We start from the raw sequence: 112978 nt of genomic DNA on the forward strand, positions 1-112978 counted from the left end.
ACGCCGAAAGGCGACGATGACCGCCTCTTCCTTAGTCGATAGCACTGTCGACTTCGGATCTCTGGGGCCAGTCGGAAGATCGGCGGCCGACGTCCGGTTCCTCCACTTCCTAACCGTCTTCTGATTGATGCCGTAGCGCTTCGCCAGCGCCCTCAGACTCTCTTGACTATGCTGTATCGCTCGACGGATCGCCTCTGTCGTCGTGGCGCTCCCATGAAGAACCTGGCCCATAGCGCATCCTTTGATTCGGACGAAAAGTATGCGCCATCAAAGCCTGGGATCAAACATCTAGACGCCAAGCCGAAACAAAAACGGGGCTCAGCGAGCCCCGTTTCATCAGAAGTATGGCCCGATCACCCCTTCGGCGCTGGCGGGGTGGCCGGCTTGACTTTCGGGGTTTCCTGCGCCGTGTTGGATTCGATCGGCGGCAGGCCCTTCATCAGCTTCTGCTGCAAAATGGCAAGCACATCGGGATCCGGCTTCAGGTCGCGCGCCTGGTTCCACTGGAATGTGGCTTCGAGCTTGCGGCCGACGCGCCAATAGGCATCGCCGAGATGGTCGTTGAGCACCGGATCTTCCGGCTTGAGCGACACGGCGCGCTCCATTTCGCGCACGGCGTCGTCGAACCGGCCCATGCGGAAATAGGCCCAGCCCAGCGAATCGACGATGTAGCCGTCGCTCGGCCTGAGGTCGACGGCCTTTTGGATCATCGCCAGGCCTTCCTTGAGGTTCATGTTCATGTCGACCCAGGAATAGCCGAGATAGTTCAGCACCTGCGGCTGGTCGGGGAACAGTTCCAGCGCCTTGAGGAAGTTCGGTTCGGCCTTGGGCCATTCCTTCAGCCGCTCATAGGCGATGCCGCGCTGATAGTAGATGTTCCAGTTGGCATTGGTCGGCGTCTTCAGCACCGCGACCGCCTTGTCGTAGAGAGTGGCGGCGGAGCGGAAATCCTCCTTCGAGGCATAGACCCCGCCCAGCGCCAGATAGGCGCGCATGTCATCGGGGTGAGCTTCGACGAATGCCTTGAGATGGGCGATCGCCTCGTCGTGACGGTTGAGATCGGCAAGGTTGAGGCCGAGCTGCAGGTCGGAAAGCTCCTTCAGCGGCGAGGAGGCTGGAATGCGGCTATAGAGCGCAATGGCGCCTTCGCCGTCCTTCAGCTGCTCCGCAACGGCCGCAAGCTGCACCAAAGCGGCGTCGCTGTCGGGCTTGAGCGCGAGCGCATATTGCAGATAGAGGCGCACGAACGGCTCGCCGCCGCCGCGATTGAGCGCGATGGCGAGGTCGAGCAGGATTTCAGCGGCGCCTTCGGAGGGACTGGCGACGAAGGGCTCGATCTTGTCGCCCTTGCTGATCCTGTCGCGAAGCGCCTGGATGTCGAGCTTGCCGGGCGCGAACGCCTCGGCCTTGTCGAGCACGTAGAGCGCCTTGTTCTTGTTGCCCTTGCGCGCCAGGAAAGACGCGTAGGCCTGGGCGTTGCGCATCCATGTCTCGGGCGCGGCACCGCCGGCCGTGACGTCGGTCAGGGTCGCGTCATAAAGCGCGTCGGCCTTGTCCGATAGGCCTGCGGCATCGGCGATCAGCGCGCGGTGGAAGGACTTGAACAGGCCGAACCAGTCAGGCCCCTGCAGTTTGTCGATCGAGGCCATCGCCCCGGTGGGGTCGCCGGCGCCCTCTTGTGCCCAGCCGGACATGACGCCGGAAATCAGTCGGTCGAGATCGGATTCGAGCGACAGCTTGAGCCAGTACTGCGCCTTGGTGAAATCCTTCTTGTGGAAGGAATCGACCGCCAGAGCCAGACGCGAGAAGCGCTCGACGTCGGGAACTCCCTTGAGCTTGTCGGCATAGACCAGCGATTCCTCGAAGCGGCCTTGCGCGATCAGCGACAGCATCAGGCTTTGCTGCAGTGAGGTGTCGCCGGGATTGAAGGCGAGCGCCTGCTTGTAATAAGCGATGGCATTGTCGAGGTCGTTGTCGCCTTCGGCGATGCGGGCGGCGAGATAGGCGCCCGAGAAGGAGGTGATCTTGACCGGGTCGGTCGATTCCTTGGCGTAGGCAGGCAGCGGAGAAATCGCCATCCCTGCCACAATTGCCAGCCCCGCGAGCCAGCGCGCACGTCCTTGCCGCATCGTATCCCTTTCAGCCAAGCGCCATCCCGCGTCGGCGCGGAGAAGCCATAGACTCGATGTTTCCTGACAAAGCATGGCCTTTTTGGGGTCAGGCTTCAATCCGGGCCGAATTCACAATCGGGTCACCCGATTAACAAACCATGGCGACGCAGACACTATCGGTTCCGACAATAGCAGATCGGGGTTGGGAGCTACAGCCTGACATCGCGATATCCGCCTGCCGCGACAGTGCTGCACAGGCCGGCCCACTCGCAACCCTGGCAGGCCTCACGCGTCACGCCGGCTGCAAAGGCGGCGCGCAAGCCGGCAAGCGTTGCCGCGTCGAGGCTGAAGCGGACGCCGGCCCGGATCGGCCGGGTCAGCAGCTTGCCGACATCGCGTGCTGCCAGCTCGTCCCGGCCGGCGGCGCTTTCGCGCAAGCAGTGGGGCTGCGCCCCGCCGAGCAGCGGCTGGCAGATGTCGTCGGGGCCGGAGACGATCAGAATATCCTCGCCCCGGCCCAGACGTTTCGCGATCACGTCATAGTTGGCGACGAAGGCTGCGCTGTACCCTTCGCCGATATAGGTCAGCAGGCAAAGAAGATGGTGGGAGCGCAGCCGGACGGTCATCGGTCAGGACGCACCAGCGGAGCCTGTTCCATCCCGATGGTATCGGGATGGGGCTCCATCTCTTTGTTTGAGCATGATCTCTTCCGAAAACCGGACTCCACTTTTCGGGATCATGCTCCTGCCGGGTCCGCCTTGTTGCTCCAAAACAGCTTGAGCGTCGCGGCGCCGAGCGCCGATTTCAGCAGGCCGCCGACGAGGAACGGCAGGAAACCGAAGGCGATGGCCTGTTCGAGGCCGATCATGACGGCGAGCCAGGCCGTTCCGAGAACCAGGCAGGCGAGGTTGCCGAGGACCATGCCGGCGAAGGCGAGCAGCACGCGGTTGCCGTTCCAGCCGCGCTCGGCCAGCCAGCCGACAAGCGCGCCGACGAGCGGGAAGGCGAAGAGATAACCGCCCGTTGCCCCGACGAAATACGACGCGCCCGCTGCCCCTCCGGACAGGACAGGAAAGCCCACGGCGCCCTCGGCGAGCCAGGCGATGATGGTCATGGCGCCAAGCCGCCAGCCATAAAGTGCGCCGACCAGCGTCACGGCGAAGGTCTGCATGGTGACCGGCACCGGCACCATCGGCACCTCGATCTGGGACAACAGCGCCAGAAACAGCGTACCGAGGACGACGGCCGCAACTTGCCAGGCATACGAGCGGGTTTGCAGGCGCAACGGGCTGAAGGAGGGCTTGGAGGGCGAAAAGGCGATGTCGGTCATGGCGGCTTCCCTGGCTGGTTTGAATTATAGATAATTTTGTTGTTCGATCTATTATCGAATCCATATTTGCGCGGGAATGGCAACCCTCGCCCCTAAAAAGGCTTGGGCTTGCGTGTCGAATAAAGGACATTTGGAAAGGCTGGCGGGACAGCACCCCCCTCTGGCCTGCCGGCCATCTCCCCCGCAAGTGGGGAGATCGGATGTCGCCTTTGCTTTCGCCAATGGCCGACGTTGCAGGACTAACGCAACGGCAAAGCTGTTGATCTCCCCCCTTGCGGGGGAGATGTCCGGCAGGACAGAGGGGGGTGTGAAGGATCGCTACGCGCGGAATCCGACGACTTGTCCCTTCGTCCCTACCCGACGATGGCAAACGATTCGCGCATCTTGCCCGACGCGGTCTTGACCGGTTTCTGGCCGATCCACTGAACGTGCCGGCCAAGCGTGGCCGCGGCCGATTCGGTGTTGCCTTGCCGCAGCGCGCTCAGGATCGCGCGATGATCCTGGTCGGTGCGGATTTCCCATTCCGAGCGCCAGGCGGCGAACAGGAAGCGGGCGCTTGCGGCGTGCAAATCGTCGATGGTGGCGATGAGCCGCGGCATGCCGCAGGGCGCCAGGATCAGCCGGTGGAAGGTGCGGTTGGCCTCCTCCCAAGAGCGGACATCGCGGGATTTGTCGCCGGCCTTTGTGGCTTCTTCGGCAAGGTTGAGAATGGAAGCCGTCAGATGCGGCGCGGCATGGCGCAGCGCCAGCACTTCGAGGGCTGCCCGCATTTCGGCGACTTCCCTTACCTCGCCGAGATCGAAAGCGGCGACGCGCACGCCCCGCCTGGGCTCACTGACCGCCAGCCCTTGCGCCTCCAGGCGCCGGAAGGCTTCGCGCACCGGGACATGGCTGGTCTGGAATTCCTCGGCGATGTGATCCTGCCGCAGCCGGGCGCCGGGTTCGATCGCGCCCGATATGATGCGATCCGCCAGCACCTTGCTGATGCGCACGGCGATGGTGTCGTCTGCGGTCTTTGCCATGTTTTATAGATAATTTGCACTGCTGCCGATTGTCGAGCGGTGATTGCCCGATTTTGCGTGCAAACTTGCTTTGGCGCCAGGCGCGGGTCAGTTCACCCGGCTGATGCAGAAGTCGATGACGTCGATGAGCGCCGATTTCTGCGGCGTCGCCTCCAGCGGTGCCAGCGCATCGCGGGCGATCTCGCCGAAATGGCGGGCCCGTCCGATGGTGTCGGCAATGGCGCCATGGCGGGTCATCAGGCCGATCGCCTTTTCCAGGCCGGCATCGTCGGTGACATTGTCCTCGATGGCGCGCTTCCAGAAGGTGCGCTCGGCCTTGGTGCCGCGCCGGTAGGCGAGGATGACCGGCAGTGTAACCTTGCCTTCGCGGAAATCGTCGCCGACATTCTTGCCCAGCTCCTGGCTGGAGCCGCCATAATCCAGCGCATCGTCGATGAGCTGGAAGGCAAGGCCGAGATTCATGCCGTAGGAGCGCAAGGCGGCGCGATCGTTGCGCGTCGCCGATGCGATGACCGGGCCGACCTCGGCGGCAGCCGAGAACAGCGCCGCGGTCTTGGCCTTGATGACGGCGAAATGCTCGTCCTCGGTGGTATCCAGGTTCTTGGCTGCCGCCAGCTGCATCACCTCGCCCTCGGCGATGATCGAGGCGGCGCTGGACAGGATGTCGAGCGCTTCCAGCGAACCGACATCGACCATCATGCGAAAAGCCTGGCCGAGCAGGAAATCGCCGACCAGCACGCTCGCCTGGTTGCCCCAGATCATGCGGGCAGTCTTTTTGCCGCGCCGCATGCCGCTCTCGTCGACGACGTCGTCATGGAGCAGCGTGGCGGTGTGCATGAACTCGACCGCGGTGGCGAGCTTGACGTGGCCCTCGCCAGAATAGCCGAACATCTGGGCCGCCGCGAGCGTCAGCATGGGACGCAGCCTTTTGCCGCCCGACGAGATCAGATGATTGGCGACCTCCGGGATCATCTCGACGTCGGAGCCGGCCTTGGACAGGATCAGTTTGTTGACGCGCCCCATATCGGCTGCTGTCAGGTCGATGAGATCCTTGATGGACGCGGGTTCCCGCTTCCCGTTTTCGATGTTGAGAACGACACCCACCAACAAACACTCCCGTCTTTGATCACGCGTGCGACGGCACCCTGGTCCCACCTGGGACTCTAGGGCGGCACATACGGGCACGGCAAGAGGCGAATTGGCGCGGCTGCGGTGACGGCGTGTCAACCTTAGCGACCGCATGCCGTTGCCCGGAAACCGCTCCACACTTTTCGGCGCCATGCTCCGGCGTTTACATCAACGCTGCAACCTGCGAACTTCGTCCGATGATAGAACTCGTGCGCACCAACGATGCCGTGATCATCTCCTTCGTCGAATCGCTGATGCGCGATGCCGGGATCGCCTGCTTCGTCGCCGACCAGAACATGAGCATTCTCGAAGGGTCGATCGGTCTTTTGCAGAAGCGCGTGATGGTCGATGCCGTCCAGGCCGATCAGGCGCGGCGCATCTTGAAAGACGCCGGCATCGAGAACGAAATCCGCCAGACATAATGGCTGAAGCGAGCGCGCTTACCAGCGATACGCCGGCCCATACGGTCGATGCCTTCCATCGCGGCCGCTTCTGGCTGGTCCAGCCCAGGACAGGGCATCGCGCCGGGATGGATGCCATGATGCTGGCGGCAGCAGTTCCATCCGGCTTTGCTGGACGCCTCGCCGATTTCGGCGCCGGCGCCGGTGCGGCGGGTCTTGCCGTGCTGTCGCGCTGCCCAGAGGCGCAGGTCGTGCTCGTCGAACGGTCGACCGAGATGGCAGGCTTCGCCACAACCACGCTCGCCCATCCCGGCAATGCGCATCTCGGCAATCGCGCCTCGGTGCTGACCGCCGACGTCACGCTGTCGGGCCGGGCGCGGACGCAAGCCGGCCTTGCCGACAATTCCTTCGATTTCGTCATCATGAACCCGCCCTTCAACGCGGCGCAAGACCGCGCCACGCCCGATCCGCTGCGGCGGCAGGCGCATGTCATGGACGACGGGCTGTTCGAAAGCTGGATCCGGAGTGCGGCTGCCGTCGCCAAGCCGCGCGGGGGCCTGGCCGTCATTGCGCGGCCGGAACAGCTTGGCGACCTCCTCCATGCGCTGTCGGGCCGCTTCGGCGACGCCGAGATGCTGGCCGTGCATCCGCGCCCGGAAGCAGCCGCAATCCGCATTGTCGTCAGGGCAGCGCTCGGCGCGCGCGGCAAGCTGTCGATCCGCCAGCCTTTGATGCTGCATGGGCAAACGGGCGACGGCCCGTCGGAACGAACCGAGATGATCAACAACGGACTGGCGTCGCTGTTTGGCGATTGATTTAGGCCCGTCAGTGTCGTTGCCGCAAAACCGGCACACACTTGGCTGAGATGGATTGCAGCATTGCCGTTGACCGGCAAATCCCTACATGCGTTGAAGCCATTTGGAGACAGCCACCTCGTGAAACGCCTTTTCAACCGCCTGCTGCCGAAATCCTGGCGATCCAGCGTCGTCACCATTCCCGTCATCAGGCTGCATGGCACCATCATGGCCGGCGGCGGCCCGTTCCGGCCGAGCCTGTCCTTGGCGTCCACCGCCGCCCTCATCGAAAAGGCGTTCCTGTTCGATGCGCCCGCCGTCGCCATTTCGATCAATTCGCCTGGCGGCTCGCCGGTGCAGTCGCGGCTGATCTTCAAGCGCATCCGTGACCTCGCGGTCGAGAAGAACAAGAAGGTGCTGGTCTTCGTCGAGGATGTGGCGGCCTCGGGCGGCTACATGATCGCGGTCGCCGGCGACGAGATCTTTGCCGATCCGTCCTCCATCGTCGGTTCGATTGGTGTCGTCTCGGCCTCGTTCGGCTTTCCCGAGTTGATGAAGAAGATCGGTGTCGAGCGCCGTGTCCACACCGCCGGCCAGAACAAGGCGGTGCTCGACCCGTTCAAGCCGGAGAAGAGGGAAGACGTCGAGCGCCTGAAGGCGCTGCAGCTGGAAGTGCACGAGACCTTCATCGACCTGGTCAGGGAACGCCGTGGCACCAAGCTGAAGGACGATCCGGACCTGTTCACCGGCCTGTTCTGGACCGGCAAGAAAGGGCTGGAGCTTGGCCTCGTCGATGCGTTGAGCGACATGCGCACGGTACTGAAAACCCGCTTCGGCGCGAAAACCCAGCTCAGGCTGGTCACCGCGCCGCGTGGCCTGTTTGGCCGCATCGGCCTGTTCGGCTCGAACTTTTCAGCGCCCGATATTGCCGCCGCCGCCGCAAGCGGCGTGATCGATGCGGCGGAAGAGCGCGCATTGTGGGCTCGCTTCGGGCTTTGAAAAAGCAGGGAAAGCGTCTAGCATGAGGGCTTGACAGTCTGCCTTGCCGCCTTGCGAGGGAGGAGCTTTGAAATGCCACAGATCATTTTCTTCGCAGTTGTCGGCGCAGCCGCTTATTTCGGCTACCGCACCTTCGTCCGCGAGGCCGAACGTGTGACCGCCAAGGTGCGGCGCACCGAAAAGCAGGCAGCCAACGGCACCAACGGCACGCTGGTCCAGGATCCCAAGACCGGCGAATACCGCCTGGCCAAGGACTGAGCATCATCCCGTCAGCAGCCGACAGTTTGGATGCCGCAGCCCGGACGTGGCTTGCGCCCGCCAAGATAAATCTGGCGCTGCACGTCAGCGGCAGGCGCGCCGACGGGTATCATCTGCTCGAGAGCCTGGTCGTTTTCACCCGCTTCGGCGACAGGGTCGAGATCGAGCCTGCCGACGCCGACCGGTTCTCCGTATCGGGCCGTTACGCGACTTCCGTGCCGATCGACGACAGCAATCTGGTGGTGAAGGCGCGCGAGGCGCTGCGCAGGCAGGCCGGCCAGCAGAGCACGCCGCCGGTTGCCATCCGGCTGGAAAAGAACCTGCCGGTCGCATCCGGGGTCGGCGGCGGCTCGAGCGACGCGGCGGCGGTATTGCAGGGTCTTGTCCGGACCTGGGGGCTCGACATCGGCGAGGCCGAACTGAGCCGGATCGGTCTCACGCTCGGCGCCGACGTGCCGATGTGTCTTGCGGCAAAACCGCTGGTTGCGCGTGGCGTCGGCGACGAGCTGTCGCTGGTGCCGGATTTTCCGGCGCTCGCTTTGGTGCTGGTCAATCCCGGCGTCGCCGTCTCGACGCCCGATGTGTTCAATGCACTTGAAAAACGCGACAATGAAGGACTGCCGCCGCTGCCGCGCGGTTTCGATTTCCACGGCGTCCGCAATTGGCTGGAGATCACCCGCAACGATCTTGAGGAACCGGCGCAAGCAATACAGCCGCCCATCGGCAGAGCGCTTTCCCTGCTGAACAGGGCCGGATCTGGATTCTCGCGCATGTCGGGCTCCGGCGCGACATGCTTCGGGCTGTTCGAGACCGGCAATGTCGCCAAGCGCGCCGCCGCCGAGATCCGCAGCCGCGAACCGGAGTGGTTTGTCGCCGCGACACGAAGCATCGCTTCAGAGGGGGCCGATGACCAAAATTGACGAAAGCCGCCTGTTCATCCCGGTGCGCATCGCGGTGCTGACGGTGTCCGATACGCGCAGCCTTGCCGACGACAAATCCGGCCAGACGCTGGCTGATCGCATCGCCGAGGCCGGCCATGTCCTGGCCGCGCGCGACATCGTCACCGACGACCGGGAGAAAATCCGCGACAAGGTGCTGGGCTGGTCGCGCGACGAAGACATCGATGTCGTCATCACCACCGGCGGCACCGGTTTTACCGGCCGCGACGTGACGCCGGAGGCGCTGGAGCCGATCTTCGAGAAGCGCATGGATGGCTTTTCCGAAGTGTTCCATCGCATTTCCTACGACAAGATCGGCACCTCGACAGTGCAGAGTCGGGCGACGGGCGGCGTCGTCAACGCCACCTTCGTCTTCGTGCTGCCGGGCTCGCCCGGCGCCTGCAAGGACGCCTGGGACGGCATCCTGAAACCGCAGCTCGACTACCGCCACATGCCCTGCAACTTCGTCGAGATCATGCCGCGCCTGGACGAGCATTTGCGGCGCGGCAAGGCCGCCTCGTAAACCAAGGCAAAGTGCCGGCCAAGTGCTGCCTTTGTCAGGCAGAATGGCGGCTGCGCCTTCGAGAGGTCATTTCCTCCGGGTCGTCGGGCGGATAGTCTGTCGCCAAGTCAAGACGGAAGAGATCCAATGAGCGCGCACCGCGGCGGCTGCCATTGCGGCAACATCCACCTGACCTTCGAAACCGGAATTGAGCCGTCCGAGATGGAGATCCGCGCCTGCCAGTGCGCGTTCTGTGTCCGGCATGGTTCGCGCGCCGCCGCCGATCCGCAGGGCCGATTGATCGTCTCGGTCGAGGACGAGGCGCGGCTGCACCGATACCGGTTCGGATTACGCACCGCCGATTATCTCATCTGCCGGGACTGCGGCGTCTATGTCGCTGCTGTGACCACCGACTGCGACCCAAGAGCGATCGTCATCGTCAATGCGCTGGATGACCGGCCGCGGTTCAACCGCGAGCCGGTCCCGATGGACTATGATGCCGAGAACAAAGAGGGTCGCATTGCCCGGCGGCAAGCGCGCTGGATGCCGGTCGAGATCCGCTCCGGCGTCAGCGGATGACCGGTTCGCCGTGGAAGCGGCGGCGCGAGGGCGGCGAGACGCCGAAGCCGACCTCCATCATCAGCCGTGGCGTGGTGGACGGCACGGTGCCCATGTGGAAGCCGAACGGGTCCTCGACGAAGCCGAGCCCGGCCTCGCCGGTCAGCGTGACCGGGCTGTCCTCGCCATAGACCTTGAGCACGTCTTGCGCCGGATGGCCGACCAGCAGCGTCAACTGGTGCTTGAGGCTGCGCCTGTTGTGGCTGCCTTTGACATAGACATGCGGGCCGGTGCCGGCATCGCAGGGCTTGAGATAGAAGAAGAATTTCAGCATCCGCCAGTCGTCGAGATCGAAATGATATTTGCCGAGCGAGGCAAGGTTCTTGTCGGCGTCGGAAGCCTCGCCGGTCGGAAAGCTCCACCAGACACGCGTGGTGATCAGCTTTGCCTGCCCGCCCAGATAGTGCTGGGCGATGTCGAGCAGCAGCGGGTCGTTCTGGATGGCGAGTGCCGCCTTGCAGCCGAGGATGCGCTCGAAATAGTGTCCGCTGAGCAAAGAGCGGCCGAACCGCTTCTCGGCTTCTGCGTGTTCTCCGGGCATGAATTCGAGCCGGCGGTCGAAATTGCCGAAGCACGGCGTGCTCTGAGCAAAGCTGGCGATCTCTTCGTGGATTGCCTGCGGAAGGACCAGTCCGGAGAACAGGCCATCGGCGCGCAGCGCCGCGACGATCGACTTGAGGTCGACGCCCCTGAACATCGTCGCTCCGGCACTCTGCGCGGGGCGCGCGGCTTTGGCGCCAAGCCAGTGCAGTTTGCGCGCCGGCATGGTGCGGGCAAGCACGAACATCGGCAGCCATGCGGGATTTTCGCGCAGGTCGGACAGATAGGTCGGGATACGCACCGCAATGCGGCGGAGCTGGCTGCCGTTGCGGGCAATGGCTTCCAGACTGGGGGCGCCGGATTTGTCAGGGGACGAAAGGTTCATCGGGGTCCTCAGATATGAACGGCAGCAACGACGACGCGGCGCTTGCTTACCGCTCCGGCACTACCCAAACCCCGATATCCCGCATCAACGGAATGCTAATCCCGCGTCAGCTTTTGTGCAATGCACAATAGCTTTTTGCGGCGAAAAAGAGGGATGGTGCTGCGACCGTGCCAATGCGGATGAGACGCCGACGCTGCCCCTCATCCGCCCTTCGGGCACCCTTCTCCCTGGGAACGGGAAAAGGGAGAAAGATCACTTCTTCGGCGCCAGCCAGATTTCGGCGTCGAGCCGCCTGGTGGCGAGACCGCGCGCAAGGGCTTCGGCGCTGTGCGCGTTCTTCGACAGGGCAGCGGCCTGGCGCTTGCTGATGACCAGCCCTTCGGCCAGCGCCCGGTTGCCCGAAAACACCCGTGACAGGAACGGCGTGCGGCTGCCGCGCGCACGGGAAAAGCGCGCCGGCATGGTTTGCCGCGCCGTGTGAGCGACAACGTCGTCGATCCAGCCCTCCGCCAGCCTTGCGCCGGGTTCCAGAAACAGCAGCCAGTCACCCTTCGCCTGCCTGATTCCCGCGGCAATGCCGCCGGCCACGAAGTGGCAGCCGGCATGATCGGCAACCCGATGCGTCTGGTCGGTCGAGCCGGTGTCGCAGACGATGACATCGCGCACCACGCCCTCGACCGCGCCGCCGATCAACGAGGCGAGCGTGCGGGCAAGGCCTTCTTCGTCATCCCGGGTTTCGATGAGAACGCTGAGCATTTTTAGCCGAATAGCGGAAAGCCCGGCGCAGCGCCAGTTTTGCATGGCCCAACGAAAAAGTTCTTGCTTTGTTCTCATCAGCGAAATAGGATTATTTTCATGAACAGAGCGATTCGACAGCCAGCCGACAGTCCTTGGGAAAGGGCCAAAATGGAACATATCGTGCGTGCGGACATTGCTGCTTTCGGAGCAGGGCGAGCCGAGATGGCCAATGCGATGATCGAACAGAGCGGCATGCGCGTCCGTCCGGATCGCAACCGCGGCCGTTCCGCGGGCATCAACCCGTCCGGCCGGTTCGAGCCGGTCAGCCGGGATGTGTTCGACGACGGCTGGAATTCGCTGGAGGAATTGCCGCCGTTCAAGACCGAAGTGCAGGTCGAGAAGCCGCGCACCATCATCACCCGCAACGAATCGCCCGACATTTCCTTCGACCGCTCGATCAACCCCTATCGCGGCTGCGAGCATGGCTGCGTCTATTGTTTCGCCCGGCCGACGCATTCCTTCATGGGCCTGTCGCCGGGGCTGGATTTCGAAGCGAAGCTGTTTGCCAAGCCGGATGCGGCGCGGCTGCTCGACAAGGAACTGTCGAAGGATGGCTATCAGCCGCGCACCATCGCGATCGGCACCAACACCGATCCCTACCAGCCGATCGAGAAACAATACCGGATTATGCGCGAGATCCTCGAAGTGCTGGAGGCGCGCGGCCATCCGGTCGGCATCGTCACCAAATCCCATCTGGTGACGCGCGACATCGACATCTTGTCGCGCATGGCCGAACGGGGCTTGGCCAAGGTGGCGCTGTCGGTGACAACGATGGACCGCATGCTGGCGCGCACCATGGAGCCACGCGCGTCGACGCCGACCAAGCGGCTTGAGGCGATCCGGCAGCTTTCCGATGCCGGCATTCCGGCCTCTGTCATGGTGGCGCCGATCATTCCCGGCCTGACCGACCAGGAGATGGAGCGCATCCTCGATTCGGCACGCGCCGCAGGCGCCCGCGAGGCCGGCTATGTGATCCTGCGCCTGCCGCTCGAGGTGGCGCCGATCTTCAAGGACTGGCTGCTGCGCCACTATCCCGACCGCTACCGGCACGTGATGTCGCTGATCCGTTCGATGCGCGACGGCAAGGACTATGATTCGGAATGGGGCAAGCGGATGAAAGGCGCCGGCCCCTATGCCTGGCAGATCGGCCGGCGCTTCGAGATCACGGCCAAGCGGCTCGGTCTCAACGCCGAGCGGCGCACGCTCCGAACCGACCAGTTTGTCGCCGCCGCCAAGGCGACCGAGCAGCTGATGCTGCTCTGAGAGTAGCGCCTGCCCTGCCCTCGTGGCTGTCAGGCGACCCAAGAATCCCGTCCGGCCTGTCCCCCGGCCTGCAGACGGTGCCCTCCCGGTCTTGCCCCACTCGACCCTGGAGGGACTTGCGGAGAATCGGAGCCGATGCGAACCTCGCCGCAACATGGCTCGCGCACGTTCCGATTCTCCGCTTCTTTTCGAAATCGTCGAAAAGCCCGACTTCTCCTTCGAGACGAAGGCGATGGCGGAAGGCCTGTGGCCGGTGGCAGGCATGGACGAGGCCGGCCGCGGTCCGTTGGCCGGGCCGGTGGTGGCGGCGGCCGTGATCCTCGATCCCGCCAACATTCCCGACGGGCTCGACGATTCCAAACGGCTCAACCATTTGCAGCGCGAGGCGCTGTTCCTGAAAATCCTGGGGTCAGCGCTCGGCGTGTCGATGGCCTCGGTCAGCGCCGAAGGCATTGACGGCAGCAACATCCTCAAGGCCAGCCTGGAAGCCATGCGCCGCGCCCTTGCCGGCCTGCCGATCCAGGCGAAGCTGGCGCTGGCCGATGGCCGCGATGTGCCGCCGGGCCTCCTCTGCGAAGGCCGCGCGCTGATCAAGGGCGACCAGCGCTCGCAATCGATCGCCGCCGCCTCGATCGTCGCCAAGGTGATGCGCGACCGCATGATGTGCGGCTGCGGCAGCCATCACGAGCGCTACGGGTTCGAGGTCCATATGGGCTACGCCACCGTGCGGCACCGCACCGCGATCGAAGCGCATGGGCCGGTGGCAAGGCTGCACCGGGCATCATTCGCGCCGTTCAGGCTGGGTGGGGTTGAGGTGGTGGAAGAAGAAGGGTTTGTCGGGTTGGACAGCTAATCTCCCCCCTTGAGGGGGAGATGGCCGGCAGGCCAGAGGGGGTCGCGCGCGCGTGAAGCGCTAGCCCTTCTTGGTCGCAGAAAGAGCGTCGCGCCTGGTCGAACGGACCCCCTCTGTCGCCTTTGGCGACATCTCCCCTCGAGGGGGGAGATCAGGCGCACCACCGCCTTCGCCAATCTCCGTCGCCGCTCAACAAAAAAGCCGCCAGGTTGCCCGGGCGGCTTGATGTCAGCGAGTTATCCCCGCTCAGTTCAGCCTGGCCTTCACGTCCTGCAGCGCGGACTTGAAAAGATCCGCGCCGGCCTTGGCGTCGATCTTGCCGGCGAGCAGCGTGCGGGCCGCCTCGACGGCGATGTCGACGGCGCTGGCGCGCACTTCGGCGACGGCTTCGCGCTCTGCCTGGCCGATCTTCTGCTCGGCAAGCGCAGTGCGACGGGTGACATAGTCTTCGGTCTTCTTGTGCGCCTCGGCGGCAAGCATGTCGGCCTCGCGCTTGGCGGCAGCGACGATGGCTGCGGCCTCCTGCTCGGCTTCCTTGCGCTTCTTCTGGTATTGGCCGAGCAGTTGCTGGGCCTCTTCGCGCAGCCGGCGGGCTTCATCGAGCTCCTTGCGGATCCGGCTGGCACGGCCATCCAAGGAGGCGCCGAGCTTTTTCGGGACGCCGGCCCAGATCAGCACACCGAGAAACACCAGCAGTGCAATGAAAACCCACAGTGTAGCTAGACTGGTAGCATTCATTGTCGACTCACTTTGCAAGTGCGGCCTTCACGGCCTGCTCGATCTCGGATTTTGTAGCAGCACCGGTGGCGAAGTATTTCAGGATCGCATCGGTCGTATCGATGGCAATCGCGCTCACTCCGGACATCGCCTTCGTCTTCGCCGCAACGATGGCCGTTTCCGCTTCCGCCAGTTTGGCGGCAACGGAAGCCTCGGCCTCGGCGCGCTTGGCATCTGCTTCGGCCTTCGCAGCGTTGCTTGCCTTCTGGGCAATCGCCGATGCGTTGTTGCGTGCCTCAGCCAAAGCCTGTTCATAAGCGGCCGCCATCGCATCGCTCTCGTTCTTGAGGCGATTGGCTTCGTCTATGTCCGACGTCAGCCGGTCGCTGCGCGCGTCGAGAACAGACGCCACGCGGGGCAATGCGATGCGCGACATCAGCAGGTAAAGCAGCCCGAAAGCGATCGCGAGCCACAGGATCTGCGATGGAAAGGTCGAACTGTCGAACGGCGGAAATGCGCCATGGCCTTCGCCATGCGCAACTTCAGTGGTCGCAGTCGCCTCGCCAGCGGCGGGTTGAGTTGCTTCAGTCGTGCTCGCCATTGCGTTCTTTCCCCCTGATAGAGATCATCAAGGGCCAGTCGCCGCCTAACAAGGAGCGGCGAACAGGCTTGGTTGTGACGCCGTCAGACGACGAACAGCAGGAGCAGGGCGACGACGAGCGAGAAGATGCCCAGACCTTCGGCAAGTGCGGCGCCGATCAGGGCGTTTGTGAACTGGCCCTGTGCGGCGGACGGGTTGCGCAGCGCGCCGGCGAGGAAGTTTCCGAAAATCGCGCCAACGCCGATACCAGCGCCACCCATGCCAATGCAGGCAATGCCCGCGCCAATCATCTTTGCAGCTTCAGCGTCCATCTTGTTTCTCCTTGCGATGGGTAATGTTGTCCAAGTCCACTGGGGCGTCCTGCCGCCAGCTTAAGTCTCTAGTGGTGTGGGTGCAGTGCGTCCTTGAGATAGACACAGGCCAGAACCGCGAACACGAAGGCCTGCAGGGCAGCAACAAGGAATTCGAGAGCGGTGATCGCCACCGTCATGAAAAGCGGGCCGATGGCGCCGATCCAGCCACCCACTCCAAGGCTCGCCAGGCTGACGATGAAACCGGCGAAAACCTTGAGCACAATGTGACCGGCAAGCATGTTGCCGAACAGTCGAAGCGACAGGCTGACCGGACGGGCCAGGAACGAGATGATTTCGATGAGCGAAATGAACGGCAGCAGCAGCAGCGGCACGCCATGGGGCACAAAGAGGCCGAAGAATTTCAACCCATGTTTGTACAGGCCGACCGCCAGCACCATCAGGATGATGAACAGAGCCAGCGTGGCGGTGATGACCAGTTGGCTGGTGACGGTGAAGAAATAAGGGATCAGGCCGAGGAAGTTGGTGAACAGCACAAAGGCGAACAGGCAGAAGATGAACGGGAAGAAGGCTTTTCCTTCCTCGCCCAGAACCTGGCGCACGAGATTGTGCACGAACGAGTAGAATTCCTCGGCTACTGACTGCAGCCGGCCGGGAACAAGGGCGCGAGGCGCCGAACCGGCATAGATCAACAGGAAGGTCAGCGCCACGGCGATGAACATGAACAGCGCCGAATTGGTGAAGGCAAATTTCATCTCGCCGATATGGCCGATCTGAAACAGATCCACGATATGAAACTGGTGGATTGGATCAACCCGATCTGCGGTGCCAGCCACGTTTCTCTACCCCAAAATTGGCTCCGCCTGGACGGAGCGGGATTGAACCCTGCTCGAGGACGATTCAATTGTCCTCATCATCGCTATGGCCGGCAGGCAAGTCTTTGCCCATCGGCACATTGGCTTGTGCTGCCTTGGCGACACGAACCATGTTTGTCAAGGCCGCGGCGAAACCACCGAGCAGGAAGATGATCAAAAAGATCGGCAACGATCCAAATAACCAATCTAAACCCCAGCCGATCAGCCCACCCACCAGAACACCAGCGACAAACTCGCTGGCAAACCGGAAGGCCAGGGCAACATTGCCCGCACTGGCCGACTCTTCCCTCTGCTCGTCCGGCTTCTTCCTTGTCGCAAGCGATGCTTCAAGGTTGCGCCGGCGGCGCTCAAGCTCTTCGTCGCGGATGTCGGCTTCATGCTTGCTGCCGCGGCCGGTTTCTCCGGTTCCGTGTGGCCCATTCTTTTCGGCCATCGAACCCCCCTGCCTGGTCAGACCGTATCCGTCCGTCCACTTGTAAAGTCGCCGGCAACATAGTTAGAGGGTCCGCGCCCGTCAAGCCACGGGCAGGTCTTCAAATGGCTGTATTTTCTGCATTGAAATCAAAGACTTGCAAAGGTGCGACATCGTGCCCGGCACAGCAGTGAGGATGCGTGGCTCGAATCCTTCCGGCAAGCGCCGCCAGATGCCCGGCCAGCGCAACGCAAGCCGCCGCCAGCCGAAGGGCTCAGCTCCAGCCGCCGCCATAGGTGCGGTAGAAGATATGCAGGCCGATCTTGGTCATCTTCTGCATCGTGCGCGCCCAGCCCGGATGGACGTAGTTGGCGTAGTAGTGGGTGGATGAGCCGACTTCGGGAATGAATATCTTGCCGGCGGTGACCGCCATCGCGACGTCCTGGGCGGTCTTATAGTGGGCGGGGCTCTCGATGCGCTTCTTGCGGCCGTCGCAGGCGAAGGAGAACTGGCAGCGGTTCAGCCAGTTGTCGTTCTGGTAGACGACGCCGCAAATCGAGTTCGGATAGGCCGGATTGCGGACTCGGTTGAGAATGACCTGCGCGACGGCGGCCTGGCCGCGCACGGATTCGCCGCGCGCCTCGAAATAGATGCCGTTGGCGAGGCAGGCCTGCTCCTTCGTGGAGAAGACGCTGGCCGGCAGCGGGTTCTGAATCCACGAGTGGTCACCCTTGGCCATCGGCGGAATGAAGCGCCCGCTGCTCGGCTCCTCGTCCTGCAGCAGCGCCTCGAAGGGTGAGGCCTTGGCGTAATCGGGTTCGGCCTGGGCATAGGCGGTGGCCAGCACGTCCGGTCTGTCATTGTTGACCAACGCGGCAAGCATGGCCGGCACGCCGGGATCGGGCTTCTTGTCCAGGTTGGTATGGAAGGCCTGGGCGATCTGGATTTCCTTGCCCTTGATGCCGGGCTTGGCGAAGGCGAGCTTCAGGCCGCTGTCCATGCTCGGCCGCAGCAGCGAGGACGTGCGCTGAAAGATTGAGCCGGCATTGAAGTTCTTCGGCGGCGCCACCGGCGAGACCTGGATGATGCGGCCCTTCTTGTCGGCGCGCATCACGCGGTCTTCGTCGGGCGTGACGCCGGCGACATTGCCCTTGCCGCGAAACGAGACCTTGCCGACGCCGGGCAGGCGTACGCCCGAGCCCGAGAGCGAACCGGTGGTGACGGAATCGATGAAAGGCATTTCGGCGGCATGAACCGAGCCGGCGACGGATCGCTCGACATAAGAGTTCCAGCGGGTGCCCGAAGCTTCGAGGCCGGAAATCAGGCTGCCCATGTCCTGGTAGGCGACGACGGTCGGAAAGCCGATCCAGATGCCGAGCCCGATGACCAATGGCGATACGAAGGAACGTTTTTTCTCACCGGCGGCGGCGGCCAGCCGCTTCAGGACACGTCGATGCACGGGGAACTCTCCAGAAACGCAACTGAGCCACTGGAGAGCCAAAGTGAAGCATTAACCTTGATGCGGGGTTAACGCGGTCGATCGTGTTGTTCCGAAGCGGCCCGAAATGGGACGCCGTTTGCCGGCCGGCAGCCCGTCAGTTCGGCCGCAGGAAAATTGGCCATGCAATCATGGCGCAGAGCGCGCCCACCAGCCAGACGCCAGGCCACGACCAGATGAGCAGCAAAGCCGGAATGGCGGTCGGCACCACGAAGAAGGCGATGAAGACGAAGCTGTTGGCAAGACCGAGCGCGGTTCCGGCGCGGCTGGCACCGGCAAGCGTGGCGAGTTCGGTGTAGGCCACGCCATGCCAGGCGGAGACCGAAATGCCGGCGACGACCAGCAGCACGGCAATCGCCGGGATCAACGCGGCATGGGCGTCTGGCGTGGCTCCTGCCGCCAGGACCAGCAGGCCGACGGCCGCGAAGCCAAACGCGCTCGTCACGCTGCAGAGCCGCAGGAATGAGCGGCGGTTGCCGTGGCGGTCGGTGTAGCGGCCGCTCCAGACGCGCATCACCATCGCGCCGGTCTGCACCGCGGCAAGGCTGGCGCTGATCGTGAGCGTGGCCATGCCGGCGAAATCGTGCAGGAAGACGGAGGCGAAGGTGAGCACCGCCACTTGCGGAAAGCAGAGCAGGCCGATGGCGGTGGCGATGCGCCAGACCTCGACATTGCGCAGCGGCGCCGGACCGCCCGACTTTGCCATGGCCATGCTGCCGGCATTGTCCAGTTCCGGCGGCTGGTGCAGCCACCGCCAGGCAAACAGCGCAGAGACGGCGTTCATGGCGGCCAGCAGCCCGAAGACCGCCGCGAAACCGTGCACCGATGCAAGCGACGGCAGGACCAGCGCGCCGAGCCCGCCGCCGAGCGGCACCGCGGTCTGCCTGATGCTCATGGCAAAGCCACGTTCGCCTTCGTGGAACCAGGCCATGATGGCGCGGCCGCTGGAACCGTTGACGCTGCCGCCGAGCAGGCCGGCGACCAGAAGGCACGCGGCCAGCATTGCGACGCCAGGCACATAGGTCACTGAGGGCACGATGAACAACGCCATCAGGGCGAGCCACGCCGCGGTCGCACCAAGGCCGGTCAACAGCACGCCGCGATCTCCGCAGCGGTCGGTGAGCAGACCCCAGGGCAGTTCGCTCAAGGCGACGCCCAGTCCGAGAAGGCCGAGGACCAGACCGAGATTGCCATTGCTCAAGTGATAGCCCAACCGCAGAAACACCGCCGCCGCCGGTATGCCGGCGAAGGTTGCGGAGAAACTGGCATTGGCGGCAACGCCGATGCCAAGCACCTTCCAGCGATGATTGGCGCGAAATCGTTCAGCCTTCGACGTGACGGCGGCGGCTCGGCCAACCCGGCCTGGCTCACAATTTGCGTCGGCAATCGACATGGCGGGACTCCTGTTGATGCCCTTTCGGGACCTTGACGCCTCGTCTTTACCGCCATAACTTCATCCCGAATATCGGGAACTTTTTGACAATTGTTCCCGAAAAACAGGATCGTTGTGATGCGCCGCGTAACCTTCGACCTCGATGTCCTCCGAAGCTTCGTCACCGGCATGGAACTCGGCAGCTTCGCCAAGGCCGCCGACCGGCTTGGACGCTCGACCTCGGCGGTGAGCGCGCAACTGAAGAAGTTGGAGGACCAGGCGGCGACGCCGATCTTCCGCAAGTCGGGCCGCGGACTGGCGTTGACCGAAGCCGGCGAAACCATGCTCGGCTATGCCAGGCGGCTGCTCGAGTTGAACGACGAGGCGGCCTCGGCCATCCACGACGTGGAACTGGAAGGCTGGGTCAGGCTCGGCTTGCAGGAGGATTTCGGCGAGGCGGTGCTGCCGGAGGTGCTCGGACGCTTCGCCCGCGCGCACCCCAAGGTCAAGATCGAGGCGCGGATCGGGCGCAGCTATGAACTCGCCGAGCGGATCACATCAGGCAATCTCGACATTGCGCTGGCCTGGGACAGCGGCCAGGCGCTGCCTTACAGCCGGCATGTCGGCGACGCGCAATTGCGCTGGATCGGGCCGGCAAAGCTGATCGAGACCAGGCTACGCGAGGGCGAGGCACTGCCGCTGGTGGCGCTGGAAGCGCCATGCCTGCTGCGCACAGTGACGACGGAAACGCTCGACCGCGCCGGCCTGCCATGGCGGATGGCCTTCTCCAGCCCCAGCCTTGGCGGCATCTGGGCGGCGGTCGCCGCCGGCCTCGGCCTGACCATCCGCACGGATATCGGCCTGCCGGCCAATGTCAGGACGATGGCACCGCAAACGTTGGGCTTACCCGCGCTGCCAACCATGGCGCTGGTGATGCACCAGAAAGACGCCGAACTGGACCCGGTGGCGACGCGGCTGGCGGATATTTTGTGGCAGGCGGCGGTGGCGGCGCTGCCGCAGGACGAGCGGTTGAGAGAGGTCGCTTAGACGCGGTGATCACCCGGTGTCGCGTTCCGTCACACCCCCCTCTGTCCTGCCGGACATCTCCCCCTCAAGGGCCCTCAAGGGGGGAGATTGCTGTCATCAACGCTTTCGCCAATTTTTGATCTTGCAAGGTGAGAACGGCCGCAGCGGCTGCTGATCTCCCCCCTTGAGGGGGATGCCCGGCAGGGCAGAGGGGGGTGCTGCCCCGCCAATCTTGCGGAGAATTTCGCAACCGTCACCGCTCACTTGCGCTTGTTCGCTCTCCCCGCGAACGGGTTGTCCGAAGTCCGCAGCGCTATCCTGATCGGCACGCCGGGCATGTCGAAGGCTTCGCGCAGGCTGTTGGAGAGGTAGCGGACATAGGATTGCGGCATCGCGTCGGGCCGCGAGCACTGGACGACGAAACCCGGCGGCCGGGTCTTGGCCTGGGTGACGTATTTGACCTTGAGCCGGCGTCCGGCGACGGCGGGCGGCGGATGATGCGCAAGAATGCTTTCCAGCCAGCGGTTGAGCTTGCCGGTGGAAACGCGGCTGTTCCACACCTTGTGCGTCTTGATGACGGCATCCATCAGCTTGTCGAGGCTGCGCCCGGTCTCGGCCGAAACCGTCACCGCCTGGATGCCGCGCACTTGCGGCAAAAGCCGTGTGGTCTTTTCGCGCAATTCGGCCAGCAGTTCCTGCGGATTGTCGATCAGGTCCCATTTGTTGAAGGCGATGACCGGCGCCCTGCCCTCGCGGATGATCAGGTCGGCGATCTGGAGGTCCTGCTTCTCGAATGGGATGGTGGCGTCGAGCACGATGATGACGATCTCGGCAAAGCGGATGGCGCGCAGACCGTCCTGCACCGACATCACTTCCAGCTTTTCGTGGATCCTGGCCTTGCGGCGCATGCCGGCAGTGTCGAACAGTTTTAGGCGACGGCCATGCCAGTCCCAGTCGACCGAGATGGAATCGCGGGTGATGCCGGCTTCCGGGCCGGTCAAAAGCCGCTCCTCGCCGATCAGCGCGTTGATCAGCGTCGACTTGCCGGCATTGGGACGGCCGACGACGGCGATGCGCATCGGCTTGGTGTCGTCATAGGCAGGTTCGGCGTCGGGATCGGTGATGTCCTCGCCGATCAGCACCTCGCTGGCGGCGACGTCCTCGGCCTCGTCTTCTTCCTCGCCGAAGGCGCGGTCTTTGCCCAGCGCCTCGATCACCGCGTCGCGCAGATCGGGCATGCCCTGGCCGTGCTCGGCCGAGACCGGGATCGGCTCGCCGAGGCCGAGTTCCCAGGCCTCCAGCATGCCGCCCTGGGCGCCCTTGGCCTCGGCCTTGTTGGCGACCAGCACGACCGGCTTGCCGGATTTGCGCACGATCTCGGCAAAGGTGCGGTCGTCGGGCAAAAGGCCTGATTTGGCGTCGATGGTGAAGAAGATCAGGTCGGCTTCGCGGATCGCGATCTCGGTCTGCGCGCGCATGCGGCCGGGCAACGTCGAGGCGGCGGCGTCTTCGAAACCGGCGGTGTCGATGACATCGAAATGCAGATCGTAGAGTTTGGCCGCGTGGACGCGACGGTCGCGGGTGACGCCCGGCGTGTCGTCGACAAGCGCCAGCTTCCGTCCCACCAATCGGTTGAAAAGCGTCGATTTGCCGACATTGGGCCGGCCGATAATGGCGACTTTGAAGCTCATCCGGCTATCCATATCATCGCCCAAACCGCAGCGCGCCCTTGGGTCAGGCCCGAGGGCAGGCTTTGGGCGATGCGTATCATGACGCGCCCGAGCCGCGGATCAATTCCGACATCAGCGTCGCCCGCTGGCGCGCGTTGCGCGGGGCGCCGTCATCGGCGGCGATCTGGTCGAACAGTTTCAGCGCATCCTGGGTCTTGCCTTCCTTCCAGGCGGCAAGGCCGAGCGCTTCGCGCGCTGTGTGGCGCAGCGTGTTGTTGTCGGCGGTCAGCGCCTCGACGCGGCTGGAGACGTCGGCGAAGGAGCCGTGATCGACGAGCAGCAGGGCGGCCCGCAGGCGCGCCATGTCGCGAATGCCCTGGGGAATGGCGTTGTCGGCGGCGACGCCATCGAAATCGGCGACGGCGGCGGCAAAGTCGCCCTTGTCGGCCTTGACGGTCGCCGCGCGCATGCGGGCGAGCAGCGGATAGGCGCCGTAGCCGTCCTTTTCCAGCTGTTCGAGGGCGGTCAGCGCCTCGTCGCTCTTGCCGTCATTGGCAAGCTTCAGCGCCTGCGAGAAGGCATCGCCGGAGCGGTTGGCGCGCGTCTCGTCCCAATAGCGGTAGCCGACGAAGGCGGCGGTGCCAAGCACCACCAGGATGGCGAGGCCAAGGATCGCCGGACCAAAGCGGTCCCATAGCGCCTGCGCCTGCTCGCGACGGATCTCGTCGTTGACTTCGCGGATAAAACTGTCGTCGGACATCAATCAAAACCATTGCTGCCCTAACAGGGGCGCTTCTTGAGCCCGCGTTTTAGCGAAATTTCGCGGGCATGGAAGGGGCTCGGCAGGAAAATCGGCTAATCGCCGGGCGCATAGCTGCCGACGTTGATCGCACCCACGCCACATTTTGCCGATAGCCGGCTTGGACTGCCTCCAGATCAAGCCCAGATTGCCGATGCCACGTTTGTCCCGCGTTGTTGCGTTTTCCTCAGCCGTGCTTGCCATGGCTGGTGCGGCTTTCGCCGACCCGCCGGCGCCGCCTGCCCCGGCAAAGCCGAAGCAAATCGTCATCATCTCGTTCGATAGCGCCCGGGAGATCTCGCAATGGCAGCGCAGCCGGGCGCTGGCCAAGCGCACCGGCGCGCATTTCACCTACTTTTTGTCCTGCGTCTTCCTGCTGTCGCCGCAGACGCGGGCCGACTACACAGCTCCGGCCAAGTCCGCGGGCAAATCCAACATCGGCTTTGCCGCTTCGAAGCAGGACGTCGCCGATCGGCTCGATCAGATCGGGCTCGCCGCTTCGGAAGGCCACGACATCGCCAGCCATGGCTGCGGCCATTTCGACGGCAAGGACTGGAGCAAGGCCGACTGGCTGAAGGAATTCGCCTCGTTCGAGCGCATTCTGGAAAACGCCTATGCGATCAACGGTATTGAACCCGAGCCCAAGGGATGGCGCGATATTGCCCATGCCGTTGTCGGCTTTCGCGCGCCGTACCTCTCGACCAGCAAAGGGCTCTATGAGGCCCTGCCTGAAGCCGGCTACCACTATGATGCCAGCGGCGTTTCGAAAGGCCCGGTCGAGCCGCCGACCGGCGGCGGCTTGACCCGCTTTTCGCTGCCGCAGATCCCGGAAGGCCCTGATGGTAGGCTGGTGATCGCCATGGACTACAATCTCTATGTCAGGCATTCCGGCGGCTTCGAGCGGCCAAGCCAGGCGGCAGACTTCACCGAGCGGACGTACCAGGCGTTCCGCGCCGCCTTCGACAGGCAATATCAGGGCAAGCGCATCCCGCTGGTGCTCAGCTTCCACTTCACGCCGATGAACAACGGCGCCTACTGGGACGCGCTGGAGCGCTTTGCCGGCGAAAACTGCGTCAAATCAGATGTCGAGTGCATCAGTTTTCGCGATTATGTGCAGCGGCAACGTGGTAGCGAGAGGCAGGCGGCGGTGGGCGGCTGAGCCGCCAACCGTCTATGCAGATAGGATCAAGCCGGGTCGGGTTCCTTTGCCTGGCGCGCGAGGAAACGACGATCGATATCGGGAAGCGGCTCGCCGTGGATAATTGCCTCGAAGGCACGCAGGCGCTTGTAAATGGACAGAAGCTCGACAATCGTTGTCCACGCATTGACGAGATATTGGAACGAGGAGCGCACTTGCCCGAAGGCATCGAGAATTCGGTTCAATAGACCCAAACTGATTTTGGCGGCCACCATCGTTGGGACCAATACTATATAAGGGAATATATTATCTATCTGAAGATAGAATATGCGAGCCACATTGAAATACATGTAGTGGAAGTAAAGCCTAAAGTAATTTCGCCGCACGTTGTTAAATAGTTCGGCGACAGTGGGCGGCCGAGCACGATTCGGATCATCTTCACCATAAACAAGTTCTTTTCGATAGGCAGCCTCGACGCGCTGGTTACGGAATTCGAGGCCTGGCAACTTGATGCCGACGAGCGCCAAGAAAGTAGTCCCAAAAATCGACCAAACAATCGCTACCACCACTAGGGAGTAAGGGACCTCTCCGACGATTGGCAATTCAGTTACATTTTTCGACAGAACGAGGAGAACGGGCAAGAATGCGATCAGCGTCATTACCGAGCGGACCAAATTCACACCGAGTGCTTCCATCGTCGTGGAAAAGCGCATGGTGTCGTCCTGGACACGCTGCGACGCTCCTTCGATAGTGCGAAGCCTGTCCCAATAGAACATGTAGTATTCATTCATCGCCGTGCGCCAGCGGAAGATCCAATGGCTCACAAAAAATAGGTTAAGGACACCCACGGCAACGGCCAATCCAGCGACCCAGGAGATGGTCAGCAGTTGGCTGTAGAAATCCCACGGCGTTGTCGAATACGCCTTGCCGAGCGCCCGCTGTATGAGATCGTAGAACGGTCCGTACCAAGCGTTAAAGGCTACATCCACTTGAACCTGGAAATAGATCACGAAGAGAATGAGCGCGGACCCAAGGATCGACCAGTTCTGCCAAGGATGGGGTGAATACCACCTCCAAAAGCCAGCGAAAAGCGCTACGCCCGTGCCGTAGTATAGGTAGAACCAGACGAACGGGTCAGACCAAAAGACTTCAACGCCAACGGGCGTGTCGGCTGCCACCGGAGCAAGCCCAATCAGGGTACCCAGCTCTTGGCCGCCGAAAAACCAAATTATGATGAGCAAAAGGCTCCAGACGGCGGCCGAGGTGAAAAACAGCTTCGGCTGCGGGAAGAAGGATACGAACACTGTGGTGAAATCCTCGGTCGGTGCGCAAATCAGCGGGGTTCAGCGGGCATAAAGTCACACATTAGGTGGAAAGCAAATGCCCGTACCCGATGCCCGGCATCGAGCAAGACCACAATCATGGCGATTTTGGCGCGGCCGACCAGGTGATCCCAGCAGATACCAGCAATACGCCAGCAGCGACGATCGAGGCCAGGAAGAAGTTGCCCGAGGCTTGCGCCAGCAGTCCGGCGACGATCGGGCCGACGATCTGGCCGATGCCGAAGGAAGCGGTCATCAGCGCAAAAATCCGGCGCGGCGCCTCCGGCACGAGCTGCCTTGCCGTCTGCAGGCCGAGCGCGGTGATGGCGATGAAGGTGCCGCCGAGCAGGACGCCCGCCAGCAGCGGCCCGGCGGTGCCGCCGATGGCGACGCTGGCGGTGACGCCGACCACCTCGACCAGGCAGCCCACGGCATAGGCGGTATAAAGCCCGATCCGTGCCGCTACCTTCTGCCACAGCCAGACCGAGGGAAAGCCGGCAAGGCCGGTGACCATCCAGACGCTTGCCTCGAAGACGCGGCCGCCGCCGCCCTGGCGCACGATGGCGACCAGGAAGGTCGCCGTCACCACATAGCCGAAGCCGAACAGGCCGTAGGCAACGATGACTTTTGCCAACGACCGGTCCCTCGGCAGTGCCGGTTCGCGGTCGGCCACGCCGCGGCCAGGTGCGGTGCTGCCGGCGAGCAAGGCGACCATCGCAAGGCCGCCGGCGGAAATCGCTGCCGACCACAGCCAGCCCGAAGCCCAGCCGGCATGTTCGGTGACCAGAACCGCCATCAGCGCTGAGGATGCCGCGATGCCGAGGCCGACGCCGCCGAAATGCAGCGCCTGCAGGTCGCTTCTGTTGGCGGCTGCCAGGTGACCGAAGACGATCGAGGCCATGAACACCATGACGAAGGCGCTGGCGAGACCGGCAAGGAAGCGGAGGACGACAAAGGCGGTCATCGTCTCGCTCAGCCCCATCAGGGCGGCGAGCGCAGCACTGGCGGCAAGGCCGCCAAACATCAGCAGGCGCTCGCGCCCATGCGCCCAGCCGCCTGCCGCCGCAAGCGCGCCGACGAGGTAGCCGAGATAATTGGCCGACGCGATCCAGCCGGCATCGGCCGGCGACAGATGCAGTTCTTCCATCATTCCGGGCAGGATCGGCGTGTAGACGAAACGGCCAATGCCCATGGCAACGGCCATGGCGATCATGCCAGCGAGAGCTTGGCGCAAGGGTGATGGAGCGGCGTTCATTGCAGCGCACCATAGAATTGGCGACCGATGAAACAATCCGCTTTGTGTTGGGCCAGCGGGCGCGACTAACGCCCCCGCATCTCAGCCGCAGCCGACCGCCCCGGTCTCGTAGGCGGTGCGGCGCGCCGTCAGCCGGAACGGGATATCTCCGAGTTCGCGTTCCGACATGGTGTCCAGCACCGGATGCGACAATGGGTCGGTAACCCAGTCGATGACATCGCCGCCGTGCATCCCATCATAGCGGTCCGGCCGGAGGCCGGCAGCGGCTAAGATCTTGAACAATGATACGATCGTCATCCTCGCCTCCTCGGTCTGACTGTCCCACTAAAATCTGCCTTGTCGGGCTGTCTTTCAATTGAGATTTCAGCCGCGCCGGTTTAGAAAAACTGAAATGGCTATGCTGAACCGCGTCCATCTCAACGGCCTGCGCGCCGTCGAAACCGTCGCCCGCCTCGGCTCGCTCGCGGCGGCGGCCGGCGAACTCAACGTCTCGGTCAGCGCCGTCAGCCAGCAGATCAACCGCACTGAAAAGCAGCTCGGACAGGCGCTGTTCGAACGCACCGCAAGCGGGCTGGTGCTGACCGAATTCGGAACGGTTTTTTCCGCCCGGCTGGGCGCCGGTTTTCGCGAGCTGGCGCAGGCGGTGGCGCTGGCCGATGAGGCAAGCCAATGCACGCTGGTGGTTTCGGTGGCGCCGGCCTTCGCCTCGAAATGGCTGCTGCCGCGATTGTCGCGGCATTTCGACCGCCATCCCAACGTGCTGCTGCGCATCGACGCCTCGGTGCGCCTCGCCGATCTCGAACGTTCCGACATCGACATCGCCATCCGGCTTGGCGACGGCAAATGGCCGGGCGGCCGGGCGGAACTTTTGTTGGCGCAGGAAGTCTTTCCGGTCTGCGCGCCGGTGATCGCCAAGAAACTGAAGTCGATCGAAGACCTGGCGCAGACCTGCGCCATCACCGACGAGCGGGCGATGATCAACTGGGAGAGCTGGTTCAAGGCTGCCGGGGCCGAGCCGGTCAGCTTCCGCAAGGGCGCGCGCTTCACCGACCCGATGCTGTGCCTGGAATCGGCAATCGCCGGCCACGGCGTCATGCTCGGCTGGCAATTGCTGGCCGCCGATGCGCTGGCCGACGGCCGCCTCGTCGCGCCTTTCGGCGTGCGGGCGCAGAGCGGCCTCGGCTACTGGCTGGTGACCTCGGCCACCAAGACCGAAAGCCGCAAGGTGCGCGATTTCAAGATCTGGATCCGCGAAGAGATCGCGGCGACCGTGGCGCAGTTCAGCGCGCTGGAAAGCGCTGCCTAGGGCTGTCCGTCGCGACGGTGCTGGAAAGGACAGCCGCGCCGGCCTATGTTGGAACTCTCACTCCCGGACCAAGGCAGGCAGGATCATGACCACACATTCGCGCGGCGTTTCCGCAACCATCGACCCGGTGAAGCTCGACAGGCTGGCGGAAGTCGCCATCAAGGTCGGGCTGCAATTGCAGCCGGGGCAGGATCTGGTGCTGACCTCGTCGATCGCCGCACTGCCGCTGACCAGGCGCATCGTTGAGTACGCTTATAAAGCGGGCGCCGGCCTGGTGACGCCGATCTTCAACGATGACGAGATCACGCTGGCGCGCTTCCGCTACGGCGCGGATGCCGGCTTCGACCGCGCCGCCGGCTGGATGTATGAAGGCATGGCGAAGGCCTTTTCCAACAATGCGGCGCGGCTTGCCGTGCGCGGCGAGGACCCGTCGCTGTTGTCGGCGCAGGACCCGGCGAAAGTGGCGCGCGCCAACAAGGCGAACTCGATGGCCTACCAGCCGGCGCTGGAAAAGATCACCGGCTTCGACATCAACTGGAACATCGTCGCCTACCCGGATCTCGCCTGGGCAAAACAGGTCTTCCCCGGCGATGCCGACGATGTCGCCGTGGTGAAGCTCGCCGATGCGATCTTTTCGGCATCACGGGTCGATGTGGAAGACCCGATCGCAAACTGGACGGCGCACAATGCAGCGCTGCGCGGCCGCACAAAGTGGCTGAACGAGCACAATTTCCATGATCTGCATTTCAGCGGCCCGGGCACCGACCTCACCGTCGGGCTGGCCGATGGCCATGAATGGATGGGCGGCGCCTCGACTGCCAAGAACGGCGTCACCTGCAATCCGAACATCCCGACCGAGGAGGTCTTCACCACGCCGCATGCACGGCGCGTCTCCGGCCGTGTATCCTCGACCAAGCCGCTGTCCTACCAGGGCACGCTGATCGACGATATCTCGGTGCGTTTCGAAGAGGGCAGGATCGTCGAGGCCAAGGCTTCGAAGGGCGAGGACGTGCTGAAGAAAGTGCTCGACACCGACGAGGGTTCGCGCCGGCTCGGCGAGGTGGCGCTGGTGCCGCATTCCTCGCCGATCTCGGCCAGCGGCCTGCTGTTCTTCAACACGCTGTTCGACGAGAACGCCGCCTGCCACATCGCGCTCGGGCAGTGCTATTCAAAATGCTTCGTCGACGGCGCCTCGCTCACCCAGGACGAAATCGCCCAGCGCGGCGGCAACAAGAGTTTTATCCACATCGACTGGATGATCGGCTCCGACAAGATCGACATAGACGGCGTGCACAAGGATGGCCGCAAGGTGCCGGTGATGCGCAAGGGTGAGTGGGCGTAAGCTCGCGGAGGGCGGATGGGTTTCGACCTGACGGTCAAGCGAATTTACGAAGCACCCGCGCCCGATGATGGGCAGCGGGTGCTGGTTGATCGCATCTGGCCGCGCGGCATCAGCAAGGAGGATGCCGCGCTGACGCTGTGGCTGAAGGAGATCGCGCCGAGCGATGAATTGCGGAGGTGGTTCGGACATGAGCCGGCGCGATGGGCGGAGTTTCAGGTGCGGTATTCGGTCGAGCTGGATGGGAATAGAGAAGCGGTGGCGAAACTGCGTGGCTTGCTCGGCAAGGCCAAGGTGACGCTGCTTTATGGCGCACATGACGAGGCGCATAACAATGCGGTGGCGTTGGCGGGGTATTTGCGCTGGACGGGTTGAGAGACAGCGAACCGCTGCATACGCCGCAAGCGAAAGCCTTCACAATTAGCGATCGCCCTCCACGCGTTCGTCATCCTCGGGCTGACCCGAGGATCCTGTGTGTTGTTCCCATGCTATGTTTGGGGTGGGAAGGAGACCGACAGGATCCCATGGTCTGCGCTGCGTCGCTTCGAACCTAGCTTCGCCACAGGATGACGAAGCGAGGCGACGCTACTTCACCACCCCTTCATAAGCCTCCGGCTTGAAGCCAACCAAAATCTCATCCCCGACCTCGAGCACCGGGCGCTTGATCATCGTCGGGTTGGCCAGCATCAGCTTCCTGGCCTTCTTCTCGTCGAGCCCTTGCTTGTCCTTGTCCGGCAGTTCGCGAAATGTGGTGCTGCCCTTGTTGAGCAGCTTTTCCCAGCCAACCTTGCCGACCCACCCGTCCAGTCTGCCCGCCTCTATCCCCTCGGCCCGGTAGTCGTGAAAGCGGTAGGGCACAGCATGGCCCTCCAGCCAGGTGCGCGCCTTGCGGATCGTGTCGCAGGTGGTGATGCCGTACATGGTGATCGTCAAAACGCGCTTCCCTCGACTGACAGTCGAATCCTCAGACAGCCTAAAACCGCCCTCCCCGCTTTGCCAGCGTCCCAATCGCTAGCGGCGCTTTTTTAGAGGTTGCCAATACTAAGGAAATTTCCTAAGTATCTGCTGCACCGCGTCGACAGACCTCAGGATCGCCCATGCCAAGCCTCCACGCCCCAACTACAAGTCTCCCGCCGATCGACGGCATCTTCCGCGCGCTGGCTGACCCGACGCGGCGGCGCGTGGTCGAGCGGTTGAACCGCAGTCCGGCCTCGGTCAGCGAGTTGGCGCAGCCTTTCGAGATGGCGCTGCCTTCCTTCATCGAGCATCTGAAAGTGCTGGAAGGCTGCGGTCTGGTGCGATCGGGAAAAATCGGCCGCACCAGGACCTATCAGCTGGCGCCCGAACCGCTGCAGCTCGCCGAAAACTGGCTGGCCGAACAGCGCACGCTGTGGGAGCGCCGACTCGATCAATTCGACGCCTATGTGATGAGCCTCAAGGAGCCAGGAAAGTGAGCTATCCCTTCAAGCCTGACCCCAGACTGGACCTTGTGCTGGAGCGCAAGCTCGACGCGCCGCGCGAACTCTTGTGGAGCGCGATGACGGTGCCGGAGCATGTCAAGCAATGGTTCACGCCCAAGCCCTGGCTGATCACCGATTGCGAGATCGACCTTCGTCCGGGCGGACTGTTCCGGACGCGCATGCAATCGCCCGACGGCAAGGAGGTCAACGACCGCCATTGCTGCTATCTCGAGATCGTGCCGAACGAGCGGCTGGTGTGGACCGATGCGCTGCTGCCGGGCTATCGGCCCTCCGGCGAGCCCTTCATCACCGCAGTCATTTCGCTTCAGTCGGATGACAAGGGCACGCGCTACACGGCAACGGCCATCCATCGCGACGAGGCTACCCGCAACAATCATGAAGAGATGGGGGTTCTTCGACGGCTGGGGCACGGTGGCCGATCAGTTGGCGCACTATGTGAAGACCATTTGAGCTTTTCCCACTGCGGCCAGGACTTTGTCCCGGCCGCCTGGTTTTTGGGTCGTGCAGCGAAGTGCGCCGGAACCCTACGGCACCCGGGCTCAGTAGTAGAAGCGCTCTTCGGTGATCTTGCCGTTCTTGACCGTGTACAGGCCAACCTCGTCCATGGTGACCCGTTCGCCGGTCGCCTTGGGCGTTATGTCGAACTTGAAGCGCACCGCGAACTGGTCGCCGTTGACATAGGGGCCTTCGACAGAGCCGCCATGGACTTCGTGGTTCTCTTGCCACCATTCGCCCTTTTGCCTGAGAGCCTCCTTGCCACGGGCGATGGCCATCGGCCCCTCCATGGCTTCGAGGCTGACGATATCATCGGCATTGTACTTTTCACCAGCACCCAGGTGATCCCCCTGCTGGAGCATTTCAGTGAAATCCTTGGCAACATCCGCGATGGTCATGTGTGTTCCTCCTGTTCAGACTGGTTTGAAGTAGGTAAGCGCTTGCCGGCCCGCCACCTTTACCCGCACGACAGCTGACAAGGTGTGTCAGGACGATGATATAGCGCGGCTGTGTGACGACGATTGCGGCGGCGTCGGACAGCGACTTCGGTTGCAGACAAAAGCCAAGTCCGCAATGCTGGGTGCATGTGCAACCTCTACAACATCACGACGACGCAAGAGGCGGTCCGCCAATGGACCCGCACATTGCGCGATATCAGCGGCAACCTCGAACCTTCGCTTGATGTCTACCCCAATCAACCTGGGCTTGTCGTTCGCAACAGGACGGATGGGGAGCGTGAACTGGCGAAACTGCTTTGGGGTTTGCCAACGCCGCCCGAGCGCATGAAAGGTAAGGCCGACTACGGCACCACCAACGTTCGCAATCCGCAATATTCGCACTGGCAGCAATATGTGGGCGTCGAACACAGATGTGTCGTGCCGGTGACCAGCCAGCGAAATTACTGGTTTGCCCGTGGCGAGAGCCGGCCGCTGTTCTTCTTCGCTGGTTTCTGGACGTCTTGGCAGGGCGTGCGAAAGGTGAAGGACGGTCCCGGCGACTTCGAGCTATACGCCTTCATGACCACCAAGCCTAATGCTCTCATTGCGCCGATACATGAGAAGGCTATGCCCGTGATCCTCACCACGCCGGAGGAAACCGAGGCTTGGCTGACGGCGCCATGGTCGGAAGCACGGCATTTGCAGCGGACGGCGCCCAACGACGCGTTGGTGATCGTTGAGAAGCCAGCCACACAGATCAAGTTCCCACCACGGGCCCCGGCCCAAGGGTCTCTGTTTTAGCCCGAAATCGGCTCTCCTCAATCGTCGTCTCGCCAGATTACCCGGCGAACCATGCGGATTTCGACAAGACGTCTGACGCGAATTTTAAGGCGTTCAGCAGCGCTTGGCAGAATGATGCCTGCATCGAGCTCACGACCTTTGCAGCGCTCGCACCGCATGTGCCGCTCCACATCCCAAAAGGGGATATCACCAACCAGCTTTGCGAGATCGCCAGGCAGATAGTGTCGAGTGATGTTGCAGTTCCGACATCGAACACGAATTAGCTGCCCGACTTCATGCGCCAAGCAGAGGGTTTGCACATTTCGGCGCGGTCGGGTGCTTAGTTCGGGCATCCCGCAAAGTAGGAATATGTTCCTTTGCGAGTCAATTCACACTTAATTCCACCTTGGCGATCTTCACAGCAGGTTAAATCCAACCGTCGATGAAGGGATTGGGTTGGATCAGCTCGGCAGCATAGGGCAGTTGGCACCACGGCGCAGGCTGATATGCGCCACGTCGCCGACGCTGAATTGAAAGCCCTCGGCCTGGCGCGGCGCATCGATCACCACCGGCAGCCCCTGCCCGAGTTCGGCATGCAGGCGCAGCGTGCGGCCGTGGAAGACGATGGAGTTGACGCGCGCCGGCGTGGTGCCGGCGGCGGCGTCGGTGGTGGCCAGCAGATCCTCCGGACGGACGCCGATGGTGTGCGTCGCACCTTCGCCGGGCGTGTCGCCGGTTTCGGATGTCGCCTCCAGCGAGAGCCCGCCGGCGGCGAAGCGCAGGCGGTCGCCATCGCGGCCGATGAAGCGCGATTGCAGCAGGTTCATCGTGCCGATGAAGCTCGCGACGAATTTCGTCGCCGGCCGGTCGTAGAGCGTGGCCGGCGGCGCGATCTGCTCGATGCGGCCCTTGTTCATGACGACGATGCGGTCGGAGATCGACAGCGCTTCGGTCTGGTCGTGGGTGACCATGACGAAGGTGGTGCCGAGCCGCGACTGCAGCCGCTTCAGTTCGACCTGCATCTGTTCGCGCAGATGCGCATCGAGCGCCGACAGCGGTTCATCGAGCAACAGAACGCGCGGCTCGCAGACTATGGCTCGGGCGAGCGCGACGCGCTGGCGCTGGCCACCCGACAGTTCGGAAACGCGGGCGCCGAGCTTGTCGGCGAGGCCGACCATGTCGAGGGCTTCGCGGACGCGCTTTGCCTGCTCGGCGCCGGACAGTTTGCGCAGCGACAGGCCGAAGCCGACATTCTCGGCGACGTTCATATGCGGGAACAGCGCATAATCCTGGAACACGGTGTTGACGGGACGGTCGAACGGCCTGAGCGCGGTGATGTCGCGGCCGTCAAGCAGCACCTTGCCGCTCGACGGGCTCTCGAAACCGGCAATGACGCGCAGGCTGGTGGTCTTGCCGCAGCCCGAGGGCCCGAGCAGGGTGATGAACTCGCCGCTGATAATGTCGAGATCGACGGCGTCGAGCCCGACAATGCCGCCGGGGAAAACCTTCGAGACCGTGTCCAGGCGTACCAGCGCATCAGGCGCCATCGCGAACCTCGGACGGCTTGGTGGTGTTGACCCAGAGGATCTGGCAAGGCTCGGTGCCGGGATTGCGGAAGGCGTGCAGAAGCGTGCTCTTGAAGGCAAAGGAGTCGCCGCTTTTCAGCACGTATTTTGTCGAGTCCACCACCAGTTCGACCTCGCCCGACAGGACATAGCCGAACTCGTGACCGATATGCGCATAGGCTTCCGCCGTGCCGCCATCGGCTTCCACCGTCACCAAGAGGCCGGTCAGCGCCGCGCCCGGCGGCGACAGCAGCGCCTTGGCGATGCCTTCCGACTTGACCGGGAGCTGCCGCCTTTTGTCGGCGCGCACGCAATAGAGATCGTTGGCGGCTTCGTTGCCGTCGGTGATCAGCGCCGAAGGCTCGATGTCGAGCGCGGCCGCAAGCGGCCAGATCACCTTGACGCGCAGCGAAGACAGGCCGCGCTCGATCTGGCTCAGCGCACCGATGGAGACGCCGGCTTTTGCTGCCAGCTCGGCCAACGACAAATTGCGCTCCAGCCGCAGCGCCCGCACGCGCCGGCCGACGCGGATGTCGGCGTCGGCCTTGGGCTTCTCGGTTGCGTCGTCAAGCATGTCCATGCGTGGGTCCTCGTCTCTTTATTGGCGCGGCGCGGGGTTGATAGGCTCCCCCTTCTCCCCTTGTGGGAGAAGGTGTCGCCGAAGGCGACGGATGAGGGGGGTTCCAGCGGAGTGAGACGTTGGCGTTCCTTGGAACACCCCTCATCCGTCTCGGCGCTGTGCGCCGATCCACCTTCTCCCACAAGGGGAGAAGGGGACACCCCAGCCTCAGCTCACCCCCCAGCCTTCACTTTCTCGAACATCTTCGCCACATCGTCGTTCTGCTTCATCGGGCCGGTGAAGATGGTGGTCTTCAGCATCACCTCCGGGTCCGCCGGCAATTGCAGCTTGTCCAGTTCGTCCTTCGCCACGCCGGCGAAGGCGGTGCTCAGCGAGCTGCCATAGCCGTAGGCCTGGATCAGGTACTTACCCGAGTCGGCGTCGAGCCGGCTGTTGATGAAGTCATAGGCGAGGTCGACGTTTTTGGCGTCCTTGAGCATGACGAAGCCGCAGGCCCAGGTCAGCATGCCCTCCTTCGGCTTCATGAACTCGACCGGCACGCCCTGCTTCTTCAGCGAGGTTGCCGACGCGTTCCAGGTCATGGCGGCGACCAGCTGGCCGCTGGCCAGCGCCTGTTCGACCGAGGTCATGTCGGTGGTGTAGTTGGAGAGCAGCGGACGCTGCTCGCGCAATTTTTCCGCCACCTTGTCCATCTGCTCCGGCGTCATATCGAAGGGGTTTACGCCGGCCAGAAGTGCTGCAACGATCGGCGTGTCATGCACGGCATCGATGGTCGCCATGCGGCCGGCATATTGCTTGTCCCACAGAAGGTTCCAGCTCGCTTCCGGGTTCTTCACCAGATCGGTGCGGTAGAGGATCGAGGTGTTGCCCCAATCCCACGGCACCATCCAGACCTTGCCGTCGCCGGCCTGGATGTCGGGCAGGTTCTTGAACACCGGGAAGATCGAATCCCAGTTCTTGATGCGCTTGGTATCGATCGGCTGCAGCAGGCCTTCCTTGTTCCAGCGCGCCACCTTGTCGTAGCAGGGATGGGCGATATCGGGGCGGAAGCCGGCCTTGACCTTGGTGAAGGCATCGTCGTCGTCGCCGAAGATCGAGGCCTCGACGCCATCGGGATGGGCCGTCAGGAAGCTCTTGTTGAAGTCTGGCAGTTCATAGCCGGACCAGGTGAAATATTGCAGCTTGTCGGCGGCGAAGGCGACAGTCGACGACAGGACGATTGCAAGCGCGGCAAGCCCGGTGCGGGCTGTCTTTGCAGTGATCGATTTCGGGCCAGTGATCGATTTCAGCCCAGTAATTGATTTCGGGTCGAATGCCATTTCGGTTCTCCTCTTTTGTTATGGGTCAGGCTGGACTGGTGGGCGCCGTCCGACGGGCTGTGCTCAGCCCGCGATGGCGCAGGATTTCGGCGATGCCGGCGATGATGACGGACACAGCAAGGATAGCTGTCCCCAGCGCCATCACGGTCGGCAGCGAGCGAGGAAAACGCAGTTGGCTCCAGATGTAGAGCGGCAGCGTCGGCTCGGTGCCGGCGAGGAAGAAGACGACGATGAACTCGTCGAAGGAAATCAGAAAGGCCAGCATGAAGGCCGAGACGATGGCCGGCAGCGAGAGCGGCAACATCACCCGCCGGAAGGTCGTCCAGTCGGAAGCGCCGAGATCGAGTGCGGCCTCGCGAATGGTTTTCGGAATTGCGGCAAACCGGCTGCGCATGACCACCACGGTGGTCGGCAGCGCCACCAGTATGTGGCCGAGAACGATGGCGATGCGCGACGGGCCGAGGCCGATGAGATTGACGAGGATCAGCAACGATATGCCGACGATGACGCCGGGGATCAGGATCGGCAGCCTGGAGATGGCGCTGATGGTGGCGGCGAGCGGCGAACGACCGTAGAGGTCCATATAGGAGACGGTGATGCCGCAGAGCGTGGCGCCGGCGGCGGCCACGACGCCAATGACGAGACTGTTCAAAAGCGCGCCGGACAGCGCCGGATTGCCATAGAGCGTGGCATACCATTCGAGCGTGAAGCCCTGCAGCGGAAACGCGGCCTGGATGGAGTTGTTGAAGGAAAACAGCGGGATCAACAGCAGCGGCAGATAGAGGAAGACGAGATAGGCAAGCACATAGACGCCGAGCCAGCCGCGGCCATCATCTCTCCGCGCCGCGCTCATGTGCGGCTGCCGAATTTGCGGTCGGCGCCGCGTGCGACCAGCACCACGCAGAGGATGACCAGCATCACGCAGACTGAAAGTGCCGCCCCGAACGGCCAGTCATTGGCCTTGCCGAACTGCGACTGGATCAATGTGCCGATCATGGTGCTGGCGGGACCGCCGACCATGGCCGGGGTGACATAGTCGCCGACCGTCGGCACAAAGACGACGAGGGCGGCCGCCAGAACGCCCGGCATCGAATTGGGCAAGACGACGCGGCGAAACGCCGTGAACGGTCTGGCGCCGAGATCGGAGGCGGCTTCGAGCAGTGATTTCGGGATGGTGTCCAGCGCCACATAGATCGGCAGGATGGCGAAGGGCGCATAGGCATGCGCCAGCGTGACGACCACCGCCGCCGGCGTGTTGAGGAAGGCCAGCGTCGGCTCCGACCAGATGCCGCTTTCGATCAGCGCCGAGTTCAAGACGCCGTTGTAGGCGAGCACGATCTTCCAGGCGAAGACGCGCAGGAGATAGCTGGTCCAGAACGGCAGGGTCACCAGAAACAAAAGCAGGCTGCGGCGGCGGCCGGCATAGAAAGCGAGATAGTAGGCGACGGGATAGGCGGTGACGACGGTCGCCAGCGTCACCAGGCCGGCGATCACCAGCGAGCGCAGCGTCACCGTCCAGTAGAGCGGATCGGAGACCACGGTGATGAAGTTGCCTGCCGTGAAGCCGGCGCCGAGCAGCGAACCGTCATTGCCGCGAAGTGAGAGGAAGAGCACAAGGCCAAGGGCAAACAGGATCAGGAACAAGGTGACCAGCCCGCCCGGCAGCAACATGGCGAAGCGGAAGCCTCGGGACGACCCTGCCGGCGCTTCTGTTGCAACGATGCTCGACATCGGACTGCTCAACGGAAATATGAAATCGGCTTAGCTTTTTTCATATTTGTGAAACTGTCAAGCTGAATCCACGAGGCCTAGGCGACCGGCACCCAATCAGCGCTTGAAGGCGTCGAGCATCCGGTACCAGGCGATGGTCGCGGCGACGCCGACCTGGCGGAAGGCGTGGAACGGGATCGGCCGGACCGGCGACAGCGGGAACGGCAATTGATTGACATCGCCGCCCGCGAGGTAGCCCGCCATGCGTTTTCCCAGCGCGGTCATCAGGCCGACGCCCCTGCCCTGGCAACCAACCACGGCGAGCAGGCCCTTTTCCGGCTCATGGATGTGCGGCAGGTGATCCGGTGTCATCGCCACACGACCGAACCAGCGTTTCTCGATCGAGATATGGGCCAAGGCCGGATAGAGCCGCACCAGCGCGCGCTGCAGATGCGCCCAGTCGGCCTCGCTCCTCGGCCGCGCCATGCGGCCGCGGCCGCCAAGCACCAGATGGCCGTCGGTTGTTTTGCGGTAGTAGACGAGAATGCGCCTGGAGTCGGACACCGCCTGCCCTTCCGGCAGGATCGTCGCCGCAAGGTTGGATGACAGCGGCGCGGTGGCGACCTGGAAGGAATGCAGCGGCACGATCGTTTCGGCGAGGCCCGGAAGCAGTCCATCGGTATAGGCGTTCGTCGCCAGGACAACCGCTTTCGCCCGCACCTCGGCGCCGTTTTCGGTTGAAACACGCCAAAGGCCGGCCTCCTTGCGGAGTTTCACCACCTTCTGCCGCTCGGCAATGCTGGCGCCGGCGGCGGCAGCGATGCGCGCCAGTTCCACTGTATAGGCGAGCGGATCGATGATGCCGGCGCGGCGGTCGAGCCAGCCGCCGAGATAGCCTTGCGCGCCGGTCATATCGGCGATCTCGCTTTCATTCAGAAGCCGGACATCGGCGCCGCGCGCCCGCCATTGACGATCCCTGTTCGCCGCCGCTTTCAATGCGGTTTCGGTATGCGCGGCCTGGATCCAGCCCTTGCGCGTGAACGGCACCGCCAGCTTTTGGTCTTGGATGAGATCGAACACTGTATCCGCCGTCGAGGCGGCGAAATCGACCAAAGCCTGGCCACGCTCGGGGCCGAAATGCTCGAGCAGCCATTCGGGATCATATTTCAGGCCGGGAATGACCTGGCCGCCATTGAGGCCCGAGGCGCCCTGGCCGATCTCGCCGGCCTCCAGCACCTGTACACCGAGACCGAGCCGGGCCGCGTGCAAGGCGGTCGACAGGCCCATGAAGCCGCCGCCGACGATTGCAACGTCGACCGGCGCAGTGACGAGCGACTGGAAGGCGGATGCGGTCTGCGGCTTCTGCCAGGTCGGAACGGAAAACGGTGTGGGCAAGGCGTCACCTGGAGTATGCGTAAAATGAAAATGCTAGTGCCAGTTTCATTTTTTTGAAAGAGCGGCGTCATGTCAGAACCGACAATTGCCTGCGCCACGGGATAGACCTTTGGCGTGAAACCGGTGAAAGTGCTGCGCCCTTGGGCCAGCTCGCATCTTGATCATTCAAAGGACCGTAAGCCATGACGAACCCAACGCAGCTTCCCGCCGACGGGCTCTTCATCGGCCGTGCCAGGGCAGGCGAAGCCTCGCATCCTCTGGTGGTCACCGTGCGCGACGGCATCGTTTTCGACATCACCTCGACCACCGCACCCACCGTGCGCGACATTTGCGAGATGGCCGATCCGGCCGGACACGTGCGCTCTGCCAAGGGCAAACCGATCGGCTCGCTCGATGCGATCGCCGCCAACAGTTTTCAGGCTACCCGCGACCCGGCAAAGCCCTATCTGGTCTCGCCCATCGACCTGCAGGCGGTGAAGGCTTCGGGCGTCACCTTCGTCGTCAGCCTGCTCGAACGCGTCATCGAGGAGCAGGCGCGCGGCTCGGCGGAAAAGGCCGACGCCATCCGCGCCGACATTGCCCGGCTGATCGGCCACGATCTGTCGAAGCTGAAGCCCGGCTCACCCGAAGCGGTGGAGATCAAGGCCAAGCTCATCCAGCGCGGCGCCTGGTCGCAATATCTGGAAGTCGGCATCGGCCCCGATGCCGAGATCTTCACCAAATGCCAGCCGATGGCGTCCGTCGGCTTCGGCGCCGATGTCGGGCTGCATCCTGTCTCCACCTGGAACAACCCCGAGCCGGAGATCGCCATGATCGCCGCCAGCACCGGCAGGATCGTCGGCGCCACCATCGGCAACGACGTCAATCTTCGCGACGTCGAGGGACGCTCGGCGCTGCTGCTCGGCAAGGCCAAGGACAACAATGCCTCGGCCTCGCTTGGGCCCTTCATCCGGTTGTTCGACGCAAGCTTTTCCATCGACGATGTCAAGCGCGCCACGGTGCGGCTGAAGGTCGAGGGCGAGGACGGGTTTTCGCTGGAGGGCGCGAGCTCGATGGCCGAGATCAGCCGTTCGCCCGAAGAGCTGGTCGCGGCCGCCATGGGGCCGCACCACCAGTATCCCGACGGCTTGGCGCTTTATCTCGGCACCATGTTCGTGCCGTCGAAGGATCGCGGCGAGAAGGGCAAGGGATTCACCCACAAGATCGGCGACATCGTCACCATCTCGTCGGAGAAATTCGGCGCGCTGGTCAACCGCGTGCTTCTGTCGCCCGATTGCCCGCACTGGACCTACGGCGCCAGCCATCTCATGCGGGACCTCGCCAAGGCCGAGCTGATCTGATTTCGGAGCAGCCGGGACGAACGGATAGCCGATAAACGTTCGTATCCGGTCCCTGTAAGCCGTTTGTTAGCGGAATCCGGGTGACTGTATCGGAAATTCGCTCCAAGATCGGGGCGCGGTCTGTGGGGGCCGAATCGCATGCTCGGTTTGCCGATGATATCGGTGCGCAATCTCGCCATGCGTTATGGCGGCGTTGTCGCGCTCAGGGATATGAACCTGTCTGTCGGACAGGGGACGATCCATGCTGTCGTCGGTGAAAGCGGCGCCGGCAAGTCGACGCTGGTGAAGGTGCTTGCCGGCGTGCTCCGGCCCGACAGCGGCACCATCCGCGTCGGCGACCAGATGGTCACCGTCGACAGCCCGATCGCTGCACGCAAGCACAGCTTCGGCGTCGTCCACCAGGGGCTCGGCCTGTTTGCCGACCGCTCGGTGCTGGCCAATCTTTTCGTCAATCGCGAGCCGTTGCGCAATGGCTTCGTCTCCAGGCGCGAGATGGAGGCACGCAGCCGCACCTTGCTTCGGCAACTCAAGCTCGACGTCGATGTCCACGCTCCTGTGGGACAACTCGGCATGGGCGAACGGCAATATGTCGAACTCGGCCGCGCAATTCTGGAAGGCCCGAGGCTGCTGATCCTCGATGAACCGAATTCTGCGCTCGACCGGCGCCAGACCGAGCACCTGTTCACCGTACTAAGTGACCTCAAGGCCAAGGGCACGAGCGTGCTCTATGTCTCGCGCCGGCTGGAGGACGTGTTTGCGATTGCAGACCAGGTCACCGTGATGCGCAACGGCCGTGACGTGCTGACAAGTGAGCGCTCGGCGTTGAGCGAAGCCGATGTGATCGACGCCATGATCGGCCAGCAGCGCGACAGCCTGTTCCCGCCTGCACTGCCGGCCAATGCCAGCACGATAAGGCCGCGGATCACGGTGGAGGGTCTGAGCGGCGGCCGGATTTCCGGCGTCAGCTTCACCGCCCGCTCCGGCGAGATCCTCGGCTTGGCCGGGCTTGAGGGGTCGGGCGTTGAAGACCTGTTCGAGATGCTGTTTGGCCTGCGCGAGGCGCAAAGCGGCAGGGTGCGGCTCCCCGACGGCTACGGCTTGCCTGGAAATCCGACCGAAGCGGCGCGGCGCGGCATCGGCCTGGTGCCGGCCAACCGCCTGTGCAACGGCCTGATGCCCGACCGGTCGCTGGCCTTCAACATAGGCAACATCGCTACCGGCGCCCGCAACTGGGGGTCGCGCCGCTACTCGCCCAAGGCCGCGATCGCCGCCGCCGCAAGGCAGATCGATGCGCTGCGCATCAAGGGCCTGCCGGACGCGCCGGTGAATTCGCTGCTGGCCGGCGATCAGCAGAAGATCGTAATCGCCAAATGGCTGGAGACGGCGCCGCAAGTGCTGCTCCTAGACAATCCGGCTGGCGGTATCGAGGCGGCTGCCAAGCGCAAGATCTATGCGCTGATCAGGCAGATGGCGGCCAATGGCTGTATCGTTTTGCTGCGTTCGGTCGAGCCGTCCGAACTGACCAACCTCAGCAACCGCGTCCTTGTCTTCCACCGCGGCCGGGTCGCCGGCGAGCTGTCCGGCGCCGAGATGAAGCGAAGGACAGTGCTGCAACTGACCACCACCGGCGAGATGCCGGAGGCGGAGCGGCCGAAAAAGAAACTCGTGGGAGCCATGGCATGACACGATTGGATCCCATGCTACAGCTTGCCGGTTCGGCTGCCCACCCGAAGCGCAGCCTTCGCCTGCCCGTCGAACTCAGGCCGCTCATCGGGCTCGTTGTCCTGGTGGCGATTACAGGCTTTGCCCGGCCGGATTTCCTCGATGAGGCCAATGTGCTGTCGTTGCTGGAAACCGCTGCGTATCCCGGCATGCTGGCGATCGGCATGGTGTTCGTGCTCGCACTCCGCGAGATCGACCTTTCCGTCGGCTGGATATTCCATCTCGCGGCCCTTCTCACCGCATTCCTTCTGGCCACCGGCATCGACCCGTGGCTTGCCGCCCTTGCCGGCGTGCTGCTCGGCGCCGGGCTCGGCCTCGTCAACGGCCTGCTGGTGGTGGCGCTGCGACTGCCGGCCATCGTCGTTACGCTGGGCACCTTTGCAATGTTCCGGGGCCTGGCGGCGGTGGCCGTCAAGATGCAAGCGACAGCTCCGGCCAGCCCAGGCGGCGACTTCTTTGAGATCGTTCACGGCAAGCTGTTCGGCCTTGTGCCGACGGCTGTCTTTGTCTTCGTCGCAATGGCGGTGGTGATGCACCTCGTGCTTCACCGCAGCCGCTTCGGCTACCGGATCCAGGCCGTCGGCAGCAATCCGCAGGCGGCGCTCTATGCCGGCATCCCGACAGGTGCTGTGCGGCTGCAGACGCTGGTGTTGATGGGCATCGTCTCGGGGCTGGCGGGCGCGCTGTGGCTTGGCTCTCCCGTTACCGACGTCGACCAAGGCGGCGGTTTCGTGCTGATGGCGATTGCCGCGGCGATCATCGGCGGCACCTCGCTTTCCGGCGGGCGCGGCACCGTCTTCGGTGCGGTGATCGGCATGCTGATCGTCCAGGTCATCTTGAGCGGCGTGACCCTGTTCGGCATCGACGCCGCATGGAGCCCCTTCGTGATCGGCGCGGTGATGGTGCTGGCGCTCGCGCTCGACCGGCTGGACAAGGTGCTGCGCATCCGCCAGGCCGAGCGCTTCCAGGAAAATCCGCGCGCCTGAGTTTAAGCCCCGCCTGCTTGCCGGGAAATATCTCTATCTCTTGGTTGACGCAATTCCGGACGGAAAACCGTTTCACACTTTTCCTGGAATTGCCCTCTAACTGATGCGATCTGATGGGATCGATGATGGCGCGTTGCATCGCGCCACCATCCATTGGGCGGATAGAGGCTTGCCATCGGCCGCAAAAGAAGATGCTCTGCGCATCCGGGTCGGCGCTGGCAGGAGGAGAGGATCAAGGGCATGGCCCGGATCATCGCCGGACGTGGAGGTCGTTTTTCAACATGGGAGGAAAGCAAATGCTGACGAGGCTACGATTACTCGTGCTTGGCTTGATTGTGGCGCTGGCCGTTCCGGCGGCGGCACAGGCCAAGACGTTCTACTGGATTTCGCATGGCGGCCCGGCCGACCCGGTCTGGACCTACTTCCTGGCCGGCGCCAAGCAATGGGCGAAGGACACCGGCAACACCGTCAACACCTCGTTCCACAATGGCGACGTTGCCTCGCAGCAGGAGGCCGTGCGCGCCGCGATCTCGGCCAAGGCCGACGGCATCGTCACCACCAGCCCCGATCCGGGCAGCCTGATCGAAATCGCCAAGGAAGCCAACACGGCCAAGATCCCGATCATCAACTTCAACACGCCCGATCCCAAGGCAAGCTTCGACGCCTATGTCGGCGGCGACAACGTCACCTTCGGCAAGCACTGGGCGCAATATCTGGTCGACAAGGGCCTGGTGAAGAAGGGCGACTTCGTCTGGATGCCGGTCGAAATCCCCGGCGCCACCTACGGCGTCCAGGAAGAGGAAGGCATCAAGAGCGTCTTCGAACCGCTGGGGATCACCTATGAGATCACCGAAGCGACCCTCGACCAGGCCGAAGCCATCAACCGCATGGTCGACTATCTCACCGCCAACAAGGCCAAGGTCAAGGCAATCATCGGCCTCGGCGATCTGGTCACCGGCTCGATCAAGCGGGTGTTCGACCAGGCCGGCATCAAGCCGGGCGAAATCCCGGTCGTCGGCTGGGGCAACTCGCTCGACACCACCCAGGAAGTGCTGACCGGCTACGTCAATGCCGGCCAGTGGCAGGACCCGCAGGCGACCAGCTACGTCGCGCTGTCGCTGGCCAACATGGCGGCGTCAGGCATTCCTCCGGGCTTCAACGTCATCACCGGCGCGCTCTATGAAAAGGACACCGCGCAGGTCTACGACGACATCCTGTCCGGCAAATAACCCAGACCTTCAACAGTCGCGGCCGCAGTCTCGGTCGCGACTGTCTTTTCGCCGAGCCCTTCGCGTTGCGCGCTGGGCTCAGCCTTCCCCTTCCTGTCGCAGGTTATCAGTGGAAAACCGTTCGCTCATCCAACGCCTGATCGCGAGGCCGGAATTCGGGCCCTTCGTTCTGCTCATCGTCGAAATCGCGGTGTTCTGGAGCATCAACCACGATTTCCTGTCGCCGCAGAACATCTCCAACACGCTGGCCTTCACCGTCGAGCTCGGGCTGATCGCGCTGGCGATGACGCTGTTGATGACGTCGGGTGAATTCGATCTGTCGGTCGGCTCGCTGTTCGGCTTTTCGCCGGTGCTGATGTGGACGCTGTTCAACAGCGGCCTGACCTCGCTGGAGGTCGGCTTCCTCGCCGCGCTGCTGATCGCGGCCTTCATCGGCCTGGTCAATGGCTGGTTCGTCACGCAGCTGAAAATCCCATCCTTCCTGGTGACGCTCGGCATGCTGCTGGTGGTGCGCGGCACCGCGCTGTTCGTCACCGACGGCTTTCCGCAGCGGACGTGGAGCGCCGAGGGCAGCTGGCTGGCCGAAGCGCTGGTCGGTGATTTCTTCATCGGCCCGTTCCGCATCTACATGTCGCTCTTCTGGTTCATCGCGGCGGCCATCGCGCTGGGCTACGTGCTGACGCAAAGCCGGACCGGCAACTGGATCCAGGCAGCCGGCGGCAATCCAGGCGCCGCAAGGGCGCGCGGCGTCAACGTCAGCGGCGTCAAGATCGGCCTGTTCGTGCTGTCGTCGGTGATGGCTTCGCTTGCCGGCGTCATCTCGTCGCTGCGCACGTCGGCCGCCAACCCCAACAGCGGCACCGGCTACGAGCTCGAAGTCATCGCCATGGTGGTGATCGGCGGCACGGCGCTGACCGGTGGGCGCGGCACCATCATCGGCACCGTGCTCGGCATCCTCATCCTGCGCGTCATGCGCAACGGCATCGTGCTGATCGGCGTGCCCGGGCTGGCCTACAACATCTTCATCGGCGCCATCATCCTCGGCATGATGGCGCTGCACTCATGGCTGGAACGCCGGCATCAGGCAGGGACCTAGAACCATGGCTGAACCGCTCATCCGCATGTCCAACATCAAAAAGTCCTACGGGCGCGTGCAGGCGCTCGAAGACGCCAATTTTCATGTCAACGAAAGGGAGATCGTCGGCCTGCTCGGCGACAATGGCGCCGGCAAATCGACGCTGATCAAGGTGTTGTCGGGGGCGGTGCCGCTGACCAGCGGCGACATTTTCATCCGTGGCAAGAAGGTCAATCTGCGCAGCACCAGCGACGCCATCGCGCACGGCATCGAGACGATCTACCAGGATTCGGCACTGGTGACGCAGCTGTCGATCGCACGCAACCTGTTCCTCGGCCGCGAGCCGATCAAACCGCCGCGTTTTTTGAACCGCATGGACCAGGAGGCGATGAACAATGTCGCCCGCGACCTGTTGAAACAGGTCGGCATCTCCAAGAACATCCCGCCGACGACGCCGATCGGCTCCCTGTCCGGCGGCGAGCGGCAGGCCGTCGCCATCGCGCGCGCCATGCACTTCGACAGCGACCTGATCATCCTCGACGAGCCGACCAACAATCTCGGCGTCGCCGAGACGCAAGGCGTGCTGAGCTTCGTGCGCAACGCGCGCGATTCCGGGCATTCCTGCATCTTCATCGCCCACAACATCCACCATGTCTTCCAGGTGGTTGACCGCATCGTCGTCATGCGCCGGGGCAAGGTGGTGGCCGACGACATCGACCCGAAGAAGACCAGCGTGGCCGAGGTCGAACGCATCATCACCGGGATGTCGGACAAGGAGATCCGCGACGCCATCATCGAAGGCGGGCCATCGCACGGCTGAACCGTCTTCGCGCCGTCTGGCACGGAAACGCATCCGCTCTAACTCGTTGTAGAGCATGACCTTTTGACGAAACGGTTCCCGTTTGTCCGAGAAAACCGGTTCCCACTTTTCGGGATCATGCTCTATGACTACAGCCATGAAAGCCACCGTTGCCGACATAGCCAGGAGCTGCGGCCTGTCGACCGCGACCGTCGACCGGGTTCTGAACAACCGGGCCGGCGCGAGCGCCGCCAACCGCCAACGGGTGATGGAGGCGGCCAAGCAGCTCGGCTATTTGCCGGTGGTCGATCAGGTGACGCTGCCGTCGCGCCCGGCGCATCTTGAATTCTTCCTGCCGATCGGCGCCAACGGTTTCATGATCGACCTCGCCGGGCACATCGAGGACTATGCGGGGCGCCTGCCGCTGGTCGCCTCGTGCCGGATCCACAATCTCGGCGGCATCTCGCCGGCAGCGCTGCAGGCGGCGGTTGAAAATCTGTCGCTGAAGGCCAATGGCGTCGGCGTCATTGCCGTCGATCATCCGCGAACGCGCAACATATTGCGCGATGTGGTCGAGGCAGGCATCCGCCTTGTCACGCTGGTCTCCGACGTTCCAGCCGCCCCGCGTTCGGCCTATGTCGGCATCGACAACCGGGTTGCCGGACGCACGGCGGCGCTGTTGATGGGGCGCTTCCTCAATGGCCGCCAGGGTCATCTGGCGATGGTCGTCGGCTCGCGTTCCTATCGCGGGCACGAGGAGCGCGAGATGGGCTTTCGGTCGGTGCTGACAGAGGAATTCCCCAATCTCACGGTCTCGAGTGCGGTCGAGATCAATGACGAACCGGAGGGCAGCTACACCGCAACGATGCAGGCGCTGCACAACGAGCCGGAACTGCTCGGCATCTATTGCGTCGGCGCCGGGCGCTCAGGTGTGGCGAGAGCGCTGCTCGAGGCCAAGCCAAAGAAGAAGCCGGTCTTCATCTGCCACGACCTGACCAAGGAAACGCGCGGCTATCTCGTCGACGACCTCGCCGATGTCGTCATCGACCAGAATGCGCGGCTGATCGCGGAGCAATCTGTGATCCGCCTGCTTGGCTCGATCGCATCCGCCGCGCCATACCTGACGAAGAAGTTCATCGAGCCACGGCTGATCTTCAAGGAAAACGTGCCGGTGCAGTGAAGTCGCGCCGTGGCGGTTTGTCCGATTTGTACGACAAGTCGGGGTAGATGCCGCAAATCTGCACAGCAGCCATGCAACTTTCATTGTTGCCGAATCATTGGGCAACTCGTACTCATCTGGGTGTCGGCCATCTACTCCTCCCAGATGCGATGCCGACGCTGAGCGCGGTGCACCTCCTCCCGCATCTCGTTCGAAATCGGCCCGCTGCCACCTCCTCCCGGCAGCGGGCTTTTTTCATTCTCAAATGAATCTAAATTAGAGTTGACGGGCAAGTTCGGAGAATAGCCAAAAGCCCCGCCGGATGATGGGGACTCCTCAACTCCGAAAGCTGGAATTCAGCGCGCCCTGAAAGAGCTGATCAGGCCTTCAGCCATGCGCACGAACTGCGTGCTGGGGCCTTGGCAGCCCATGGTCTGCACGCTGACGCGCGCCCCTTCGAACAGCAGCGACAGCGTATCGGCCAGAAGCTCGGCCTGACCGATGCCCGCATCCCGGCACAGCGCAACGAGGCGATCGCGCTGAGCGCTCTTGAGCTCCTTGATCACGCTCCTGGCGGGATGGTCCGGCTCGGTCAATTCGGCGGCGGCATTGGCCATGTCGCAGCCGCGACCGTCAGCCGCCAGGCAAGCAGCGGCCATGCGAATCCAGGCATGCAACTGGGCGAGCTTGTCGCCGGGATGCTCAGCCTCGAATTGGTCCCACATCGCGGCGCCTTTAGCCGCCGACGCGCGCAGGCACTGGACGATCAGTTCGTCCTTGGACTCAAAATGACGGTAGAGCGTCATCTTGTTGGTGCCGGCGGCTTCCGTGATGGCGTCGACACCGACGCCCTTGATGCCATGCTTGTGAAACATGTCCTGCGCCGTCTCCAGGATTCGATCCCGGGGGCGCACACGATCGGTAATGCCGTCTGCCATCGCAGTCTCCTTGTCTCCCTAAAAATTCGGTTCACCTCTTGACTAGGGTGTTACCGGTCTGTAACTATCCGAATGTTACTTACTGGTAACACCTATGTGGCCTTCCGTCAATAACAAGGCCGTGAACTGGTCCTGCCAGATCACAAAGGGTGAAAATTGCAGGTCATGCGGCTCCGGCCGGTGAAGAGATGAAAACCGGTTCGCGATCATCCGATGCGGGCCGCTGGAATGGAGACGCTCCAATGTCGCAGCGCAAGGATTTGACCATCGATGAAGCCATCCGGGATCCGATGATCCGGCTGGTGATGAAAGCGGACCGCGTCAACCCGCGCGCCTTCGAAGCGATGCTGAGGACCGTTGCCGATGAGCAGGGCCTCAGCGGCGCGGCGCCGTCTTCGTATTTTTTGCAGGACCCGGGTTCGGTGCGCGGCAGGCGGCTGTCCCGGTCTGCCCATTCTTTTAAAGAGGCCGGTTCTTCTAAAGAGGTTTGCGTGTCGTGGTAAATTATTTCATCCATCGTCCGATCTTCGCCTCGGCCATCGCCATCATCATGGTGCTCGCCGGGACGATTTGTTATTTCCTTTTGCCGGTTTCGCAGTTTCCCGACATCACGCCGCCGCAGGTCGTGGTCAGCGCGCATTATCCGGGCGCCAGCGCGCAAGTGGTCGCCGATACGGTGACGACGCCGCTGGAACAGCAGATCAACGGCGTCGAAGGCATGACTTACATGTCGTCGTCGAGCTCCAATGACGGCTCCTCGACCATCACCATCACCTTCGATGTCGGCTATTCCTTGAGCACCGCGGCCGTCGACGTCCAGAACCGCGTTTCGCAAGCCGCCTCGTCGCTGCCGGCGATCGTCAACCAGGGTGGCGTGACGATCAAGAAGCAGAACCCGAATTTCGTCCTCATCGTCAACCTGACCTCGCCCGACAGTTCGGTCGATCCGGTGGCGCTGAGCAACCTCGCCTATCTGCAGGTCGTCGATCCGCTGAAGCGACTGCCCGGCGTCGGCGATGTGCAGATTTTCGGCGAGCGTCGCTATTCGATGCGCGTCTGGCTCGACCCGGACAAGCTCGCCAATCTTGGCATCACCGCTGTCGACGTCCAGAATGCCATCTCGGAACAGAACGTCCAGGTGGCGGCCGGCAAGATCGGCCAGTCGCCGGCGCCCGCCGGCACCGCCTTCGAGATGCAGGTCAACGCCGTCGGCCGCCTGAGCGACCCCAAGGAGTTCGGCGACATCGTCGTGCGCGCCAACACCGGCACCGGCTCGCTGGTGCGACTGCGCGACGTCGCCCGCATCGAGCTCGGCGCGCTGCAATATTCGTCGTCGGCCTTCTTCGGCAAGGACCCGACGGTGGTGCTCGCCGTTTACCAGATGCCCGGTTCCAACGCGCTCGATCTGCAGCAGCACGTCAAGGACAAGATGCAGGAACTGTCGGCCCGTTTCCCCAAGGGCGTCAGCTACGCCATGCACTACGACACGACGCGCTTCGTGTCGGCATCGATGCACGACGTGCTGATCACGCTTGGCGAAGCGCTGGTGCTGGTCGTGGCCGTGGTGTTCATCTTCCTGCAGAGTTGGCGCACGACGATCATCCCGACCATCGCCATTCCGGTGTCGCTGGTGGCGACGATGGTGGTCATGGAAATGATGGGCTTCTCGCTCAACATGCTCTCCCTGCTCGGCATGGTGCTGGCCATCGGCCTCGTCGTCGACGACGCCATCGTGGTGGTCGAAAATGTCGAGCGACAATTGGAGGCGGGCCTCAAACCGCTGGCGGCGACCAAGGCCGCGATGGCCGAGGTCACCGGACCGATCATCGCCACCACCGCAGTGCTGATGGCCGTCTTCGTGCCCGTCGCCTTCATTCCCGGCGTCTCCGGCAAGCTCTACAATCAGTTCGCGCTGACGGTGGCGATTTCGGTCGGCATATCCGCCTTCAACTCGCTGACGCTCAGCCCGGCGCTGAGTGCCGCCTTCCTGCGCCATCGCGGCGAGACGCAGTTCGCCCCATTCCGCTGGTTCAACACGGGCTTCGACAGACTGTCGCATGCCTATGCGCACGGCGTGCGTATCCTCATCCGGCTGCGCTGGATCATGCTCGGTCTGTTCGCGGCCGGCCTGGTGGCCACCTACTTCGTCTGGCAGAAGCTGCCCTCGACCTTCCTTCCGGTCGAGGACCAGGGTTACTTCTTCGTCGTCATCCAGCTGCCTGACGGCGCCTCGCTGGAGCGCACCGACGCGGTGGCCCAGAAGGCGCGCGACATCCTCCAAGCTACGCCCGGAGTCGAGATTGTCGGTTCGATCAGCGGCCTGAACTTCCTGACCAGTGCGGCGCAGTCGAACTCGGCTGTCGAGTTCGCCATCCTGAAGCCGTGGGAAGAGCGCGGCCCCGACCAGAGCGCGTCGAAGCTCGTCGCCGACGTGCGCGGCAAGCTGATGCAGATTCCGGAAGCCTTCGCGCTGTCCTTCGATCCGCCTTCGATCCCGGGTATCGGCACCACGGGCGGCTTCGAATTCGTCGTCGAGGATCTCACCGGGCGCGGCAGTTCAGCCCTCAACGACGCGACGCAAGCCGTGATCGCCGAGGCGCGCAAGCAGCCGGAAATCAACCCGCAGCAGCTGTTCTCGCCGTTCTCGACCTCGACGCCGCAGTTCAACTACGACCTCGACCGCAGCAAGGCCAAACTGCTCGGCCTCAACCTGCCCGACGTCTTCAACACGCTGCAGATCTATCTCGGCTCGCTCTACGTCAACGACTTCAACCTGTTCGGCCGCACCTTCCGGGTGACCATCCAGGCCGACAAGGATGCACGTGCCGACGCAGGCGACCTTTCGCGGCTCTATGTGCGCAACGCCTCCGGCGGCATGGTGCCGCTGAGCACACTGGGCAAACTGGTGCCGTTCGTCGGCCCGGAAACCGTGCCGCACTACAACAACAACGCCTCGGCCACGATCAATGGCGGCGCAGCCCCCGGCTTCTCGTCGGGCCAGGCGGTTGCCGCGATGGAACGGGCCGCCGCCACCGCTTTGCCCAGGGATTTCGGTTTCGAATGGACCGGCATCACCTTCCAGGAGCTCAAGGCAGGATCGATCGCGTCGGTCGTCTTCGGCCTCGCCATCGTCTTCGTCTTCCTGATCCTGGCGATGCAGTATGAGAGCTGGGCGATGCCGTTCATGGTGCTGCTGGCGGTGCCACTGGCCCTGTTCGGCGCCTTCGCAGCCCTGTTCCTGCGCGGCATGCAGATCGACGTCTACTCGCAGATCGGCTTCGTCATGCTGATCGGCCTCGCCGCCAAGAACGCGATCCTGATCGTCGAGTTTGCAAGGCGGCGGCGCGAGGAGGGACTGAGCATTGTCGACGCGGCGATGGAAGCTGCGCGGCTGAGGCTGCGGCCGATCCTGATGACGGCCTTCGCCTTCATCCTCGGCGTGCTGCCGCTGATGTTTGCGACGGGTGCGGGTGCGGCAAGCCGGCAGTCGATCGGCACCACCGTGTTTGGCGGCATGGTCGCGGCGACCATCCTGTCGCTGGTGTTCGTGCCAGTCTTCTACGCGGTCATCGAGCAGCTGCGCGAAGGCCGCGTGCGCAGCGAACCGAACGCTGCTCATGACCAGGACAATAATGAACCGACTGCCGAACCAGCGCCGATGCGCCTGGCCGAAGCAGCCGAATAGAATTGGAGACCAAAATGCGTAAATGGAAAATAGCTTTGGGAACGGCCGTCGCCCTGGGAGCGATCTCGGTGGCAAGCGTCCACTTCCTCGACATGGGCAATCTCAGCCTCAATGCCGGCACGGCGGCAGCGACGGCAGCACCTGCGGCATTCGTCATGCCGGTGCCGGTGACGAGCGTGGTCAAGAAGACGATCCCGATCTACCTTGACTACGCCGCCCGCATCGAGGCGATCCGCAGCGTCACCTTGCAGGCCCGCGTGCCCGGCTATCTGCAGGAGCAGACGGCTAAGGACGGCGCGGATGTGCGCCAGGGTGATCTGCTCTACAAGATCTCGCCTGACGACTTCAAGGCGGCTCTCGACCAGGCCAAGGCCGAAGTGCAGCGCGACCAGGCGAGCCTCGACTATGCGCGCTCCAATCTCGGCCGCGGCTCCGAACTCGCCAAGAGCGGCTATCTGGCCAAGGATGGGTTCGACCAGCGTACGAGCACCTTGCGCCAGGCCGAAGCGTCGCTTGCCGTCAACCAGGCGGCGGTGCGCACGGCCGAGCTCAATTTGAGCTACGCCGAAATCCACGCTCCGTTTGCCGGCCGCGTCGGCCGCAACCAGGCTTCGGTCGGCACGCTGGTCAGCGTCGCCGGCACGGTGCTGAACACGCTGGTGCAGCTCGACCCGATCTACGTCACCTTCAATCCGAGCGAGACGGACCTGGCCGAAATCGAACAGGCCCGCGCCGCCGGCCCGATCGAGGTCGAGGTGCTGCTGCCCGGCGAGACCGAAGCCAGCCAGAAGGGCGAACTCACCTTCATCGACAACACGGTCGACCACTCGACCGGCACGATTACGGCGCGCGCCACCATTGGCAATGCGAAGTTCTCGCTGCTGCCGGGCCAGTATGTCCGCGTGCGGCTGCACATCAAGCAGCTGCCCGACGCGCTGATGGTGCCGCAGGTGGCGCTGGGTTCGAGCCAGCTCGGCAAATATGTCTATGTCGTCGGCAAGGGCAACACGGTCGACCAGCGCATCGTCTCGCTTGGCGCGACCAGCGGCGACCTTGTGGCGGTCCTCAGCGGCGTTGCCGAAGGCGACCAGGTGATAACGGGCAATCTGCAGAAGATCGGACCAGGAATGCCGATCTCGCCGTTGCCCCAGGAGAAACCGGCCAGCTGATAACCCCCATCAGCCCCGGTCCTGCGGCGCCTTCGGCTTCCACGCCGAGGGCGCCGTTTTTTATGGAGCGCCGCACGCCGTTTTTGGAGTAACCGCAAGGCACAAGAATCCGGAACAGACATATTGTAGGATTGTCGACAATCTGCTTGTCTGTTTCCGGCTCTCACTGGAGTGACGGAATGGCCAAGCTGGACTTCAATCCGATCGCGGATACGACACGCCGAGCCGAGATCGTTGCGCTGTTGCGGCGGGCGATCCTGACCGGCCAGCTGGAACCCGGCCAAAAGCTGAGCGAGCTGAGGATCGCTGAGCAGATGCGGGTCAGCCGCGCGCCTTTGCGCGAAGCTATGCGCGAGCTGGTGCAGGAAGGCATCCTGACCAGCATTCCCTATGCCGGCACCTTCGTCATCGATGTCACCGCCAAGGACATTGACGACGCCTACTCGCTGAACAAGGTGCTCGATGAATTCGCCATCGAGCGGACATGGAAGCTGCGCGACCAGCGCTTCTTCGATGAACTCGACCGCCGCCACGAAGCGGTGAAGCAGGCAACGCGCGCGCGCGACACCACCCGCCAGATCGAGACCGCACTGCAATTGCACGGGCTGATCTATGAATGGGCCGACAATTCGGTGCTGCTGGAAACCTGGCAGCGGCTGACCAGCCGGCTGCAGATGTACTTTGCCCTGCACCAGCGGGCCCGCAACGAGCCGGTGCCGGCCGAAGATCTCCACGAAACCTATGTGCGGCTCTTGAAGGGCGCCGACATGCGCGCTGCCCAGCGCCATGCGCGCGAGCATATCGACCTCGATTTCGAAGAGCTGCTTGCCTATGCGCGTGGCCTCGATCAGCGGAACATCGAAGGGCTGACCCTCCTCAACGCCTAGAGACAACGGACAGACAAGTGCAGATCAAAACCATCAAGGCCTATCGCGTCGTGCAGCCCTTCGTGGACGGGCCCTACCGCATGTCAAAGGGGCGGGTTGCAGACTGCTTCGATGCGGTGATCGTCGCCATCACCTCCGACAGCGGCGTGACCGGCTGGGGCGAGATGGCGCCGCTCGGCAATTTCTATTCGGCCGCCTTTCCGGCGGGAACGTGCGCGGGCGTGGTCGAGATCGCGCCGCACCTGATCGGCCAGGACCCGCGTGGCCTCGCCGGCATCGGCCGATTGATGGATACGGTGTTCAAGGGCCATCCTTACATCAAGTCGGCGCTCGACATGGCCTGCTGGGATCTGGCGGCCCGGGCCGCCGACGTGCCGCTGGTGACCATGCTTGGCGGCCGCGAGAGCGACATGGCGGAGACCTACCGCGTCGTCACCCACGGCACGCTCGACCAGATGGCGGCACTGGCCAAAAGGATCATCGCCCAGGGCTGCCGCCGGCTGCAGGTCAAGGTCGGCGGCAATGTGCATGAAGACATCGAGCGGGTGAGCGCAGTCGCTTCGGCCGTGCCGAAAGGCACGGTGATTTTCTGCGACGCCAATGCCGGCTGGACACCCTACCAGGCGCGGCAGTTCGCCGATGCAACGCGCGGCATCGACTACACGTTCGAGCAGCCCTGCACGACGATCGAGGAGAACATGTCGGTGCGCCGCATGCTCGACAAGCCGATGGTGCTGGACGAGAGCGTCATCTCGCTCGAGGCGATGCTGGAAATCCATCGCCTGGGCGCCGCCGACGGGCTGACGCTGAAGATCTCGCGGCTTGGCGGCGTAACCAGGACAAGGCAAATCCGCGACGTCGCCGTCGATCTCGGTTTCATGATCACCGTCGAGGATACGGGCGGCGCCGAGATCGACACGGCGGCGATGGCGCATCTGTCGCTGTCGACGCCGGAAGAACGCCGGCTGCACGCCATCGCCTTCCATGAGTGGGTGACGGTGCGCACGGCCTCCAACGCCCCACCGGTCACCGGCAGCCACATGGGCATTCCCGACGGGCCCGGCCTCGGCATCGATGTCGTGCCCGACCTGCTCGGCAAGCCTTTCCTAGAGATCGGCTGAGATCAAGCGCAGCATGAAGCTGTCACCCCACGAATCCTCCGTGGGAGATTTGATCCTGCAGCCATTCGCCGATTTGCGGGTTGAAATATTTTTCAAATGGAAATAGGAATGTTCAAAATGATGATTTGACGCTGCGGCGCGTCATGACTGGAGGAAGCGATATGGCCCATCCGCAATTTGCAGCGGAACTTCTGCAGCGCGCTGAAGCCCAAGGGCCTATCACCATCGGTCTCGCCGGCGCCGGGCAGATGGGCACCGACATCGTCGTCCAGGTGGCGCTGATGCCGGGCATGCGGATCGGTGCCATTTCCGAGGTGCGGCCGCAAGCGGCGATCGATGCCGCACTGCTCGCCGGCCATGACCGCTCCGACATCGTCCAGGCTGCGAACGCCTCTGCCATCGACCGCGCCATCGAGGCCGGCAAGATCGCTGTCACCGAAGATCTGCATGCGCTGGCCGCGGCCGGCCGCATTGATGTCATCATCGACGCGACAGGCAATCCCAACATCGGCACGCTGTTTGCGCTCGAAGTGATGAAGAACGGCAAGCACATCGTCATGCTCAATGTCGAGGCGGACATTACGATCGGCCGCTTCCTCAAGGAGGAAGCGCGCAAGGCCGGCGTGGTCTACACCGGTGCGGCCGGCGACGAACCCGCCTGCACGCTGGAGATCATCGGCTTCGCCAAGAGCCTCGGCTTCAACATCATCGCCGCCGGCAAGGGCAAGAACAACCCGCTCAAGATCGACGCCATGCCCGCCGACTACGAGAAGGAAGCGGCCGAGCGCAACATGAATGCGCGCATGCTGGTCGAGTTCGTCGACGGTTCCAAGACGGCGATCGAGATGGTGGCTATCGCCAACGCCACCGGGCTGGTGCCCGACGTGCCGGGCATGCACGGCCCGACGGCGACGCTGGAGAAACTGGCCAGCGTGCTTTGCCCGCGCGAGGATGGCGGCGTGCTGCACCGCAAGGGCGTGGTCGACTATTCCATCGGCAAGGGCGTGGCGCCCGGCGTGTTCTGCATCATCGAAACGAGGCATCCGCGCGTGCTGGAGCGCATGGTCGACCTCAAGGTCGGCAAGGGCCCCTATTTCACGATCTACCGTCCCTATCACCTGACAAGCCTTGAAGTGCCACTGTCGGCGGCGCGCGCCGTTGTCTACAAACGCGCCGACATGGAGCCCCTCGACCATCCGGTCGCCGAAGCGGTGGCGGTGGCCAAGAGCGATCTCGGCGCGGGCCAATCGCTCGGCATGATCGGCGAGAACGACTATCGCGGCTTCGCCATGACCTGGGAGGACGCCCGCGCCAAGGGCGCGCTGCCGCTCGGGATTGCCGAACGCGCCAAGGTGGTCAAGCCGGTCAAGACCGGCGACTTCCTTACCTATGAAAATTGTGTACCCGACGATTCGATGGTGATAACGCAGATCCGCCGCCGTCTAGACCAGTCGGATGGACAGTTTGTGACCAACGCCGCCTGAACCTTCGGGATCTCCCTGTGATGGACGATGTCGTTATCGGGATCGATGCCTCGACGACGGCGGTGAAGGCAATCGCCTTCACCCGCGACGGCGCGGAGCTGTTCCAGGCGCGCGAGGCCTATCCGCTGGCCAATCCGAAGCCCGGCCATTTCGAGCAGGATGCCGAACATTGGTGGGCAGCCCTCATCAGTGCGCTGAAGCAGGTTGCCGACAAGGTCGGCGCCGCGCGCGTGGCGGCAATTGCCATAGCCCATCAGCGCGAGACCTTCACCCTGATCGATCAGGCCGGCACGCCGCTCATCCCGGCGATCCTGTGGCTTGACGAGCGCGCCCGGCCTCAAGTCGCCAAGCTGTCGGCCGAGCTTGGCCGCGAGACGATCCGCGACTGGAGCGGCAAGCCGCCGGATCCGACGCCGGCGCTCTATGCCATCGCCTGGCTGGCCGAACACCAGCCGCAGGTGCTGGCCAACGCCGCCGCCCTGGTCGATGTTCATGGCTTCTTCGTTCACCGGCTGACCGCACGGCTGGTTACCAGCACGGCAAGTGCCGACCCGCTCGGCTTGCTCGATGTCGCGACAGGCGAATGGCACCCTGAGCTTGTCGCGGCTGCAGGGCTGCAGCCACGGCAGTTGCCGGCGCTGATCGGCCCAGGCGAAATCTGCGGCGGCCTTGCCGAAAACATTGCCCAGCTGACTGGCCTCAAAGCGGGCACGCCAATTGTCGCCGGCGCCGGCGATGGCCAGGCCATGGGTCTCGGCATGGGCGTCTATGGTGCCGGCAGGAGCTATCTCTCGCTCGGCTCCGGCGTCGTCAGCGGCTGCTATTCCGGCACGGTCACCACATCGGACGCGTTTCGCACGCTGGTCTCGCCGACCGGCTCCGGCTTCATGCTGGAAACCGTGCTGCGCTCGGGCATGCAACTGGTCGACTGGATCGTGCGCACCACCGGCGCGTCTTCCGCGGCAGAACTGGAGAAGGGTGCGGTCGATGTTGCGGCCGGCAGCGACGGTCTTTTGGTCATGCCCTATTGGGCCGGCGTCATGAGCCCCTATTGGGATGGCGCGGCGCGCGGCGCCGTTGTTGGCCTGTCGCTCGACCATGAGCCCAGGCATCTCTTCCGCGCCACGCTGGAAGGCATCGCTTTGGAGCAAGCCATCGCCAGCGAGGCGATGGAGGCCGAAAGCGGCGGCAAGCCGGGAGAGATGATTGCCGCCGGCGGCGGCACCAATTCGGCGCTGCTGATGAAGATCATGGCCAGCGTGCTGGAGCGGCCGCTGTTCGTGTCGCCGGTCAACGAGGCGGCGGCCCTTGGCGCGGCGATGCTGGCGGCTTCGGCGATCGGCTGGTTCGCCTCGGCGGAAGACGCCGCCAAGGCAATGGCGGCGGCGCCGGCCAGGCGTGTCGATCCTGACATGACGCTGGTGCCGGCTTACCGGGCGCGCAAGGCGATCTACCGCGACCTCTATCACGCGACACGCGACATCCACGCGCGGCTCGGTGCGATCTGAGTTCAAGCGCAGCTTGCCTGCGTGAGGCTCCCATGCCCAACCTGCCCAGCTTGCCGATTTTGCGTCCTGCCCGGCCAATGCTAGACTCATCGGGCTCATGAAAGCAGTATTTCACCTTGCCGCCCTGCCCTGGATTGTCGCGCTTGCGGCAGCTCCGATGACGGCGCGTGCGCAGGACGAGCCGCCCTTCGAGGTCACGCTCGACATGGACAATGACGGCAGGATGGATCGGGCCGCGATCGCGGCGGATTCCGACAGCGGGCTGGCGGATCTCTCGATCTATCTGGCTGCCGGCGAAGGAAAGCTCGATCCTTCGCGCAAGCCTGACTTCGTCAAGAAGGCGCTGACGCAGGACCGTATTCTCGGGCTCGAAAGCAAGGGCAAGGGATCGCTTGTCGTCACCTCGTGCTTCGGCTGCGGCGCCAACAAATCATGGGATGCGACGCTGACCATCGTCTGGCGCGGCGGTAAATTCCTTGTCGCCGGCTACAGTCGCGACTGGGACTGGAATGTGCAGAAAGCCGACGGCTCGGTCGAGACGACGCTGGGCGGTTGCGACATCAATTTTCTCACCGGCAAAGGCACCGCTTCAAAGGACCTGGACGACGGCAAACCGGTCGCGGGAAAATTCGTGCCGATCGCACTGGCCGACTGGTCGGACGACAGTCGTCCGGAGCCCTGCGAATTCTGACCGAGGCCGACAGCGCTCAACGGTTGAGCAGGCCTTTGGCCGCATCCTCATCGGTAATGAGCACCGAAACCCTGGTGTTGGCGAGCGCGGCGCGCATGACGGCGACCTTCTCCTGACCGCCTGACACCAGGATGATGCTCGGAATATCGGACAGATCCTGCAGCGGATAGGCGCAGACGCGGCGGTTGACCTCATGGTCGACAGAGTGGCCCTCGGCGTCGATGAAATGGCACAAGAGGTCGCCGACCGCGCCGGCCGCCTGCAATTCCTCGAGTTCGCTCGGTTTGATGAAGCCGTAATTGGCGATCGGGCTGTCCTTGGAAAACGAGCCGACGCTGAGCACGGCGATGTTGGCGCGGCGCGCGCGGAAGACGACATCCTGAACGCTGCGCTGGCTCATGAAGGCATCGCGCTGTTCCGGCTTGTCGGCATAGACCGGCACCGGCAGCAGGAAACATTCAGCGCCGATCTTTTCGGCGAACTCCCAGGCGCTTTCGGTCGGGTTGAGCGGCTGCGCGTGGGTGAGGCCGCCGAGCATCGAGACGACCGTCGTCCTGGCAATCGGCCGCCTCGGCAATTCGTTGATGGCGAATTTCAGCGTCCGGCCCCAGCCCAGCGCAATGACGTCGCCGGCATTGACGTTGTCGGCGAGATAGGCGGCAGCCGCGTGGCCGATCATCAGCGGCGCGTTGCTGCGATCAGCGGCTGATGGCACCACGACCGCCTGGCTGAGCCCGAAACGCTGCTTCAGGCTCTCCTCGAGCTGCACGCATTCGACGACACTGTCGCGAATGCGGAACTGGACAATGCCTTCCTCGCGGGCAGCCGACAGGATCCGGTGCACCTTGATGCGGCCGACGCCAAGAATCTCGGAGATGCGCTCCTGCGTCAGCCCTTCGACATAGTAATGCCAGGCGGCGCGGGCCTTCAGCTCGGCATCGGGGAAGCGCGAGGCCTTCTCATTTTCGACGGTCGCCATGCTCGTGCTCTCCCGCGGCAGATTTCGGAAATCTTTTCCGCAAAGCGCCGCCCCCTGGCCTTCCCTAGGACAAACCGCCCGGTGGCGCAAACCTTCGCCGAATGGCGCAACGGCTCTTGACAATTTTCTAATGAACAGTTTAGCTGAACAAAATTTCATATCAAAGATAAATTGTTCACAGGGAGGTGCCTGGTGAACAAGAGCGGACGGCAGGCCATCGTCGTTTCGCTGACGGAGGAGACGAAGTGGCCGTGAGTAATGATGCAAGCGAGTCGAAGGCTGGCGAGTTGAAAGCCGCGCCCGGCACTCAAGGTGCGACGGCCGCGAAGCTTTCGGCGCTGTTTGCCGGAACCATGGGGCCGCTGATCGGGCTGCTGCTGCTTTGCCTGGCGCTGACGCTGACCACCGACACGTTCCTCACCGTGCGCAACATCCTCAACGTACTTGACCAGATCACGGTGCTCGGCATCATGGCAATCGGGATGACGCTGGTGATCCTGATCGGCGGCATCGATCTCTCGGTCGGCTCGGTGCTGGCGCTGGCCGCCATGGTGATGGGCTTTGTCTCCCACCCCGACTATCTCAATCTCGGCCTTGCGGCCGGCGTCGTCGCAGCACTGGTCGTCGCCGGCCTTTGCGGACTGGTGTCCGGCCTGCTGGTGACCGTCACCCGGCTGCCGCCGTTCATTGCGACGCTGGCGATGATGTCGGTGGCGCGCGGTCTTGCCAACATGATCACCGACGGTTCGCAGATCGTCGGCTTTCCCGACTGGTTCACCAGCCTGTCGATCATCCGCCATTTCGGCTTCCTGTCGGTCACAGTCGGGGTGATGATGGTGCTGGCGATCGTCTTCGCCATCTTCCTCAACTACCGCGCCACCGGCCGCAGCCTTTACGCCATCGGCGGCAGCGCCGAGGTGGCGCGGCTCTCCGGCATTCCGGTGAAGTCGCTGACCAACTGGGTCTATGCCATCTGCGCCGTGCTTGCGGGTCTTGCCGGCATCGTGCTCGCCGCGCGGCTGGATTCGGTGCAGCCGAGTTCCGGCCTGGGCTATGAGCTCGACACCATCGCGGCGGTGGTGATCGGCGGCGCCAGCCTGTCGGGCGGCATCGGCTCGATCGGCGGCACCGCGGTCGGCGTGCTCATCATCGGCGTGCTGCGCAACGGGCTCAATCTGCTCGGCGTCTCGCCCTTCATCCAGCAGGTGGTGATCGGCGTGGTGATCGCGCTGGCGGTCGCCAGCGATACCTGGCGGCGCAGGGCGCGATAGAGAACGGGGCACAATTGAGAATTCGCCCGGAGCGTCCGGGCGATAGACGGATCGGTCGATCCGAAACTGGGATGTTCCAAGGGGCGCGATGCGCTGGCGGGACAGTTTGACTATCAACGGAGGAAAAACATGCTGACCAAACGTTCACTGCTGCTCGCCGCTGCCGCAATCATTCCCCTGCTCGGGCTGACCGACATGGCCTCGGCCAAGGAGGCCAAGAAACTCGGCCTCGCCGTGGCCAATCTGCAGGCCGACTTCTTCAACCAGATCAAGCAGTCGGTCGAAGCCTACGGCAAGGAGAAGGGCATCGAGATCGTCACCGTCGACGCCAAGGGCGATTCAGCGACCCAGGTCAGCCAGGTGCAGGATCTGATCACGCAGAACATCGACGCGCTGATCTACATTCCGGCCGGCGCCACAGCCGCCACCGTGCCGACCAAGACCGCCAAGGCCGCCGGCATTCCGGTGATCAATGTCGACCGCAACGCCGACGGCGCGCCCGGCGACACCTTCATCGCCACCAACAGTGTCGCCTCGGCGCAGGCGGTGTGCGACTACATCGCCAAGCAGGCCGGCGGCAAAGGCGAACTGATCATCATCCACGGCCAGAAGGGCACGACGCCGGAAGTCGACCGTTCCAAGGGTTGCGGCGAAGCGCTCAAGGCCTATCCCGATATCAAGGTGGTCGGCGAATTGTGGAGCGAAGGCTGGCACCAGGACGAAGGTTTCAAGCTGACGCAGGACCTTTTGCAGTCGCATCCCGATGTCTCCATCGTCATCGGCCAGGCCGATGCGCTGGCGCTGGGTGCGGCACAGGCGGTCAAGGTCGCCAATCCCGGCCACAAGGTCTGGGTTGCCGGCTTCGATGGCGACGTGGCCGCACTCAAGGCGCTGAAGGACGGCGTGTTCGACGTCACCGCGACGCAGCAGACGCAAGGCATGGGCCGTCTCGCCGTCGATGCGGCGATCAAGCTGGTTGCGGGCGAGAGCGTTCCGGCCGAACAGCTGCAGGATGCGACGCTGACCACCAAGGACAATGTCGAGCAGTTCATCGCCAAACATCCGTAACAGCCGGCACCGCTTAAGAGAGCGCCACGATGTCCCCTGAGCCTCGCCACAGCGAAAGCCCCCATAGCGGGCTCTTCGTCAACGGCCTCTGCAAGAGCTACGGACCGGTCCAGGTTCTGGCCGATGCGAGCTTCGAGGTGCGGCCGGGCGAGGTCGTGGCGCTGCTCGGCGAAAACGGCGCCGGCAAGTCGACGGTGTCCAACATCATCGCCGGTTCGACAAAGGCCGATTCCGGCACTATCATCTGGCGGGGGAAACCTTATTCCCCCGCCTCGCCTGCCGCGGCAATCGATGCCGGTGTGGGCATGATCCATCAGGAACTGAAGCTGCTGCCGGATCTGTCGGTGGCGGAAAATGTCTATGTCGGGCGCCTGCCGATGCGCGGCGGCCGCATCGACCGCGCGGAGATGAACGCCAAGGCCTCGGCGCAGTTGAAGCGGCTTGGTCTCGACGTCTCGCCCGAGCGCAAGGTGGGCACGCTGCGCATCGCCGCCCAGCAGCAGGTCGAGATCGCCAAGGCGCTGACGCTGAATGCCGAATTGCTGATCTTCGACGAACCGACCGCAGCGCTTGGCGGCGAGGAAACGGAGCTTTTGTTCCAGCAGATCCGCAAGCTCAAGGCGGAAGGCATGTCCTTCATCTATATCAGCCATCGTCTCGACGAGATCGCGCAGATTGCCGACCGCGTGGTTGTGATGCGCGACGGACGCATCGTCGCCCGCCACGAACGCGCCGATATTCCCGTGCGCACAGTGGTGGAGCAGATGGTCGGCCGCTCGGTCGAGCGGATGTTCCCACACTTGACGCCGCCGCGCGAGGAGACGCTGCTCGAGGTCGACAACCTGTCCTCGCCGGAGAAGAGCTTCAACAACGTTTCCTTCTCGGTCAAAGCAGGCGAGATCCTCGGCATTGCCGGGTTGATCGGCGCCGGCCGCACGGAACTGGTGCGGGCGATCGCCGGCGCCGATCCGATCTCGTCGGGCTCGGTGCGCGTTGCCGGCAAATCGGTGCATCTCAGCGGGCCGGCGGCAGCGATCAAGGCCGGCGTCGTGCTGGTGCCGGAAGACCGTAAGGCGCAAGGCGTGGTGCTCGACCAGACCATCGGCGAGAATCTGGCGTTCGGCAATTTCGACCATGTCGCGCCGAAGGGCTGGGTGTTTCCGAAAACGGTGCAGAAATTCGCCGAAGCCGGCATCGCAAGGCTCGGGGTCAAGGGCAAACCTGGCCAGGCGGTCAGCAAGCTTTCCGGCGGCAACCAGCAGAAGGTGATCATTGCCAAATGGGTGTCGCGACCGCCAAAAGTGTTCATCCTCGATGAACCGACGCGCGGCATCGATGTCGGCGCGCGTGCGGCTATCTACGACGTGATCGCCGACCTCGCCCGCTCCGGCATGGCGGTGGTGGTGGTCAGCTCCGACCTCGAGGAGGTGCTGGGGCTGTCGCACCGGGTGCTGGTGCTGAGCCGCGGCCGCCAGCGCGGCATTCTCGACCGCAGCGAGGCGAGCAATGTCGCGGTGATGGAACTCGCCACGAGCTGAGGACAGGAGTCGGAACAAAGCGCAGCAGGTGGTATCCTCCCAAGGACCGGACCGCGCGGGGCGCCAGCAAAGACTGGCGCCCCTTCATTTCAGGAGGGGGAACAACATGAAACTATTCGATCTCAGCGGCGACGTAGCGCTGGTAACAGGCGCCGGCAGCGGCATTGGCCAGGCCATTGCCATCGGGCTCGCCGAAGCCGGCGCCGACATAGCCTGTTTCGGCCACACCTCCAAGGGCGGGCTGGACGAGACGGCGCACAAGATTTCGGCACTTGGCCGCAAGGCGCTGGTGCTGACCGGAACGGTGACGTCGGAGGCCGATCTCGCGTCAGCGATCGAGCGCACCGAGAACGAACTCGGCGCGTTGACCATCGCCGTCAACAATGCCGGCATCGCCGGGGCCGAGCCGGCCGAGACGCTGCCGCTGGAAAAATGGCAGAATATCTACGACGTGAATGTCAGCGGCGTGTTCCTGTCCTGCCAGGCCGAGGCGCGCGCCATGCTGACGCGGCGCAAGGGCTCGATCATCAACATCGCCTCGATGTCGGGCTCGATCGTCAATCGCGGCCTGACCCAGGCGCATTACAATTCGTCGAAGGCGGCGGTCATCCACATGTCGAAAAGCCTCGCAATGGAATGGGCCGATCGCGGCCTGCGCGTCAATGTGGTGAGCCCAGGCTACACGCTGACGCCGATGAACAAGCGGCCGGAGGTCGCCGAACAGATCAAGATCTTCGAACGCGACACGCCCATGGGGCGCATGGCGACGCCGGAAGAGATGGCCGGCCCGACCGTGTTCCTGGCCAGCCGCGCCGCGAGTTACGTCACCGGCATCGACCTGATCGTCGATGGCGGCTTTGTCTGCTGGTAGGAGAAGAAAAGTGCAGAAGCGTTTTGAAGGCAAGACTGCGGTCATCACCGGCGCGAGCGGCGGCATCGGCGCGGCGATGGCGAAGCGCTTTGCCGAAGAAGGTGCCGCGGTCGTGGTCAGCGCCATCGATACCCGCGTCGAGGACGTCGCCGCCGGCCTGAAAGCCGCGGGCGCCAAGGTCGCGTCGATGCGCATGGACGTTACCAGGAAGGATGAGGTCACCGCGCTTTACGACCTCGCCGAGAAGGAATTCGGCCGTGTCGACATTTCGGTGCAGAATGCCGGCGTCATCACCATCGCCCGGATCGAGGCGATGACCGAGGCCGAGTGGGACAAGGTGATGGCCGTCAACACCAAGGGCGTGTTTCTGTGCTGCCAGGAAGCGATCGCGCGCATTCGCAAGCATGGCGACGGCGGCCGGCTGATCAACACGGCATCGGGCCAGGCGCGGCAGGGTTTCATCTACACGCCGCACTATGCGGCGTCGAAGTTCGGCGTCGTCGGCATTACCCAGAGCCTGGCCAAGGAAGTGGCCAAGGAAAAGATCACCGTCAACGCCATCTGCCCCGGCATCATCGACACCGACATGTGGGCCTATAATGACGCAGCGTGGGGCAAGCTGATGGGTGACTACAAGCCCGGCGAGCTGATGGCCGAATGGGTGAAGAACATCCCGATGGGCCGCGCCGGCAGCGGCGAGGACGTGTCCGGCCTGGTCAGCTTTCTCGCCAGCGACGACGCCACCTACATCACCGGCCAAACCATCAATGTCGATGGCGGCCTGATCATGTCGTGAACGTCAGCTCTGGCGGTTGGCAATCGACCAGTCTGAAATTCCGCAGTGCACAGGGCATCAGCCGTTGCGCCGCATGAACGTTGGTATATATAATTTCATCTCATGAAACGGCCTTGGCGGGGATGGGGCTCGCCCGCCGAGACCATGGGACCTTGATGGCTCGCACGTCTGAGAGCGCCGCTGGAGCGGCGATCGATCTGTTGACGATTGCTCACGCAGCAATCCATCCGATGCCATGACGCGGGCCCGCCCGGCATCACATAAACACCAAGTCGAGCAACCATTTCGCCTGCGCAAGTTGCGGCTGCGGCACTGGCTTGGTGCGAACGAGCTTGCGTAACGACCCGCCTTTCCAACACAATCAAGAAAAGACGCAAGAAGGGAACGATCAAGAAATTTCCACATGGTTTGACAGGAGAACAAGCATGTCATTTCGCAGTGTGATTTCGAACCTATCAATGGGAGCCTTGGCGCTTGCCACCGCAAGTGCGCTTACATCACCGGTCCACGCAGCAGCACCTGAATCCAACGACCCGATCAAGATCGCGCTGTTCGACTGGACCAGCGTCAACCTCAACGCCAAGATCCTTGGCGGTATCCTCGAAAAGCTCGGCTATACCGTCGAATATCCGACCGCCGACTACCTCTCCAGCCTGACCACCGGTCTCACCAATGGCGACCTCGATGTCGGCCTGGAGTTCTGGGACACGACGGCCGGCGAGGCGATGAAGGCTTCAGACGCCACCGGCCAGACCGAGCGGCTCGGCAAGCTCGGGCCGAAGGCCAAGGAGGAATGGTGGTTTCCCGAATATATGAAGGAGAAATGCCCCGGCCTGCCCAATTGGGAAGCGCTGAAGGACCCGAAATGCGCCGAGGCGTTCTCGACAGCGGAGACGGCGCCGAAGGGCCGCTATCTCGGCGGCCCGGTAACCTGGGAAGGCTTTGACGACGAGCGCGTCGAGGCGCTGAAGCTGCCCTTCACCGTCATCCATGCCGGCACCGACGCGGCGATGTTCGCCGAGTTGGACTCGGCCTATCAGCGCAAGGCGCCGATCATGCTGTGGATCTATTCGCCGCATTGGGCGCCGGCCAAGTACAAGGGCGAGTGGGTCGAATTCCCGGAGTATACGCCCGAGTGCTACACCGACCCGAAATGGGGCACCAACCCGGATGCCAAATATGATTGCGGCAAACCGCATGGCGAAATCTGGAAATACTCCTGGTCCGGCATGAAGGACAAATGGCCGGTCGCCTACAAGGTGGCCAAGGCGTACACGATCGACACCGATGAGCTCAACAAGATGAGCGGCGAGATCGACCTCGGCGGCAAGACGCCCGAAGATGTCGCCGCCGCCTGGATCGCCGCCCACGAAGCAGACTGGAAAGCCTGGGCGCAGTGATCGCCTGACTGGAAGCCAGACCCGGCCCTAGCGGCCGGGTCTTATCTCCATTTTCCAGAAGGACCATTGGATGACGGAAGCGACTGAACCGCAGGCAACTGGCACGCCGGAGGATGTGCGGCCGATAAAGCTTGCCTGCCGTAATGTCTGGAAACTGTTCGGATCGAACGCGGCCAGCTTCATCCGCGAGCGTGACGGCAAGGCCAGCATGGCCGACATCGCCGCGGCCGGACTGGTCGGCGCGGTGCGCGCCGTCGATCTCGAAATCCGCCAGGGCGAGATTTTCATCATTATGGGGCTGTCCGGCTCCGGCAAGTCGACGCTGGTGCGCTGCATGTCGCGGCTGGTCGAGCCGACCCACGGCAAGGTCGAATTCGAAGGCAACGATCTGCTCAAGATTTCCGATTCGGCGCTGATCGAACTGCGGCGCCATCGCATGGGCATGGTGTTCCAGAATTTCGCGCTGCTGCCGCATCTGAACGTGCTGGAGAACATTGCCTTCCCGCTGAGTATCCAGGGCCAAGACCGGCCGACGCGCGAAGCGAGAGCGCGGGAGGTGATCGATCTCGTGGGCTTACGCGGCCGCGAGCATTTCTATCCGCGCGAACTCTCCGGCGGCCAGCAGCAGCGCGTCGGCATTGCCCGCAGCCTCGCGACCAAGCCGGAGATCTGGTTCCTCGACGAGCCGTTCTCGGCGCTTGACCCATTGATCCGCCGCGAGATGCAGGACGAGCTGATGCGGCTGCAGACCATGCTGCACAAGACCATCGTTTTCATCACCCATGATTTCGACGAGGCGATCAGGCTGGCCGACCGCATCGCCATCATGAAGGACGGCGAGGTCATCCAGATCGGCACACCGGAGCAACTGGTGGTCAATCCGGCGACCGACTATGTCGCCGAATTCACCCGGGATGTCGACCGCGCCAAGGTGATTTCGGCGCGCAGCCTGATGCGTGCCCTGGATGGCTCCGAGCATGGCGGCACGGTTTCGCCCGACGCCAGGATCGCCAGCTTCTCGGCCAGCATCGTCGCTTCGGGAAAACCGTTCGCGGTGGTCAACGGCAGCGGCAAGTCGATCGGCGAGGTGACGCCGCAAGCCGTGATCGGACTGCTGGCCGGCATCGACAAGCAAAGAGCCGGCGCATGACGGTGACTGCAAGCGCCAGCCAAACGAGGCCACCGGTTCAGCGCTGGCTGCTGATCTGGGCGCTGGCGCTGGCCGCCGTGCTGGTGGTATTCCTGCTGCAGGAGAGGCTGCCATGGGCGGTCGACTATCCGGCCGATGCGGTCGTTCCCGTCGCCGACTGGGTCAGTGCGCTGATGCGCTGGATCAAGTCGAACTTGTCCTGGCTGACCCGCTCGATCACCGCGGTGCTCGGCGTTCCCCTCGATTTCGCGCTCGACCTGCTGGCCAAGAATTTCAAGATTGGTCACGGTGCCGATGCCTATGTCCTGCCGCGCCTGTCCTGGATCGGCGTCTGCGTAGCCGCCTTCATCGCCGGGCACGCCGTGGGCGGTAGAAAACTCGGCATGCTGGTCGGCGGCTGCTTCCTCTACACCGCGCTGTTCGGCCAGTGGACCAGCGCCATGCTGACACTGGCACTGATTTCCATCGCGGTGCCGTTCTGCATCGTCACCGGCCTGTTCGCCGGCATCTGGGCGTGGCGCAAGCCATGGGCCGAGCGGCTGATCATCTCCCCTGCCCTCGATTTGATGCAGACCATCCCGACCTTCGCCTATCTCATCCCGATGCTGCTCCTGTTCGGCAACAGCCCGGTCTCGGCGATGATCGCCACCGCCATCTTCGCCACGCCGCCCATGGTGCGGGCAACGATGCTGGGTCTGTCGCGGGTGCCCTCCGAGATCGACGATTTCTCAGAGATGGCCGGCTGCACGGCGCGGCAGAAATTGTGGCGCGTGCAGCTGCCGTCGGCGCGGCCGACACTGATGATCGGCGTCAACCAGGTGATCATGCTGGCGCTGAACATGGTGATCATCGCCTCGATGATCGGCGCCGGCGGCCTCGGCTATGATGTGCTGCTGGCGCTGCGTGCGCTGAAGGTCGGCGAAGCGATGGAAGCCGGGCTCGCCATTGTGGCACTCGCCATCGGGCTCGACCGGTTGAGCCAAGCCATCGCCCACAAACAGGCGAAGGGCCACGTTCAACGGCAGGCGAACCAGAGCTTTTGGCGGCGCTATCCCAATCTGTCGCTGGCCATCGCCATCCTGGTCGTGACGACGCTGCTCGGCCTGTTCGTACCGGCATTCGCAGCGGTGCCGAAGGCGATCACCTTCACCACCGCGCCACTGTGGAAGGCGGCGGTCAACTGGGTGACGATCAACTTCTTCGACGTGATCGAAGCGTTTCGCGTGGCGCTCATCCTCAATGTACTGAACCCGCTGCGCGCCTTCTGCGAAGGCTTTCCGTGGCTCGGCGCAGTGGCCCTGCTCGGCCTCGCCGGCTACCAGCTCTCAGGCCTGCGTCTCGCCGCCCTCGTCGCCGCGCTGACCGCCTTCTGCGCCGTCACCGGCCTTTGGGAAAAGACCATGGCGACGGTTTATCTCTGCGGCATCTCGGCCTTCATCGCTTGCCTGATCGGCATCCCGATTGGCCTGATGGCCGCGCGCAGCGACCGCTTCGAAAAGATCGTCACGCCCATCATCGACACGCTGCAGGTGCTGCCGTCCTTCTGCTTCATCATTCCTGTGGTGATGCTGTTCCGGGTCGGCGACGTCACCGCCATGATCGCCACGGTCGCCTTCGCCGTGGTGCCGGCGATCCGCTACACCAATCACGGCATCCGGCAAGTGCCACCGGCGCTGATCGAGGCGGCGAAGGTTTCCGGTTGCACGCCGCGCCAGACCTTCTTTCGGGTACAATTGCCACTGGCGCTTCCCGAAATCATGCTGGGCGTCAACCAGACGATCCTGATGGCGCTGGCGATGATCATCATCTGCGCCATGGTCGGCACACGCGACCTCGGCCAGGAAGTCTTCATCGCGCTGTCCAAGGCCGATTCCGGACGCGGCATTGTCGCGGGTCTCGCCATCGCTTTCATCGGCATCGTCGCAGACCGGCTGTTCAATGCCTGGACGGCGAAGGCGCGGGCAAGACTAGGATAATTGTTGAATGTCCAATCCCGGCGAACCGCCTTTTGCCGTACTCGTCTTCGACATGGCCAAGACCGGCGAGCCGGACGGGGAGCACGTAGTTTCGGGGTTTGAGACGCTGGAGGCGGCGACGTCCTACGCCATTGCGCGGGTTCGCGCCTCGGTGGAGGAGTTGCGCAAGCCCGGCATCGCCACTGCTGAGCTTCGCCAGCTCTGGCACCTCTATGGCGAAGACTGTTCGGTGCTGAACGCCGGAGTGCGCGGCAGCGATCTACTCGACGATTTCATTGCGACGCCGTCGATGCCGGCCGAATGCAACTGGCAAGTTCTCGCGCCAAGGCTGCGCCGCTTCCGCGCCTCGCTGCTGATCTCCAACGGCAACAACGAATCCGTCTGGGCGGGCGGCTTCTTTCGCTCGACCTACAGGCTGACGCGAGACGGCCTCTTCGAGCGCTTTGGCGACGACGCCATTGCCGCCTTCAAAGCCAAGGGGATCGAGCCGGCGGAGCCGACGAAGCTCATGGTCGCCAATTACTTCGAGCTTCCCGACCCGCCCTACCCGCCGCCAGGCGTGACGCTGCGATCCTGGAAGGTCGAGGTCGGTTTTGTCTGCCATGACGTGAAGTTCGGCGGCGACGCCGCCGGAATCTTCGCCTGGCCGCAAGAGCCCACCGACTGGGCGCTCAGAACCATGCAGTTCCTGCTGATGGCCGACATGATGGCCATGCGCGGCGATGGCCCCGACTGGGCCAACGACTGCGAGATACTAACCGCCAAGGTGACCGAGACGGAGGCGCCTCCCGACTATCCGCTGGATTGAAAGGATGATCGTCACCTGCACCGCGGTCGGCACACGCGATCTCGACCCGGAAGTGTCCATCGCACTGTCCAAAGTCGCGGCATTGTCGCGGGCTGGCAACAACCTGCCATCGACATCATCGCGGTCGGTCGTCGACCCCTGAGCCGCGAAAGCTCAAGCACGGCTCGGATAGAACGGTTTCGCCTCTTCTGGAGTTCGCCTCTTCTGGAAATGCCAGGCCGCGCTCCAGCTCTTGACTTTGACGCATTTTCGCGCGGAAAGCTGCTTCATCCTCGACCAGCCTGAGCTTGCTGCCGAATGCCCGATCAGCGCGAACCGCCTTTTACTGTCGTCGTCTTCGACATGGCCAAGACCGGCGAGCATGTGGTTTCGGGGTTTGAGACGTTGGACGCGGCTACGTCCTACGCGATTGCTCGGGTTCGCGCCTCGGTGGAAGAGCTGCGCAAGCCTGGCATCGCAGCAGCCGAGCTCCGGCGGCACTGGCATATCCGTGGTGAGGATTGCACGGTGCTGAACGCCAATGTGCGCGGCAGCGATCTGCTTGACGATTTCATCTCGACGCCGGGGACACCGGCCGAATGCGACTGGCCGGCGCTGGCGCCACGACTGCGCCGTTTCTACGCCGCTGTGAACGTCTTCAACAACGACGGCAAATCTATCCGGGTCAGCGGCTTTTTCCGCGCGACCTACCGGTTATGGCACGCTGGCCTGCTCGCAAGATTTGGCGACGACGCCATCGCCTCCTTCAAAGCCAAAGGCATCACGCCGGCAGTGCCGACGAGAGTCTCGGTCGACCATCACTTCGAGCAGCCCGATCCGCCGCGCCCGCCGCCCAGCGATATCAGGCCGTTGCTATCCTGGAAGGTCGAGATCGATTTCGGCTGCACCGATGTGAGGTTCGGCGCCAAAACCGACGGCGTCTTCGCCTGGCCCGAGGAGCCGACCGGCCGGGCACTCAACGACATGACACATCTGCTGATGGCTGACAGACTGTCCATGTACGGCACCGGCCCGGAGGGTGCCTATTATAGCGAATTGGTGTGGGTCAAGGTGACGGAGACCGATGCGGCTCCCGACTACCCTCTGAATTGAAACTGGGCCGGTGCCGGCGCATTGTTTTGCATCACGCCGACCTATTCCGCCGCCACGCCCTTCACCTGGAGATAGCTTTCCATCGAGTCGTCCAGCGCCTGCAGCCAGGGCGTATGGTGCAATGGCGCCATGGTGCCGGTCATCAGCGAGCGGTAGGCGTGGTCGCGAAAGCTCATAATGTCTTCCGCCTTGTGGTGCTCCCACTCCATGAAGGTCTGGTTGACCGCCTCGACGTCGAAGCCGGGATAGTCGGTCTGGTCCATCAATTCCTTGGTGTAGTCGCCCTGGAACCAGATCATCTGCTCGGCGTCTTCCAGCGTCTCTTCGCGTGCCCGCCACTTGGCGCCGTGCTCGGCCATCGCCTGTACCGACGGCAGCTTGATACGGCCCATGATGACGTCGCGGGCGAACCAGGCCTGGGCGTCGAACATGTTGAAAGTGTAGAACTGGTCCTGCATGCCGATATAGGACAGTTTCGGGTTCTTCTCCCACACGACGCCCTCATAGAGCCCGTCCGGCCACATGCGATTGGCGGTCTTCAGTTTCAGCTCTTCCGTGAGGAACGGGAAGGAATGCAGGTAGCCGGTGCACAGGATGATGGCGTCGACGTCCTTGGTGGTGCCATCCTTGAAGTGCGCCGTCTTGCCGACGACCTTCTGCAGCAGCGGTACTTCCTTCCAGTTCTCCGGCCATTTGAACCCCATCGGTTTGGAGCGGTAGCTGGAAGTGATCGATCTGGCGCCGTATTTGTAGCACTGCGAGCCGATGTCCTCGGCAGAATAGGAGCGGCCGATGATCAGTATGTCCTTGCCCTTGAACTCCATAGCATCGCGGAAATCATGGCTGTGCAGGATACGGCCGTTGAACGTCGAAAAGCCTTCGAAATAAGGAACATTGGGAACCGAGAAATGCCCTGAGGCAACGACGACATTGTCGAACTCCTCGGAGTAGGTGACGTCGTTCGTGCGGTCATGCGCGGTGACGGTGAATTTTCTCGTCTCGTCCGAGAAGGTCACCATGCGCACCGGACTGTTGAAGCGCACCCATTTGCGCAGGCCTGATTTCTCGACCCGGCCCTTGATGTAATCCCACAGCACCGCGCGTGGCGGGTAGGAGCCGATGGGACGGCCGAAGTGCTCCTCGAATGTGTAGTCGGCGAATTCCAGGCACTCCTTCGGTCCGTTCGACCAGAGGTAGCGGTACATCGAGCCGTGGACGGGGTCGCCATGCTCGTCGAGGCCGGTGCGCCAGGTGTAGTTCCACAGGCCGCCCCAGTCCGACTGCTTTTCGAAGCAGACGATTTCGGGGATCTCGGCGCCCTTGTCGGCAGCCGACTTGAAGGCCCTGAGCTGGGCCAGACCGGATGGCCCCGCTCCAATGACGGCAACGCGCGTTTTCATGGCAGGCCTCCCGGGATGATTTCGACTTTGACGCAGTTCCTATGGGAAAACCGCTTCACGCTTTTCTTAGGATTGCTCTTACGAAACAAATTTCACTCACAGTGACAGTAATTGCCTCTTCGATGCTGTCAACTGGGCTTATGGCGAAACCGCATTTCGCCCCACCAGATTTCCAGCAGAAACTGATGACAGCGCAAATCCTGAGCGGACACCATTCGACTTAAGGGCTTGCTGTCGCGGTTGCGTTTCTGTATCGGCACCGAATATGTTCACCTGGAGTGAAATAAATCACAGGGATTCGGGGGCGAGATGGCGAAGACAAGTTCCGACTCCAAGGCTGGTCCCGCTTCGGCAAAAGCAAAGCCGCTGCCGAAGACCTCCGCTGATGGGAAGGCCATCCGCGCGCCGCTGACGCAGAATCCGCACGCCATTCGCGACAAGCGCGAAAAAGTGCTGGAGGTGGCGATCGGGCGCGAGGTGCGCGCCTTCCGCAAGAAGCTCGGCATCACCGTCGCCGATCTCGCCGTCGCCACCGATATTTCGCTGGGCATGCTGTCGAAGATCGAGAACGGCATCACCTCGCCGTCGCTGACCACACTGCAGGCGCTGTCGAGGGCGCTCGGCGTTCCCGTCACCGCCTTCTTCCGCCGATTCGAGGAAGAGCGCAGCGCCGTCTTCGTCAAGGCCGGCGAAGGGCTAGATGTCGAACGCCGCGGCACCCGCGCCGGCCATCAATACAATCTGCTCGGCCATATCGGCTCCAACACCAGCGGCGTCGTCGTCGAGCCCTATCTGATTACGCTGACCGAGGATTCGGATGTGTTCCCGACCTTCCAGCATGAGGGCATGGAATTCCTCTATATGCTGGAGGGCGAGGTGGTGTACCGGCACGGCAGCAACCTCTATCCGATGAAGCCGGGCGACAGCCTGTTCTTCGACGCCGACGCGCCGCACGGGCCGGAGCAACTGACGAAACTTCCGATGCGGTATCTGTCGATTATTTGCTATCCGCAGAGCGCGGGGTAGTCGGACCGCCGCAGCCCGCTCACCCGGATTGCCCCGAGGGGAGAGGAGTCTGGCGTCAGCGCTGGCGATCTCTTCTCCGCTCGGGGAGAAGGTGGCCGCGCAGCGGCCGGATGAGGGGGCCTTTAGTCCGGCCCGAACCCCGGTGACGTCGCACTGCCATCATCCAGCTTCGACAGCCATTCCACCAATGTCGGCCGATACCGCGTCAGGCCCTTGTAGGTGGCCAGCTCTTCCGGCAAATCCCGGATCACCCGGTGCAGTCGCCTTGCCCATTTCGGCTGTGTCACCAGTTCGTCCATCTTGATCAGATAGCAGCGGATCGGGAAGACGATGCCGTTCGAGCGCGGCAGGCGCCAGAAGCTTTGCAGTTCGACGCGCAGATGCACCTTGTCGCCGACATTTTCGGGCGTCACCGTCGCGCGGTCCGGGCCCCATTTGTGGTAATTCTCCGGACTGGTGTCGAGGCGCGGGTTGATGGTCATCGTCCAGTTGAGACGCCGCGCCGGCTTGCCCTGCTGGATGTTGGTGAGGAACTTCAGCGCCCTGACGAAAATCCCCTTCTCATGCGCCAGCGGCACCGGCGCGTGCCATTCGAAGAAATTCATGCCGATGTCGAAATCGAGCGACCAGTCGGCCTGAGTGGTGACCATGCCGGCGTCCATCCAAAGATTGCCGTCGCGCTGATCGAGAATGCAGAAATCACCCTGGCTCTGGCGGGTGATGTACTCCATCGGCCCGTAAGGCAGTGTCGAGGTGTCGCCGAAGGTGAAGGTGTCGTCGATGCCGAGCGGCCGGTTGATCCAGCGCCAGCGGTCGCCGTCGCGGGTCAGGGTGAAATGCTCGGGATAGCCAAGTGCCTGTTGCTCCATCAAAAGTTCGAGCAGGTCCCAGCCGGCCAGCGTCATATGCGGCAGCGACTGGCAGCGCAGCGGATCGTCGGCCAGCACCAGTGCACGGTCCTGCATCTCGGCGACATAGTGCTCGTCGACGTCGATCAGGTTTTCCAGAACGCTGCCCTTGGGGCCAACCACATGCGGCTCGATGTTGACCGCATACATGTAGGCGTCTTCGTGGAACGGGAACGGAAACCGCCTGATGTGTTCCGGGCTGTTCCTGAAGGTGAAATCGTCGCGAAACGTTTCCTTGCGAAAGGTGATGCCCAAGCTGGCCTCCTATCTTTCCAGGACCAGCGACTTGCCTTCGAAGCGCGACACGCACGGCATGATCTTGCAGCCGGAACGATGGTCTTCCTCGCTGAGCCAGTGGTCGTTGTGGATGAACTTGCCGTCATACGAGACGACGTTGGTCTCGCACTGGCCGCAGACACCGCCGCGGCAGAGATAGGGCGGATCGACGCCGGCGGCCTCGATCGCTTCGAGCAGGCTCTGCTGCTCGCCGACGCGGATGGTCTTGCCGCTAACGGCAAGTGTGACGTCGAACGGCAGGCCGGGCTGGGGTGCCGCGAAATGCTCGTAGTGCACGGTCTCCGCCGGCCAGCCGAGAGCCGCAGCGCGCTCGCGCACCCAGTTGATCATGCCGGCCGGGCCGCAGACATAGAGATGGGTGCCGAGCGGCTGCGAGGACAAGAGACGGTCGAGTTCGATGCGCTCGTCGCGGTCGTCGTGATAGAGCCGGACGCGACGGCCATAGCGCTCCTGCAGCACATCGGCATAGGTGCCGAGCGAGGCGGTGCGGCAGGTGTAGTGCAGCTCGAAATTGCCGCCGGACCCGGCGAGCTGCGCGGTCTGCGCCATGAACGGCGTGATCCCGATGCCGCCGGCAAGCATCAGATGCTTCTTTGCCCTGAGGTCGAGCGAGAACAGATTGACGGGGTAGCTGACCACCATCTCCAGGCCAGGCTTGACGCTCCGGTGCATGAACAACGAGCCGCCGCGGCCGACATCGTCGCGGCGCACCGAGATGGTGTATTCGCGGGTGTCGAGCGGCGATCCCATCAGCGAATAGGGATTGAGCCTTGTGCGGTCGCCATCGCGCATCTCGACCACGACATGGGCGCCGCCGGAAAAGGTCGGCAAAAGCTCACCGTCACGGCGGCGGAAATGGAAGCGCGTCACCAGTTCGTTGACCGGGACGACGTCGCTGACGACGACATCGAGCTTGGTGGTGCCGGTGCTCATGGGAAGACCTCCTCTATGGGAGGGATCTCCGAGCGATCCTCGGCATTTATGCAGACGCCCTGGAATGCTGCCAGCCGTCGCGAATAATGATCGCGCACCAGAAGCAGCAGGCCGCAATGCGCGCAGGTGGCCGGCTGCGTCGTCACATTTTCGGTGATGCCTTTGCAATGCACGCACTGCATGCGCCGCGCCAATGAGCCGCGATGCTCGGTCTGCATGGAGGTATGATCGATGCCGGCTTCGAGCGCCACCTGCATGGCCTGGCCGATCAGCCCTTCGGTGCCGGCGAGATAGAGGCGCAGGCCCATATGCGCGTTGGCAAGCGTCTGCTTCAGCCGGGGCAGCAGGCTGGCGAAGGTTGGCGCGACATGAAATTGCGCGGACTTCAGTGCCTCAAGAGCGGCAACGTGCTTGCCGTCGGCCCCGGGAATGAAGACGATTTCGGCGCCGTCGAAGAAGCCGGGGGGCGCCGTCCTTGCCATATCGACGATCGCCAGCGCGCCTTCCGCATCCGCCACGAAAAGATGATGCTTGCCGGGCTGCGGGGACAGGGTTCCGTAAATGGGCCGGCTGATGATCGTTTTGGCTGCCATTCTCTACTTCGTACCTCGAAACCCCTCGCTGTCGATTGTGCCTCAGCCTTTCGCCGTGCGCTTGGTCTTTTTGGGATCGTCGAAGGGCAGAGGCTGCGCCGTCGCCCTGATCGAACCGCTCTTGTTGCGGATCTCGAGCTTGGTGTCCTTGACCGCGCAGTCGACGTCGAGGCGGGCGATGCCCATCGATTTCTCGACCAGCGGCGAATACATGGCGCAGGTGACCACGCCCACCTTTTTGCCGTCGCGATAGACCGGCGCGCCCTCATCCGCGGGTTGCTTGCCGTCGAGCAGCACGCCGTAGATCTTGAAGCGCTCCTTGCCCTTGAGGCGGTAATGCTCTTCGGCGCCGCGAAAGCCGGTCTTGCCGGGGCTGACGGTGAAGTCGAGGCCGAGCTCCCACAGCGTGTCGCCGGGGCCTTCGTTCTCGAACGGATATTTCTGCGAGTTGTCATAGGGATAAAACAGCAAATAACTTTCGACGCGCAGCATATCGAGCGTGGTGAAGCGGCACGGAATGATGCCGGCGCTCTTGCCCTCGTCGAGGATCCTGTCCCAGATCGTGCCGGCGTCCTGGCCGCGGCAGAATATCTCGTAGCCGCGCTCGCCGGTATAGCCGGTGCGCGAGATCATGACGGGAAAGCCGAACAGCTGCGTCTGCATATGATGGAAATAGTTGAGGTCGCGAATGCCCGGCACATGCTTTGAGAGATAGTCGACCGCGGTCGGTCCCTGCAGCGACAGGTCGTGCAGATTGTCGTCGAAGCGCAGCGATACGTCGCGGCCGACGGAAGCGCGCTGCAATTCCTCATGGCCGGTGCCGGAGCCGTGCACCACCATCCAGGCGTTCGGCCCGGTGCGGTAGAGGATGCAGTCGTCGGTGAATTTTCCGGCCTCGTTCAGCATGCAGGCATAGGCCGACTTGCCGGGATAGATCTTCTCCACGTCGCGCGTCGTTGCCAGGTCTATGAGGTGTGAGGCGTGCGGCCCGGTGATGTGAACCTTCTTCAGGCCCGACACATCCATCAGCCCGGCCCTGGTGCGGATGGCGGTGTATTCCTCGTCGGCGTCCTTGTCGTAGGTCCAGGCGGTGCCCATGCCGCTCCAGTCTTCGAGCTTCGAGCCTAACGCGCGATGGCGATCCGCCAGGGTCGAAAATCTCCAGGATGCCGTCATCCGCAAATCCTCCGTTCGAAAATTCTATTGTGTTCCCGGCTCCCTGCGCGGAGGCGGGAGCATTTGGTCGAATATTGATCGCAAACGTCCTGATGCCGCAATACCCGCAAGCAAATAATTTCATTGTCAGGCAAAATTCGCGGCTGGGGACAAACGGTTAACCCAACGTAAAATCGGCTTGACAATTGCTGGATTCGGCCCGAATTTATGAAAAAAATTTCACTCTGTTGAAAGAGGGCAGCAGGCGGCCAATTCGGGGTCGGGCGCTGGAAAAAGGGGAAAACCGATGTCAGACCTGCAGCAGCGCATCGAAGCGCTGTACCGTTCCGACCTGCGCGGATCCGCGCTCCTGATCATCTGCCTTTGGGCGACGATCCTCTTCGTGCTCGTCATGACATGGCCCTACATCCCGGACACCGGGATCAAGATCGTCGTCGCGATCGCGGCGGCCGCCGTGCTGATCTTCAACACGGCCGCCATCCTGGCGATGGTCAATCACTACAAGGAAGACAAGGACTTCATCTACGGTCTCGACATCAAGAACGCCGACGCGGCCCGCAGCCGCAAGTCCTGAAAACAGAACGTCCTGAGGGGTAGAAGTCATGTCGCGCTACACGCCGCCGGAACAAGGCAAGGCCGGGCAGATTTTCGATATCGTGGTCGTCGTGGTCGCCATTTTCGTGGCGCTGTGGCTGCCATTGAAACTCGGCCTGGCGGGTGCGGCGAAATCCATCGACGCGCTCGATGCCAAAACCTGGGAAGCGTTGGGACAGAACCCGACCATGGCCTCGATCTGGGAAAAGCTCGGCTATACGCCGGAGACCGCGCACGACATCATCCAGAACCGCTTCCACTACATCATCGACTGGCCGACGCTGATCATCATGGCGGCGGTGCTGATCGGCTATTTCGTCTTCCTGTTCCGCGCCTCCGACCGCGAATATCGCGACGTCATCAACGAAAAGTTCGACGACAAGTAACGCCAGAGATTTTGGGGAAGCACGCTCATGTGGGTCGCACTCTCTTACGCATCGTGGGGCATCTCGGTCGTGCTTGCGCTGTGGATGCTCTACGACTGGTTCAAGATCGACACGACCTATTCCGAGGAGGTGCTGACTTCCTCGCGCGAAGGCGAGCTTGAAGCCGCTTCCGAAAAACACCGGATCTGAGTGGGGATTGAACAATGACGATCACGCTTGAACCGGCAATACACGGCGACAGGGTTTCACTGCTACGCGTGCTCGGCCCGGCCCATGTCTGGGCGCTTGGCGTCGGCATCGTGCTGGTCGGCGAATTCACCGGCTGGAATTTCTCGGCCGACAAGGGCGGCGCACTGGCGGCGCTGATCGTCTGCTGGGTGGTCGGGCTCTTGTACACTTCGGTCGCCATGATCGACTCCGAGGTGACATCGACGGTTGCCGCCGCCGGCGGCCAATACGCGCAGGCCAAGCACATTGTCGGGCCGCTGATGGCCTTCAACGTCGCGCTGTTCCTGGTCTTTGCCTACACCATGCTGGAGGTTTCGGACGCCATCCTGCTCGGCGACACCATCGTCGCCAAGGCCGGCGTCGAAGGGCTCACCCACAACTCCTTCATTGCCGCCACCATCGTCGTGCTGGCATGGCTGAACTATCGCGGCGTGCTGATGACGCTCAACGTCAACTTCGTCATCACGGCGATAGCCTATGTCTCGATCGTTATCCTGTTCTTCTCGGTCAGCCCCTGGACGCAGGGTGCTGTGCTGAAGCTCAACGAACTGGTCACCCCCGGCAATGCGCTGCCCTATGGCTGGATCGGCGTCATCGCGGCCTTCCAGTTCGGCATCTGGTACTATCTCGGCATCGAAGGCACCACGCAGGCCGCCGAGGAAGTGCGCTCGCCGGCGCGTTCGCTGCCTTACGGCACCATGGCCGGCATGATCACGCTTTTGATCGCCGCCGCCATGACCTGGTATATCTGCGCCTCGCTGATGCCCTGGGAGTACCTCGGTATCACCTATTATCCCTTGTGGGACGCCGGCAAGCTGACCGGCAGCCCGCTGCTGGAAAACCTGTTGTTCGTCGCCACGCTGCTCGCGGCACTGGCGTCGGCCAATGGCTGTATCAACGATGCGGCCCGCGCGTGGTTCTCGCTTGGACGCGACCGCTATCTGCCGACATGGTTCTCGGCCGTGCACCCGAAATACCGCACGCCCTATCGCTCGATCCTGTTCCTGTTGCCGATCGCGCTCGCCTTCGCCTTCATCGCCGACCTCAACCAGGCGATCACCTTCTCAATCCTGTCGGGCGTGCTGCAATACACCTTCATGAGCATAAACATCATGATGTTCCGCAAAAAGTGGCCGCTGGGCACGATCCGCCGCGGCTATACGCACCCGTTCCACCCGATCCCGGCGATCGTGCTGTTTTGCCTCTGCGTGGTGACCTTCTTTGCGATCTTCCTCGGCTACGGCACGCAGCTGATCGCCATGGTCGCCTTCTACTTCCTGATCTCGCTGTGGTTCCACTTCTACCGTTACCGCTATGTGCGCCGCGGCGACCAGTTCACCATGCCGTGGCCGAAGCCGCAGGGCTATTGACAGGAGAGGGCCTGCCGGTCTGGGCGGGCATGGCGTGACGAGGTGTCTGACGTGACGACAGCATTGCTGGCCGGGGCGGTCGCCGTGGCTCTCGTCCTGCACCTCGCCTGGCATACGCGCGCCAGCCGCAAAAAGGCCAAGGCTGATCTTGCAGCCGAGGCAGCCAGCATCCGGACCGTCATCACAGATGCCGTTGATGTCTCCGATGGCACAGCCGGCGTTGTCACCTGGGCCGGCACATGGAACGGACAGCGCGTGCAGCTGCGCACCATCGTCGACACGCTGGCAACGCGAAAGCTGCCGGCGCGATGGTTGAGTGTCACGATCACAGAGCCGGTTGCGGTGCCGGCGACCTTCGACATGATGATGCGGCCGGGCTCGCCGACGACCTTCTCCAATTTCGATCATCTTCAGCATACGCTGCCGAAGGCTCCGGGATTTCCGGCTGAAGCCGTGCTGCGAACCGACCTCAGGGCGGCGCGCTTTCCGCAGAACCTGATCGCCAGCCATCTCGACATCTTTGCCGAAGGCCGCGCCAAGGAACTCTTGATCACCCCGAACGGCGTGCGCATCGTCTGGCTGCTGGCCGAGGCCGAGCGGGCGCGCTACGGCGTGTTCCGGCAGGCCGCATTCGGCGGCGCAAGGCTGGATCCAACGCTGGTCGAGAGACTGCTGACCTCGGCCTCAGTGCTGCGCGATGCCATCAACCGACAGGAAAGGCAGGTCGCATGAGCGCACCCGCACCGACAAACCCGTATCTGGTGCTCGGCGCCGCAATCGTCTTACCGGCCAGCGGCCACGTCATTCTGGGCGTGCCCGTGCGCGGCCTGCAGTTCCTGTTCTTCATGGTGATCCTCGCCTGGGTGACGGCCAAGATCGCGCCGGCCGACGCCAGCTTCGTCGGCCGCCACGCCGGCGGCTTCCTGATCTATGCGCTGTCGATCCTCGATGCCTACAGAATAGCCCGCATCCGCACCGCCACATGGATTCACAGCGCCCGCGACGGCGGCGATAGTTCACAAGGCCGCATCGAGCCGGATACGTAACTACAGGAATATTTTTTTCATACGATTGAATTCGCACGACGCATTCGATACATCATCGTCTAGTGGTAACGCCGGGAGGCTGACATGTGTGGAATCGTCGGACTTTTTCTGAAAGACAAGTCGCTTGAGCCGCAGCTCGGCTCGATGCTGTCGCAGATGCTGATATCGCTCAGCGATCGCGGCCCCGACAGCGCCGGCATCGCCATCTATGGCGCGCCTTCCAGGAATGAAGCCAAGATCACCATCCAGTCGGCGAAGCCCGAGCGCGATTTCCGCGGCCTCGACGCCGAACTCGCCAAGGCCATTGGCGCGCCGGTGAGCATAGCGGTGAAGTCGACGCATGCGGTGCTCCGGACCGCGCCCGACAAGGTCGATGCCGCGCGCGAAGCGCTGCAGTCAATCCGCCCCGACGTGCGCATCATGGGCGCCGGCGAAGCGGTGGAAATATACAAGGAAGTCGGTCTGCCGGAAGCGGTCGTCGACCGTTTCGACGTCCGCTCGATGACCGGCACGCATGGCATCGGCCATACCCGCATGGCGACGGAATCGGCCGTCACCACGATGGGCGCGCATCCGTTCTCGACCGGCGCCGACCAGTGCCTGGTACACAATGGCTCGCTGTCCAACCACAATAATGTGCGACGTGAGCTGGTGCGGGAGGGCATGAAATTCGAGACCGAGAACGACACCGAGGTCGCCGCCGCCTATCTCTCGTCGCAGATGGCGCATGGCAAGAACCTCGGCGAGGCGCTGGAAGGTACGCTGTCCGACCTCGACGGCTTCTTCACCTTCGTCGTCGGCACCAAGAACGGTTTCGGCGTGGTGCGCGATCCGATCGCCTGCAAGCCCGCCGTCATGGCCGAGACCGACCAGTATGTCGCCTTCGGCTCGGAATATCGCGCGCTGACCAAACTGCCCGGCATAGACAATGCGAGGGTCTGGGAACCGGAACCCGCAACCGTCTATTTCTGGGAGCATTGAGCCCATGCCGGCAACCAAACTTTCGAAGGCGGCGCAAGACCAGGCGTCCCGGGTCTTCGATCTCGATGTGTCGTCGCTGCGAGAGCTCAACCAGGCGCTTCACAATCTGACGCCCGGCTCCAACGAAACGGCGTGGGAAGTGCTGCACCCGAAGGGCAGCCATTCGGTTGCCGTCGGCGTCGACCAGCCGGTCAGCATCGATGTGCGCGGCAGCGTCGGCTACTACTGCGCCGGGATGAATGACGGCGCTGCCATCACCGTGCACGGCTCGGCCGGACCTGGCGTCGGCGAAAACATGATGTCGGGCTCGATCGTCATCAAGGGCGACGCCAGCCAGTATGCCGGCGCCACCGGCAAGGGCGGGCTGCTCGTCATCGAGGGCAACGCATCCTCGCGCTGCGGCATCTCGATGAAGGGCATCGACATCGTCGTGCACGGCAATATCGGCCACATGTCGGCCTTCATGGCGCAGTCCGGCAATCTGGTGGTGCTGGGCGATGCCGGCGACGCACTTGGCGATTCCATCTACGAAGCGCGGCTGTTCGTGCGCGGCAAGGTCGAAAGCCTGGGCGCCGACTGCATCGCCAAGGAGATGCGGCCCGAGCATATCGAACTGCTGCAGGGACTGCTCGACCGCGCCGGCGTCACCGGCGTCAAGCCGTCGGAATTCAAGCGCTACGGCTCGGCGCGCACGCTCTACAATTTCAATATCGACAACGCCGACGCGTATTGAGGCAGCATGACCTACAAGAACCCGCCGACGACGCCGCGCAAATCCGCGACCTTCGACGACTACACGCTTTCCGAAATCCGCCGCGCGGCGGCGACCGGCATCTATGACATCAGGGGCGCCGGGGCCAAGCGCAAGCTGCCGCATTTCGACGACCTTTTGTTCCTCGGCGCCTCGATCTCGCGCTATCCGCTGGAAGGCTATCGCGAGCGGTGCGACACGTCGGTCGTGCTGGGCTCGCGCTATGCCAAGAAGCCGATCGAGCTGAAAATCCCGATCACCGTTGCCGGCATGAGCTTCGGGTCGCTGTCCGGCCCGGCCAAGGAAGCGCTCGGCCGTGGCGCGACCCTGTCCGGGACGTCGACCACCACCGGCGACGGCGGCATGACCGAGGAAGAGCGCGGGCATTCCAAGCAACTGGTCTACCAGTACCTGCCGTCACGCTACGGCATGAACCCCAGGGATTTGCGCCGCGCCGACGCCATCGAAGTGGTCGTCGGCCAAGGCGCCAAGCCCGGCGGTGGCGGCATGCTGTTGGGACAAAAGATTTCCGACCGCGTCGCCGAAATGCGCACGCTGCCGAAGGGCATCGACCAGCGCTCGGCCTCACGCCATCCCGACTGGACCGGGCCGGACGATCTCGAGATCAAGATCCTCGAGCTGCGCGAGATCACCGACTGGGAAAAGCCGATCTACGTCAAGGTCGGCGGCGCCCGCCCCTATTACGACACAGCACTTGCGGTGAAGGCCGGCGCCGATGTCGTCGTCGTCGACGGCATGCAGGGCGGCACGGCGGCCACCCAGGAAGTATTCATCGAAAATGTCGGTCAGCCGACGCTTGCCTGCATCAGGCCGGCGGTGCAGGCGCTGCAGGATCTCGGCATGCACCGCAAGGTGCAGCTGATCGTGTCGGGCGGCATCCGCAATGGCGCCGACGTCGCCAAGGCGCTGGCGCTCGGCGTCGACGCGGTGTCGATCGGCACGGCAGCGCTCGTCGCGCTCGGCGACAACGACCCGCGCTGGGAGGCCGAATACAATGCGCTCGGCACCACCGCCGGCGCCTATGACGACTGGCACGAGGGTCGCGACCCCGCGGGCATCACCACGCAGGACCCCGAACTGATGAAGCGGGTCGATCCGATCGCCGCCGGACGGCGGCTGGCGAACTACCTCAAGGTGATAACGCTGGAGGCGCAGACCATTGCGCGTGCCTGCGGCAAGAACAGCCTGCACAATCTCGAGCCCGAGGATCTCGTAGCCCTCACCATCGAAGCCGCCGCCATGGCTGGCGTGCCGCTGGCCGGCACCAACTGGATACCGGGGAAAAACGGCTTCTAAAAAACACATCAAAATAAGCGAGGAACTATAATGGGGAACGATCTCGCCGCATTCGCCAAAGAGAACGGCGTCAAATATTTCATGATTTCCTACACCGACCTGTTCGGCGGCCAGCGCGCCAAGCTGGTGCCGGCGCAGGCGATCGCCGACATGCAGAAGGACGGCGCCGGCTTCGCCGGTTTCGCCACCTGGCTCGACCTCACGCCGGCGCATCCTGATATGCTGGCGGTGCCGGATCCGGATTCGGTGATCCAGCTGCCGTGGAAGCCCGATGTCGCCTGGGTCGCCGCCAACTGCATCATGGACGACAAGGAAGTCGAGCAGGCGCCGCGCAACACGCTGCGCCGGCTGATCGCGGAAGCCGCCACTGACGGCATGCATGTCAAGACTGGCGTCGAGGCAGAGTTCTTCCTGATCTCGCCGGACGGCAGCGTCATCTCCGACAAATACGACACGGCTTCAAAACCCTGCTACGACCAGCAAGCGGTGATGCGCCGCTACGATGTCATCGCCGAGATTTGCGACCACATGTTGGCGCTGGGCTGGAGCCCCTACCAGAACGACCATGAGGACGCCAACGGCCAGTTCGAGATGAACTGGGCTTTCGACGATGTGCTCGCCACCGCCGACAAGCACTCCTTCTTCAAGTTCATGGTCAAGTCGGTGGCGGAAAAGCACGGCCTGCGCGCGACCTTCATGCCTAAGCCCTTCCAGGGCCTGACCGGCAATGGCTGCCACGCCCATATTTCGGTGTGGGACAAGGCCGGCAAGGTCAACGTCTTTGCCGACAATGCGATGGAGCTCGGCCTGTCGGCCAAGGGCAAGAATTTCCTTGGCGGCATCATGAAACATGCCTCGGCGCTGGCCGCCATCACCAACCCGACGGTGAACTCCTACAAACGCATCAACGCGCCGCGCACCATTTCGGGCGCCACCTGGGCTCCGAACACGGTGACCTGGACCGGAAACAACCGCACCCACATGGTGCGCGTGCCCGGCCCCGGCCGCTTCGAGCTGCGGTTGCCGGACGGCGCCGCAAACCCTTATCTGCTGCAGGCCGTCATCATTGCCGCCGGTCTCGACGGCATCCGCTCCAAGGCCGATCCCGGCAAGCGCTACGACATCGACATGTACCAGAACGGCCACACGGTGAAGGGCGCGCCGAAGCTGCCGCTCAACCTGCTCGACGCGCTTCGCGAATACGACAAGGACAAATCGCTCAAGGCGGCGCTGGGTGAGGAATTCTCGTCGGCTTATCTAAAGCTGAAGCACCAGGAATGGAATTCCTATGCTTCGCACTTCACGCAATGGGAGCGCGACCACACGCTGGACATATAATCGTCCTAGCGGTGCGAGCGACCTCGGAATGACCTGATGAAATATTCGATCTTCTCGCTCGCCCGTGCTGCCCTTTCCGGCCACAAGAATTGGCAGCGCACCTGGCGCGATGCGGCGCCCAAGGATCACTACGATGTGGTGATCATCGGCGGCGGCGGCCATGGGCTCGCCACCGCCTGGTTCCTCGCCAGCGAGTTCGGCATCAGAAACGTCGCCGTGCTGGAAAAGGGCTGGATCGGCTCCGGCAATGCCGGCCGCAACACCACCATCATCCGTTCCAATTACGGCCTGCCCGGCAATACCGGCTTCTACGAGCTTTCGATGAAGCTTTGGGAGCGGATGGAGCAGGACCTCAACTATAACGCCATGGTCAGCCAGCGCGGCGTCCTCAACCTCTATCATTCCGATGCGCAGCGCGACGCTTATGCGCGGCGCGGCAACACCATGCGCATCAATGGCATAGATGCCGAACTGCTCGACCAGGCGGCGCTGAAGAAGATGCTGCCGTTCCTGAATTTCGACCATGCGCGCTTTCCCGTGCAGGGCGGCCTCCTGCAGCGCCGCGGCGGCACCGCGCGGCATGACGCGGTGGTCTGGGGCTATGCCCATGCGGCGAGCGAACTCGGCGTCGACATCATCCAGAACTGCGAGGTCACCGGCTTTGTCCGGGACGGCAACGGCAAGGTGACAGGCGTCGAGACCTCGCGCGGCAGAATCGGCGCCGGCAAGGTCGGCATGGCAGTCGCCGGGTCATCGTCGCGTGTCGCAGCGATGGCGGGCATGCGCCTGCCGATCGAAAGCCATGTGCTGCAAGCTTTCGTCTCGGAGGCGATCAAGCCGCTCATCCCCGGCGTCATGACCTTCGGCGCCGGGCATTTCTATGTCAGCCAGTCGGACAAGGGCGGGCTGGTCTTCGGCGGCGACATCGATGGCTACAATTCCTACGCCCAGCGCGGCAATTTGCCTGTCATGGAGGATGTCTGCGAAGGCGGCATGGCGCTGATCCCGATGATCGGCCGCGTGCGGCTTCTGCGCCAGTGGGGCGGTATCATGGACATGTCGATGGATGGCTCGCCGATCATCGACAAGACGCCGGTCGACGGGCTCTACCTCAATGCCGGCTGGTGCTATGGCGGCTTCAAGGCGACGCCGGGATCGGGCTTCGTCTTTGCGCACCTTCTGGCGCGTGATGAATCGCACAAGGAGGCGGCTCGTTTCCGCCTCGACCGCTTCCGGACTGGCGCCATGATCGACGAAAAGGGCCACGGCGCCCAACCGAACCTGCACTGAGGCTGGCGAGATGCGTATTGTCTGTCCCTTCTGCGGCGAACGTGAACTCGGCGAGTTCAGCTATCTCGGCGACGCCAAGCCGCGGCGCCCCGTCGCTGATGCCGGCGAAGATGCCGTCTACGACTATGTCTATCTGCGCGACAACGTCGCCGGCGTGATGGCTGAGAACTGGTATCACAGCGGCGGCTGCCGGGCCTGGCTGAAGGTCACCCGCAACACGCTGACGCACGAGATCTCGGCGGTGGAACCGGCGGGGGCTGGTGCGAGGCAGGTGGAGACATGAGCTATTCTGTCGAGACCACAGCCGTCGCGAAAAGCGCCAGCCCCCTACCTCCCCCTTGTGGGGAGGTCGGACCGCAGGTCCGGGTGGGGGTCGGTGCCGCACCCCCACCCCGCTGCTGCGCAGCGACCCTCCCCACAAGGGGGAGGGTAAGGGGCGGCGCCATCCTTCGCCATGACACCATATGGATCAGAGGCTGGACATCGTGACCTCTCATCGTCTCTCATCCGGCGGTCTCATCGACCGTTCCACCCCCCTCACCTTCCGCTTCGACGGCACGACATTTTCCGGCTTCCAGGGCGACACGCTGGCGTCGGCGCTGGTCGCCAATGGCGTCAAGCTGGTCGGCCGCTCGTTCAAATACCATCGTCCGCGCGGCATTCTGACTGCGGGCTCGGAAGAACCCAACGCGCTGGTCGAACTGCGCACCGGCGCACGGCGCGAGGCCAACACCAAGGCCACGACGGCCGAACTCTATGAAGGCCTCGAAGCGGCCAGCCAGAACCGCTGGCCGTCGCTGCGCCACGATGTGATGTCGGTGAACCAGCTGTTCGCACCGATCTTCGTCGCCGGCTTCTACTACAAAACCTTCATGTGGCCGGCAAAATTCTGGGAAATGGTCTACGAGCCGGCGATCCGACGCGCCGCGGGTCTGGGTCGCGCGGCGGTCACCCCCGATCCGGATCACTACGACAAGGCCTGGGCGCATTGCGATGTGGTGATCGCCGGCTCCGGTCCGGCCGGTCTCGCCGCCGCACTCGCTGCAGGCCGCAGCGGTGCGCGCGTCATCCTGTGCGAAGAAGATTTTGCGCCCGGCGGCCGTCTGTTGTCGGATGGCGGCACGATCGACGGTCTGCCGGCCGCGGAGTGGCTGTCGCGCACACTGGCCGAGCTCAGCTCGATGCCGGATGTCCGCATCATGACCCGCACGACCCTGTTCGGCGTCTATGACGGCGGTACCTATGGCGCGATCGAGCGGGTCAACGATCATCTGCCGGTACCGCCCGAGCATCAGGTGCGCCAGCGGCTGTGGCGCATCGTGGCCAAGCGCTGCGTCGTCGCCGCCGGCGCGATTGAGCGTCCCATCGTCTTTGCCGGCAATGACACGCCCGGCGTGATGATGGCGTCCGCCATCCGCACCTACGTCACACGTTATGCGGCGACGCCGGCAAAGCGGATCGCGCTGTTCACCAACAATGAGGATGGCTGGCGCACGGTCGAGACGGCACTCGGCGCCGGGCTGCAGATCGCGGCGGTGATCGACGCGCGGCCTGACGTCTCGCCTGCCCATCGTTCTCTCGCTTCCAGGAACGGCTTCACCGTGCTGCATGGTTCGGTCAGCGGCGTCGACGGCGGCAAGGACGGCGTAAGAAAAATAGCGGTGTCGCTGACCGGCGGCGCGCGCGCCGAGGTCGAGGCCGACGGGCTTGCCGTTTCCGGCGGCTGGAATCCGGCGGTCGGGCTCACCTCTTACCATCGCGGCCGGCCGAAATGGCGAGACGACATCGCCGCCTTCGTGCCGGACGGCGCGCCGCCCGGTATGGTCGCCGCAGGTGCGGCTAACGGCGACTTCGGGCTAGGCGCCTGCCTGCGCGCAGGTTTCGAGGCCGGCGCCGCAGCGGCGCGGGACGCGGGACGCAATGGCAATCCGGGCTCTGCAGCTGTTGCCGGCGACGAGTCCTTCTCACTGACCCCGCTCTGGCACGTCGCCGGCAAAGGCAAGGCCTTTGTAGACCAGCAGCATGACGTCACCGCGTCCGACATCGAGCTGGCGCAGCGCGAGGGTTTTGAATCGGTCGAGCATCTGAAGCGCTACACCACGCTCGGCATGGCGACCGACCAGGGCAAGACGTCCAATGTCGCCGGCCTCGCCATCATGGCGGCGGTGTCGGGCAAATCCATTCCCGAGACCGGCACGACCATCTATCGGCCGCCGTACGTGCCTGTCGCCATCGGCGCCTTTGCCGGCCATCATCGCGACGAGACTTTCCATGCCACACGGCTGACGCCGTCGCATCACTGGGCGGCCGAACAGGGCGCGATCTTTGTCGACACCGGCCTGTGGAAGCGCGCGCAATGGTATCCGCGCGCGGGCGAGAAGGACTGGCTGGAATCCGTGACCCGCGAAGTCAAGGCGGTGCGCGGCGGCGTCGGCTTCTGCGATGTCTCGACGCTGGGCAAGATCGATGTGCATGGCCCCGATGCCGGCGCCTTCCTCGACCGCGTCTACATCAACACCTTCTCAAACCTTGCCGTGGGAAAAGCCCGCTACGGGCTGATGCTGCGCGAGGACGGCCTCGTCTATGATGACGGCACGACCTCGCGGCTGGCCGATGACCATTATTTCCTCACCACGACCACGGCGAAGGCCGGGCTGGTGATGCAGCATCTCGAATTCTGCCGGCAGGTGCTATTCCCCGAACTCGACGTGCAACTGACCTCGGTCTCCGACCAGTGGGCGCAGTTCTCGATTGCCGGGCCAAGGACGCGAGACCTGTTGAAGGAAATCGTCGACCCTGCCGAGGACCTTTCGAACGAAGGTTTTCCCTTCATGGGCGTGCGCGAAGTCGCTTTGCGCGGCGGCATCAAGGCGCGGCTGTTCCGCATCTCCTTCTCCGGCGAGATGGCGTTCGAGATTTCGGTGCCGGCGCGTTACGGTGAAGCGATGGCACGCAATTTGATGCTGGCGGGAAAACCGTTCGGCGTGACGCCGTATGGCACAGAAGCCCTCGGCGTCATGCGGGTTGAAAAGGGCCATGTCGCCGGACCGGAACTGAGCGGCACGACGACCGCCGCCGATCTCGGCCTCGGCAAGATGATGTCGACCAAGAAGGATTTCATCGGTCGCGTCATGGCCGGCCGCGAGGCGCTGGTGGCGCCGGACCGGCAGGTCGTGGTCGGCATCAAGCCGATCGACAAGGCGCGCCGCCTGCGCTCCGGCGCGCACATCATCCCGAAGGGCCAGACGCCCGGGCCTGATAACGACCAAGGCTACGTCACCTCGGTCTGCTTCTCGCCGACGCTCGACCAGTGGATCGGTCTCGGCCTTGTCGAGCGCGGCCGCGAACGCATCGGCGAGATCGTCCACGCGCATGATCCGCTGCGCGGTGAAGACTATGATGTCGAGCTCTGCAATCCCGTCTTCTACGATCTCGATGGAGGGCGCCAGCGTGGCTGATTTTTCCTGGGATGTTCGTAGCCCGCTCGAGCGGGCACTTGTTGTCGGGCCTTACGGCGCGAACGGCAATGTCGGCGTGTTGCTGACCGAAATCCCCAATTTCGACCTGATCCAGGTGATGGCGCGGCGCGGCAAGGCGGGAGATTTGGCCAACGCCGCGAAGGCAAGCTTCGGTGTTGCGGCTCCTGAGACACCCAAGGCGGTGCAGACTTCGGATGCGACGCTGATCTGGTCGGGACCGGACCAGTTCTTCGTGCTGTTGAAGGGCGGCAAGCATGGGACTGAAGCACTCGCCCAGACGTTCGCGTCTTCCGCTTCGCTATCGGACCAGTCGCATGCGCGAGTGCTGATCAGTATCTCCGGTACCAAGGCGCGGGCGATGCTGGGCAAGCTGTCGTCGATCGATCTGCATCCCGATGCATTTCTGGTTGGGGCGGCTGCCGCGACCTCGATGGATCACACCAGCGTCACGCTCTGGCGCGGGAATGACCGGCCGGATGGGCAGGCGGTGTTCAACGTGCTGATGTTTGCGACATTTGCTGAAAGTCTGTGGCACACGATGCTGGATTCGGCGGCGGAGTATGGTGTTGAGATCGGGCATTCCGAGGATTTGGCGTAGCGCTTGTGCGCTTCTTCCTTCTCCCCTTGTGGGAGAAGGAAGATCGGCGCGTTAGTGCCGAGATGGATGAGGGGTGTTCCAGGGTACGCCAACGTCTCACCGCTGGAACACCCCTCATCCGTCGCCTGCGGCGACACCTTCTCCCACAGAGGGAGAAGGGGGAGCCAGCCTTGCCAAACGCAACTGCGCTGCTATTCTTGCAGCTAAAGTAATTTTACACACAGGCAAACTTGTTTCTCGAACCGCAAGGCTGAGATGAGCCAGTCGCCCTACCCCACAGTGACAGCCGGGCCGCCCCGGCCAAGCCTCATCCTGCGGCCCGGCCAGATCGCGCTGCCGCCGGGCATGGAGCGGTATGCGGCCCCCGGTAACGGCGCGGTGCTGATCGATATCGAGGCCGGCGATACATTTGCCATCCGCAATGTCGAGGGCGGCCAGGCCTGCGAGCTTTTGGCCTGGGACAAGTCAGGCGCCACCGACCCCGCCATCTTCGGCGAACAGTCCAATAGCAATGCCGCCGGGATCAAGGCGCTATTGGCCGAGGGCGACGATAGCCTCGCTTCCGTGCGCCGCGGACTCGAGCGCCGCCAGGTGCAGCTTGACCAGGCCAAGGCGGTGCGCGTCTTCGGCGGCGCCACGCCGGCAGGCACCGAGCAGGCCTTCACCGTCGCGCGCGATGGCGGCTTGCTGATTGCAGCGCCTAGCGGGCCGATGCTAGTCGACGGCCACGACACGGCAACGCCGCTCACCGTCATCGTCCGCCGTGCCACGGTGCGCCTGAAATCGAAATCGCAGCTCGCCGATCCGCTCGCCGATCCGGTGCTCGATCTGCGCGTCCATTCGGCGACAGCCGAATCCTATTTCGTCAAGTCGGGCGACTACCTGCAGATCATCGATGTCGACGGCCGCCAGTGCACCGATTTCCAGTGCTTCTCGGCGCGCAAGCTGGACAAGGGGCTGGACCATCCGCTCGACGTAACGACCACGCGCACGCTGATGGGGTCGAGCTACCCGATGCCGGGCCTGCATTCGAAATATTACGACCAGGACATGGAGCCGCTGGTCGAGGTTATCCAGGACACATGCGGGCGACACGACGCATTCGCGCTGGCGTGTGCCGCCAAATATTACGATGACATCGGCTATCCCGGCCACACCAACTGCTCGGAGAACTTCAATCGCGCGCTGGCCGACAAGGGCGTGACGCCCCGCGCCGGCTGGATGGCGATCAACTTCTTCTTCAACACGGAGATCGACGCCCATGGCGTCATGGTGTCGGATGAGCCGTGGTCGCGCGCCGGCGACTATGTCCTGCTCAGGGCGCTCACCGACATCGTCTGCGTCTCCTCCGCCTGTCCCGACGACACGACACCGGCCAATGGCTGGAACCCGACCGACATCCATGTGCGAACCTATTCCGGCCAACACAAATTCTCGCGAGCGATCGCCAGACGCATGACGCCCGATTCGGAACCGAAAATGACCCGCGAGACCGCCTTCCATTCAAGCTTCGCCAAGCACACCCGCAACTTCGTGGAATACCGGGGTTATTGGCTGGCCAATTCCTTCGCCAAGGAAGGCGCCATCGCCGAATACTGGGCCTGCCGGCAGGATGCCGTGATCATGGACCTGTCGCCGTTGCGCAAGTTCGAGGTCACCGGCCCGGATTCCGAGGCGCTGCTGCAATACACGCTCACCCGCGACGTCAAGAAGCTCGGCGTCGGCCAGGTCGTCTATTCCGCCATGTGCTACGAGCATGGCGGCATGATCGACGACGGCACGCTGCTGCGGCTCGGCAAGGACAATTTCCGTTGGGTCGGCGGCGACGACCTGTCCGGCGAATGGCTGCGCGACACCGCGAAAAAGCTTGGCCTCAACGTGCTGGTGCGTTCCTCCACCGATCAGATGCACAATGTCGCTGTCCAAGGGCCGAAGAGCCGTGACATTTTGCGAGAGGTGGTCTGGACCTCGCCGCTGCAACCGTCGATCGACGAACTCGAATGGTTCCGCTTCGCTGTCGCGCGCATCGGCGGCGGCAATGGCATTCCGGTCGTGGTGTCGCGCACCGGTTATACCGGCGAGCTCGGCTACGAAATCTGGTGCCACCCACGCGACGCCGAAAAAGTGTTCGATGCCATCTGGGAGGCCGGCCAGCCGCACGGGCTGAAGCCGATGGGCCTGCAGGCACTCGACATGGTGCGCATCGAAGCCGGGCTGATCTTCGCCGGTTACGAATTCTCCGACCAGACCGACCCGTTCGAGGCGGGCATTGGCTTCACCGTACCGTTGAAGGCCAAGACCGACGATTTCATCGGCCGCGAGGCTCTGATAAGGCGCAAGGAACATCCGCAGCACAAGCTCGTTGGCCTCGACATCGACAGCAATGTCGCCGTCGGCCATGGGGATTGCGTCCATATGGGCCGCGCCCAGATCGGTGTCGTCACCTCGGGCATGCGCTCGCCGGTGCTGAACAAAAACATCGCTCTGGCGAGGCTTGACGTCACCCACGCGGCAATCGGCACAGAGGTGGAGATCGGCAAGCTCGACGGTCATGCCAAGCGGCTGCCGGCGCGCGTCGTGGCCTTCGCCCACTACGATCCGCAAAAGACCAGGCCGCGATCCTGAGGTTGCACCCCCGGCCCTTCGCAGGCTCAGGGCGTTCGAAGCTCGAAAGCAATTGGCTTTCCGTCCGCTACCGCGGACCGCTTCTCACCCCACAAGGGGAGAAGGACAAAGCGAGCGTTTCGCAACCGTGATGTGCACGACGCCACAAATCACTTGACGTGAAAGCGCGCCGGATCAATCTTCACTGTTAAGAAAAAAATACGACTGAGTGGAAACACTGGAGTCGTGCGGTCATGTACCGGGGAACAAGCTTCGCGAAGCCGAGGCATCACCGGCCGGGAACACAAAATGGGGAATTCAGACAGATGAGCACGATTACCACTGCCCTGGAGCAGCCCGCTGAAGGCAAGCTGCTCCGCAACATCGACTGGCGCGGCGCCTTCTGGGTGGCGAGCGGCGTTCCTGCCCTTGTCCTGTTTTCGATCGGCGGCATTGCCGGAACGACGGGAACGCTGGCCTTCGGGATCTGGATCGCTTCCATGATCATGGGCTTCCTGCAATCCTTCACCTATGCCGAGATCGCCGGCCTGTTCCCGAACAAGTCGGGCGGCGCCTCGATCTACGGCGCCACCGCCTGGCTGCGTTATTCCAAGTTCATCGCGCCGCTGTCGGTGTGGTGCAACTGGTTCGCCTGGTCGCCGGTGCTGTCGCTGGGCTGCTCGATCGCCGCCGCCTATATTCTCAACGCGCTGGCGCCGGTGCCGCTGTTCACCGAGGCGTCGCCGGACGTCGTCGCCTATATCGCGGCGCATGCCGGAATGGTGCCTGCCGACGCCATCGCCGCGGTGACCGCGGCGGCCACGCCGGCGATCCGCAACTGGACGCTGTTCAGCCACACGCTAGGTCCTGTCTCCTTCACCCTCAATGCCACTTTCTTCATCGGCGCGGTGCTGATGCTGATCATCTTCTCGATCCAGCATCGCGGCATTCTCGGCACCGCCAATGTGCAGAAGTATATCGGCCTCCTGGTCATCATCCCGATGCTGATCGTCGGTGTCGTGCCGATCGTCACCGGCCAGATCAACTGGGCGAACTTTTCGCCGCTGGTGCCGCTGGCGGCGGCTTACGCGCCGGAGCCCGGCTCGTGGAACATTGCCGGCTGGACGCTGGTTCTAGGCGGCATGTTCATCGCGGCGTGGTCGACCTACGGCTTCGAGACCGCCGTCTGCTACACATCGGAGTTCAAGAACCCCGGCACCGACACGTTCAAGGCGATCTTCTATTCCGGCCTGCTCTGCATGCTTCTGTTCATCCTGGTGCCCTTCACCTTCCAGGGCGTGCTGGGCCTCAACGGCATGCTGGCGACGCCGATCGTCGACGGCTCCGGTGTTGCCGATGCACTGGCCGGCATGGTCGGGGGTGGCGCATTGATCCACAGCCTCTTGGTGATGCTGATGATCCTGGCGCTGGTGCTGTGCATCATGACGGCAATGGCCGGCTCGTCGCGCACGCTCTACCAGGGCTCGGTCGATGGCTGGCTGCCGCGCTATCTCAGCCACGTCAACGAGCATGGCGCGCCGACGCGCGCCATGTGGACCGATCTCGTCTTCAACCTGATCGTGCTGGCCATCGCCTCGGCCGACGCGACGAGCTTCTTCTTCATCCTCGCCGTGTCGAACTGCGGCTACATCATCTTCAACTTCCTCAACCTCAATGCCGGCTGGATCCACCGCATCGACAACGGCCACATCAACCGGCCTTGGAAGGCGCCGAGCTGGCTGCTCGGCCTCGGCGCCATCTTCGCCTATGTAAACGCCATCTTCATGGGCGCCGGCGCCAAGGTGTGGAACCCGATGGCGCTCTGGGCCGGCCTGATCACAGCCGCCTTGATCATCCCGGTGTTCTGCTACCGGCACTACGTCCAAGACAAGGGCAAGTTCCCCGACCACATGCTGGCCGACCTCGGCATGGCGGGCGCAGACCTCTCGGTCAAAAAGGCAGGCATGCTGCCCTACCTGACGCTGGTCGCCGGCCTGGTGGTGATGCTGCTCGCCAACTGGTACTTCGTCATCTGAAAGTGATGGCTTGAAAAGAATGGGCGCGCTTCGGCGCGCCCGTTTCTTTTTGTGGCAGACGTCAGCCGGCCTTGCGGATGACCGCTTCGGAGCCTTCGAAGAACCGGTTCGGCGGACGCTTCAGGCCGAGATTCTCGCGCAAGGTGGTGCCCTCATACTCGCGCCGGAAGAGCTTTCGCCGCTGCAGCTCAGGCACCACCTTCTCGGCGAAGTCGTCGAGCCCGGCTGGCAGATAGGGGAACATGACATTGAAGCCGTCTGACCCTTCGGCAAACAGCCATTCCTCCATCGAATCGGCGATGGTTTTCGGCGTGCCGACGAAAGCAAGGCCGGAATAGCCGCCGAGCCGCTGCGCCAACTGGCGGACGGTCAAATTCTCCCGGCGCGCCAGCTCGATGACGCGCTCGCGGCCGCTCTTCGAGGCATTGGTTTCGGGGATTTCGGGCAAGGGCGCGTCGGGATCAAAGCCGGATGCGTCGTGCCCCAGCGCGATCGATAGCGAGGCAATGCCGCTCTCGTAATAGACCAGGCTGTCGAGCTTGGCGCGTTTGGCCTGTGCTTCCTCGACACTGTCGCCGACGATGACGAAGGCGCCGGGCAGGATCTTGATGTCGTCGCGCGAACGGCCAAGCTTCTCGGCCCTGCCTTTGACATCGGCGAAGAAGCGCTGTCCGGCTGCGAGATCGGAGTGGGCGGCGAAGATCACCTCCGCCGTTTCGGCTGCCAGCTGCCGCCCGGCCTCAGACGCGCCGGCCTGGACGATGACCGGCCAGCCCTGCACGGGGCGCGCAATGTTGAGCGGGCCGCGCACCGAGAGATGCTCACCCTTATGGTCGAGCACATGCAGCCTCGCGGGATCGAAATAGAGCCCGCTCTCGGGGTCGCGGATGAAGGCGTCGTCGGCAAAGCTGTCCCAGAGGCCGGTCACCACATCGTAGAATTCCCGCGCATTGTGATAGCGCTCGTCGTGCTCGACATGCTCGTCGAGGCCGAAGTTCAGCGCGGCGTCGGGATTGGATGTGGTGACGATGTTCCAGCCGGCGCGGCCGCCGCTGATATGGTCGAGCGAGGCGAAGCGGCGGGCAATGTGATAGGGCGCGTCGAAGGTTGTCGATGCGGTGGCGACAAGGCCGATATGGTCGGTGACGGCGGCGAGCGCCGACAGCAGCGTGAACGGCTCGAACGAGGTCACCGTGTGGCTGCGCCGTAGCGCCTCGATCGGCATGTTGAGAACGGCCAGATGGTCGGCCATGAAGAAGGCGTCGAACTTCGCCGCCTCAAGCGTCTGCGCGAAGCGCTTCAGATGGGCGAAGTTGAAGTTGGCATCGGGATATGAGCCGGGATAGCGCCAGGCCCCGGTGTGAAGACTGACCGGACGCATGAAGGCGCCGAGCCGCAATTGCTTGTTGTCTGCCATGGGATGATCACCTGATGCGAATGAGCGTTGCCGCTCCGATATGTAAGCAGGATCGGACGGCTTTGCCGTCCTGGAAAGGAATTCTGTTTTGCAAAACCGGCGCCGCGAAGCATTTTCATACAGGTGGCCGTTCAACCTATTTTGATGAACCCGCCTGGTGTTGAGATACTTGCCTGGGTGCTCGGTGCCACCGGCAAGGAGAAAGCCAGAACGCCGCAGGTCAAGCGTACGGCGTTCCAGCCTTTTCCAAGGTGCATCCTGTGCGCCGGCAGCGCCTACTCGGCGGCCAGCGCGAGTGGCGGCCTGTCATTGTCCTGCACCGCCTCATCAGCCGGCTTCCTGCCTTTCTTCGGCTCGCGGCCGAAGAACAGCGCGTAGCCTGCCGGCAGCACCAGGATGGTGAGTACGGTGGCGACGAGGATGCCGCCCATCATGGCGTAGGCGAGCGGTCCCCAGAACACCGCACGCGAGATCGGGATCAGCGCCAGCACCGCCGTCATCGCCGTCAGCACGATCGGCCGGAAACGGCGCACGGCCGAGCCGATGATGGCCTCCGATCGGTCCATCCCCCTGGCGATGTCCTGATCGATCTGGTCGACCAGGATGATCGAGTTGCGCATGATGATTCCGAGCAGCGCGATGACACCGAGGATGGCGACGAAGCCGAACGGCGCGCCGCTGATCAACAGAGCCGCCGCCGCACCGATGATGCCGAGCGGACCGGTGGCCAGCACGAGCATCGCCTTGCCGAAATGCTGCAGCTGGATCATCAGGAGCACGACGATGACGGCCAGCATGATCGGCGCCTTGGCGGCAATCGAGGCCTGGCTTTCGGCGGAATCTTCCGCACCGCCCTGGATCTCGATCTTGTAGCCGGGCGCCAGGCCGGCGCGCATGCCCTGCATGTCATTGTAGAGCTTGGTGACGACGTCGTTCGACTGCACGCCATCCGGCAGCGTGGCGCGCACCGAGATGGTCGGCAGGCGGTCGCGCCGCCATTCGACGCCCTGCTCGAGCACCGGCACCACCTTGGCCACCTGCGACAGCGGCACGAAGCCGCCGAAATCGGTCGGGATATAGACCGAGTCGACCGAGGACAGCAGGCTGCGGCTGGCGTCCGGTTCGCGGGCTACGATGGAAACCGTCTCCTCGCCATCACGGAAGTCATCGAGCGGCGCGCCGGACATCGCTGCCTGCAGCATCTGGCGGATGCGTTGCGAGGTGACGCCAAGAGCACGGGCGCGGTCCTGGTCGATGATCAGCTTCATCGCCGGTACCGGCTCCAGCCAGTCGTCATGGACGGCGCCGAGCAGCGGATTTTCGGCGAATTTCGCCTTCACCTGGTCGGCGATGCGGCGCACCTCCTGGCGGTCCGGACCCATGATGCGCATCTGCACCGGCCAGCCGGTCGGCGGGCCGAGGAACAGACGGTCGACCTTGGAACGGATCGAGGGGAAATCCTGCGCCAGGATTGAGCGCAGCTTGAGGATCAGCCGCTCGCGTGCCGGCTCGTCATTGGCCATCACCAGAAGCTGCGCATAGTTCGGATTGCGCAATTGCTGGTCGAGCGGCAGGAAGAAGCGCGGCGCGCCTTCGCCGATATAGGTGGCGATGAAGCGCTTGTCCTTGTCGTCCATCATCCGGGCTTCCAGCGCCTTGGCCTGCGTCTCGACTTCCTTGATCGAGGTTCCCTCAGGCAACCAGAGATCGACGAGGATTTCCGGCCGCGAGGATTGCGGGAAGAAGTTTTGTGGGATGAACTGGAACGCCCACAGGCTGGTGGCGAAGGTGACCAGCGTCATCACCAGAACGATGATGCGGTGGCGCACCGCCCAGCAGACCGTGGCGCGCAGCCGCCGGTAGAAGCCGGTGTCGAAGGCGTCATGATGGTTGCCGGCATGCTTGCGCTGCTTGAGGATCATGTAGCCCAGCCACGGCGTGAAATAGACGGCGACGAACCAGGACACGACGAGCGCGATGCCGACGACATAGAACAGCGTGCGCACATATTCGCCTGCGGTCGAGGCGGCGAAGCCGACCGGGATGAAGCCGGCGATGGTGATCAGCGTGCCGCTCAGCATCGGGAAGGCGGTCGAGGAATAGGCGAAGCTCGCCGCATCGATCTTGACCAGCCCCTCTTCCAGCTTGCGCTCCATCATCTCGACGACGATCATGGCGTCGTCGACCAACAGCCCGAGCGCGATGATCAGGGCGCCGAGCGAAATGCGCTGCAGATCGATGCCGAGCTCGTACATGATGGCGAAGGTGGCGGCCAGCACCAGCGGAATGGCAATGGCGATGACCAGGCCGGAACGCCAGCCGATCGACAGCAGCGAGACAGCAAGCACGATCAGCAGCGCCTCGCCGAGCGCCTCCATGAACTCGTTCACGGCGTCCTTGACAACCTCGGGCTGGTTGGAAATCTGGTCGACCGCAACGCCGTAGGGCAGCGCTTCCTCAAAGCGCTTGTAGGTCGCCTCGACATCCGTGCCGACGTCCCTGACGTTAAAACCCTTGGCCATGACGACGCCGACCTGGACGCTTTCGTGGCCGTTGAAGCGGTACTTGCGCTGATAGGGATCTTCGAGACCGGAACTCACGGTGGCAATATCGCCAAGACGTGTCACCTGACCACCGGCGCGCAGGCGCAATTCCCTGATGTCGGCAGCCCTGGTGACATCGCCCTCGACCGAGATGCGCACCGAGCGCAGGCCGGTGTCGACGGAGCCCGCCGGATCGACATTGTTCTGGCCCTTGATGGCGTTCTGCAGGTCGGTCAGCGTCAGGCCGCGTTCGGCCAGGGCCTTGGACGAGACGTCGATATAAAGCTTCTCCGGCTGGTCGCCGATGATGACGGCCTTCTCGACGCCCGGCGTCGTCAGCAGCATGTCGCGAGCCTGGGTGGCGAATTTCTTCAGCTCCGGATAGCTGTAGCCGTCGCCGCCGATCGAGTGCAGGGTGATGAAGGTGTCGCCGAACTCGTCGTTGAAATAGGGCCCGAGCAGGCCTTGCGGCAGGTCGCCGGAGATGTCGCCAACCTTCTTGCGCACCTGGTAGAAGGCGTCCTTCACCTCCTCTGCATTGGTGTCGCCCTTGATCTGGACGGTGATGATGGCGCTGCCGGCGCGGGTGTAGGAACGGACGAAGTCGAGGTGCGGCGTTTCCTGCAGCTTGCGCTCGATCTTGTTGACGACCTGGTCTTCCATCTCCTGGATCGAGGAGCCCGGCCAGATCGCCTGGACGACCATGACGCGGAAAGTGAAATCGGGGTCTTCCTTCTGGCCCATGCGCATCAGGCCGAGCGCGCCGGCAATGATGATCAGACCGAACAGGAAGCGCGCGATCGAGGGATGGCCGATGGCCCAGCGCGAAAGATTGAAAGGCTGCTTTTCAGTGCTGTCGGTGGTGGTCATCGGCGTCAGTCCAATTCGTTGATCGTGCGCGCATGCGCTTTGCATGCAGCTAGGATATTCCGATGCTGGCTTCCGGGCGGCGAGGCTTTCCGAGCGGAGAGACACTCATCGCGGTGGGACGCGCGGATCGATGCGGGGGAACTCGATCTTGGCGTCTCGACCATCGGGCGCTCGCCGCCCGGAAACCCTGAATTCGCTTGCCCAGCCCTTTCGCCGAAGCGACGATCAAGCCGGCTTCATGCCTGCGGTCAGCGCAGGGCCTTTGCGGCATCGCCTTCCGCAGAGGCGGCCTGGACCGCATCGCCGGTCAGCTTGACTTTGAGATTCTCGGTCATGAACTGGGTGCCGGCGGCAACGACGACATCCCCCGGCTTGAGCCCGTCGGCGACGCTGACGCCGTCGGCGGTGAACTCCGCAACCTTGACCAGGCGCTCGTGCACCGTCTCGCCGGCGCGGTCGACGGTCCAGACAATCTTGCGACCATCCTTTTCCGCAAGCGCGCTAAGCGGGATCGACACCATCTCCTGCTTCTTGGCCACCGAGGCCTCGATGTTGGCGGTCATGCCGAGCAGCACGCGCGGGTCGTCGGGCAGCGATACGCGGACGGCAAAGGTGCGCGACTGCTGGTCGGCGCTGCCGGCGACTTCACGCACTTTGCCGGAGAGCGCCAGCGCGTCATCGGACCAGAAGCTGGCCTTGACGTCCTTTCCCGGCTTGAAGGCGGCGATGTCCATTTCGGGAACCGCGATCAGCACTTCCTTTTCGCCGTCAACGGCAACAGTCATCACAGGCGTTCCGGCGCCGACCACCTGGCCGACATCGGCCGAGACCGCCGTGACGATGCCGTTCTCGCTCGCCTTGAGATCGGTGTAGACGACCTGGTTCTGCGCCTGGGCAAGGGTAGAGCGGGCGGCATCGCGCGTCGCTACCGCCTGGTTGTAGCTCAGCGTCGCCTGTTCGAGCTGCGACTTGGAGGTGAAGTTCTTGGCAAAAAGCTGCTCGGCGCGCTTGCGGGACAGATCGACCGTCTCGACCTGCCGCTCGGCGGCGTCGAGGCTAGCCTTGGCGCTCTTGACCGACAACTCATAGTCCGTGGGATCGATACGGGCTAGCACATCGCCTGTCGTCACATGCTGGCCGATGTCGACCAGACGCTCAGTGACCTTGCCCGAGATGCGAAAGCCGAGGTTCATTTCGGTGCGGGCTCGCACCGAGCCGGAATAGGTGAGTTCGCGACTCTTTTCGGCCTGGCCGATCTCGACCACCTTGACCGGACGGATGATGTCCTGGACCTCGGTCTTCTCCTGGCTGCAGGCGGCGAGCCCGAGCGTGGCGACGATCAGGCCGGCGACCGGCAGCTTGCGGATGATGGAACTGGACAAAGACACTTTCGTACTCCCGACTGGAGATGAACGGTCGACACCGGCGCCCGGCGGGCGGCGGCTATTACTTCAGAGCCTTGATCGCGTAATCGATGAGATCGTCGGGCATCGCCCGATTGGTCTTGGCAAGGCACTGCGCCACCATTTGCGGGTGGCACAGAATGACGGTGGCGGCGCCGAAGCAGCGCGATGCGGTGACCGGATCCTGGTCGGCAAACTCGCCGGCCTCGATGCCCTCGCGGATGACCTCGGCAAACAGGTCGTGAATGCTGTCGATATGCTTGTCGATGACGCCCCAGTCGCGCTCGAGCGCGACGATGACCATTTCGTGGACCTTCTGGTCGTCGAGCATGACTTCCAGCGTCATCTTGTACTGCGCATGCACGTAGCGGCGCAGCCGCTCCTCGGCGCTGATCGGCAACCGGGAAATCTCGTAGGCCATGTTGTAGCTGGCGAGGAGCATGCGGCCGCAGACGGCCTGGTGGATTTCGACCTTGGAGGCGAAGAAACGGTAGATGTTGGCCGGCGACATGCCGAGTTCGCGGGCGATGTCGGCGACATTGGTCTTGCCGTAACCATAGTGCCGGAACAGGCGTTCGGCACAGTCGAGAATGCGGGTGACATTCTCCTGGCGGGTGGCGTCGGCCATTATGCTGGCGGCTTCGGACATGGCTCTCTGTCGATTTATGAGTGACGAATTTAAACTTTCGTCAGTCGTAAATCGAAAAGAGGGAAGTGTCAATGCGAATTCGACGTACGCGTATAATTTGGTGACAGATGGTGACAGAGGGTGTGCGCGAACTCGACCTTGCGTGCCGTTGCGCTCTGGAACTAAGATCCCTTCGCCATTTCCCGCAGCTGAAACTTCTGGATCTTCCCCGTCGATGTCTTCGGGATCTCGGCAAAAATCACCGCCTTCGGCACCTTGAAGCGGGCGAGCAGCGCGCGGCAGTGTTCGATGATCTCGGCCTCGCTTGCCACCTTGCCGGGCTTCAGCTCGACATAGGCGACCGGCACCTCGCCCCATTTGTCGTCTGCCTTGGCGACGACGCCGCAGGACGCCACGGACGGGTGTTTGTAGAGGGCCTCCTCGACCTCGATCGATGAAATGTTCTCGCCGCCGGAGATGATGATGTCCTTGGAGCGGTCCTTGAGCTGGATGTAGCCGTCGGGATGCATGACGCCGAGGTCGCCGGAGTGGAACCAGCCGCCGGCAAAGGCCTCTTCGGTCGCCTTCCTGTTCTTCAGATAGCCCTTCATGACGATGTTGCCGCGAAACATGACCTCACCGATCGTCTCGCCGTCGGCCGGCGTCTTCTGCATCGTCTCCGGGTCCATCACGGTCAGGCCTTCGAGTGCGGCATAGCGCACGCCCTGCCTTGCCTTCTTCTGCGCCTTCGATCCCTTGTCTAGATCGTCCCAGGCGCCGTGCCATTCGTTGACGACCGCCGGGCCATAGGTCTCGGTCAGCCCGTAGAGATGGGTGACGGCAAAGCCGGCATCGGCCATGCCCGACAGCACCGCTTCCGGCGGAGGTGCTGCCGCCGTATTGAAGGTCACCGTCTGGGGGAACGTCCGCTTGTCCTCGTCCCTGGCGTTGATCAGCACCGACATGACGACCGGCGCACCGCACAGATGCGTCACGCCGTGGTCGGCGATGGCATCATAGATCGGCTTCGGCCGCACCCAGCGCAGGCAGACATGGGTGCCGGCCTGGACGGCCATTGTCCATGGGAAGCACCAACCATTGCAGTGGAACATCGGCAGCGTCCACAGATAGACGGCGTGCTTGGCCATGCCGGCATGGATGGTGTTGGTGTAAGCCATCAGGGCAGCGCCGCGATGGTGGTAGACGACGCCCTTCGGATTGCCTGTCGTGCCGGAGGTGTAGTTGAGCGAGATGGCGTCCCATTCGTCGTCGGGCATCGACCAGGCGTAGCCCTGGTCACCGCCGGCGACGAACGCCTCATAGTCGATCGCGCCGATGCGCTCGCCCTTGGGATAGGGTGCATCGGCGGCATAGTCGGGATCGTCATAGTCGATGACCAGCGGCTTCACCTTGGCCAGTGCCAGTGCCTGTTTGACGACAGCGGAAAATTCGCGGTCGACGATGAGCACCTTGGTCTCGGCATGGTCGAGCTGGAACGCGATGACGGCGGCATCGAGCCTTGTGTTGAGCGAATGCAGCACCGCTTTGGCCATCGGCACGCCGAAATGCGCCTCCAGCATGGGGGGCGTGTTGGACAGCATGACGGTCACCGTATCACCCTTGCCGATGCCGCGCTTCGACAGCGCCGAGGCCAGCTTCAGCGAGCGCCGCCAGAAGGTGCGATAGGTGATGCGCTGGCTGCCATGGATGATGGCGACATGATCGGGATAGGTGCTTGCCGCCCGCTCCAGATAGGTGAGCGGCGTCAGCGGCTGATGGTTGGCGGCGTTCTTGCCGAGATCCTGCTCGTAGGGACTGCCCATCCCGTGCTCCCCGAATTTTCATTGTTGAGAACTTCTAACCATAGGTTCCCGCCACGTCACCATCGGCGATTCCCGACCGGGCACATTTGGCGCAATGATCGTCCAGATTCGATGGCCAAAAAGGTATCGTGTACCCACGCCAATTTGACTTTTGTCGAGAGCCGTGAATAATGTCAGCCGAGGAGACGGCATGGCGATCCGACCGGCAGAACAGCTTATACACAAGGCCGCATGGCTCTATTATGCCCATGGCCTGCGCCAGGACCAGGTCGCCAGCCAGCTTAACATCTCCCGCGCCTCGGTCGCCATGTATTTGCGCAAGGCGCGCGAGACCGGCATCGTCAACATCTCGACCTCGACGCAGCTGTTCACCGACGACGTATTGGCACGCCAGCTCGAGGACGCGCTCAAGCTTGATGCGGTGTGGATCGCGCCGGAGAATGCCTATGTCGTCGACCCTTCGACGGACGTTGCGGTGCTGGCGGCGGGCGTCTTTCTCGAACTGGTCAAGAAGGGCGACCGGATCGGCGTCGCCTGGGGCCGCACCGTCTACACTATCGCCGACGTCATGTCCTATGCCGACCTGCAGGACGTCACCGTTGTGCAGCTCTGCGGCAATCTCGGCGCGCCCTACTCCTACCGTCCCGACCAGTGCACGATGGAGATCGCCCGGCGGCTCAACGCCAAGGGCCTCAATTTCTACGCGCCGCTGGTGCTGACGACGGAATTGCTGGCGCATGGGCTGCGCGCCGAACCGGTGATCCGCGAACAACTGGCCGATATTGCCAACTGCGATCTGGCGCTCTATTCGGTCGGCACCGTCGACGCCGACAGCCATGTCGTCAAATGCGGCGCGCTCAGCCCCGGCGAGATGGGGCTGTTGCGCGAAGCGGGCGCCGCCGGCGTCGTTGCCGGCCAGATCATCGATGCCACCGGCAAGGCGCTCGACTGCAGCTACAACCGCCGCGTCATCTCGGCCTCGCTGTCGTCACTGCGCCAGATCGAAAAGCGGCTGATGGTGGTGCAGGAAGACAGCAAGTTCGAACCGCTGCTCGCCGCGCTCGCCGGCGGACTCTGCACGCATCTCGTCGTCGGCGCCAGCATGGCGCGGCGGCTGCTCGACCATGCCGGAGCCAGTGCGGGGGCAAAAAAGGCTTCCTGACCAACGAAATCCCAGCAGCAGGCGCATTGTCATCAAGGCGTCGCGGCACTCCTGTTCACAGCAACATCAAAGACAGCAAAGCGGACATAGCGACATGAAGAACCTTTGGAATGACGGCGACGCGGAAAGACTGGTTGCCGACTATGCGAAAAAGGGCGTTGCCCGCGACCTCGCGCTGCGCGTCTACACGACCCGGCTGCTCGGCGGCGAGCCGCGGCTGGTGCTGCATGGCGGCGGCAACACCTCCTGCAAGACCAAGGCCACCGATCTCGTCGGCGACGAATGGGATGTGCTGTGCGTCAAGGGCAGCGGCTGGGACATGGGTGTGATCGAGCCGCAAGGCCTGCCGGCGGTCAAGCTCGGCGCGCTGCTGAAGGCGCGTGCGCTGGCCAGCCTCGCCGACGAGGACATGGTGGCGCTGCAGCGGGCGAACCTCATCGACCCCGCCTCCCCCAATCCATCGGTCGAGACGCTGCTGCACGCCTTCCTGCCGCATAAATTCGTCGACCACACGCATTCGACCGCGATCCTCGCCATCGTCGACCAGGCGGACAGCAAGCCGCTGATCAAGACCGTGTTCGGCGACAAGATGGGGTACGTGCCCTACATCAAGCCGGGCTTCGACCTCGCCAAGGTGGCCGCCGATGTCTACGACGCCGACCCCAGCGTCGAAGGCCTGATCCTCGACAAGCATGGCATCTTCACCTTCGGCGACGCTGCGAAGCAGGCCTATGACCGCATGATCCATTATGTGAACGTGGCCGAAGACTATGTGGCGAAGAACGGCAAGCCGAAGGCAGCGAAAGCCGCACTGCCGGCCAAGCTCGCAACGCCGGCAGCGATCGCGCCGATGCTGCGTGGCGCGGTGGCGGTGGCGCGTGGCGAAGGCCGCTTCGACCGCATGATCAGCGACTTCCGCACCTCGGATGCCATTGTCGATTTCATCAATTCGGCCGGCATTGCAGACTATGCCGGACGCGGCGTGTCGACGCCCGACCTGTCGATCCGCATCAAGACCGGACCGATGGCGGTTCCGGCGCCAGACGCCGACAAGATTGGCGACTACAAGGCCGTCATCAAGAGCCATGTCGACGCCTTCGCCAACGACTATCGCGCCTATTTCGAAACCAACGATGCGCTGGACGACGTCCAGCGCACCATGCTCGACCCGATGCCGCGGCTGACGCTGGTGCCGGGCCTCGGCATGTTCGGCCATGGCCGCACGCTGAAGGATGCGAAGATCGCATCTGATGTCGGCGAGATGTGGATCGAGGCGGTGCGCGGCGCCGAGGCCGTCGGCAGCTTCCATCCTCTATCGAAGGCCGACCTCTTCCCGCTGGAGTACTGGTCGCTTGAGCAGGCCAAGCTCGCCTCCAACAAGCCGAAGCCGCTGACCGGCCAGGTGGTGCTGATCACTGGCGGCGCCGGCGCGATCGGTGCTGCGACGGCAAAACTGTTCGCCGCCAATGGCGCGCATGCCGTCGTCGTCGATCTCGATGCGGCCAGGGCGGCCGAGGCGGCAAAGGCAGCCGGCAACAATTCGATCGGCGTCGGCGCCGACATCACCAACCCGGCCGAGCTGCGCGCCGCCTTCGACAAAGCTGTCGCTGTCTATGGCGGCGTCGACATTCTGGTCTCCAACGCCGGTGCCGCCTGGGAAGGCCGCATCGGCGAGCTCGACGATGCCCTGCTGCGCAAGAGTTTCGAGCTCAACTTCTTCGCCCACCAGTCGGCGGCGCAGAACGCGGTGCGCATCATGCTGGAACAGGGCACCGGCGGTGTGTTGTTGTTCAACACCTCCAAGCAGGCGGTCAACCCGGGTCCGAAATTCGGCGCCTATGGTGTGCCGAAGGCGGCGACGCTATTCCTGTCCCGGCAATATGCGCTCGACTACGGCGCGCACGGCATCCGCTCCAATGCGGTCAACGCCGACCGCATCCGCTCCGGCCTGTTGACCGACGCCATGATCGCCAGCCGTTCCGGCGCGCGCGGCGTGTCGGAGAAGGAATACATGTCGGGCAATCTGCTCGGACAGGAGGTGACGGCAGAAGACGTGGCGCAGGCCTTCCTGCACCAAGCATTGGCCGAACGCACCACCGCCGATGTGACGACGGTCGACGGTGGCAACATCGCCGCAGCGCTGCGCTAGACATAGACCTGGAGCGGTTCATCGTTCACCAAAACGACGAACCGCTCTCCCACCTGAAGGACTCCAGGCGGAGAACTGCTTTTGCAGGTCGTGCTGAAAAACTGCTCGAACTGGTCAAAATCCACTCCAATCCTTGGCCTATTGCTCGACCACTTTAGGGCGCGCCTTGTGTTTCGCATGCGAGCTCCGACCCTGATCCTTGGTGGAGTTGTCGATGGCTGCGAAGAGACTTCGTGTCGGCGTGCTGTTCGGCGGGCGCTCCGCCGAGCATGAGGTTTCGCTGCTTTCGGCAACCATGTCATGCGTACTCTGGATCGGCGAAATACGACTCCGTTCCCACCTTCGTCACCCGCGAAGGCCAATGGCTGCTAAGCGATTTCAAGGACGGCGCGCTGGCGACACCGTCTGATGGGACGCAGCTTTGCCTGCCGCCGGGCGGGCATGGCGGATGCTGGCGATCCCGCCAAGGGCGCCGCATGACCTGCCTGCCATCGAATATGGTGTTCCGGTGCTGCACGCCTGCATGGCGAGGACGGCGCGGTGGCTGGTGCGCGTCGGGCGGTCATGATGCAGGGGCAGATTCCTAACAGATATTGTTAGATCTTGTTGGCTGCATTATAATGTGGGTATGAAAAACGAACCTATGCGCACCCTCACCATATCCCTTACCGCGCAGCAGATAGCTCGCCTGCAAAGCGCTATCGAAGGTGGCGGTTATGCTTCCAACAGCGAGATTGTCCGCGACGCCCTGCGCTTATGGGAGCAGCGCGAGGAATTGCGCACGCTCGAACTCCAGCACTTGAAGCGGGCCTATGCCGACGGGATGGGCAGCGGCAAGCCAGTGGCTGTCGACCACACCGAGTTCATTCGCAGCCTGAAGGCAGAACGCCGCGCCCGTGGCTAGCCATCGGCTCACACCGCGCGCTTCGCAGGATTTGCGAGACATCTGGCACACCATCGCCGCCGACAATGAAAAGGCAGCAGACAGACTGTTGATGCGCATTTTCGAAAGACTGGAGCTGGCGGCGCAGCACCCCAAGATGGGCAGCGCACGGCCCGAGTTAAGCGCAACGGCCCGCGTGCTCGTCGAAGACCGCTATATCATCATCTACGAGCCGCAGCCCGATGGTGTTATCGCTGTGGCGATTGTCCCCGGGATGCGCGATCCAGACCATTGGTTGTAGGCCGGCAGGCTTACCATCAATATGAAAAGAGCGGCCCATAGCCGCCCTTCGCATCTATCAGACGACCGATCCTACTTCGCGTTCGGGTTCGGCATCCAGGCCGGCATGGCGACATCGGCATGGGCGAATTGCGGCAGCTTGGCCGACAGGTCCTCCATGTTCTTGATGTCCTTGTCGATCAGGTCCTTCTGGGTGATCAGCGTCGGCGGCACGATGACGTTGTGGCCGGGATCTTCACCGGCGAGCAGCTGCGCCAGCGCGCGCACCGAGACCTGGCCGACGACGGCAGGGTTGGTGGCGGCGGTGGCGGCCCAGGCGCTGTCGGTCTCGCGCATGGCCGCGATGTCCGAGGTAGAGATGTCGGCGGAGTAGATCTTGATCTTCTTGTTCAGCCCCGCCTCGTTGACGGCGATCTTCACACCCTTGGCGAACTCGTCATAGGGCGCGAACATCACATTGATGTCGGGATGCGCCTGCAGCACCGACCGCGCCTGGTTGGCGACCGAGTTGGCGATCGGGTTGTCGAGCGTGCCGAACATCGCGACTTCCTTGATGCCGGCATGTTTCTTCTTCACGTCGACCCAGGTCTCGTTGCGGCGGTCGAGCGGCGCGATGCCAGCGACATAGACATAGCCGGCGTTCCAGCTCTCGCCATTGTCCTTGACCGCCTGCTCGAGCGCCAGGCGCGCAAGGTCCTTGTCGGACTGTTCGATCTGCGGGATCTTGGGGTTTTCGACATTGACGTCGAAGGCGACGACCTTGATGCCGGCATCGACCGCGCGCTGGGCGGCGTCCTTCATCGATTCCGTCAGCCCGTGCTGGATGATGATGCCCTGCACGCCGAGTGCGATGGCCTGGTCGACCATGTCGGATTGAAGGGCGGCGTCCTGGCGGCTGTCGAGCACGCGCAGATCGATGCCGAGCGCCTTGGACTGGGACTCGACGCCCGAGAGATAGGCCTGGAAGAAATCGCCGGTCGAGAGATAGCGCACCAGCGCGATCTTGACGCCGGGCTTGTCGAACGGCGCCGGCTTGTCGGCGGCAAAGGCCGGGACCTGCATCAGCATTGTTGCGCCGGCCAATCCGAGCGCGACCTTCCCCAAAAGTCGTCTTGTGATGTTCACGTTCTTTCCTCCGTTTGTTGAACCCAAAACTGTCCCGGCAGCCATTCTATCTCCTGCCCCGGCCGGAAAGGGCGAAGGTAAAGACAAGGGCGACGACGAGAACCACGCCCTTGACGAAATCCTGCGTGTAGTAAGGCGCGTTCATCATCGTCAGGCCTTGCAGCAGGATGCCGACGAACAGCGCGCCGATGGCGGTGCCGAAGGCGTTCGGCTTGGCGGCGCCGAGCACCGCGTAGCCGATCAGCGCCGCGGCAACCGCATCGAGCAGCAGATTATTACCCGACGCGATGTCACCGCGTCCAAGCCGTGCGGCCAGCAAAATCCCGCCGATCGAGGCAAAAACTCCTGAAATGACGTAGGCCCAGATTTTGTATGCCTTGACAGGCGCGCCGGCGAGTTCGGCGGCCCGTTCATTGCTGCCCACCGCATACATCATGCGGCCGAAGCGTGTGTATTCGAGGAAGAACCAGATCAGCACGGCGAGCACGATCAGCACGACCACGGAGACCGGAATGAGGTTCGGGATGAAGAAGTCGAAGCGGTGGCGGCCGAGCGCCAGGAAGGCGTCGGAGAATTTGCCGTTGGCGACCGAGCCGTCCGGCATTGTCATACCGGTGGCGATGGAGCGTCCTTCAGTCGGGATGCGCTGGAGGCCGACGAGCAGGAACATCATGCCGAGCGTCGCCAGCAGATCGGGCACGCGCATATAGACGATCAGCCAGCCATTGATGAGGCCGACAAGGGCGCCGATGAGCAGGCAGATGAGGACAGCGACGACAACGTTCTGCTCCAGCACCACCATGACATAGGCAGCCGCCATCATGGCCGATGTGGCAACCGAGCCGATCGAGAGATCGAAGCCGCCGACAACCAGTGTGGCGGTGACGCCCAGCGCCAGCACGCCGGTGATGGCGACCGACTGGAAAATGAAGACGGCACTTTGCGGCGAGACGAACCCGTCGGCGGCGATGGCGAAATACGCGATCAGCCCGAACAGAAGCACGATGAACCCGTAGCGGATAGCGTAATCGCGCAGCGTCATTCAGCGCCCGCCGTCAATACCCAACTCAAACCCGTGCACTCCATTCCAACCCTCAGTTCTTCAATCATCGTGGCTCAGGCCGCACTGTGCAACGGCCCGCCCGCGACTTCGGCCAGCAGACGGTCGAGATCGACATCGGCGTTGCGGTGTTCGCCGACGATGGTCTGCTCGGACATCACCAATATGCGATCGGCCGTCTCCAGTGCCTCGTCGAGTTCGGTGACGAACAGCAGCGTGGCGCGGCCATTGGCGCTGGCCCTCAGCTTGGCGGCGATGTCGCGCCTGGCGGAGATATCGACGCCCTGGAACGGTTCGTCGAGAATGAACAATCGGGCGTCCTGCGCCATCCAGCGGGCCACCATCACCTTCTGCTGGTTGCCGCCCGACAGAGTGGTCATGTCGTCCTTCTCCGAGCGGCAGACGATGCCGAGATCCTCGATCTGCCGGCGGGCAATAGTGCGTTCAAGGCCGCGTTTGAGAACTGAAAAGCGCGACATGCGCTTGTGGAAGGGCAGGCTGATGTTTTCCTGGATGTTGAAGCCGCCGACGATGCCGTTTTCGCCACGGTCCTTGGCGACCAGAAACACGCCGGCGGCGATGGCTTCGCCCGTCGACCCAGGCGCATAGGGCTTGCCATATAAAGTCATCGTACCGGACAGCGGCTTGCGCAGGCCGAACAGCGTCTCGGCGAGCGCTGTCTTGCCGACGCCGACGAGGCCGGTAATGGCAACGACCTCGCCGTCGCCGAGAGTCAGCGAGAATGGCCGGGCACCAGGGGCGATGCGGAAGGCATCGACGGTCAGGATCGGCTCGGCAGAACTCCTGGCTTCGATGCGGTCAAGATGGATCTTGCGGCCGAGCATGGCGTTAACGGCGCCCTCATAGTCGAGAGGCTTGCTATCGAAGACGCCTGAGATGACGCCATCGCGCATCGAGACGATGCGGTCGGCCAGCCGCCTGATATCCGACATGCGATGCGAGATGTAGAGGATGGCGACGCCCTGCTCGCGCAAGCGGTCGAGCAGCGCAAACAATCGGTCGGCCTCGGCGCTGGACAGCGACGAGGTCGGCTCGTCGAGGATCAGCACTTTCGGCTGGTGCGCCATGGCGCGCGCGATGGCCACCATCTGGCGATCGGCCAGCGACAGGTCGCTGATGCGGGCCTTGAGGTCGATGGCGAGCCCCATGCGGTCGGCC

At 63.4% G+C, this 112978-nt stretch carries 106 protein-coding genes and 2 pseudogenes (1 of these 108 cut by a window edge); 65 read left to right on the forward strand and 43 right to left on the reverse strand.

What is annotated here, in order from left to right; genetic code table 11:
* From NKJ88_RS14080 to NKJ88_RS14105, 6 genes are all read right to left on the reverse strand, one after another.
* On the reverse strand, positions 1–231 hold a 231-nt coding region (locus NKJ88_RS14080), incomplete at its 3' end, for a helix-turn-helix domain-containing protein (RefSeq protein ID WP_352444400.1).
* Positions 232–353: 122 nt separating this feature from the next.
* Positions 354–2129 carry a tetratricopeptide repeat protein gene (locus tag NKJ88_RS14085; protein WP_023828033.1) on the reverse strand — a complete coding sequence of 592 codons (1776 nt, stop codon included), beginning with the start codon at positions 2127–2129 and terminating at the stop codon, positions 354–356.
* 191 nt (positions 2130–2320) lie between these two features.
* Complete coding sequence (locus NKJ88_RS14090) at positions 2321–2737, reverse strand: DUF1284 domain-containing protein (RefSeq protein ID WP_023684368.1); 417 nt, start codon at positions 2735–2737, stop codon at positions 2321–2323.
* A 110-nt stretch (positions 2738–2847) separates the two neighbouring features.
* A complete protein-coding gene (locus NKJ88_RS14095; protein WP_352444402.1) occupies positions 2848–3441 on the reverse strand; it encodes a biotin transporter BioY in 594 nt (197 codons plus the stop codon).
* A gap of 353 nt (positions 3442–3794) precedes the next feature.
* Positions 3795–4463, reverse strand: coding sequence for a GntR family transcriptional regulator (locus NKJ88_RS14100; protein WP_352444404.1), 669 nt, complete (start codon positions 4461–4463; stop codon positions 3795–3797).
* A gap of 87 nt (positions 4464–4550) precedes the next feature.
* A complete protein-coding gene (locus tag NKJ88_RS14105; protein ID WP_023668471.1) occupies positions 4551–5567 on the reverse strand; it encodes a polyprenyl synthetase family protein in 1017 nt (338 codons plus the stop codon).
* Positions 5568–5788: 221 nt separating this feature from the next.
* Here NKJ88_RS14105 and NKJ88_RS14110 point away from each other — a divergent pair, with 221 nt between their 5' ends.
* The 7 genes from NKJ88_RS14110 (at position 5789) to NKJ88_RS14140 (ending at position 10062) form a co-directional block, all read left to right on the forward strand.
* The gene (locus NKJ88_RS14110) at positions 5789–6013 is read left to right on the forward strand and encodes a putative signal transducing protein (protein ID WP_023668472.1); all 225 of its coding nucleotides are present in this window, start codon (positions 5789–5791) and stop codon (positions 6011–6013) included.
* Positions 6013–6807 carry a tRNA1(Val) (adenine(37)-N6)-methyltransferase gene (locus NKJ88_RS14115; protein ID WP_023668473.1) on the forward strand — a complete coding sequence of 265 codons (795 nt, stop codon included), beginning with the start codon at positions 6013–6015 and terminating at the stop codon, positions 6805–6807. Before NKJ88_RS14110 ends, NKJ88_RS14115 begins: the two co-directional genes overlap by 1 nt.
* Before the next feature lie 120 nt (positions 6808–6927).
* Positions 6928–7785 (forward strand): S49 family peptidase, encoded by an 858-nt coding sequence (locus tag NKJ88_RS14120; RefSeq protein ID WP_023668474.1) that lies wholly within the window; start codon positions 6928–6930, stop codon positions 7783–7785.
* Positions 7786–7857: 72 nt separating this feature from the next.
* A complete protein-coding gene (locus NKJ88_RS14125; RefSeq protein WP_023668475.1) occupies positions 7858–8043 on the forward strand; it encodes a membrane protein in 186 nt (61 codons plus the stop codon).
* A 26-nt stretch (positions 8044–8069) separates the two neighbouring features.
* Positions 8070–8963: a 4-(cytidine 5'-diphospho)-2-C-methyl-D-erythritol kinase gene (locus NKJ88_RS14130; protein ID WP_023709896.1), complete on the forward strand. Its 894-nt coding sequence runs from the start codon at positions 8070–8072 to the stop codon at positions 8961–8963.
* Positions 8950–9504: a molybdenum cofactor biosynthesis protein B gene (gene moaB / locus NKJ88_RS14135; RefSeq protein ID WP_023726394.1), complete on the forward strand. Its 555-nt coding sequence runs from the start codon at positions 8950–8952 to the stop codon at positions 9502–9504. The genes NKJ88_RS14130 and moaB overlap by 14 nt, the downstream gene beginning before the upstream one ends.
* 126 nt (positions 9505–9630) lie before the next feature.
* On the forward strand, positions 9631–10062 hold the full coding sequence (locus NKJ88_RS14140) for a GFA family protein (RefSeq protein WP_023823456.1): 432 nt from the start codon (positions 9631–9633) through the stop codon (positions 10060–10062).
* Here NKJ88_RS14140 and NKJ88_RS14145 read toward each other — a convergent pair.
* On the reverse strand, positions 10052–11026 hold the full coding sequence (locus NKJ88_RS14145) for a hypothetical protein (protein WP_352444407.1): 975 nt from the start codon (positions 11024–11026) through the stop codon (positions 10052–10054). The genes NKJ88_RS14140 and NKJ88_RS14145 overlap by 11 nt on opposite strands.
* Before the next feature lie 252 nt (positions 11027–11278).
* Positions 11279–11782: a glycosyltransferase gene (locus NKJ88_RS14150; protein ID WP_023684377.1), complete on the reverse strand. Its 504-nt coding sequence runs from the start codon at positions 11780–11782 to the stop codon at positions 11279–11281.
* 150 nt (positions 11783–11932) lie between these two features.
* Here NKJ88_RS14150 and NKJ88_RS14155 point away from each other — a divergent pair, with 150 nt between their 5' ends.
* Together NKJ88_RS14155 and rnhB are read left to right on the forward strand one after the other, a co-directional pair.
* A complete protein-coding gene (locus NKJ88_RS14155; RefSeq protein WP_023754078.1) occupies positions 11933–13087 on the forward strand; it encodes a PA0069 family radical SAM protein in 1155 nt (384 codons plus the stop codon).
* A gap of 154 nt (positions 13088–13241) precedes the next feature.
* On the forward strand, positions 13242–13940 hold the full coding sequence (rnhB, locus tag NKJ88_RS14160) for a ribonuclease HII (RefSeq protein ID WP_023726390.1): 699 nt from the start codon (positions 13242–13244) through the stop codon (positions 13938–13940).
* Positions 13941–14186: 246 nt separating this feature from the next.
* On the opposite strand, the gene NKJ88_RS14165 is transcribed toward rnhB, so the two are convergent.
* From NKJ88_RS14165 to NKJ88_RS14195, 7 genes are all read right to left on the reverse strand, one after another.
* A complete protein-coding gene (locus tag NKJ88_RS14165; RefSeq protein WP_027050065.1) occupies positions 14187–14678 on the reverse strand; it encodes a F0F1 ATP synthase subunit B in 492 nt (163 codons plus the stop codon).
* Between the two features lie 7 nt (positions 14679–14685).
* Positions 14686–15258 (reverse strand): F0F1 ATP synthase subunit B, encoded by a 573-nt coding sequence (locus tag NKJ88_RS14170; protein ID WP_027050066.1) that lies wholly within the window; start codon positions 15256–15258, stop codon positions 14686–14688.
* Positions 15259–15341: 83 nt separating this feature from the next.
* Complete coding sequence (locus NKJ88_RS14175) at positions 15342–15569, reverse strand: F0F1 ATP synthase subunit C (RefSeq protein WP_027050067.1); 228 nt, start codon at positions 15567–15569, stop codon at positions 15342–15344.
* Between the two features lie 68 nt (positions 15570–15637).
* Entirely contained in the window at positions 15638–16405 is a 768-nt protein-coding gene (locus NKJ88_RS14180; protein ID WP_027050068.1) for a F0F1 ATP synthase subunit A, read from the reverse strand.
* A gap of 64 nt (positions 16406–16469) precedes the next feature.
* On the reverse strand, positions 16470–16877 hold the full coding sequence (locus tag NKJ88_RS14185) for an AtpZ/AtpI family protein (protein ID WP_033001056.1): 408 nt from the start codon (positions 16875–16877) through the stop codon (positions 16470–16472).
* 253 nt (positions 16878–17130) lie between these two features.
* Positions 17131–18315 carry a cell wall hydrolase gene (locus NKJ88_RS14190; protein WP_352444409.1) on the reverse strand — a complete coding sequence of 395 codons (1185 nt, stop codon included), beginning with the start codon at positions 18313–18315 and terminating at the stop codon, positions 17131–17133.
* A 136-nt stretch (positions 18316–18451) separates the two neighbouring features.
* The gene (locus NKJ88_RS14195; RefSeq protein WP_352444410.1) at positions 18452–19747 is read right to left on the reverse strand and encodes an MFS transporter; all 1296 of its coding nucleotides are present in this window, start codon (positions 19745–19747) and stop codon (positions 18452–18454) included.
* A 117-nt stretch (positions 19748–19864) separates the two neighbouring features.
* Here NKJ88_RS14195 and NKJ88_RS14200 point away from each other — a divergent pair, with 117 nt between their 5' ends.
* Positions 19865–20773 (forward strand): LysR substrate-binding domain-containing protein, encoded by a 909-nt coding sequence (locus tag NKJ88_RS14200; RefSeq protein ID WP_023738457.1) that lies wholly within the window; start codon positions 19865–19867, stop codon positions 20771–20773.
* 239 nt (positions 20774–21012) lie between these two features.
* Here NKJ88_RS14200 and der read toward each other — a convergent pair whose 3' ends face one another.
* Together der and NKJ88_RS14210 are read right to left on the reverse strand one after the other, a co-directional pair.
* Complete coding sequence (der, locus tag NKJ88_RS14205; protein ID WP_023692116.1) at positions 21013–22443, reverse strand: ribosome biogenesis GTPase Der; 1431 nt, start codon at positions 22441–22443, stop codon at positions 21013–21015.
* A gap of 76 nt (positions 22444–22519) precedes the next feature.
* The gene (locus NKJ88_RS14210; RefSeq protein WP_023729304.1) at positions 22520–23182 is read right to left on the reverse strand and encodes a tetratricopeptide repeat protein; all 663 of its coding nucleotides are present in this window, start codon (positions 23180–23182) and stop codon (positions 22520–22522) included.
* A 193-nt stretch (positions 23183–23375) separates the two neighbouring features.
* Between NKJ88_RS14210 and NKJ88_RS14215 the strand changes: the two genes are divergently transcribed.
* Complete coding sequence (locus NKJ88_RS14215; RefSeq protein ID WP_023834492.1) at positions 23376–24380, forward strand: polysaccharide deacetylase family protein; 1005 nt, start codon at positions 23376–23378, stop codon at positions 24378–24380.
* 26 nt (positions 24381–24406) lie between these two features.
* Here NKJ88_RS14215 and sbmA read toward each other — a convergent pair whose 3' ends face one another.
* The 3 genes from sbmA to NKJ88_RS14230 all read right to left on the reverse strand — a co-directional run bounded on the left by sbmA (position 24407) and on the right by NKJ88_RS14230 (position 27233).
* A complete protein-coding gene (sbmA, locus tag NKJ88_RS14220) occupies positions 24407–25663 on the reverse strand; it encodes a peptide antibiotic transporter SbmA (RefSeq protein ID WP_023668493.1) in 1257 nt (418 codons plus the stop codon).
* Positions 25664–25778: 115 nt separating this feature from the next.
* Entirely contained in the window at positions 25779–26936 is a 1158-nt protein-coding gene (locus tag NKJ88_RS14225) for a YbfB/YjiJ family MFS transporter (protein WP_023738455.1), read from the reverse strand.
* Positions 26937–27017: 81 nt separating this feature from the next.
* Complete coding sequence (locus NKJ88_RS14230; protein ID WP_023668495.1) at positions 27018–27233, reverse strand: hypothetical protein; 216 nt, start codon at positions 27231–27233, stop codon at positions 27018–27020.
* Positions 27234–27327: 94 nt separating this feature from the next.
* On the opposite strand from NKJ88_RS14230, the gene NKJ88_RS14235 reads away from it, so the two are divergent.
* The 3 genes from NKJ88_RS14235 (at position 27328) to NKJ88_RS14245 (ending at position 29956) form a co-directional block, all read left to right on the forward strand.
* Positions 27328–28242 carry a LysR substrate-binding domain-containing protein gene (locus tag NKJ88_RS14235; RefSeq protein ID WP_023687096.1) on the forward strand — a complete coding sequence of 305 codons (915 nt, stop codon included), beginning with the start codon at positions 27328–27330 and terminating at the stop codon, positions 28240–28242.
* 85 nt (positions 28243–28327) lie between these two features.
* A complete protein-coding gene (locus NKJ88_RS14240; RefSeq protein WP_023692121.1) occupies positions 28328–29584 on the forward strand; it encodes an aminopeptidase in 1257 nt (418 codons plus the stop codon).
* Between the two features lie 15 nt (positions 29585–29599).
* A complete protein-coding gene (locus NKJ88_RS14245) occupies positions 29600–29956 on the forward strand; it encodes a DUF488 domain-containing protein (RefSeq protein ID WP_023692122.1) in 357 nt (118 codons plus the stop codon).
* Positions 29957–30166: 210 nt separating this feature from the next.
* Here the strand turns inward: NKJ88_RS14245 and NKJ88_RS14250 are convergent, their stop codons facing one another.
* Entirely contained in the window at positions 30167–30514 is a 348-nt protein-coding gene (locus NKJ88_RS14250; protein WP_023709906.1) for an ArsC family reductase, read from the reverse strand.
* 164 nt (positions 30515–30678) lie between these two features.
* Here NKJ88_RS14250 and NKJ88_RS14255 point away from each other — a divergent pair, with 164 nt between their 5' ends.
* On the forward strand, positions 30679–31035 hold the full coding sequence (locus NKJ88_RS14255) for an ArsR/SmtB family transcription factor (RefSeq protein WP_352444411.1): 357 nt from the start codon (positions 30679–30681) through the stop codon (positions 31033–31035).
* A pseudogene (locus NKJ88_RS14260) lies at positions 31032–31512 on the forward strand (SRPBCC family protein). The gene NKJ88_RS14255 and the pseudogene NKJ88_RS14260 overlap by 4 nt, the downstream one beginning before the upstream one ends.
* A gap of 89 nt (positions 31513–31601) precedes the next feature.
* Here NKJ88_RS14260 and NKJ88_RS14265 read toward each other — a convergent pair.
* Positions 31602–31955: a nuclear transport factor 2 family protein gene (locus NKJ88_RS14265; protein ID WP_023684393.1), complete on the reverse strand. Its 354-nt coding sequence runs from the start codon at positions 31953–31955 to the stop codon at positions 31602–31604.
* A gap of 186 nt (positions 31956–32141) precedes the next feature.
* Between NKJ88_RS14265 and NKJ88_RS14270 the strand changes: the two genes are divergently transcribed.
* The gene (locus NKJ88_RS14270; RefSeq protein WP_352444413.1) at positions 32142–32795 is read left to right on the forward strand and encodes an SOS response-associated peptidase; all 654 of its coding nucleotides are present in this window, start codon (positions 32142–32144) and stop codon (positions 32793–32795) included.
* Between the two features lie 440 nt (positions 32796–33235).
* Here the strand turns inward: NKJ88_RS14270 and NKJ88_RS14275 are convergent, their stop codons facing one another.
* The 6 genes from NKJ88_RS14275 to NKJ88_RS14300 form a co-directional block, all read right to left on the reverse strand.
* Positions 33236–34321, reverse strand: a complete 1086-nt coding sequence (locus NKJ88_RS14275; RefSeq protein WP_023735598.1) for an ABC transporter ATP-binding protein — start codon at positions 34319–34321, stop codon at positions 33236–33238.
* Complete coding sequence (locus tag NKJ88_RS14280; RefSeq protein WP_023687089.1) at positions 34311–34919, reverse strand: helix-turn-helix domain-containing protein; 609 nt, start codon at positions 34917–34919, stop codon at positions 34311–34313. Before NKJ88_RS14280 ends, NKJ88_RS14275 begins: the two co-directional genes overlap by 11 nt.
* Before the next feature lie 212 nt (positions 34920–35131).
* Positions 35132–36238 carry an ABC transporter substrate-binding protein gene (locus NKJ88_RS14285; RefSeq protein ID WP_023668506.1) on the reverse strand — a complete coding sequence of 369 codons (1107 nt, stop codon included), beginning with the start codon at positions 36236–36238 and terminating at the stop codon, positions 35132–35134.
* A 25-nt stretch (positions 36239–36263) separates the two neighbouring features.
* Complete coding sequence (locus tag NKJ88_RS14290; protein ID WP_352444414.1) at positions 36264–37091, reverse strand: ABC transporter permease; 828 nt, start codon at positions 37089–37091, stop codon at positions 36264–36266.
* Entirely contained in the window at positions 37088–37969 is an 882-nt protein-coding gene (locus NKJ88_RS14295; RefSeq protein ID WP_023747934.1) for an ABC transporter permease, read from the reverse strand. Before NKJ88_RS14295 ends, NKJ88_RS14290 begins: the two co-directional genes overlap by 4 nt.
* Before the next feature lie 96 nt (positions 37970–38065).
* Positions 38066–39343 carry an NAD(P)/FAD-dependent oxidoreductase gene (locus NKJ88_RS14300; protein ID WP_352444415.1) on the reverse strand — a complete coding sequence of 426 codons (1278 nt, stop codon included), beginning with the start codon at positions 39341–39343 and terminating at the stop codon, positions 38066–38068.
* 182 nt (positions 39344–39525) lie between these two features.
* Between NKJ88_RS14300 and NKJ88_RS14305 the strand changes: the two genes are divergently transcribed.
* From NKJ88_RS14305 to NKJ88_RS14335, 7 genes are all read left to right on the forward strand, one after another.
* On the forward strand, positions 39526–40683 hold the full coding sequence (locus NKJ88_RS14305) for a fumarylacetoacetate hydrolase family protein (RefSeq protein ID WP_352444416.1): 1158 nt from the start codon (positions 39526–39528) through the stop codon (positions 40681–40683).
* 138 nt (positions 40684–40821) lie between these two features.
* Positions 40822–42366, forward strand: coding sequence for a sugar ABC transporter ATP-binding protein (locus NKJ88_RS14310; RefSeq protein WP_352444417.1), 1545 nt, complete (start codon positions 40822–40824; stop codon positions 42364–42366).
* Complete coding sequence (locus tag NKJ88_RS14315; protein WP_352444418.1) at positions 42363–43391, forward strand: ABC transporter permease; 1029 nt, start codon at positions 42363–42365, stop codon at positions 43389–43391. Before NKJ88_RS14310 ends, NKJ88_RS14315 begins: the two co-directional genes overlap by 4 nt.
* 296 nt (positions 43392–43687) lie before the next feature.
* Complete coding sequence (locus tag NKJ88_RS14320) at positions 43688–44620, forward strand: substrate-binding domain-containing protein (RefSeq protein WP_023687083.1); 933 nt, start codon at positions 43688–43690, stop codon at positions 44618–44620.
* 109 nt (positions 44621–44729) lie between these two features.
* Entirely contained in the window at positions 44730–45716 is a 987-nt protein-coding gene (locus tag NKJ88_RS14325; RefSeq protein WP_023668514.1) for an ABC transporter permease, read from the forward strand.
* 4 nt (positions 45717–45720) lie between these two features.
* Positions 45721–46515, forward strand: a complete 795-nt coding sequence (locus tag NKJ88_RS14330; protein WP_023668515.1) for an ATP-binding cassette domain-containing protein — start codon at positions 45721–45723, stop codon at positions 46513–46515.
* Between the two features lie 136 nt (positions 46516–46651).
* A complete protein-coding gene (locus tag NKJ88_RS14335; protein WP_023668516.1) occupies positions 46652–47674 on the forward strand; it encodes a LacI family DNA-binding transcriptional regulator in 1023 nt (340 codons plus the stop codon).
* A gap of 335 nt (positions 47675–48009) precedes the next feature.
* Here NKJ88_RS14335 and NKJ88_RS14340 read toward each other — a convergent pair whose 3' ends face one another.
* Entirely contained in the window at positions 48010–48591 is a 582-nt protein-coding gene (locus NKJ88_RS14340; RefSeq protein WP_023668517.1) for a TetR/AcrR family transcriptional regulator, read from the reverse strand.
* Between the two features lie 242 nt (positions 48592–48833).
* Here NKJ88_RS14340 and NKJ88_RS14345 point away from each other — a divergent pair, with 242 nt between their 5' ends.
* From NKJ88_RS14345 to NKJ88_RS14380, 8 genes are all read left to right on the forward strand, one after another.
* A complete protein-coding gene (locus tag NKJ88_RS14345; protein ID WP_023704858.1) occupies positions 48834–49094 on the forward strand; it encodes a hypothetical protein in 261 nt (86 codons plus the stop codon).
* Positions 49088–52276 carry an efflux RND transporter permease subunit gene (locus NKJ88_RS14350; protein WP_023740663.1) on the forward strand — a complete coding sequence of 1063 codons (3189 nt, stop codon included), beginning with the start codon at positions 49088–49090 and terminating at the stop codon, positions 52274–52276. Before NKJ88_RS14345 ends, NKJ88_RS14350 begins: the two co-directional genes overlap by 7 nt.
* Before the next feature lie 14 nt (positions 52277–52290).
* Complete coding sequence (locus NKJ88_RS14355; protein WP_023740662.1) at positions 52291–53445, forward strand: efflux RND transporter periplasmic adaptor subunit; 1155 nt, start codon at positions 52291–52293, stop codon at positions 53443–53445.
* Positions 53446–53624: 179 nt separating this feature from the next.
* On the forward strand, positions 53625–54332 hold the full coding sequence (locus NKJ88_RS14360; protein WP_023687078.1) for a GntR family transcriptional regulator: 708 nt from the start codon (positions 53625–53627) through the stop codon (positions 54330–54332).
* 17 nt (positions 54333–54349) lie between these two features.
* The gene (locus NKJ88_RS14365) at positions 54350–55453 is read left to right on the forward strand and encodes a mandelate racemase/muconate lactonizing enzyme family protein (protein WP_352444422.1); all 1104 of its coding nucleotides are present in this window, start codon (positions 54350–54352) and stop codon (positions 55451–55453) included.
* Between the two features lie 161 nt (positions 55454–55614).
* A complete protein-coding gene (locus NKJ88_RS14370; RefSeq protein ID WP_352444424.1) occupies positions 55615–56937 on the forward strand; it encodes an NAD(P)H-dependent oxidoreductase in 1323 nt (440 codons plus the stop codon).
* Between the two features lie 20 nt (positions 56938–56957).
* Positions 56958–58445: a xylulokinase gene (locus NKJ88_RS14375; RefSeq protein ID WP_352444426.1), complete on the forward strand. Its 1488-nt coding sequence runs from the start codon at positions 56958–56960 to the stop codon at positions 58443–58445.
* A gap of 97 nt (positions 58446–58542) precedes the next feature.
* Positions 58543–59136 carry a hypothetical protein gene (locus NKJ88_RS14380; protein ID WP_352444428.1) on the forward strand — a complete coding sequence of 198 codons (594 nt, stop codon included), beginning with the start codon at positions 58543–58545 and terminating at the stop codon, positions 59134–59136.
* A gap of 16 nt (positions 59137–59152) precedes the next feature.
* On the opposite strand, the gene NKJ88_RS14385 is transcribed toward NKJ88_RS14380, so the two are convergent.
* A complete protein-coding gene (locus NKJ88_RS14385; protein WP_352444430.1) occupies positions 59153–60115 on the reverse strand; it encodes a sugar-binding transcriptional regulator in 963 nt (320 codons plus the stop codon).
* 287 nt (positions 60116–60402) lie between these two features.
* On the opposite strand from NKJ88_RS14385, the gene NKJ88_RS14390 reads away from it, so the two are divergent.
* The 11 genes from NKJ88_RS14390 (at position 60403) to NKJ88_RS14440 (ending at position 72085) form a co-directional block, all read left to right on the forward strand.
* Positions 60403–61386 (forward strand): ABC transporter permease, encoded by a 984-nt coding sequence (locus NKJ88_RS14390; protein ID WP_050587411.1) that lies wholly within the window; start codon positions 60403–60405, stop codon positions 61384–61386.
* A 129-nt stretch (positions 61387–61515) separates the two neighbouring features.
* Complete coding sequence (locus tag NKJ88_RS14395) at positions 61516–62454, forward strand: sugar ABC transporter substrate-binding protein (protein ID WP_352444432.1); 939 nt, start codon at positions 61516–61518, stop codon at positions 62452–62454.
* Between the two features lie 29 nt (positions 62455–62483).
* Positions 62484–63992, forward strand: coding sequence for a sugar ABC transporter ATP-binding protein (locus NKJ88_RS14400; RefSeq protein ID WP_352444434.1), 1509 nt, complete (start codon positions 62484–62486; stop codon positions 63990–63992).
* 106 nt (positions 63993–64098) lie between these two features.
* Positions 64099–64863 carry an SDR family oxidoreductase gene (locus tag NKJ88_RS14405; RefSeq protein WP_352444436.1) on the forward strand — a complete coding sequence of 255 codons (765 nt, stop codon included), beginning with the start codon at positions 64099–64101 and terminating at the stop codon, positions 64861–64863.
* Complete coding sequence (locus NKJ88_RS14410; protein ID WP_352444438.1) at positions 64841–65659, forward strand: SDR family oxidoreductase; 819 nt, start codon at positions 64841–64843, stop codon at positions 65657–65659. The genes NKJ88_RS14405 and NKJ88_RS14410 overlap by 23 nt, the downstream gene beginning before the upstream one ends.
* Before the next feature lie 425 nt (positions 65660–66084).
* Positions 66085–67059: an ABC transporter substrate-binding protein gene (locus tag NKJ88_RS14415; RefSeq protein WP_023732157.1), complete on the forward strand. Its 975-nt coding sequence runs from the start codon at positions 66085–66087 to the stop codon at positions 67057–67059.
* Between the two features lie 70 nt (positions 67060–67129).
* The gene (locus NKJ88_RS14420) at positions 67130–68209 is read left to right on the forward strand and encodes a quaternary amine ABC transporter ATP-binding protein (RefSeq protein WP_023668534.1); all 1080 of its coding nucleotides are present in this window, start codon (positions 67130–67132) and stop codon (positions 68207–68209) included.
* Positions 68206–70185 carry an ABC transporter permease gene (locus NKJ88_RS14425; RefSeq protein WP_352444440.1) on the forward strand — a complete coding sequence of 660 codons (1980 nt, stop codon included), beginning with the start codon at positions 68206–68208 and terminating at the stop codon, positions 70183–70185. Before NKJ88_RS14420 ends, NKJ88_RS14425 begins: the two co-directional genes overlap by 4 nt.
* A gap of 7 nt (positions 70186–70192) precedes the next feature.
* Positions 70193–70993, forward strand: coding sequence for a hypothetical protein (locus NKJ88_RS14430; RefSeq protein ID WP_352444441.1), 801 nt, complete (start codon positions 70193–70195; stop codon positions 70991–70993).
* A 4-nt stretch (positions 70994–70997) separates the two neighbouring features.
* Positions 70998–71135: a hypothetical protein gene (locus NKJ88_RS14435; RefSeq protein ID WP_352444443.1), complete on the forward strand. Its 138-nt coding sequence runs from the start codon at positions 70998–71000 to the stop codon at positions 71133–71135.
* A 155-nt stretch (positions 71136–71290) separates the two neighbouring features.
* Positions 71291–72085 (forward strand): hypothetical protein, encoded by a 795-nt coding sequence (locus NKJ88_RS14440; protein WP_352444445.1) that lies wholly within the window; start codon positions 71291–71293, stop codon positions 72083–72085.
* A gap of 41 nt (positions 72086–72126) precedes the next feature.
* Here NKJ88_RS14440 and NKJ88_RS14445 read toward each other — a convergent pair whose 3' ends face one another.
* Complete coding sequence (locus NKJ88_RS14445) at positions 72127–73485, reverse strand: trimethylamine monooxygenase (RefSeq protein ID WP_023668538.1); 1359 nt, start codon at positions 73483–73485, stop codon at positions 72127–72129.
* Positions 73486–73794: 309 nt separating this feature from the next.
* Between NKJ88_RS14445 and NKJ88_RS14450 the strand changes: the two genes are divergently transcribed.
* Positions 73795–74511 carry a helix-turn-helix domain-containing protein gene (locus NKJ88_RS14450; protein WP_023823491.1) on the forward strand — a complete coding sequence of 239 codons (717 nt, stop codon included), beginning with the start codon at positions 73795–73797 and terminating at the stop codon, positions 74509–74511.
* A 122-nt stretch (positions 74512–74633) separates the two neighbouring features.
* On the opposite strand, the gene NKJ88_RS14455 is transcribed toward NKJ88_RS14450, so the two are convergent.
* The 4 genes from NKJ88_RS14455 to NKJ88_RS14470 are packed head-to-tail and all read right to left on the reverse strand — an operon-like array spanning position 74634 to position 78418.
* On the reverse strand, positions 74634–75674 hold the full coding sequence (locus NKJ88_RS14455) for a heme-dependent oxidative N-demethylase family protein (protein ID WP_023687065.1): 1041 nt from the start codon (positions 75672–75674) through the stop codon (positions 74634–74636).
* Positions 75675–75683: 9 nt separating this feature from the next.
* Positions 75684–76649 (reverse strand): PDR/VanB family oxidoreductase, encoded by a 966-nt coding sequence (locus NKJ88_RS14460; protein WP_023687064.1) that lies wholly within the window; start codon positions 76647–76649, stop codon positions 75684–75686.
* The gene (locus NKJ88_RS14465; protein WP_023668542.1) at positions 76646–77242 is read right to left on the reverse strand and encodes a dimethylamine monooxygenase subunit DmmA family protein; all 597 of its coding nucleotides are present in this window, start codon (positions 77240–77242) and stop codon (positions 76646–76648) included. Before NKJ88_RS14465 ends, NKJ88_RS14460 begins: the two co-directional genes overlap by 4 nt.
* Positions 77243–77284: 42 nt before the next feature.
* A complete protein-coding gene (locus NKJ88_RS14470; protein ID WP_023668543.1) occupies positions 77285–78418 on the reverse strand; it encodes an aminomethyl transferase family protein in 1134 nt (377 codons plus the stop codon).
* 286 nt (positions 78419–78704) lie between these two features.
* On the opposite strand from NKJ88_RS14470, the gene NKJ88_RS14475 reads away from it, so the two are divergent.
* The 16 genes from NKJ88_RS14475 to NKJ88_RS14550 all read left to right on the forward strand — a co-directional run bounded on the left by NKJ88_RS14475 (position 78705) and on the right by NKJ88_RS14550 (position 96436).
* A complete protein-coding gene (locus tag NKJ88_RS14475; RefSeq protein WP_023684429.1) occupies positions 78705–78992 on the forward strand; it encodes a hypothetical protein in 288 nt (95 codons plus the stop codon).
* A gap of 28 nt (positions 78993–79020) precedes the next feature.
* Positions 79021–79398: a hypothetical protein gene (locus NKJ88_RS14480; RefSeq protein WP_023668545.1), complete on the forward strand. Its 378-nt coding sequence runs from the start codon at positions 79021–79023 to the stop codon at positions 79396–79398.
* Positions 79399–79425: 27 nt separating this feature from the next.
* On the forward strand, positions 79426–79587 hold the full coding sequence (locus tag NKJ88_RS14485; protein ID WP_023668546.1) for a hypothetical protein: 162 nt from the start codon (positions 79426–79428) through the stop codon (positions 79585–79587).
* 14 nt (positions 79588–79601) lie between these two features.
* Positions 79602–80996, forward strand: a complete 1395-nt coding sequence (locus NKJ88_RS14490; protein WP_352444449.1) for an APC family permease — start codon at positions 79602–79604, stop codon at positions 80994–80996.
* A gap of 42 nt (positions 80997–81038) precedes the next feature.
* Positions 81039–81728, forward strand: coding sequence for a hypothetical protein (locus NKJ88_RS14495; protein WP_023704841.1), 690 nt, complete (start codon positions 81039–81041; stop codon positions 81726–81728).
* The gene (locus NKJ88_RS14500) at positions 81725–82042 is read left to right on the forward strand and encodes a hypothetical protein (RefSeq protein ID WP_023668549.1); all 318 of its coding nucleotides are present in this window, start codon (positions 81725–81727) and stop codon (positions 82040–82042) included. The genes NKJ88_RS14495 and NKJ88_RS14500 overlap by 4 nt, the downstream gene beginning before the upstream one ends.
* Positions 82043–82126: 84 nt before the next feature.
* Complete coding sequence (locus tag NKJ88_RS14505) at positions 82127–83023, forward strand: class II glutamine amidotransferase (protein WP_023668550.1); 897 nt, start codon at positions 82127–82129, stop codon at positions 83021–83023.
* A gap of 4 nt (positions 83024–83027) precedes the next feature.
* A complete protein-coding gene (locus NKJ88_RS14510; protein ID WP_023668551.1) occupies positions 83028–83756 on the forward strand; it encodes a GltB/FmdC/FwdC-like GXGXG domain-containing protein in 729 nt (242 codons plus the stop codon).
* 6 nt (positions 83757–83762) lie between these two features.
* Positions 83763–85091 (forward strand): FMN-binding glutamate synthase family protein, encoded by a 1329-nt coding sequence (locus tag NKJ88_RS14515; protein WP_023687061.1) that lies wholly within the window; start codon positions 83763–83765, stop codon positions 85089–85091.
* 30 nt (positions 85092–85121) lie between these two features.
* Complete coding sequence (gene glnT, locus NKJ88_RS14520; protein ID WP_023668553.1) at positions 85122–86429, forward strand: type III glutamate--ammonia ligase; 1308 nt, start codon at positions 85122–85124, stop codon at positions 86427–86429.
* 36 nt (positions 86430–86465) lie between these two features.
* Entirely contained in the window at positions 86466–87719 is a 1254-nt protein-coding gene (locus NKJ88_RS14525; RefSeq protein WP_352444453.1) for a sarcosine oxidase subunit beta family protein, read from the forward strand.
* A gap of 10 nt (positions 87720–87729) precedes the next feature.
* The gene (locus tag NKJ88_RS14530; RefSeq protein WP_352444454.1) at positions 87730–88002 is read left to right on the forward strand and encodes a sarcosine oxidase subunit delta; all 273 of its coding nucleotides are present in this window, start codon (positions 87730–87732) and stop codon (positions 88000–88002) included.
* A gap of 181 nt (positions 88003–88183) precedes the next feature.
* Positions 88184–91177: a sarcosine oxidase subunit alpha gene (locus tag NKJ88_RS14535; protein ID WP_352444456.1), complete on the forward strand. Its 2994-nt coding sequence runs from the start codon at positions 88184–88186 to the stop codon at positions 91175–91177.
* Entirely contained in the window at positions 91170–91796 is a 627-nt protein-coding gene (locus tag NKJ88_RS14540) for a sarcosine oxidase subunit gamma (RefSeq protein WP_352444458.1), read from the forward strand. Before NKJ88_RS14535 ends, NKJ88_RS14540 begins: the two co-directional genes overlap by 8 nt.
* A 255-nt stretch (positions 91797–92051) precedes the next feature.
* The gene (locus tag NKJ88_RS14545; protein WP_352444460.1) at positions 92052–94421 is read left to right on the forward strand and encodes a trimethylamine N-oxide demethylase; all 2370 of its coding nucleotides are present in this window, start codon (positions 92052–92054) and stop codon (positions 94419–94421) included.
* 305 nt (positions 94422–94726) lie between these two features.
* A complete protein-coding gene (locus NKJ88_RS14550) occupies positions 94727–96436 on the forward strand; it encodes a trimethylamine N-oxide permease (RefSeq protein WP_023834839.1) in 1710 nt (569 codons plus the stop codon).
* Between the two features lie 61 nt (positions 96437–96497).
* Here NKJ88_RS14550 and NKJ88_RS14555 read toward each other — a convergent pair whose 3' ends face one another.
* The 5 genes from NKJ88_RS14555 to NKJ88_RS14575 all read right to left on the reverse strand — a co-directional run bounded on the left by NKJ88_RS14555 (position 96498) and on the right by NKJ88_RS14575 (position 105120).
* Entirely contained in the window at positions 96498–97853 is a 1356-nt protein-coding gene (locus NKJ88_RS14555; RefSeq protein WP_352444462.1) for an LLM class flavin-dependent oxidoreductase, read from the reverse strand.
* Between the two features lie 275 nt (positions 97854–98128).
* Positions 98129–101266, reverse strand: coding sequence for an efflux RND transporter permease subunit (locus tag NKJ88_RS14560; RefSeq protein ID WP_352444464.1), 3138 nt, complete (start codon positions 101264–101266; stop codon positions 98129–98131).
* A 248-nt stretch (positions 101267–101514) separates the two neighbouring features.
* A complete protein-coding gene (locus NKJ88_RS14565) occupies positions 101515–102654 on the reverse strand; it encodes an efflux RND transporter periplasmic adaptor subunit (RefSeq protein WP_023692166.1) in 1140 nt (379 codons plus the stop codon).
* 58 nt (positions 102655–102712) lie between these two features.
* A complete protein-coding gene (locus NKJ88_RS14570) occupies positions 102713–103318 on the reverse strand; it encodes a TetR/AcrR family transcriptional regulator (RefSeq protein ID WP_352444466.1) in 606 nt (201 codons plus the stop codon).
* A 161-nt stretch (positions 103319–103479) separates the two neighbouring features.
* The gene (locus NKJ88_RS14575; protein WP_023709942.1) at positions 103480–105120 is read right to left on the reverse strand and encodes an acyl-CoA synthetase; all 1641 of its coding nucleotides are present in this window, start codon (positions 105118–105120) and stop codon (positions 103480–103482) included.
* Between the two features lie 190 nt (positions 105121–105310).
* Between NKJ88_RS14575 and NKJ88_RS14580 the strand changes: the two genes are divergently transcribed.
* The 5 genes and pseudogenes from NKJ88_RS14580 to NKJ88_RS14600 all read left to right on the forward strand — a co-directional run bounded on the left by NKJ88_RS14580 (position 105311) and on the right by NKJ88_RS14600 (position 109615).
* A complete protein-coding gene (locus tag NKJ88_RS14580; RefSeq protein WP_023754042.1) occupies positions 105311–106282 on the forward strand; it encodes a sugar-binding transcriptional regulator in 972 nt (323 codons plus the stop codon).
* A 94-nt stretch (positions 106283–106376) separates the two neighbouring features.
* On the forward strand, positions 106377–108431 hold the full coding sequence (locus NKJ88_RS14585; RefSeq protein WP_023709180.1) for a bifunctional aldolase/short-chain dehydrogenase: 2055 nt from the start codon (positions 106377–106379) through the stop codon (positions 108429–108431).
* A 214-nt stretch (positions 108432–108645) separates the two neighbouring features.
* Positions 108646–108980: pseudogene (locus NKJ88_RS14590) on the forward strand (D-alanine--D-alanine ligase A); the annotation flags it as partial.
* A 94-nt stretch (positions 108981–109074) separates the two neighbouring features.
* A complete protein-coding gene (locus NKJ88_RS14595) occupies positions 109075–109335 on the forward strand; it encodes a ribbon-helix-helix domain-containing protein (RefSeq protein WP_023704832.1) in 261 nt (86 codons plus the stop codon).
* Positions 109328–109615, forward strand: coding sequence for a type II toxin-antitoxin system RelE/ParE family toxin (locus NKJ88_RS14600; RefSeq protein ID WP_023704831.1), 288 nt, complete (start codon positions 109328–109330; stop codon positions 109613–109615). The genes NKJ88_RS14595 and NKJ88_RS14600 overlap by 8 nt, the downstream gene beginning before the upstream one ends.
* Before the next feature lie 71 nt (positions 109616–109686).
* Here NKJ88_RS14600 and NKJ88_RS14605 read toward each other — a convergent pair whose 3' ends face one another.
* The 3 genes from NKJ88_RS14605 to NKJ88_RS14615 all read right to left on the reverse strand — a co-directional run.
* On the reverse strand, positions 109687–110739 hold the full coding sequence (locus tag NKJ88_RS14605; protein ID WP_352444470.1) for a substrate-binding domain-containing protein: 1053 nt from the start codon (positions 110737–110739) through the stop codon (positions 109687–109689).
* A gap of 46 nt (positions 110740–110785) precedes the next feature.
* A complete protein-coding gene (locus NKJ88_RS14610) occupies positions 110786–111781 on the reverse strand; it encodes an ABC transporter permease (RefSeq protein WP_023668572.1) in 996 nt (331 codons plus the stop codon).
* Positions 111782–111855: 74 nt separating this feature from the next.
* Positions 111856–112978: the 3' portion of a sugar ABC transporter ATP-binding protein gene (locus tag NKJ88_RS14615; protein WP_023709946.1), read on the reverse strand. It continues 389 nt past the right edge of the window; 1123 of the gene's 1512 nt are visible here — the last part of the coding sequence; its start codon lies off the right edge, out of view — the gene reads right to left on this strand; the stop codon is at positions 111856–111858.

This window comes from Mesorhizobium sp. M0016 (genome assembly GCF_040324035.1).
Classification (GTDB): domain Bacteria; phylum Pseudomonadota; class Alphaproteobacteria; order Rhizobiales; family Rhizobiaceae; genus Mesorhizobium.

What these genes read in the sequence shown, in the direction of transcription:
- NKJ88_RS14085 (WP_023828033.1), bottom strand. Translation starts at nt 2,129, where the DNA reads ATGCGGCAAGGACGTGCGCGCTGGCTCGCGGGGCTGGCAATTGTGGCA.
- NKJ88_RS14090 (WP_023684368.1), bottom strand. Translation starts at nt 2,737, where the DNA reads ATGACCGTCCGGCTGCGCTCCCACCATCTTCTTTGCCTGCTGACCTAT.
- NKJ88_RS14095 (WP_352444402.1), bottom strand. Translation starts at nt 3,441, where the DNA reads ATGACCGACATCGCCTTTTCGCCCTCCAAGCCCTCCTTCAGCCCGTTG.
- NKJ88_RS14100 (WP_352444404.1), bottom strand. Translation starts at nt 4,463, where the DNA reads ATGGCAAAGACCGCAGACGACACCATCGCCGTGCGCATCAGCAAGGTG.
- NKJ88_RS14110 (WP_023668472.1), top strand. Translation starts at nt 5,789, where the DNA reads ATGATAGAACTCGTGCGCACCAACGATGCCGTGATCATCTCCTTCGTC.
- NKJ88_RS14115 (WP_023668473.1), top strand. Translation starts at nt 6,013, where the DNA reads ATGGCTGAAGCGAGCGCGCTTACCAGCGATACGCCGGCCCATACGGTC.
- NKJ88_RS14125 (WP_023668475.1), top strand. Translation starts at nt 7,858, where the DNA reads ATGCCACAGATCATTTTCTTCGCAGTTGTCGGCGCAGCCGCTTATTTC.
- moaB (WP_023726394.1), top strand. Translation starts at nt 8,950, where the DNA reads ATGACCAAAATTGACGAAAGCCGCCTGTTCATCCCGGTGCGCATCGCG.
- NKJ88_RS14140 (WP_023823456.1), top strand. Translation starts at nt 9,631, where the DNA reads ATGAGCGCGCACCGCGGCGGCTGCCATTGCGGCAACATCCACCTGACC.
- NKJ88_RS14145 (WP_352444407.1), bottom strand. Translation starts at nt 11,026, where the DNA reads ATGAACCTTTCGTCCCCTGACAAATCCGGCGCCCCCAGTCTGGAAGCC.
- NKJ88_RS14150 (WP_023684377.1), bottom strand. Translation starts at nt 11,782, where the DNA reads ATGCTCAGCGTTCTCATCGAAACCCGGGATGACGAAGAAGGCCTTGCC.
- NKJ88_RS14155 (WP_023754078.1), top strand. Translation starts at nt 11,933, where the DNA reads ATGGAACATATCGTGCGTGCGGACATTGCTGCTTTCGGAGCAGGGCGA.
- rnhB (WP_023726390.1), top strand. Translation starts at nt 13,242, where the DNA reads ATGGCTCGCGCACGTTCCGATTCTCCGCTTCTTTTCGAAATCGTCGAA.
- NKJ88_RS14165 (WP_027050065.1), bottom strand. Translation starts at nt 14,678, where the DNA reads ATGAATGCTACCAGTCTAGCTACACTGTGGGTTTTCATTGCACTGCTG.
- NKJ88_RS14170 (WP_027050066.1), bottom strand. Translation starts at nt 15,258, where the DNA reads ATGGCGAGCACGACTGAAGCAACTCAACCCGCCGCTGGCGAGGCGACT.
- NKJ88_RS14175 (WP_027050067.1), bottom strand. Translation starts at nt 15,569, where the DNA reads ATGGACGCTGAAGCTGCAAAGATGATTGGCGCGGGCATTGCCTGCATT.
- NKJ88_RS14185 (WP_033001056.1), bottom strand. Translation starts at nt 16,877, where the DNA reads ATGGCCGAAAAGAATGGGCCACACGGAACCGGAGAAACCGGCCGCGGC.
- NKJ88_RS14195 (WP_352444410.1), bottom strand. Translation starts at nt 19,747, where the DNA reads ATGTCGATTGCCGACGCAAATTGTGAGCCAGGCCGGGTTGGCCGAGCC.
- NKJ88_RS14200 (WP_023738457.1), top strand. Translation starts at nt 19,865, where the DNA reads ATGCGCCGCGTAACCTTCGACCTCGATGTCCTCCGAAGCTTCGTCACC.
- der (WP_023692116.1), bottom strand. Translation starts at nt 22,443, where the DNA reads ATGAGCTTCAAAGTCGCCATTATCGGCCGGCCCAATGTCGGCAAATCG.
- NKJ88_RS14210 (WP_023729304.1), bottom strand. Translation starts at nt 23,182, where the DNA reads ATGTCCGACGACAGTTTTATCCGCGAAGTCAACGACGAGATCCGTCGC.
- NKJ88_RS14215 (WP_023834492.1), top strand. Translation starts at nt 23,376, where the DNA reads ATGCCACGTTTGTCCCGCGTTGTTGCGTTTTCCTCAGCCGTGCTTGCC.
- NKJ88_RS14225 (WP_023738455.1), bottom strand. Translation starts at nt 26,936, where the DNA reads ATGAACGCCGCTCCATCACCCTTGCGCCAAGCTCTCGCTGGCATGATC.
- NKJ88_RS14230 (WP_023668495.1), bottom strand. Translation starts at nt 27,233, where the DNA reads ATGACGATCGTATCATTGTTCAAGATCTTAGCCGCTGCCGGCCTCCGG.
- NKJ88_RS14235 (WP_023687096.1), top strand. Translation starts at nt 27,328, where the DNA reads ATGGCTATGCTGAACCGCGTCCATCTCAACGGCCTGCGCGCCGTCGAA.
- NKJ88_RS14240 (WP_023692121.1), top strand. Translation starts at nt 28,328, where the DNA reads ATGACCACACATTCGCGCGGCGTTTCCGCAACCATCGACCCGGTGAAG.
- NKJ88_RS14245 (WP_023692122.1), top strand. Translation starts at nt 29,600, where the DNA reads ATGGGTTTCGACCTGACGGTCAAGCGAATTTACGAAGCACCCGCGCCC.
- NKJ88_RS14255 (WP_352444411.1), top strand. Translation starts at nt 30,679, where the DNA reads ATGCCAAGCCTCCACGCCCCAACTACAAGTCTCCCGCCGATCGACGGC.
- NKJ88_RS14265 (WP_023684393.1), bottom strand. Translation starts at nt 31,955, where the DNA reads ATGACCATCGCGGATGTTGCCAAGGATTTCACTGAAATGCTCCAGCAG.
- NKJ88_RS14270 (WP_352444413.1), top strand. Translation starts at nt 32,142, where the DNA reads ATGTGCAACCTCTACAACATCACGACGACGCAAGAGGCGGTCCGCCAA.
- NKJ88_RS14275 (WP_023735598.1), bottom strand. Translation starts at nt 34,321, where the DNA reads ATGGCGCCTGATGCGCTGGTACGCCTGGACACGGTCTCGAAGGTTTTC.
- NKJ88_RS14280 (WP_023687089.1), bottom strand. Translation starts at nt 34,919, where the DNA reads ATGGACATGCTTGACGACGCAACCGAGAAGCCCAAGGCCGACGCCGAC.
- NKJ88_RS14285 (WP_023668506.1), bottom strand. Translation starts at nt 36,238, where the DNA reads ATGGCATTCGACCCGAAATCAATTACTGGGCTGAAATCGATCACTGGC.
- NKJ88_RS14290 (WP_352444414.1), bottom strand. Translation starts at nt 37,091, where the DNA reads ATGAGCGCGGCGCGGAGAGATGATGGCCGCGGCTGGCTCGGCGTCTAT.
- NKJ88_RS14295 (WP_023747934.1), bottom strand. Translation starts at nt 37,969, where the DNA reads ATGTCGAGCATCGTTGCAACAGAAGCGCCGGCAGGGTCGTCCCGAGGC.
- NKJ88_RS14305 (WP_352444416.1), top strand. Translation starts at nt 39,526, where the DNA reads ATGACGAACCCAACGCAGCTTCCCGCCGACGGGCTCTTCATCGGCCGT.
- NKJ88_RS14310 (WP_352444417.1), top strand. Translation starts at nt 40,822, where the DNA reads ATGCTCGGTTTGCCGATGATATCGGTGCGCAATCTCGCCATGCGTTAT.
- NKJ88_RS14315 (WP_352444418.1), top strand. Translation starts at nt 42,363, where the DNA reads ATGACACGATTGGATCCCATGCTACAGCTTGCCGGTTCGGCTGCCCAC.
- NKJ88_RS14320 (WP_023687083.1), top strand. Translation starts at nt 43,688, where the DNA reads ATGCTGACGAGGCTACGATTACTCGTGCTTGGCTTGATTGTGGCGCTG.
- NKJ88_RS14330 (WP_023668515.1), top strand. Translation starts at nt 45,721, where the DNA reads ATGGCTGAACCGCTCATCCGCATGTCCAACATCAAAAAGTCCTACGGG.
- NKJ88_RS14335 (WP_023668516.1), top strand. Translation starts at nt 46,652, where the DNA reads ATGAAAGCCACCGTTGCCGACATAGCCAGGAGCTGCGGCCTGTCGACC.
- NKJ88_RS14340 (WP_023668517.1), bottom strand. Translation starts at nt 48,591, where the DNA reads ATGGCAGACGGCATTACCGATCGTGTGCGCCCCCGGGATCGAATCCTG.
- NKJ88_RS14345 (WP_023704858.1), top strand. Translation starts at nt 48,834, where the DNA reads ATGTCGCAGCGCAAGGATTTGACCATCGATGAAGCCATCCGGGATCCG.
- NKJ88_RS14355 (WP_023740662.1), top strand. Translation starts at nt 52,291, where the DNA reads ATGCGTAAATGGAAAATAGCTTTGGGAACGGCCGTCGCCCTGGGAGCG.
- NKJ88_RS14360 (WP_023687078.1), top strand. Translation starts at nt 53,625, where the DNA reads ATGGCCAAGCTGGACTTCAATCCGATCGCGGATACGACACGCCGAGCC.
- NKJ88_RS14370 (WP_352444424.1), top strand. Translation starts at nt 55,615, where the DNA reads ATGGCCCATCCGCAATTTGCAGCGGAACTTCTGCAGCGCGCTGAAGCC.
- NKJ88_RS14375 (WP_352444426.1), top strand. Translation starts at nt 56,958, where the DNA reads ATGGACGATGTCGTTATCGGGATCGATGCCTCGACGACGGCGGTGAAG.
- NKJ88_RS14380 (WP_352444428.1), top strand. Translation starts at nt 58,543, where the DNA reads ATGAAAGCAGTATTTCACCTTGCCGCCCTGCCCTGGATTGTCGCGCTT.
- NKJ88_RS14385 (WP_352444430.1), bottom strand. Translation starts at nt 60,115, where the DNA reads ATGGCGACCGTCGAAAATGAGAAGGCCTCGCGCTTCCCCGATGCCGAG.
- NKJ88_RS14395 (WP_352444432.1), top strand. Translation starts at nt 61,516, where the DNA reads ATGCTGACCAAACGTTCACTGCTGCTCGCCGCTGCCGCAATCATTCCC.
- NKJ88_RS14400 (WP_352444434.1), top strand. Translation starts at nt 62,484, where the DNA reads ATGTCCCCTGAGCCTCGCCACAGCGAAAGCCCCCATAGCGGGCTCTTC.
- NKJ88_RS14405 (WP_352444436.1), top strand. Translation starts at nt 64,099, where the DNA reads ATGAAACTATTCGATCTCAGCGGCGACGTAGCGCTGGTAACAGGCGCC.
- NKJ88_RS14410 (WP_352444438.1), top strand. Translation starts at nt 64,841, where the DNA reads ATGGCGGCTTTGTCTGCTGGTAGGAGAAGAAAAGTGCAGAAGCGTTTT.
- NKJ88_RS14415 (WP_023732157.1), top strand. Translation starts at nt 66,085, where the DNA reads ATGTCATTTCGCAGTGTGATTTCGAACCTATCAATGGGAGCCTTGGCG.
- NKJ88_RS14420 (WP_023668534.1), top strand. Translation starts at nt 67,130, where the DNA reads ATGACGGAAGCGACTGAACCGCAGGCAACTGGCACGCCGGAGGATGTG.
- NKJ88_RS14425 (WP_352444440.1), top strand. Translation starts at nt 68,206, where the DNA reads ATGACGGTGACTGCAAGCGCCAGCCAAACGAGGCCACCGGTTCAGCGC.
- NKJ88_RS14430 (WP_352444441.1), top strand. Translation starts at nt 70,193, where the DNA reads ATGTCCAATCCCGGCGAACCGCCTTTTGCCGTACTCGTCTTCGACATG.
- NKJ88_RS14435 (WP_352444443.1), top strand. Translation starts at nt 70,998, where the DNA reads ATGATCGTCACCTGCACCGCGGTCGGCACACGCGATCTCGACCCGGAA.
- NKJ88_RS14440 (WP_352444445.1), top strand. Translation starts at nt 71,291, where the DNA reads ATGCCCGATCAGCGCGAACCGCCTTTTACTGTCGTCGTCTTCGACATG.
- NKJ88_RS14445 (WP_023668538.1), bottom strand. Translation starts at nt 73,485, where the DNA reads ATGAAAACGCGCGTTGCCGTCATTGGAGCGGGGCCATCCGGTCTGGCC.
- NKJ88_RS14450 (WP_023823491.1), top strand. Translation starts at nt 73,795, where the DNA reads ATGGCGAAGACAAGTTCCGACTCCAAGGCTGGTCCCGCTTCGGCAAAA.
- NKJ88_RS14460 (WP_023687064.1), bottom strand. Translation starts at nt 76,649, where the DNA reads ATGAGCACCGGCACCACCAAGCTCGATGTCGTCGTCAGCGACGTCGTC.
- NKJ88_RS14465 (WP_023668542.1), bottom strand. Translation starts at nt 77,242, where the DNA reads ATGGCAGCCAAAACGATCATCAGCCGGCCCATTTACGGAACCCTGTCC.
- NKJ88_RS14470 (WP_023668543.1), bottom strand. Translation starts at nt 78,418, where the DNA reads ATGACGGCATCCTGGAGATTTTCGACCCTGGCGGATCGCCATCGCGCG.
- NKJ88_RS14475 (WP_023684429.1), top strand. Translation starts at nt 78,705, where the DNA reads ATGTCAGACCTGCAGCAGCGCATCGAAGCGCTGTACCGTTCCGACCTG.
- NKJ88_RS14480 (WP_023668545.1), top strand. Translation starts at nt 79,021, where the DNA reads ATGTCGCGCTACACGCCGCCGGAACAAGGCAAGGCCGGGCAGATTTTC.
- NKJ88_RS14485 (WP_023668546.1), top strand. Translation starts at nt 79,426, where the DNA reads ATGTGGGTCGCACTCTCTTACGCATCGTGGGGCATCTCGGTCGTGCTT.
- NKJ88_RS14490 (WP_352444449.1), top strand. Translation starts at nt 79,602, where the DNA reads ATGACGATCACGCTTGAACCGGCAATACACGGCGACAGGGTTTCACTG.
- NKJ88_RS14500 (WP_023668549.1), top strand. Translation starts at nt 81,725, where the DNA reads ATGAGCGCACCCGCACCGACAAACCCGTATCTGGTGCTCGGCGCCGCA.
- NKJ88_RS14505 (WP_023668550.1), top strand. Translation starts at nt 82,127, where the DNA reads ATGTGTGGAATCGTCGGACTTTTTCTGAAAGACAAGTCGCTTGAGCCG.
- NKJ88_RS14510 (WP_023668551.1), top strand. Translation starts at nt 83,028, where the DNA reads ATGCCGGCAACCAAACTTTCGAAGGCGGCGCAAGACCAGGCGTCCCGG.
- NKJ88_RS14515 (WP_023687061.1), top strand. Translation starts at nt 83,763, where the DNA reads ATGACCTACAAGAACCCGCCGACGACGCCGCGCAAATCCGCGACCTTC.
- glnT (WP_023668553.1), top strand. Translation starts at nt 85,122, where the DNA reads ATGGGGAACGATCTCGCCGCATTCGCCAAAGAGAACGGCGTCAAATAT.
- NKJ88_RS14525 (WP_352444453.1), top strand. Translation starts at nt 86,466, where the DNA reads ATGAAATATTCGATCTTCTCGCTCGCCCGTGCTGCCCTTTCCGGCCAC.
- NKJ88_RS14530 (WP_352444454.1), top strand. Translation starts at nt 87,730, where the DNA reads ATGCGTATTGTCTGTCCCTTCTGCGGCGAACGTGAACTCGGCGAGTTC.
- NKJ88_RS14535 (WP_352444456.1), top strand. Translation starts at nt 88,184, where the DNA reads ATGGATCAGAGGCTGGACATCGTGACCTCTCATCGTCTCTCATCCGGC.
- NKJ88_RS14545 (WP_352444460.1), top strand. Translation starts at nt 92,052, where the DNA reads ATGAGCCAGTCGCCCTACCCCACAGTGACAGCCGGGCCGCCCCGGCCA.
- NKJ88_RS14550 (WP_023834839.1), top strand. Translation starts at nt 94,727, where the DNA reads ATGAGCACGATTACCACTGCCCTGGAGCAGCCCGCTGAAGGCAAGCTG.
- NKJ88_RS14555 (WP_352444462.1), bottom strand. Translation starts at nt 97,853, where the DNA reads ATGGCAGACAACAAGCAATTGCGGCTCGGCGCCTTCATGCGTCCGGTC.
- NKJ88_RS14560 (WP_352444464.1), bottom strand. Translation starts at nt 101,266, where the DNA reads ATGACCACCACCGACAGCACTGAAAAGCAGCCTTTCAATCTTTCGCGC.
- NKJ88_RS14570 (WP_352444466.1), bottom strand. Translation starts at nt 103,318, where the DNA reads ATGTCCGAAGCCGCCAGCATAATGGCCGACGCCACCCGCCAGGAGAAT.
- NKJ88_RS14575 (WP_023709942.1), bottom strand. Translation starts at nt 105,120, where the DNA reads ATGGGCAGTCCCTACGAGCAGGATCTCGGCAAGAACGCCGCCAACCAT.
- NKJ88_RS14580 (WP_023754042.1), top strand. Translation starts at nt 105,311, where the DNA reads ATGGCGATCCGACCGGCAGAACAGCTTATACACAAGGCCGCATGGCTC.
- NKJ88_RS14585 (WP_023709180.1), top strand. Translation starts at nt 106,377, where the DNA reads ATGAAGAACCTTTGGAATGACGGCGACGCGGAAAGACTGGTTGCCGAC.
- NKJ88_RS14595 (WP_023704832.1), top strand. Translation starts at nt 109,075, where the DNA reads ATGCGCACCCTCACCATATCCCTTACCGCGCAGCAGATAGCTCGCCTG.
- NKJ88_RS14610 (WP_023668572.1), bottom strand. Translation starts at nt 111,781, where the DNA reads ATGACGCTGCGCGATTACGCTATCCGCTACGGGTTCATCGTGCTTCTG.